Below are 109,162 nucleotides of genomic sequence, written 5' to 3'. Positions count from 1 at the left end.
AGGCATCCGACACGATGCGCACCAGGATGGCCATGGCGGCAACCTTGGGACCGGAGGCGAAGAAGGCGGTGACCGGGGTCGGCGCACCTTCGTAGACGTCCGGCGTCCACATGTGGAACGGCACGGCCGAGATCTTGAATGCCAGACCGGCAAGAACGAAGACCAGACCGAAGACGAGGCCGAGTTGGCGGGTTTCCTGGCTCAGAACCTGTGCGATCTGTTCGAAGCCGGTGTTGCCGGTGAAACCGTAGACCAGCGACATGCCATAAAGCAGCATGCCCGAGGAGAGCGCACCGAGAACGAAATATTTCAGGCCTGCTTCCGTGGAGCGGATGCTGTCACGGTTGAAGGCGGCGACGACGTAGAGCGACAGCGACATCAGCTCGAGGCCGAGGTAAAGCGCGATCAGGTCGTTGGCGGAGATGAGCAGCATCATGCCGAGCGTGGCGAGCAGGACGAGAACCGGGAATTCCGGCTTGTCGATCTGGTCGGACTTGGCATTGGCAAAGGTCATCAGCAGCGCGACGATCGAGCCGAACAGCGCGGTTGCCTTCATGAAGCGGGCAAAACCATCCATCAGGAAGGCGCCGTTATAGGCTTCCCCCTGCGGTGCGACGAAGATGATCATGACGAGCGCCACGATCATGACGGCAATGGTGAGGCCGGTTACCAGCGGCGACGAGCGGTCGCCACTGAAGACGCCGATCATCAGGAGCGCCAGCGCACCGAGCGCCAGAAGCACTTCCGGCGACGAGATCTGCAGGCTGGCAAGGAGTAGTTCAGCGGTCATATCAGTCCGTCCCGTCTCAGTGCGTTACTGCGAGCGCAAGTTTTTGCGCTGCCTGCAGGGCTGCCGAGTAATTGTTGACCAGCGCGTCGATCGACGCGGCAGTTACGTCGAATACCGGCGCTGGATAGAAGCCGAAGAAGATGGTGAGCGCGATCAGCGGGTAGAGAAGAATCTTCTCACGCGTCGACAGGTCCAGCAACTGCTTGAGGTTTTCCTTTTCCAGCGCACCGAACAGAACCCGGCGGTAGAGCCACAGAGCATAACAAGCCGAGAAGATCACACCGGTTGCGGCAAACAGTGCCACCCAGGTGTTGACGCGGAAGACGCCGATGATGGTCAGGAATTCGCCGATGAAGCCCGAGGTCCCCGGCAGGCCGACGTTTGCCATGGTGAAGATCATCATCGCCACGGCATACTTTGGCATGTTGTTGACGAGACCACCGTAAGCGGAAATCTCGCGGGTGTGCAGTCGGTCATAGACAACGCCGACGCAGAGGAAGAGCGCGCCGGACACGATACCGTGCGACAGCATCTGGAACACCGCACCCTGCACGCCTTGCGTATTGGCGGCGAAGATACCCATGGTCACGTAACCCATATGGGCAACCGACGAGTAGGCGATCAGCTTCTTGATGTCATCCTGCATCATCGCGACCAGCGAGGTGTAGATGATGGCGATGACGGACAGCGAGAACACCATCGGCGCAAAGTAGTCAGACGCCAGCGGGAACATCTGCAGGAGGATACGGATCATACCGTAACCGCCGAGCTTCAGCATGACGCCGGCCAGGATGACCGAACCTGCGGTCGGCGCCTGAACGTGCGCATCCGGGAGCCAGGTATGAACCGGCCACATCGGCATCTTGACGGCGAAGGCGGCGAAGCAGGCAAGGAAGAGCCAGGTCTGCATGCCGGCCGGGAAGCCGTGCTTCAGAAGTTCGACGATATCGGTCGTGCCGGCGTTCCAGTACATGGCCATGATGGCGAGCATCATGAGAACCGAACCGAGCAGCGTGTAGAGGAAGAGCTTGTAGGATGCGTAGACGCGATCCTTGCCGCCCCAGACACCGATGATGATGAACATCGGGATCAGCGTCGCTTCGAAGAACACGTAGAAGAGCACGATATCGAGCGAGACGAACACGCCGGTCATCGCCACCTGCAGAAGCAGGAAGGAGATCATGTATTCCTTGACGCGCTTCTCGATCGATTCCCAGCTTGCCAGCACGCAGAAGGGCATGAGGAAAGTGGTGAGAATGACGAACAGCATGGAAATGCCGTCGACGCCGAGATGGTAGGAAATGCCGGTGCCGAGCCACTCATGCTTCTCGACCATCTGGAAGCTGGCGCTCGAATTGTCGAAGCCGATCCAGATGAAAAGCGAGACAATGAAGGTGAAGACGGTGGTCGCCAGCGAAATGTACAGGACATTGCGGCGGCCGTTCGCGCCCTCTTGTCCCGTGAGGAGCAGGAGCACCACGCCGACCAGCGGCAGGAAGGTGACCGTTGAAAGAATGGGCCAATCGGTCATCAGAAGGAACTCCCGAGCATCATCCAGGTGACGAGGGCGGCGATGCCGATCAGCATCGCAAACGCATAATGATAAAGGTAACCGGACTGCAGACGCACGACATTGCGCGTGACGTCGACAACACGGGCGGCGATGCCGTTCGGGCCGTAATGGTCGATGACGGCGACGTCACCCTTCTTCCAGAGGAAGCGACCGAGCGCCTTTGCCGAACGCACGAACAGAAAGTCGTAGAGTTCGTCAAAGTACCACTTGTTGAGCAGGAACTGGTAGAGGCCCTGCTGCGAGGCGGCCAGACGCTTCGGGGTTTCCGGCGACTTGATGTAGAAATACCAGGCGGTGACGAAACCGATGATCATGGCCAGGAACGGCGCCAGAGCAACGAGAGCCGGCACGTGGTGGAATTCGTGCAGCAGTTCGTTGTGCTCCGAGGTGAACAGGGCGCCCTTCCAGAACACGTCATATTCGTGGCCGTAGAAGAATTCCTTGAAGACGACACCGGCAACAACCGCGCCGATAGCGAGGATGTAAAGCGGTACCAGCATGACCTGCGGGCTTTCATGGACGTGGTGCATCACCTCGTGGCTCGCACGCGGCTTGCCGAAGAAGGTAAGGAAGATCAGGCGCCACGAATAGAAGCTCGTGAACATGGCGGCGATCACCAGAAGCGTGAAGGCAAAGCCGGAAGCCGGCGAATGCGATGCATAGGTCGCTTCGATGATGAAGTCCTTGGAGAAGAAGCCGGCAAAGCCGACCGGCGTGAACGGAATGCCGACGCCGGTAATGGCGAGCGTGCCGATCAGCATCATCGCGAAGGTGACTTTGATATGCGGACGCAGACCGCCCATGTGGCGCATGTCCTGCTCGCCATCGACGGCGTGGATGACCGAGCCGGCGCAAAGGAACAGGAGGGCCTTGAAGAAGGCGTGCGTGAACAGGTGGAAGACGGCCGCGCCATAAGCGCCGACGCCGAGCGCCACGAACATGTAACCGAGCTGCGAGCAGGTCGAATAGGCGATGACGCGCTTGATGTCGTTCTGCACGAGGCCGACGGTAGCCGCGAAGAAGGCGGTGATCGCACCGATGATGGTGACGACCAGCAGCGCATCCGGCGACAGTTCGAAGATCGGCGACATGCGGGCGACGAGGAAGACGCCGGCGGTGACCATGGTTGCGGCGTGAATGAGGGCCGAAACCGGGGTCGGGCCTTCCATCGCGTCCGGCAGCCAGGTGTGCAGCAGGAACTGCGCCGACTTACCCATCGCGCCCATGAAGAGCAGAAGGCAGGTGACGGTGATGGCCGTGCTCTTGGTCAGCTCCATGCCGAAGAAGTTGGCGACGATCGCATTGGCGTCGGCTGCACCTTCATGCGGCATATAGGTGGCGGCAGCGGCAAAGATGGTTTCGAAATTGATCGAACCGAACAGCACGAAGACACCGCCGATGCCGAGGATGAAACCGAAGTCACCGACGCGGTTGACGATGAAGGCCTTCATGGCGGCAGCCGATGCGGACGGCTTCTTGAACCAGAAGCCGATCAGCAGATAGGACGCCAGACCCACGCCTTCCCAGCCGAAGAACATCTGCAGCAGGTTGTCGGCGGTAATCAGCATCAGCATAGCGAAGGTGAAGAGCGACAGGTACGCGAAGAAACGCGGACGGTGCTCGTCGTGATGCATGTAGCCGATCGAATAGAGATGCACGAGCGTCGACACGGTGTTGACCACGACGAACATGATCGCGCTCAGCGTATCGATACGGAAGGTCCATTCGACATCGATGCCGCCGGACTGGATCCAGCGCATGACGACGGCCTTGACAACCTCGCCCTCGGAATGACCGAGCGCGATATCGAAGAAGACGATCCACGACAGGACTGCCGCGACGATCATCAGACCGGTGGTGACGTATTCCGATGCCTTGGCACCGATCTGGCGGCCAAAAAGGCCGGCGATCAGGAAGCCGATCAGGGGAAGAAAGACGATTGCCTTGTAGATCATGACCCGATCAGCCCTTCATCATATTGACGTCTTCGACCGCGATGGAGCCGCGGTTGCGGTAGAAGACCACGAGAATTGCAAGACCGATCGCCGCTTCCGCCGCAGCAACCGTCAGGATGAACAGTGCGAACACCTGGCCGGCGATGTCGTTGAGAAACGACGAGAACGCCACCATGTTGATGTTGACCGCGAGCAGGATCAGTTCGACCGACATCAGGATGATGATGACGTTCTTTCGGTTCAGGAAGATGCCGAACACGCCGATCGTGAAGAGGATGGCGCTGACCGTCAGGTAATGGGAAAGTCCGATTTCCATAATTTCTTGTCCTTGTCCCGCTCTCAGAGGCCCTGGCCCGACTTGACCTTGACGATCTCGACACCGGTTTCCGGCGTGCGAGCAACCTGGCGGGCGATATTCTGCCGCTTGATGTTCTGGCGATGGCGCAACGTCAGCACGATCGCGCCGATCATGGCGACGAGGAGCACGAGGCCGGCCACTTCGAAGAAATAGACGTAATGGGTGTAGAGCACGTCGCCGAGTGCTGCCGTGTTCTGGCGTTCGGCGATGGCAGGCATCGGCATGGCGACCGACTTGGCGGCCTGCGGCGACAGTGTCGAACCACCGACCACGAGGATCAGTTCGGCGGCGACCACGAGGCCGACCAACGCGCCGATCGGCGCATATTGCAGCACGCCCTGGCGGAACTCGGCGAAGTCGATGTCGAGCATCATGACCACGAAGAGGAAGAGAACCGCGACCGCGCCGATATAAACGACCAGAAGCAGCATCGCCAGGAACTCGGCTCCCGTCAGCAGGAAGAGACCCGCCGAGTTGAAGAAGACGAGGATCAGGAACAGCACCGAGTGAACCGGGTTTCTGGCCGACACGACCATGACCGCCGACGCCACAGCGACGAAGGCGAAGAGATAAAAGAATATAGCGTGTAGAGCCATGTTGGTGCTTTCTCGTCTTCCCCGGCAAGACCTTTCAACGAAAGGCCCTTCCCCGTCGGACCTGGCGGCCGATGCCGTCCAGACATTTGTCATCTACATTCCCGCCGCCTTCCAGCCGCGGGACATTTCAACTCATACCCTCGAAGCCGAGGCCCTATCAGCGATAAGGCGCATCCAGCTGAAGGTTGCGGGCGATTTCACGTTCCCAGCGATCGCCATTGGCGAGCAGCTTGGCCTTGTCGAAATACAGCTCTTCGCGCGTCTCGGTCGAGAACTCGAAGTTCGGGCCTTCGACGATGGCATCGACCGGGCATGCTTCCTGGCAGAAACCGCAATAGATGCACTTCACCATGTCGATGTCGTAACGCACCGTGCGGCGGGTGCCATCGTTGCGGCGCGGACCGGCTTCGATGGTGATCGCCTGAGCTGGACAGATGGCCTCGCACAGCTTGCAGGCGATGCAGCGTTCTTCACCGTTGGGATAACGGCGCAGCGCATGTTCGCCACGGAAGCGCGGGCTAACTGGGCCCTTTTCGAACGGGTAGTTGATCGTCGCCTTCTGGCGGAACCACAGATATTTGAACGTCAGCGCGAAAGCGGCGACGAATTCCTTCAGGAACAGCGAACCGACGGCTTGAGAGAGGCCTGCCATCTTTATTCTCCAATAGAACCGAGCGCGAGGTGAGCCATCATCAGCCAGCCCATCCCGTCAGCTTCAGTACGAATGCAACAATCACCAGCATGCCGAGCGAGAGCGGAAGGAAGACCTTCCAGCCGAGACGCATCAGCTGGTCGTAGCGGTAGCGCGGCACGATGGCCTTGGCCATGGCAAAGCCGAAGAAGACAAAGCAGACCTTGATCAGGAACCAGACGATGCCCGGTACCCAGTTGATCAGCCAGAAGTCGAACGGCGGCAACCAGCCTCCGAGGAAGAGGATCGTGGTCAGCGCGCAGATCAGCATGATGGCAGCATATTCGCTGAGCATCAGCATCATGTACGGGGCCGACGAATACTCGACCATGTAACCGGCGACGAGTTCGGATTCCGCTTCCGGAAGGTCGAAGGGCGGACGGTTGGTTTCAGCCAGGCCTGAGATGAAGAACACCACGAACATCGGGAACAGCGACAGCCAGTGCCAGTCGAGGAACGAGTTCGGCAGGCCGATCATCGTGCCGAGGCCGGTCTTCTGCGCGTAGACGATGTCCTGCAGGTTCAGCGAACCGACGCAGAGCAGAACGGTAACGATGACGATGCCGATCGAGACTTCGTAGGACACCATCTGCGCCGCCGAGCGCAGCGCGCCGAGGAACGGATATTTCGAGTTCGACGCCCAGCCGGCCATGATGACGCCGTAGACTTCGAGCGAGGAGATCGCGAAAATGTAGAGAATGCCGACGTTGATGTTGGCAACCGCCCAGCCATCGTTGAGCGGGATGACCGCCCAGGTGGCGAGCGCCAGAACCACCGAGACCAGCGGAGCCAGCAGGAAGACCACCTTGTTGGCGCCGGCCGGAATGATCGGCTCCTTCAGGATGAACTTGAGCAAGTCGGCAAACGACTGGAACAGGCCGAAGGGACCAACGACGTTGGGGCCGCGGCGCAGCTGCACGTTTGCCCAGACCTTACGGTCGGCCAGCAGGATGAAGGCGATGAAGACCAGAAGGCAGACCAGCGTCAGCAGGGAATGCCCCACCATGATGAGGGCCGGCCAGACATAGGTCGAGAAGAAGCTATCCATTGTTCTGCCCTTACTCCGCTGCAACCTGGAAGTTGTTGCGGGCCAATGCCGAACATTCTGCCATGACGGCGGAAGCGCGGGCGATTGGGTTCGTCAAATAGAAATCCTTGACCGACGACACGAAGGCCGCCTTGTCGGCGCGGCCACCAGCCTGCGAGAGCTTGGCCACCTGATCGCCGGTGCCGGCTGCGACTTCGTCGAGTTCGGCGAAATGCGGGAATTCGGCGTAGAGTTTCGCACGCAGCGCAGACAGGCTGTCGAACGGCAGCTTGTGGCCGAGAACGTCGGACAGTGCGCGCAGGATCGCCCAGTCTTCGCGGGCTTCACCCGGTGCGAAGCCGGCGCGGTTGCCCATCTGGACGCGGCCTTCGAGGTTGACCCAGGTGCCCGACTTTTCGGTATAGGCTGCGGCCGGCAGGATGACGTCGGCGGCATGTGCGCCGGCATCGCCGTGGCTGCCGATATAGACGGTGAATTTTGCGCCCTTCTCGGCAGCGCTGAACTCGTCAGCGCCGAGCAGGAAGAGCACGTCCATCGACTTCAGCATCTCGGCTGCATTGACGCCGTTCTTGCCCGGTACGAAACCGAGGTCGAGGCCGCCGACGCGCGAGGCTGCTGTGTGGAGAACGCCAAAACCGTTCCAGTCTTCCGTGACGGCACCAACCGTTGCGGCCAGACGGGCGGCCAGCGCGAGGATGGCTGCACCATCAGCGCGGGCAACAGCGCCCGGACCAACAATGATCATCGGGTTCTTGGCGGCGGTCAGCTTGTCGATGAAGGCATTGCCGTTTTCGACGAGATCGGTCAGCGTGTCCGGACCGGCGCCGAGATATTCGTAATCCCAACGCATCTCACCGGCTTCACCGATCAGGCCGATCGGGAAATTGCCGCGACGGAAACGCTTGCGGATGCGGGCGTTGAGAACGGCGGCTTCATAACGCGGGTTGGAACCCACGATCAACAAAGCGTCAGCCTTTTCAATGCCTTCGATCGTCGGGTTAAAGATGTAGCTTGCGCGGCCGAGCGACGGATCGAAGGCCGAACCATCCAGACGACAATCGATGTTTTCCGAACCGAGCGAAGAAATCAGCGACTTCAGCGCGTACATTTCCTCGACGGATGCGAGGTCACCGGCGATGGCGCCGATCTTGTTGCCCGAAGTGGCCGAAACCGCGCCCTTGATGGCGGCAAAGGCTTCGCCCCAGGAGGCAGCCTGCAGGCGGCCGTCGCGGCGCACGTAAGGACGGTCGAGACGCTGGGTCTTGAGGCCATCCCAGATGAAGCGGGTCTTGTCCGAGATCCACTCTTCGTTCACGGCTTCGTTGACACGCGGCATGATGCGCATGACTTCGCGGCCACGCGTATCGACGCGGATGGCCGAACCGACGGCATCCATCACGTCGATGGATTCGGTCTTGTTCAGTTCCCACGGGCGGGCGGTGAAGGCGAACGGCTTGGAGGTAAGCGCGCCGACCGGGCAGAGATCAACGACGTTGCCCTGCAGCTCCGAGGTCATCGCCTGCTCGAGATAGGTGGTGATTTCGGCGTCTTCGCCACGGCCGATCAGGCCAAGCTCGGAAATGCCGCCGACTTCGGTGGTGAAGCGGACGCAGCGCGTGCAGTGAATGCAGCGGTTCATCACGGTCTTGACGAGCGGGCCGATATATTTGTCTTCGACGGCGCGCTTGTTTTCGGTGTAGCGCGATGAGTCGATACCAAAGGCCATGGCCTGGTCCTGCAGGTCGCACTCACCGCCCTGGTCGCAGATCGGGCAATCCAGCGGGTGGTTGATCAGCAGGAATTCCATCACGCCTTCGCGGGCCTTCTTGACCATCGGCGTGTTGGTGAAGACTTCCGGAAGCTCGCCGTTCGGGCCGCCGCGGATATCGCGCACGCCCATGGCGCAGGAGGCTGCCGGCTTCGGCGGGCCACCCTTTACCTCGACCAGACACATGCGGCAGTTGCCGGCCACAGACAGACGTTCGTGGAAACAGAAACGCGGCACTTCGGCACCCGCCTCCTCGCATGCCTGCAGCAGCGTGAAGTGGTCCGGAACCTCGATTTCCTTGCCGTCAACCTTGAGCTTCGTCATCGTTACGTCCTGTTTTTCCGTCCGCCGGTCTTGCGGGCCGCAGCCTTAACCGGTGGCAATTCCTGTGCGCCGGAGGTCAGCGCGTTCGCTTGGCCCACCCAGTCGTCGCGCGTCACGCGGCCATCAAGGCCAAGTTCCGCATCGACACGGGCAGCCTGCTCGGTGCTCCATCCGGCGATCTCGGAAAGGGTTTTGATGCCCAGACCGTTCAGCTTCGTCTCGATCTTGGGCCCGAGACCCGAGATCCGTTTCAAATCGTCTTGTGCCTCGGCCGGTGCAGCCTTGGCGGTTTTGGCCTTCGGTGCGGAGGCTGCCGGTGCGTCATCCTGAGCGGGTTTCGCGGCGGCCGGTTCCTGCGCCATATCCTCGAGCGTGCGGTGCAGACGCTGGCTGGCGTCCATGGCGTTCTGCATCATGCCGAACATCGCGGTCGCGAACTGCGTCTGCAATTCGATGCCGATCTGCGTCATTGCCGCCATGGCAGCCGCCGGATTGGCCATCATCGGGTTGAGCGTCAGAGACGCCGGGTCGAAACCGGGCCATGCAGAGCCGAACGCCGGCTTTGCCGTCGATGCCCCCTGCCCTGCCTGTTTCTCCTCCGGCGACGTCATGACTTACTCCGCAGCTTCCAGCACGGCGCCTTCAGACGTCGAGCGGTAGGTGTATTCGTCGATGCGCTTTTCGATTTCCGGGCGGAAATTGCGGATCAGGCCCTGGACCGGCCATGCAGCCGCGTCGCCGAGCGCGCAGATGGTGTGACCTTCGATCTGCTTGGTAACCTGCAGCAGCATGTCGATTTCGCGCTTCTGGGCATTGCCCTTCACCATGCGCTCCATGACGCGCCACATCCAGCCGGTGCCTTCGCGGCACGGCGTGCACTGGCCGCAGCTTTCATGCTTGAAGAAAGCGGAGAGACGGGCGATCGCGCGAATAATATCGGTGGACTTGTCCATGACGATGATCGCAGCCGTGCCGAAGGACGACTTCTTGTCGCGCATGCCGTCAAAGTCCATGATCGCGTCGCCCATGTCCTCGCCCTTGATGACCGGGCAGGATGCGCCGCCGGGAATGACGGCGAGCAGGTTATCCCAGCCGCCGCGAATGCCGCCGGCATGGGTTTCGATCAGTTCGCGGAACGGGATACCCATGGCTTCTTCGACGGTGCACGGCTTGTTGACGTGACCGGAGATCATGAACAGCTTGGTGCCGACATTGTTCGGACGGCCGATCGACGAGAACCAGGTGGCGCCGCGACGCAGGATGGTCGGGGCAACGGCGATGGACTCGACGTTGTTGACCGTGGTCGGGCAACCATAAAGGCCCATATTGGCCGGAAACGGCGGCTTCAGGCGCGGCTGGCCCTTCTTGCCTTCAAGGCTTTCGAGCAGAGCGGTTTCTTCGCCGCAGATATAGGCACCCGCGCCGTGGTGGACGTAGATGTCGTAATCCCAGCCGTTCTTGTTGTTCTTGCCGAGAAGGCCGGCATCGTAGCACTCGTCGATCGCTGCCTGCAGGGCTTCGCGCTCGCGCATGTATTCGCCGCGAACGTAGATGTATGCGGTGTGCGCGCCCATGGCGAAACCGGCGATCACGCAGCCTTCGATCAGCGTATGCGGATCGTTGCGCATGATTTCGCGGTCCTTGCAGGTACCGGGCTCGGATTCGTCGGCATTGACGACGAGGTAATGCGGACGGCCATCCGATTCCTTCGGCATGAAGGACCATTTCAGGCCGGTGGGGAAGCCGGCGCCACCACGACCACGAAGACCGGATGCCTTCATCTCGTTGATGATCCAGTCACGGCCGTTCTCGATGATCTGCTTGGTACCATCCCAATGGCCACGGCTCATCGCGCCCTTCAAGGACTTGTCCTTGAGGCCGTAGATGTTCGTAAAGATGCGATCCTGATCGTTCAACATGGCTTACACCGCCGGTTCTTCGATAATGTCGAGGCGCTTTTCGATGCGTGTCACACGCGCGTCCAGCCGTCCGAGAGTTTGATAGATATTCGAAACGTCCAAATGAACGGCGTTCATCTGTGTCGTGAGGGAGTTCAGGCGGTTATCAACGTCCACAAGCTTGTTCTCGATGTTGGACAGATCTCCCTGCATCGATTTCAAGATTTCGTAGATCAGTTCGTTGGTAACCTCAGCCATGGCTCTCCCCTTCACCGCTCGACGTTGCGAACAGTGTAACGGGTTCCCGGCAGAGAGGCGAGCATATCAACCATCATGCCTCCCCTTCAGGCTTGGCTTTGCGGGTACGCTTCGGCTTGTCTTCACCAGCAACGGCGCCCTCGGCAGCCGGAGCACCCTCGGCCTTGCTGCCGCGCTTGGCAGCCGGCTTGGTTGCGGTCGGCGCGTCTGTCTTTTCGGTAGCCTTGGCGTTCTTCGCAGCAGCCTTCGGTGCAGTGACCGGGGTCTTCAGCGACTTGTCGGTTTCCGGCGCGGTATCCTTGGGATGACCTGCATCCGCCGGCGGCACGGACGCGCCTTCGGCAGCCGGAGCCGGCTTCGGATCGAGATTGGTGCGAACCGGCTTGATATCGGTGGTGAGCGTCAGCGCGCCGCCTTCAGGCGCCGACAGGTGGCGACCGTTCTGCGGGCCGACGGGCACATCTGCGCCCTTGCCGGCTTCGAATTCGTCGATGATCTGTTCGAGGCGCTCGGGCGTCAGGTCCTCATAGGCATCCTTGAAGATGATCACCATGGGAGCGTTGACGCAGGCGCCCTGACATTCGACCTCTTCCCAGGACAGCGTGCCCTCGGCATTGAGGTGGAAGGGATCGTGATGGATCTTGTGCTGACAGACCTTGATCAGTTCATCCGAGCCGCGCAGCATGCAAGGCGTGGTGCCGCAAACTTGGATATGGGCGCGGGTGCCGACCGGCTTCAGCTGGAACTGGGTGTAGAAGGTCGCCACTTCCAGCACCCGGATATACGGCATGGAAAGCTTCTGGGCGACATATTCGATCGTCGCCTTGGTGACCCAGCCGTCCTGTTCCTGCGCACGCATCAACAGCGGGATGACCGCAGACTGCTGACGTCCCTCGGGATACTTGGCGATGGTCGCGGCTTCGAACACGGTGTTTTCCGCGTTGAAGGCGAATGAGGCAGGCTGGAACTGGTCTTCGGCTAGTCGACGAACAGACATTTTACATCACGTCCTATTCAATACATTGCAATCATGATCGGGAGCGAGCGCATCAGCGATCCACCTCCCCGAACACGATATCGAGCGAACCGAGGATTGCCGTGACGTCGGCCAACTGGTGACCTGTCGACATGTAATCCATGGCCTGCAGATGCGCGAAACCGGGAGCGCGCAGCTTGCAGCGGTATGGCTTGTTGGAACCATCGGCGACGAGATAGACGCCGAACTCGCCCTTCGGCGCTTCGACGGCCGCATACACTTCGCCGGCCGGCACGTGGAAACCTTCGGTATAGAGCTTGAAGTGGTGGATGAGCGCTTCCATCGAACGCTTCATCTCGCCGCGCTTGGGCGGAACCACCTTGCCGTCCGTTGCCGAGATCGGGCCGGTCTTGGCATCACCAAGCAGGCGGGCAACGCACTGCTTCATGATCTTCACCGACTCGCGCATTTCGGCCATGCGGACGAGGTAACGGTCGAAACAGTCGCCGTTCTTGCCGATCGGGATGTCGAAGTCGAGCTCGGCGTAACATTCGTAAGGCTGCGATTTGCGCAGGTCCCAGGCAGCGCCGGAGCCGCGGATCATGACGCCCGACATGCTCCAGTTCCATGCGTCTTCCAGCGAAATCACGCCGATATCGACGTTACGCTGCTTGAAGATACGGTTGCCGGTGAGCAGGCCTTCGATATCGTCGAGAACCTTGATGAACGGATCGCACCACGCGCCGATATCTTCCACCAGCTGCTGCGGCAGGTCCTGATGGACGCCACCGGGGCGGAAATAGGCTGCGTGCATACGGGCGCCACAGGCGCGCTCGTAAAAGATCATCAGCTTTTCGCGCTCTTCGAAACCCCAGACCGGCGGTGTCATGGCACCAACGTCCATGGCCTGGGTCGTGACGTTCATGATGTGCGACAGGATACGGCCGATTTCCGAATAGAGAACGCGGATCAGCTGGCCGCGGATCGGAACCGTGATGCCGAGCAGCTTTTCGATTGCCAGACAGTAGGCGTGCTCCTGGTTCATCGGCGCGACATAGTCGAGACGGTCCAGATAAGGCAGCGCCTGCAGATAGGTCTTGGTTTCCATCAGCTTTTCGGTGCCGCGATGCAGCAGGCCGATATGCGGATCGACGCGTTCCACGATTTCGCCATCGAGTTCCAGCACAAGACGCAGAACGCCGTGCGCGGAAGGGTGCTCCGGGCCAAAGTTGATCGTGAAATTGCGGACGTTATGTTCAGTCATGGTGCGCGCTCCGCGCTGTTGCCTAGGCGAATAGCGAATAGTGAGTAGTGAGTAGTTTTGTACGGTCTCATTGTCTCTCCTGGAGAGACCGGATCAGAGCGCGGATCATCTTGCCGATCTCCTCGCATCTTTCGGTCGTCTTCCTGAACTCATCCTCATCAAGCAAACCTATGCGATGAGCGATAAGCATGTGCGTTTCCAACTCTTTCAGCGAGCCTTGGGAGATACGCAGAAACTGAATGAAACTGCCGGTAACTTCACGACCGTATCCTTCAGCTATATTGGCGGCGATCGAAGTGGCCGCCCTGCGGATCTGAGACGTAAGACCGTAAACTTCCTGCTTCGGAAAGCTCTGAGTTTGCCTGTAGCAATCGACAGCAAGATCGATTGCCCTCTGCCAAACCTTGAGCTCCTGATAGGAATTTATCGTCTGACGTCCCTCCCTACTATTCGCTACTCACTATTCCCTATTCACGCGTCTTACTGCTGTGCCTTCTCGTCACCGGGCAGCACGTAATCCGTACCTTCCCATGGTGATGTGAAGTCAAAATTGCGGAATTCCTGGCGAAGCTCGACAGGCTCGTAAACGACGCGCTTGAGCTGGTCGTCGTAACGAACCTCGACGAAACCTGTGACCGGAAAGTCCTTGCGCAGCGGATGGCCCTGGAAACCGTAATCGGTGACGAGGCGGCGCATGTCCGGGTGGCCGGAGAACGGCACGCCGTAGAGATCCCAGATCTCGCGCTCGAACCAGTCGGCCCCCTTGTAGACGCCGGTGACCGAGGGAACGGAAACATCTTCGGCGACCGACAGCTTTACACGCAGGCGAAGGTTCCGCTTGGGCGACAGCAGATGGTAGACGACATCGAAACGCTCGGGGCGCTGCGGCCAGTCCACACCGGACACATCGATGAAGCTGACAAAACCGCCCTGCGGATCGTCACGCAGGAAAGTCATAAGCTCGACGATGCTGTCGCGGTCGGTCGTCAGGTTGAGTTCGCCATAGGCGATCTCCGCAGCCGACACGAGGTTGCCGGTGGCTTCGCGGATATAGGTGGAGAGTTGTTCGAGAACTTCGCTCATGGCCTTCCCCTTTAGCGCTCGATCGTGCCGGTGCGGCGGATCTTCTTCTGCAGCAGGAGCACGCCGTAAAGCAGTGCTTCTGCTGTGGGGGGACAGCCCGGCACGTAAATGTCTACCGGCACGACACGGTCACAGCCGCGCACCACCGAATAGGAATAATGGTAATAGCCGCCACCATTGGCGCAGGAGCCCATGGAGATGACGTAACGCGGCTCCGGCATCTGGTCATAGACCTTGCGGAGCGCAGGTGCCATCTTGTTAGTCAGCGTGCCGGCAACGATCATCACGTCCGACTGGCGCGGCGATGCGCGCGGGGCGACACCAAAGCGCTCCATGTCGTAACGCGGGCCGGAAGCCTGCATCAGGCCTTCAACGGCGCAACAGGCCAGACCGAACTGCATCCACATCAGCGAGCCGGTGCGCGCCCAGGTGATCAGCTCGTCCGTCGAGGTGACGAGAAACCCCTTGTCGGCCAGCTCGTTGTCGACATCGGTGAAAAACGGATCGGTGGCGCCGACAGGTTTGCCGGTCGCCGGATCGAGAATGCCCTTCGGCTGCTGCGCGACGAGCGTGTTGCCGGTCATTCCCATTCCAGAGCTCCCTTCTTCCATTCGTAGATAAAGCCGATGGTGAGCACACCAAGGAACACCATCATGGACCAGAAGCCGAACCAGCCCATTTCACCGAAGGACACGGCCCAGGGGAACAGGAAGGCGACTTCGAGATCGAAGATGATGAAGAGGATCGAGACCAGGTAGAACCGGATGTCGAACTTCATGCGGGCGTCATCGAAGGCATTGAAACCGCATTCGAATGCGGAGAGCTTTTCCGGATCGGGCGCCTTGTAGGCCACGGCGAAGGGCGCGATCAGCAGCGCCAGACCGATCACCATGGAAATGCCGATGAAGATCGCGATCGGGAGATAGGAACTGAGGAGTTCAGTCATTGTATTCCATCCCTGCCTGACCGCAAGCGAAGGGCAAACGCCTAACACTTATGCACTGGCCAAGCGAACGTGCATTGCAACAAGGGCTGACTATCGCAGGATAGGCCCCGGCGCAAGAGGTTTGACCCCCAACCCCCACTCCAAAATGATGCGAAAGACGACGAAACGTCGCAGCATGTGCTGGAAAGCCATGAAGCGCCGGGAAAACCCCTTCATGACCATCAATGACAATGCAGCGAATTTATTAACAGGAGCAAAAAACTCAAGCTTTTCGGGCATTTTTGCGCTTTGTCAGGTGATGAACAGCAAATCTTTGAATTCACTAAAAAAATTTTCATGCGACGATAGCGCGCAGCAAAACGCCCCGAAAAATCAACCTCAGAGTCAGTGGCGACATAACGAATGCAATCAACGAGTTAAGGCTCCGACGCAGCCGAAATCCGGCTTCCATCAGCCCAAATTTTGTGCAAACCATACCCGAATACCGCAGCAAAACGCGACACCCTCCCCTGCAGCGATCACGCAATTGCGAATGCGCCAATACCGCAGCGCACTCTACCGGCACGAAACAACTGAAAGACGGAGAATCACACAGGGAACCAAATCTGCACGACGGAGGCGAGCAGAACGAAAGCGATCAATCAAATTTTGAAAAGCTGGAAAACGCCATCACCATGCGATGGCAAGACCAACAAGGACTTGAGAAGAAAATGGCGCGAGTGACGGGGCTCGAACCCGCGACCTCCGGCGTGACAGGCCGGCACTCTAACCAACTGAGCTACACCCGCGCATATTTTCTTCGCCTTGCGGCAACTTCTGCATGAGGCAGAAGGTAGACTGAGAAGAGATAGTGGCGCGAGTGACGGGGCTCGAACCCGCGACCTCCGGCGTGACAGGCCGGCACTCTAACCAACTGAGCTACACCCGCACTTATCTCGAAACGAAGCATTCTTTTGGAGAAGCTTCCCTTCCTCCGGCGGCCTCAACCGTTCGGATGAGCGCTCACTAAGAGGTTCGCGGACGGGTGTCAACAAGTTTTGACGACAAAAGAATGACGAAATGAACTTTCCCCAGCCCGGCCCCGGCCGGACAGGGATTTCCCCATATCTGTCGCAAATTTTTCAAAAAAATGGAAAAAGGCTCTTGCGGATTTCCCCGGTTCCGCATATCTCACGGCCACCGACGCGGCGGACATGATCCGGTTGACGCGAAGGGCGATTAGCTCAGTTGGTAGAGCGCCTCGTTTACACCGAGGATGTCGGGAGTTCGAGTCTCTCATCGCCCACCATTTTCTTTACCGTTGAAATTGCTAGATGTTAACAAGCTATTGGCTTGATCAAAAACATTGTGTCGTGCTCTGATTGCCACCAAAAGGTGAGCCATGGGCGATAAACGATCCACATTACAGTTGGCCGTCGATGATAATGTTGCGTGGTGCAGCGCCGTTTGTGATGCGCATCGATCGGATCAACGCATGTCGGCGAATGTCTGGGTAAACCTTAATCCCTCGCCACCGTTCTATCCCAACATCATCACCCGCAGACCAGGCCCCCAGTCAGCAGTGCTGGATGCCATCGAACAGATCCGCGCTCGTAATCCCTCGTTGCAGTTTGGGATAAAGGACAGCTTTGCAGATCTGCAGTTGGATGAAAGCGGTTTCAGGCAAGCCATAAGCGGCAGTTGGTATGGCGGCTTGCCATTCAAAAGACAGCTCTCCGATGTGAAAGGCTGGGAGCCAATAGCCTCCGAGGACGACCTACGGTGCTGGGAAACACATTGGGGCGGCACCGATACACGCCGAATCTTTCCGGCCAGCCTGCTCGACGACAAGCGAATCAAATTCTGGCGGCAAAAACAGATGAATGCCGATGGCGTATCCGGGTTCGTCTCCTTTTACTCCGAGGCGTCCGTTGGCCTTTCCAACTGGTTCACGCCCCACGGTGGAGAAGACCTGCCTGACGGCGCACTGGATGCGGTAGCGACGATCTTTCCAGAGGTTCCGGTCGTTCTGTGGTCCTCCTCCGACCTCACCTGCGCCAATACTGGTCTGGAGAGACTTGCACCGCTGCGGATCTGGTTGCCTGCGCATTAGTATTGCCAAAACAAAAAAAGGCCGGGCGCGAAAAACGCGCCCGGCCCTCCCCTCCACTCGCGTGAAGACTGTTAGTTGGTCACCTTGATCTCCACCGGCAGGAACAGCGTCTCGCCCGAGGAATCATCCACACCATCATTGTCCGTGACCATGAAAGCCTTGCCGGACTTGTCGAAGGCAAAACCTTCCAGCTTGTCGACGACATAGCCGTTGGTGGCGTTCTTCAGGTCGGGCAGGAAGTCGTGAACCTCTTCCTTGGTGACGACCGGCAGTTCGCCGCCGAGCTTGGCGGGCTTCAGGTCCTTGAGCGAGACGCGGTAAAGCTTCTTCAGCTTGGCGGCGTCGCCGATCAGGTTGTCGCGCTCCACGATGTAGAGATAGTCGCCGCTGGCGGTGATTTCGGAGAGACCGACCCAGCCCTTGTCCGCCTTTTCGAGCGGATAACGGGCGGCTGCCCATTCCTTCGATTTCGGCTTGTAGGACAGAAGTTTCGTCTGACCCTTCGGGTCATCCTTCCATTCGCGCTGCACGGCCATCCACAGGGTCAGGTCGTCGCCCTTGCCGGTGGTGGTGATGCCTTCGAGGCCGAATCGCGTTTCACCGGCCAGCAGTTCGGAAGGAAGGCCGATTTCCGTCTTGATCTCACCCTTGGCGTTGACGTTGTAGATGCCGTGGCCGACCAGCTTGGAACTATCGCCTTCCGACGCGAGCCAGAAACCGCCCTTGCCGTCGAGAGCGATGCCCTCGATGTCGAGCTTCTGGGCCGGCTGGCCGTTGCGGGTGATGCGCAGCACGTTGGTGATCTCGGCCGGCTTCTTGGTGGCGTCGATGGTGAAGATCGACGGCTGCATGGCGTAGACCGAATCGGAAACGGCGTAGAACGTGCCTTCCTTTTCCGCGTCACCAACGAGACCGGAGAGAGCGCCCCAGCCGATGACCTTGCCATCCAGATCCTTGGAGACGAGCGTCGGATAGGCCTTTTCGCCTTCTGCAAGCTCATAGAGCATCACATGCGAGCGGGCGCCGCCATCTTCGCCGAGATCGGCTTCGTTGGCGGTGGCAAGCAGGTTGCGACCCGGAATGGCAACGGCGCCTTCCGGCGAAATGCCCGACGGCAGGAGCTGCACGAGTTCAGGTTCGCCACCGGTGTCCTTGTAGACGGCAACCATCGAGCCGCGCTCGGAGAGCACGAAGAAATACTGCTGGCCATTGAAGATGGCGGCTTCCATGCCTTCCGGCTCGATGCCCTTGTTCTTGGCGCGCTTTTCCGGGAAATGGCCGTGACGGGCGATTTCATGCTCGAGCGTCATGCCGGCATCGTAAAGCACCTTGCCGGAACGATCGAATATGGTGAAGCCGCGCGAACCGCCCTTGTAATCGCCTTCATTGGCGATGACGAGGCGATCGGTGCCGAGCCATTTGACGGCATCCGGCTCGCGCGGAACGGCGGTGAGTTTTCCGGTGAAATTGAGCGAACCATCAGTCTTGGCATCGACGTTTTCGAGATCGACCGTACCAGCCGTGAAATGGCTGGTCACCTTGGCGGTTTTCGAGTCGATGATGATGACGTGGTTGTTTTCCTGCAGCGTCAGGGCGATTTCGCCATTGGCGTTGATGTTGACGAATTCCGGCTCCGGATCTTCCGGGGCGACGGTGGCAAGGCCGGTGACGTCGACGCGCTTGATGCTGTCGCAGGCCGGAACGCCGTTCTTGAGCGAGACGATCAGCAGTTCGCCGGCCGGAAGCTGCGGCAGGGCGCCGTCGTTCAGTTCCTCGTCACGCTGGTTTTCGATGGCGATGGCGGCAAAGGAGCCATCCGGCGCAACCACGACCGAATCGGGTTGGCCGCCGAGATCGCAGGTATTTTCCAGCTTCTTCGAAGCGATATCGATGACACCGAGCTTGCCCGCAGGCTTGGTCAGGTCTTCGGTGTTGTCGATGGTGATGAGAACCTTCGGGCCGGCTGCGGCAACCGAGTTCGGCTCGCCGTCGATGGCAATCGAGCCACCGGCTTTCGGGGCTTTTGCGTCAGTGATGTCGATAAAACCGATCGTGCTGCCGGGCGCATCGGAATAGATCAGCGTATTGCCATCGGCGGTCGCAGTGATGATTTCCGACGAGGTCGCCTTGTCCTCGCCCTTGGGCAGGTTCTGGGCGACAGGGAACGATGCGATGCGGTTGAAAACCTGCTCGGCGCTGGCCGGCACGGCGACCGAGGCCAGAAGAACAGCCAGGATTGCGCTGCGTGTCGAGAATGTCATGGATAACCCCTCCGTTAAACCAGAGTGGTTTTTTGCGATGGACCGATGACAGCAGAATGACGGGTGATCGCGCGCACGGCAGGAACAAAAGAAAAGGCCGGGAAAACCCGACCTTTCGCATTTTCAGCAAGAATGAGTGACCGGGATCACTTCTTCTTGGCGTTATAGGCCTTGATGGCTTCCGAAACTTCACCTTCGGCATGAGCCGCGTTGTCGAAACCGTTCAGCTCGACTGCCTTGCGGCCGGCAGGAAGCTGCTTGTAGACGCGGAAAAACGCCTCAAGACGTTCCTGCTCGATCTTCGGCAGGTCGGTGATTTCCTTGATGTCGTCGTAAGTAGGATCGATCTTGCTGGTCGGTACGGCAACGATTTTGTCATCGACTTCGCCGCCATCGATCATCTTCAGAACGCCGATCGGGCGAACCTTGATGATGGCGCCCGGAACGATCGGCTCGCGGGTGTAGACGATCGCGTCGAGCGGATCGTTGTCGCCACCGAGTGAGCTGGTGATCGAGCCGTAATTGCCCGGATAAACGACCGGCATCGACTGGTAGCGATCAACGATGACGTGGCCGGTCTTGGCGTCGATTTCATATTTGGTGAAGCTGCCCTGCGGGATCTCGATGGCAACGTTGAATTCCTTGCCGTCATCCGTCTTCTGCGGAAAATCGAGATAGGAGACGTATTCGGCAGCGGCGACGCCGGCGGTAACGAACAGGGCGGCGGCGGCAGTCAGAAGCGTTTTCATGGAGTTCCCTTTGATGCAGTAAGGCGTTTCACCTAGGGACACCCCATGACAGGCACATGACAATTCGCTGTTGAATTCGACTGGTAACAAAAACAAAAAACCCCGGATACAATCCGGGGTTTCGAGACCATGGCGGACAAACCGCCAAGTTCAACTTACTTGTTGTTGACGGCGTCCTTCAGGCCCTTGCCGGCCGAGAACTTCGGCACGTTGCGTGCCGGGATGTCAACTTCCGCACCCGTCGACGGGTTGCGGCCCTTGGAGGCTTCGCGGTGCGAAACGGAGAAGCTGCCAAAACCGGCGAGACGGATGTCGCCACCCTTCTGGAGTTCAGCCTGGACGGTGTCAAAAACAGCGTCGACTGCGGATGCGGCGTCGGTCTTCGACAGGCCGGCCTTTTCGGCAACGGCAGCAACCAATTCGGTCTTGTTCATGTTTCCACCCCTTTCAATGGTTTGAAACGTATCAAGTTCAGCTCCGGGGCGACAATGATTTTTGAGCGTCCCCTGCGCACCCAAAAGCTCTGGAAACGCCTGAAAAACAAGGGGGGAACAGTCATTTTTCACAAAAAAGGCCGGCAAAAAGCCGGCCTTTCCGTCAAAAAATGTAACTCACCATCCAAAACCGGGAATAAATACCTAATGCGGCGGGAAAGCCCGGAAAATAAGGCTTTTCGGCGGCATGGGTGATTCTGCCGGCAGGATATCCCGAAGATCGCAAGCAACCTTCGGGATGACCGTTTTAGTGGGCGATGGTGGTGCCCGATTCTTCCGCACCTTCGACGGTGGCGATGACCGGCGTCTCGATCGAGCCATCCCATTCGATCGGCTCGGGCTGGCGAACCAGCGCGTGGCTGATCACTTCGCCCATGCGCGAGACCGGAATGATTTCCATGCCGTTCTTCACATTGTCCGGAATATCCGCCAGATCCTTGGCGTTTTCTTCCGGGATCAGCACCTTCTTGATGCCACCGCGAAGGGCTGCCAGCAGCTTTTCCTTGAGGCCGCCGATCGGCAGGACGCGACCGCGCAGGGTCACTTCACCGGTCATGGCGACATCCTTGGAAACCGGGATGCCGGTCATGATCGAGACGATCGCCGTTGCCATGCCGACGCCGGCCGACGGGCCGTCCTTCGGGGTGGCGCCTTCCGGCACGTGGACGTGGATGTCCGACTTGTCGAAACGCGGCGGCTCGATGCCGAAATCGACGGCGCGCGAACGGACATAGGATGCCGCCGCCGAAATCGATTCCTTCATGACGTCCTTGAGGTTGCCGGTCACGGTCATGCGACCCTTGCCCGGCATCATCACGCCTTCGATGGTCAGCAGCTCGCCGCCGACTTCCGTCCATGCGAGACCGGTCACGACACCGACCTGATCCTCACCCTCGGCTTCGCCATGACGGAACCGCGGAACGCCAAGGTAATCCGAAATGTTGGCAGCCGTGATGGCGACCGACTTCGTCTTGCCCTTGATGATCTCGGTCACGGCCTTGCGGGCGAGCTTCATCAGCTCGCGCTCGAAGGAACGAACGCCGGCTTCGCGGGTATATTGCTGGCTGATGGCCATCAGGGCGTCGTCCGAAACCGAAAATTCGTTCGGCTGCAGGGCATGTTCCTTGATTGCCTTCGGCAGAAGGTGACGCTTGGCGATCTCGCGCTTTTCATCTTCCGTGTAACCGGCGATGCGGATGATCTCCATGCGGTCCATCAGCGGACCCGGAATGTTGAGCGTGTTCGCCGTGGTGACGAACATCACGTCGGACAGGTCGTATTCGACTTCCAGATAGTGATCCATGAAGGTCGAGTTCTGGGCCGGATCGAGCACTTCGAGCAGGGCAGAAGACGGATCGCCGCGGAAATCCGAACCCATCTTGTCGATTTCATCGAGCAGGAAGAGCGGGTTGGACTTTTTTGCCTTCTTCATCGACTGGATGACCTTGCCGGGCATCGAGCCGATATAAGTGCGGCGGTGACCACGGATTTCGGCTTCGTCACGAACGCCGCCGAGCGCCATGCGCACATATTCGCGGCCGGTCGCCTTGGCGATCGACTGGGCGAGCGAGGTCTTGCCGACGCCCGGAGGGCCGACGAGGCACAGGATCGGACCCTTGATCTTGGTCGCGCGGGCCTGAACCGCCAAATACTCGATGATGCGTTCCTTGACCTTATCGAGGCCGAAATGGTCCTGTTCGAGGATCTTTTCCGCCGCATTGAGGTCGGACTTGATCTTCGACTTCTTGCCCCACGGAATGGTCAGCAGCCAGTCGAGATAGTTGCGCACGACGGTGGCTTCCGCCGACATCGGGCTCATCTGGCGCAGCTTCTTCAGCTCGCCATCGGCCTTTTCACGGGCTTCCTTGGAAAGCTTGGTCTTGGCAATGCGCTCTTCCAGTTCGGCCATCTCGTCGCGGCCGTCTTCGCCGTCGCCGAGTTCCTTCTGGATCGCCTTCATCTGTTCGTTGAGGTAATACTCGCGCTGGGTCTTCTCCATCTGGCGCTTGACACGCGAGCGGATTCTTTTCTCGACCTGCAGGACGGAGATTTCGCCTTCCATGAAGCCAAGAGCCTTTTCAAGGCGCGTCTTGACGCTCACCGTCTCCAGCATTTCCTGCTTTTCGGTGATCTTGATGGAGAGGTGCGAAGCAACCGTGTCGGCAAGCTTGGAATAATCCTCGATCTGGCTGGCGGCGCCGACCACTTCCGGGGAAATCTTCTTGTTCAGCTTGACGTAGTTTTCGAACTCGGAAACCACGGAGCGCGACAGCGCTTCGACCTCGACCGGGTCGTCCTGCGGTTCGTCCAGCGTTTCGGCATGGGCTTCGTAGAATTCTTCGCGATCGGTATATTCGCTGATCTTGGCGCGGGCGCGGCCTTCGACCAAAACCTTCACGGTGCCGTCGGGCAGTTTCAGCAATTGCAGAACATTGGCCACGGTGCCGATCTTGTAGATCGCCGAGGATTCCGGATCGTCGTCGCCGGCATTGATCTGGGTGGCAAGCATGATCTGCTTGTCGGAGCCCATGACTTCCTCAAGCGCGCGGATGGATTTCTCACGTCCGACGAACAGGGGAACGATCATATGCGGGAAGACCACGATATCGCGCAGCGGCAGGACCGGATAGGTCGCGGGGCTCTGTGCGTCAGACGTCGTATTCGTCATGTCATTTCCTTTCTCGTCCCGTTTCCGGGAGCATGCCTGAAAAGCAAATCACCAGGCATTTTGGTCTTGCCCAAAGTGGTAACCTACTAGGCTTTTTTCAAGCCATCCAGTCCGGGCATGACAAAACTGCGACAGTATTAGAACTGTTGCATGCGATGCTTACGTCAGACTGGAAGGGGTCTGGACAGTTTCTAGAATGATCCGCGGGCGGGGCCGGTGGGCGGTGCGTCCATTCGTTCGACCGCGACGGAGGGATAACCTGTCGGCGGTCTTGTTTCCGGTCGCTTCCCCTGCCTCTTAATACCGGCAGGCGCGCGATCTGCCGCAACGCATACTCCAGACAAAAGCGCGGGCATCGAAAACGGTTTCGGCGGAGAGGTTGCCCTCCCCGCCGACAATTGCGTCACGCCATCAGGCGGAAACGTTGGCCTTCTCGTCCTGACGATCGGCATAGATGTAGAGTGGACGGGCATTGCCCTTCACCACATCGTCCGAGATCACGACTTCACGAACACCTTCAAGCGTCGGCAGTTCGAACATCGTGTCGAGCAGGATCTTTTCCATGATCGAACGCAGGCCACGAGCACCGGTCTTGCGCACGATCGCCTTGCGGGCGATTTCGCGCAGCGCGTCCTCGTGGAAGTTCAGTTCGACGTCTTCCATCTCGAACAGGCGCTGGTACTGCTTGACCAGAGCATTCTTCGGCTCCGACAGGATCTGAATCAGCGCATCTTCATCGAGATCCTCGAGCGTTGCCAGAACCGGCAGACGACCGATGAATTCCGGGATAAGGCCGAACTTGACCAGATCTTCCGGCTCCAGTTCGCGCAGAACTTCGCCCACACGACGATCGTCCGGAGCGGCAACGCTTGCGCCGAAACCGATCGAGGTCTTTTCGCCACGGGCCGAGATGATCTTGTCGAGACCGGCAAAGGCACCGCCGCAGATGAACAGGATGTTCGTCGTGTCGACCTGCAGGAATTCCTGCTGCGGATGCTTGCGGCCACCCTGCGGCGGAACCGAAGCAACCGTGCCTTCCATGATCTTCAACAGCGCCTGCTGCACGCCTTCGCCCGACACGTCGCGGGTGATTGACGGGTTGTCGGACTTGCGCGAGATCTTGTCGACTTCATCGATATAGACGATGCCGCGCTGGGCGCGCTCGACATTGTAGTCCGCCGACTGCAGCAGCTTCAGGATGATGTTTTCAACGTCTTCACCAACGTAACCGGCTTCGGTCAGAGTGGTGGCGTCTGCCATGGTGAAGGGAACGTCGATGATGCGGGCGAGCGTCTGGGCAAGATAGGTCTTACCGCAACCGGTCGGGCCGACCAGCATGATGTTCGACTTTGCCAGCTCGATCTCGTTGTTCTTCGAGGCGTGCGCGAGACGCTTGTAGTGGTTATGCACCGCCACAGACAGGATCTTCTTCGCCTGCTTCTGGCCGATGACGTATTCGTCGAGAACCTCGATGATGTCCTGGGGCGTGGGAACGCCTTCACGGGACTTGTTCAGCGAGCTCTTGTTCTCTTCGCGAATGATGTCCATGCACAGTTCGACGCATTCATCGCAGATGAATACGGTCGGTCCGGCAATAAGCTTGCGGACCTCGTGCTGGCTCTTTCCGCAGAAGGAGCAGTACAGGGTATTCTTGGAGTCGCTGCCGTTGCCGCCGCTGACCTTGCTCATATCACTTTCCTTCCAGCACCGCCGCCCAGACCGTTTCAACACGCGGGCAGACACTTACATCGCCGGCCGGCTGGCCTCCTCATCAGAGGCCGAGCCCGCTTGAACCTTCAAGGGGTACTCTACCGGGCCGGACGACAGTCCTGGACCGGTGGCAACGAAACCCCTTCCAGACCGAATGCTATGTCATAAGAATTCAACACAGCCTTAATATGGACTATTAGTTTGTTCCTGGCCAGATTAAAGCCCCTTTTTCGGTCACAACGGGGTGAAATCCGGCCAGGCATCAAGACCGATTACGCGGCCGGAGTGCCTTCCATTTCCTGACGCGAAGTCAGGATCTTGTCGACAACGCCCCAGGCCTGCGCCTCGTCGGCATCCATGAAGTGGTCGCGGTCGAGGGTCTTTTCAACTTCCTCGTAGGTGCGGCCGGTATGCTTCACGTAAACCTCGTTGAGGCGCTTCTTCATCTTCAATATGTCACGAGCATGACGCTCGATGTCGGACGCCTGCCCCTGGAAACCGCCGGACGGCTGGTGAACCATGATGCGCGAGTTCGGCATGGCAAAACGCATGCCCTTTTCGCCGGCGCATAGGAGCAGCGAGCCCATGGAAGCGGCCTGGCCGATGCACAGCGTCGAGACGGCCGGCTTGATGAACTGCATCGTGTCGTAGATCGACATGCCGGCGGTGACGACACCGCCCGGCGAATTGATGTAGAGCGCGATTTCCTTCTTCGGGTTTTCCGCCTCAAGGAAAAGCAGCTGGGCGCAGACGAGCGACGCCATATGATCTTCCACCGGGCCGGTGACGAAGATGATGCGCTCCTTGAGGAGACGCGAATAGATGTCGTAGGAGCGCTCACCGCGGTTGGTCTGTTCGACGACCATAGGCACCAGGGCCATTGCGGTATCAACTGGATTTCTCATGTCCGTCCTTTGTCAAATGCCTTGCCGTAGGCAGCATGCGCCCCGGAATCATTGGAATGGTCAATCCCTACATAGAGTGTCAACGCCTGTCACTTCAAGACGGAGACCCCGATATCCTTAACCTGAACCGGTTGTTAGAGGCCGGTGCTAAAGATTTTCCTACATGTGAAAAGCCATGAACCGCATGGCAGCGACGCCTGCACAGGTTTTGCGGTCAACATGGTAAAGCAAAGATGAACCGCCTATCGCCCAAGCTATGGCTTAAATTTCCGGAAACGCCATTTTCATGGGGAGGATCGTTTCTATAGCGACAGCAGAATAGCCGCAGGCGATCTCGACAGCCACACCCTTGCCCTCGCCGTACAAAGTCCCAAATCCGTTTGATCGATGGAGGGACGCCATGCGGATTTTGAACAGCTTCATTGTTGCCACCTTGCTGGCAACCGGCGGTGCGACTGTAGCCTTTGCACAACAGGCATCCGACACGACCGCACCCGAGCGCGCGACCGGCACGACCACGGCCAAACGGGTCGAGGCGAAAGACTTCATGGTCGCGGCGGCCAATCCGCTGGCGGCGGAAGCCGGGCGTGACGTGATCACCAAGGGCGGCAATGCCATCGATGCCATGGTGGCGGTGCAGACGGTGCTCGGGCTCGTCGAGCCGCAGAGTTCCGGCCTCGGTGGCGGGGCGTTTCTCGTCTATTACGATGCCGCTTCGAAAAAGCTGACGACTTTTGATGGCCGCGAAAAGGCGCCGATGCAGGTGACGCCAAAACTGTTTCTCGATGATCAAGGCCAGCCGCTGAAATTCATGGATGCCGTCGTGGGCGGTCGATCGGTCGGCACACCGGGTACGGTGCGGCTGTTGGAAGACGTTCACAAGCGTTATGGCAAGTCCGAATGGGCGAGCCTGTTTGCGCCTGCCGAAAAACTGGCGACCGATGGCTTTCAGGTTTCTCCCCGGCTCGCGGGGCTGATTGCCTCAGAAGGCGACCGACTGAAGAAATACGACGGGCCGCGCGCCTATTTCTTCGATGGTTCCGGCGCACCGCTGAAAGCCGGCCACGTCCTGAAGAATCCGGCCTATGCAGAAACCTTGTCCGCGATTGCCAAGGGCGGCGCAGAGGCTTTCTACAAGGGACCGATTGCCGAGGCGATCGTGAAAACGGTGCGCGAGGCGGCGGACAATCCAGGCGTCCTGTCGCTTGCAGACTTCGAGAATTACGGCATCAAGGAACGCGATCCCGTCTGCCTCACCTATCGCGCGCTGGATGTCTGCGGCATGGGACCACCCTCCTCAGGCGGCGTGGCGATCGGCCAGATGCTGGGCATGATGGAAAATTTCGACCTCAAAGGGTTTGGCCCGGACAATGTTCAGAGCTGGCGTATCCTCGGCGATGCACAGCGCCTCGCTTTTGCCGACCGCGAGCGCTATCTCGCCGACACCGATTTCGTGCCGCTGCCGATCAAGGGGCTGATGGAAAAGACCTATCTGGGCGAACGCGCAAAACTGCTGGATGGCGACAAGGCTCTGGCCAAGGACGCGGTGAAGGCAGGAGAACCGGAATGGGACCATGCCCTGCTGTTCGGCCGTGACGCGGCATTGGAAATGCCCTCCACCAGCCATTTCGTGATCGTCGACAGAGAAGGCAACGTGCTCTCGATGACGACGACGATCGAAAGCGGATTTGGCTCGCGGCTGATGACCAACGGTTTTCTGCTCAATAACGAACTGACCGACTTTTCGTTCAAGACACATGACAACGGCCTGCCCGTCGCCAACCGTGTCGAGCCCGGTAAACGGCCGCGCTCGTCGATGGCGCCGACCATCGTGATGAAGGATGGAAAACCGCTTCTTGCCATCGGCTCGCCGGGCGGCAGCCAGATCATCGGTTATGTGGCGCAGGCGCTGGTCGCCTATATCGACTGGGGCATGCCGGTGGAGGAAATTGTGTCGCAGCCGCATCTGATCAACCGTTTCGGCACCTATGATATCGAGGCCGGCACGACGGCGGAAAAATTTGCCGAGCCGCTGAAGGCGCTGGGTTACGAGGTAAAGGCGGGCGAGATGAATTCCGGCCTGCATGCGATCGAGATTACTGAGAATGGCCTGTTCGGCAGCGCCGATCCGCGGCGTGAGGGTGCGGCGGTGGGAGAGTGACCTCCCCCGCGCCCCGCGAAAATCACATGGCTCGTTTGCAATCCGGTCGATTGTTTAGATCAAACAGCAGCTTATAGTGCGGTGTTAAGGGAGGATGACACAACAAGGTCATTCCCATGTCCCGCCGCAAGACCGCCATTCTGTTTCATCGCACCCTGCAAAGCAGCCGTGTCGCGCAGGTGGTGCTGCTGGCCATCGTCTGGCTTCTCGGCGAAGCGGTCGCGCGTTTGACGGGCATTCCCGTTCCCGGCGCTGTCATTGGTCTTTTCGGCATGCTGGCGCTGCTCGCCAGTGGGGTCATTCGCCTGTCCAGCATGCGACGCGGCGCCCATGTGCTGATTGCCGACATGCTGCTCTTCTTCGTGCCTGCCGTTCTGGCCGTTCTAGAACATAGCGAATTCGTCGGCCTGATTGGCCTCAAAATTCTTGCCGTCATTCTCGTGGGCACCGTCACTGTGATGTGCATGACAGCACTCGCCGTCGATGCGGGTTACCGGGTGATGGTTGCTGTGGAGCATCGTCGTGCCGGGGCTTGATCCGATCCTCAATACCGTCTTCTGGTCGGCGGCAACGATCAGCCTGTATTTCCTCTCCAAGCGCATTCACCGTCGTTTTCCGGCCGCATGGCTTTCGCCTCTGGTTCTGACACCGGTTTTCCTGCTGGTGATCGCGCTCTGTCTGCACACGAGCTACCGCGAATATATCGGCGCGACGCACTGGCTGATGATCGTGCTCGGGCCGATTACCGTCGCCTTTGCCATCCCGATCTATGACAAGCGGGTGATGATCCTGAAATATTGGCCGGTTCTCTTGTTCGGCATCATCGTTGGCAGTTCAACGGCGATGCTGAGCGCATGGGCACTGGCGAGCCTGCTATCGATCGACGGCGCACTTCGCCTGAGCCTGCTGCCCCGTTCGATCAGCACGCCGTTTGCCATGGCGATCTCGCAAAATATCGGCGGCGTGCCGGACCTCACGGCCCTGTTCGTGGTGATGACCGGCGTGTTGGGCGCAGCACTCGGCGAAACGCTGCTGCGGATATTGCCCTTGAAATCCTCGCTGGCACGCGGCGCGCTTTTCGGCATGGGCGCGCATGGCGCAGGCGTGGCCAAGGCCAATCAGATCGGCGCCGAGGAAGGTTCGGTCGCCGGACTGGTGATGGTGTTGGTCGGCCTTGTCAACGTGCTGGCGGCGCCGCTTCTGGCTTTCGTGCTGCGTTAAACGCCGTAACGGGCAGCAGGCTTGTTGAGTGAAAGATAGGGGCCGAGCGCGCCTCTTGCCGCGATATAGGCCTCATAAAGCTCTGTGTTTTCCAGCGATGGAATGGTGATCAATTCGCCCTTGTCGAAACCCGACAGCGCCGCATCGACCAGATCGCCGACCGCCATCACCTTGTCCTGATCGAGATTGTCGAAGGAGTGGCCGACACGATCGAAGATTTCCGTGCGCGTCAGGCCCGGGAGGACCGCTTGAATACGCACCGGCGTGTTGGCGAGTTCGGTAGCGAGCGCTTCCGTCAGGGCGAGCACAAATGCCTTGGTGGCGCTGTAGGTGCCGTTGAAGATTTGCGGCGCAAGCGCCACGACAGAAGCCGTGTTGATGATTGCGCCCTCGCCCCGCGCCACGAATGCCCGTGCTGCCACGATCGCCAGGCGGTTGGCAGCCACGACGTTCAGCTCCACCATCCGGTCGAGATAATCGAGATCACCGGCAAGCAGAGGACCGGCCGGGCCAATGCCGGCATTGTTGACGAACAGCGTGATGGACGCGTCGTCCTGCAGGCGTTTTTCGACGGCGGCAACATCGGCGCGGTCGGAGAGATCGGCGCGAAGGATGGTTGCGGCGATACCGTATTGCCCTGCCAGCTTTTCGGCCAGTTCGGTCAACCGTTCGGCATCGCGAGCAACAAGAACGAGGTCATGACCGCGCGCTGCGAGACGATCGGCATAGGTGGCACCAATGCCGGAAGAAGCACCGGTCACGAGAGCAGTTCCAAGTTTCGAGGTCATTTTGCAATCTCCTGCGCCATGGCGTCCGCATGGCTTCTCTGGAATTTACTGGTATATGCCACTATATTTGAGCGAAGGCGCGCGAAATGCAAGATGGCCGCAGAGAAATTTCGGCAAGGCCTCTGCGCCTCTTGCGACTGACGGCAAATGCGGGAAAGAAGGGAGCCATGGACAGACAGGAAGACAGCATCTGGATGCATTGCAGCAGCAGTTCCGTGCGGCGCGCATCCCGGCAGTTGAGCCAGCTTTACGATACGATCATGAACGGCGCCGGTTTGCGCGGCACGCAGTTTTCACTGCTGACCCAGATTCTTTACGGCAATGAACCGACCCAGAAGGTGCTGGCGGAGGCGATGGTGATGGATTTGTCGGCACTCGGCCACACGCTGAAACCGCTGATCCGCGACGGTCTCGTCGAGCTTGTGCCGGACGAAAAGGACCGGCGCGCCAAACGGGTACGACTGACGTCCGCCGGCCGCTCCGCCCAGGCCGAACTGGTGGAAAAATGGCGTGACGCGCAGTGCCGGTTCGATGCCGTTCTGGGCATCGAAAAATCCGAGGAACTGCGGCGCACACTTGCCTTTATCGCATCCGCCGAGTTTGCGGAGGCTTTCGGGAATGGTGGCGGTTCAGGAACCGGGAAAGATTAGATCCAGCCACGGCTTGCATCGCCCGGCGCCTGGCAACCATAGGGCGGGATGGCATTGGTGAAATTGGCATGCAGCTTGTCGCAGGCCCATTTGCGGATCGGCAGCGGCATGCGGCTGTTCAGCTCGATGCCGATCTCATCGTAAGGGCTTTCGGTATTGGTGACATAGGAATACCAGCGGTAACCGCAGGTGACGGTGATTGCCACCACGATGGTCAGCAGAAATCTCAGAATGCGCATCGTGGCCACCAATGCCGGTTTCATCGCGATGATGTAACGCGGTCAATCACCGCTCGACAGTCCCCTGTCCGAACTTTCCCCATGCTAAAAAGCAGCAGGCTACACCCGGATCACATAGTCCTTGCGAGTCGTTTCAACGACTTCCCACGTTCCCTTGAAGCCAGGCCTCAGCACCATGCTGTCGCCGGCGCGCAGATGCAGCGGCTCTGCGCCCTCTTCCGTGACAACCGAATGGCCGGCGAGAATGTGAAAGTATTCCCACTCGTCATAGACGATCCGCCATTTGCCCGGCGTCGCTTCCCAGACACCCGCATATAGCCCACCATCGGCTTCCTCGATATTCCATGTGCGGAAAACCGGATTGCCGGCGATCAGGCGGTCGGCGGCCGGAGCGCCCTCTTCCGGCTCGACTTGGGAAAGATCGAAGGTCGTGAATTTTGCGGATGCGGTCATGGTTGTTTCTCCTGAAGTTCGTGCGCAAGCTGGCGCGAAGCAATATCGGCGATCCGCAACAGGCGTTCGGCGGAAAGGCCGTTGCGGGCGCTGGCGGACAGGCCTGACAGGGTCGCCATCACATAATCCGTCACCATCTCGGCCGCAGCCGGCGCATTACGGCTTACACCCGCATGCACCATGTCATGCGTCTGATCCAGCAGGCGTCGCGCCTGCCGGCAGGCTTCGGCATCGACACCGCCGCGCGCGCCTTCGATCACCATGCAGCCCGTGCCGTTGCCGGCACCGTAATTCGTTGCCGCTTCTCGCAGCAAACGCCGCACGCCTTCGGCAAGCGGAATGCCATCAACAAAAGGCCCTTCCAGATCGATGCCTTCCAGTTCTGCATAGCGCTGCAAAACCTGTCCATAGAGCGCCGATTTGCTGCCGAAGGCGGAATAGAAGCTCGGCGGATTGATGCCGATCGCGTCCGTCAAGTCGGCGACGCTCAAGGCATCATAACCCTTCTCGCGAAACAGAACCTGCGCCTTGGCAAGAGCATCTTCCATGTCGAATGCGCGTGGCCTTCCACGTGTTTTCAATATTTTTGTAGTGCACATTACACAATCCATTGACGAAATCATGCCTGCAAATTATGTAGTCGTCATTACATTAATTCTCAACCCTAACACGGAGCAGTGTGATGACTGATTTCAAGGGTAAGGCAGTTCTGGTTATCGGTGGCAGCCGCGGCATTGGTGCCGCCATCGTGCGGCGTTTCGCCGGTGATGGCGCCGATGTGACATTCACCTATGCCGGATCGAAGGATGCCGCAGAAGCGCTGGCGGCCGAGATCGGCGCAAAGGCCGTGAAATCGGATGCAGGCAACCGCAACGACACGATCGCGACCGTCAAGGCGGCAGGTGCACTCGATGTGCTGGTGGTCAATGCCGGTACTCTGGTTCTCGGCGATCCGCTGGAGACCAATCCCGACGCCGTTGACCGGATGATCGACATCAATGTTCGCGCGCCCTATCACGCCGCCGTGGAAGCCGCCCGCCAGATGCCTGACGGTGGCCGCATCATCATCATCGGTTCGGTCAATGGCGATCGAATGCCTTTTCCCGGCGGCGCGGCCTACGCGCTGACCAAATCCGCAGTGCAGGGTTTGGCGCGCGGGCTTGCCCGTGATTTCGGCCCACGCAACATCACCGTCAACGTCATCCAGCCCGGCCCGATCGATACCGACATGAACCCGGCCGATGGCCCGATGAAGGACACGATGCACGGCTTCATGGCGCTGAAGCGTCACGGCCGGCCGGAGGAAATCGCCGGGCTTGCCGCTTATCTGGCCGGCCCGGAAGGTGGCTTCATGACCGGCGCCATGCACACGATCGACGGCGGCATGGGCGCCTGACATATTCTAAAATCGCCACACCGCCGGCTTGCTCCGGCGGTGTGAAAAATACCCGACATACGCTTCTCACGGAAAATTTTGCGCCGAAGGGATGCAATCCCTGATCGGATCGGTATAGTCGCCGCCCATGGACACCCGATTGCGTGTGTCCGGTTCGCCGCATCGATGACATCGAAAATGGTTCCGAACCGGACGTTCCCACTTTACGGTCGAGAGATCACCGCGCCCCGCGTCAAACCGGGGTCGCATGATCACGCGCGCATACGCCACGCCATCATCGCAATCGCTGATCGTTTTCCGCCGTCCCGGTCCTTGGGCGGCGTTTTTTGTTTTCCCTTTCAACCACAGAAGGAACGGCCACCCGAAGGGGCAGGCCTCATATCATCATGATATTTGAATGGATGTCCGATCCGGCCGCATGGGCCGGACTCGCCACCCTGATCGTGCTCGAAATCGTCCTCGGCATCGACAACCTCGTCTTCATCGCGATTCTGGCAGACAAGCTGCCGGAGCATCAGCGTGAACGCGCCCGCCTGATCGGCCTCAGCCTGGCGCTCGTCATGCGCCTTGCCCTGCTCGCCTCCGTCGCCTGGATCGTCACGCTGACGGCGCCGCTGTTTACCGTTCTCGGTATCGAGATTTCCGGCCGAGACCTTATCCTCCTGTTTGGCGGTGTGTTCCTTCTGTTCAAAGGCACGATGGAACTGCATGAACGCCTTGAGGGCCATTCCGGCAACAAGGAAGGCAAGATCGAACATGCCGTGTTCTGGCAGGTTCTGGTGCAGATCGTCGTGCTTGACGCCGTGTTCTCGCTCGACAGCGTCATCACCGCCGTTGGCATGGTGCAGCACCTCTCCGTCATGATGATCGCCGTCATTGTCGCCGTCGGCGTCATGCTTCTGTGCTCGAGGCCGCTGATGGCCTTCGTGTCGAAACACCCGACCGTGGTCATTCTCTGCCTCGGCTTCCTGATGATGATTGGCTTCTCGCTGATCGTCGAAGGTTTGGGCTTCCACATTCCAAAAGCCTATCTTTATGCCGCAATCGGCTTCTCGGTTCTCATCGAGGCGTTCAACCAGATCGCACGCCGCAACCGCGAGCGGGTGCTGACCACCGGCGACCTGCGCGAACGCACCGCCAACGCCGTGCTCTCGCTGCTTGGCAGCCGCCGCAGCGAGACCTCGCTCGGTGACACGGCCGACGTGATTGCCGAACGCGCTTCGGAAAACGAGCTGTTCACGCCGGTCGAACACGAGATGATCGAAAGCGTGCTGACGCTTGCCGACCGTCCGGCCAAATCGGTCATGACCCATCGTCTCGACATCGACTGGCTGGATATCGAGGACAGCGATGAAGAGCTTCGCCGCAAGGTTTTGGAATCGGGCCATTCCCGTTTCCCGATTGCCCGCGGCAGCCTCGACGAGTTTCTGGGCGTCGCGCTGGCTAAGGATCTCTTGCGCGATTTCATTGAGACCGGAAAGGTCGATTTCGACCGCTCTTTGCGCCAGCCGCTGGTCGTACATGAAAGCGTCAACGCACTGCGCCTGCTCGAACAGCTGCGCCAGTCGCCGCTGCAGGTGGCGATCGTGCTCGACGAATACGGCTCGGTCGAAGGCATGGTCACCGCCACCGACCTTCTGGAAGCCATCGCCGGCGACTTTGCCGATGATGACGAAGAGCAACTGACCGTGGAGCGCGGCGAAGACGGTTCGCTTCTGGTCGATGGCTGGATCGACATCCGCCATGTCTCGAAACTGCTGGATATCGACCTTGTGGACGATGCAGACCGCTATTCGACGCTGGCAGGCCTGATGCTCTGGCGTCTCGGCCATATGCCGCAGCAGGGCGAAACCGTGTCCTTCGGCGATCTCACCTACGAGGTCGTGGCGCTCGATGGCCGCAACATCGACAAGGTCCGCATTCGCACTACTGCGTCGATGGCTGCTGATCCCGTCGAGATAACGGCCTAAATCTCAATCAAGCTCGTCGGCGAAAGCTTTCATCGCCGACGAGCGCCCTGCCCTTCAGCATGTTTTCCACTGTGGAGAGCATCTTTTGCGCCGTGCAGGGTTTTGGCAGGCAATGGGCGGCGGACGGAATATCCGTCAGCTCTTCACCACAGCGGGCCGAAGACACGATGACGCCGATATGCGGCGCACATTCACTGATCATCTTTGCCAGATCGATACCGGAGAGCGCGCCCGGCATGTCGACATCGGTGACGACGATATCGATATCCTCGTTCAATCCAAGCTGCCCGATTGCCTCCAGAACGCTGGCGGCCTCCAGCACGTCATAACCTGCATCTTCGAGAGCGTCGGCCACCGCAAATCGGATGAGCGCCTCGTCCTCGACCACCAATACCGTGTGACGGTTCGTGTTCATGTCCGGTCTCCCCTTTGTTGAAGGTCGAACCATGAACGCACGAGGATGGGAAATGATTACGGCACAGTCTGTGCCATTTTGAAACATGGTTAACAGCAGGCTAACGGCCGGGTTAGCGGTTCGGAAACCCTGTTGGCCGACAGGAAGGGGCTTTTTCATGATCGAGAAGCGGACTGCCTCGCCCGGTGCTCTCAACAATTGTCAGCATAAGCGGTTCGAGATCATCGCCGGATGCTTCACTTGTGGCGAGGCCAAATGCGGCAGATGACGCAATCGTCTGTAAAAAAGCCGCGAAAGCCTGTTGACGGTGGGCCTTCGAACCATCAACTAGGGGCAAACCTCCGAGCATAGGTCGAAAATGGCATCGCGCGCATACAGCATCCCCAATCTCCTGACCTATGCGCGCATCATTGCCGTGCCGCTGATCGTTCTGTGTTTCTTCATCGAAGGCAAACTCGAAAGTTCGGATTTCGCCCGCTGGGCCGGCTTCTGGATTTTTGTCGTCGCCTCGATCACCGATTATCTCGACGGTTATCTCGCCCGCATCTGGAACCAGACATCGAATATCGGCCGCATGCTGGACCCGATTGCCGACAAGCTGCTGGTTGCTTCCGTGCTGCTGCTGATGGCGGCGGACGGAACCATTGCCGGCTGGTCGCTCTGGGCGGCCATCACCATTCTCTGCCGCGAAATCCTCGTTTCGGGCCTGCGTGAATATCTTGCCGCGCTGAAGGTTGCCGTGCCGGTGACCAAGATCGCCAAGTGGAAAACCACGATCCAGATGCTTTCGATCGCCTTCCTGCTGGCTGGCCCTGCCGGCGAAGCCTATCTGCCTTTTACCACCGAGATCGGTATCGCACTGTTGTGGGTCGCAGCCATTCTGACCTTCTACACGGGCTACGACTATTTTCGCGCTGGCCTCAAACACATCGTGGAAGAGTGATGGTCAAGCTCGTCTATTTCGCATGGGTGCGAGAGCGCATAGACAAGCCGGAGGAAGACTTGGAGCTCCCGGCCCATGTGGTGACCGTGCGCGATCTGCTCGATCACCTCAAGACGCTCGGCGACGGGTACGAGGCAGCGTTGGAATATCCCGATGTGATCCGCGTCGCCATCAACCAGGAACACGTCGAGCATGACGAACCGATTGCCGGTGCGCGTGAAATCGGCATTTTTCCGCCGATGACGGGTGGGTGAGAAGCGACGGCTTCAGCCGGCAAAACGCTCCAGTGGAGCGTTTTGAGCTTCGAACGCCCTGAGCTAAAGCGAAGGGCCGGGATAGGTTGCGGCATACCCGACGCAATTCCACGGAGACGACCGATGACGACCCCTATCCCCACAATCCGCGTCCAATCCGACGACTTCAATCTGCAATCCGAAATCGACGCGCTGACCGCAGGCCGCACCGATATCGGCGCCGTCGTCTCCTTCGTCGGCCTCTGCCGTGGCGAACAGAACACGCTGTCGGCGCTGGAACTGGAACATTATCCGGGCATGGCGGAAGCCGAGATGCGCCGTATCGCAAACCTTGCCATCGAGCGTTTCGACCTCATGGGGCTCACCGCCGTGCATCGCTTCGGCAAGATCGCACCGGGCGAAAACATCGTGCTCGTCATCGCAGCCTCGCCACACCGGCAGGCGGCTTTCGACGGCGCCAATTTCGTCATGGACTTTTTGAAGACATCGGCGCCCTTCTGGAAGAAGGAACACAGCAAGGATGGCAAGGCGCGCGACTGGGTGGCGGCAAAAGATGCCGATGACAGCGCGCGGGACAAGTGGTCGTAATTACGCAGCGCAGCGTTTTACCAAATGCGCTTGATTCCGGGGAGCGTATCAAAGATTTGGTCTGCCGACACAATCGGCATGGAAGCCTGCAGAGCCGTGGACGCGATCATTCGATCAAACGGATCACGGTGCTCCCACGCTATGATACCTGCCTTCAAAGATATTTCTGGCGTTATGGATGCAATTCGTCCGCGCTGCTCTTCAAGCAGTCGCGACAAGTCGCCAACCAAGGCCTCCATCTCCGGCCATTTTCCGATACGAACCTTTTGACCAATTTCAAAAAAGCTGATCGGGCTTACCCAGACGCTATCAGCCTGACGGATGACTTTCGTGGCGGCATCTGAAAGATGTCTATCGCCCGTGAGCGACCAAACCCATGTATGGGTATCGAGAAGAAGCGCATTCACGATTGGCCTTCCCACAGATCGAGGTCTTCGTCGGACATGGGCTCAAGAAAATCCGGGGCGTTTCCCAATGCCTCATCTTTCAGAATGCCGATCTTAAAGCCACCATCGGCAATCGGGACGATACGGGCAACTGGCGTCTTGCCCTTGGCAATGACGATTTCCTCGCCGTTACGCACACGCTCGATCAGCTTTGAAAGATTGGTCTTGGCAGCGTGGATCGTAACCTGCATTTGCGCGCTCCTTAGCTAACTTGACTAAGATAGCAAATTTCTCGCGACCAATCCAGAGATGCAAGAGGAACCGTATAAACATAAAAAGCCGGCGCTCGCGCACCGGCTCTTCCATCAGTTCAAAACCAGATCCGGCAATCAGCCGACGATTTCGGTTTCTGCGAACCAGTAGGCGATTTCCTGCGCGGCGGTTTCCGGAGCGTCCGAACCGTGAACCGAGTTTTCGCCGATCGACAGGGCGAACTGCTTGCGGATCGTGCCTTCGTCGGCGTTGGCCGGGTTGGTCGCGCCCATGATTTCGCGGTTCTTCAGGATGGCGCCTTCGCCTTCCAGAACCTGAACGATGGTCGGGCCAGACGTCATGCCTTCAACCAGTTCGCCGAAGAACGGGCGTTCCTTGTGAACGGCGTAAAAGCCTTCGGCTTCGCGGGTCGACATCCATACGCGCTTGGAGGCGATGATGCGCAGGCCGTTGTCTTCGAATACCTTGGTGATGGCGCCGGTCAGGTTGCGCTTCGTTGCGTCCGGCTTGATCATCGAGAAGGTGCGTTCAATCGCCATGTCTCTGGTCCTTTGTTTTGCGGAAAAGTGGGCGGTATCTACCCGCCCCAAGCGCCGGAAACAAGGGGGTTGGCGTCATTGTTCATCGAAGGTGCGCCAAATTCATGCGGCTGTCACACGCCGCCCGAGCCCCTGATGAAGGTCAAGGCAGCGTTCGAACCAGGCCGAAACCGGATCGCCGGGTGCAAAAACGTCGGCGCCAGCGGTGATGCGCATCCATTGCAGTGCGCCGAACAGGATGTAATCGGCAAACAGCGGGCCTTCGCCGCCAAGGAAAGGCTGGTATTTCAACATCTGCCGCAAGGGCTCGAGTTTCGGGGCGAAGGCGGCGATGGCGGCTTCACGGCCGGTGCGCATTTCTTCGAGCGTGCGCCCGAGAAAGGCCTCGCGGCTGCTGCGGAAATAGCGCTGGTCCTCGTCGGCCAACATGTCGTGGATATCGGAGACTGCAATCGCCGTGACCGCCGGATGGAGTGTCGACTGCGAAAAACGCTCGACAAACCGCGAGAGCGCCTTGCCGCCCTCCCCGCCGAACAGGGTCGGGCGATCAGGATAAGCCTCTTCCAGATAAAGGGCGATATCGAAACTGTCCGACACCAGCCTGTCGCCATCACGCAGGATCGGCACGGTTTTGGAAAAGCCGTTTTCCAGCGCCGGGATGGCGGTAAAGGCCGTCGGCTTTTCGATGACATCCAGCCCCTTGTGGGCAAGGGCCATCACCACTTTCCAAGAATGGGGTGAAAACGGCCGCTCATGGTCGCTGCCACTCAATGTGTAGAGAATGCGTGTCATGCTGGGTCCCTCTCCGTTATCTGCCAACATGGGAGCGCAGCACGATCGAAAAATCCAGTCAGGATTTTTCATGTCAACCATTCACGGGTGCCCATGGGAATTTTCCGGTCGCCCGTCCACGCCCTGTTAACCCTCAATCGAAGTGGCAATCACGTTTTTCAGAAGATGTTAAAACTCGTGTATTTTAATGAGCTTCACACGCAGAAGGACACGAGAACCGAGAGACAGGCATGTCGGCAGAGGCAGCAAAAACGGCACCGAAGAACAGGATATTGCTCGCGGTGAGCCAGCAGATGGCACGGCTGGACGTGGCCGGACTGCCGCGCAATTATGAACTGTTTCACGAGGCAATCACCGGCGGCGATGCCGCCCTCACCCGTGATGTGATGGGTTTGACCACAGCGCCGACACAGATCATGCTCGATGAAATCGGTCTTCGTCACCGGCTTCCGTCTTTCATGGGCCTTTCCGCCAACGTCACCCGCCGCCAAGATATCGAGCTGATTGCCGGCCTGTCCGAAAAGGTGGCGCGCGGCGTTTCCCAGAAGCAGACTTTTGCCCGCGCGCTGGAATCCGTGGCGCGCAGTTTGCGCAGTGATAGCAGCGGCAAGATTTCCGACGTGCTTTCCGAGATCGAATATCTGACGAGTTCGATCAGCGAGGCGATGACCGCCGAGACCGAACTGACGACGGCGCTGAAAACCAGCGCCGAAAAGCTGGCCGCCAGCGAAAAGGCGACATCTTCGGCCCGAGAAGCATCGCTGCGCGACCGGCTGACATCGCTGCCGAACCACATCGCGCTGTCCGAGCGGCTGGAAGGGCTGTATTCGGCAACAGCCGAAGGCCGCCGCACCGCCCTTTTCATCGTGTCGCTCAACCGCCTGTTCGATATCACACAGGTACCGAATGATACGGTAGGCAACCGCGTTCTCAAAAAATCCGCCTCGATCTTCCGCAATACCATCAAGAAGAACGATTTTGTCGCCCGCATCGGCCCGCGCGAATTCGCCTTCCTGTTCGACAATGTCGGCCAGGAAAGTGTCGGCGCCATTGCCGATCGCTTGAACAACTCGATCATCAACGGCCTGCAACTCATTGCCGACGACAACAAGCCGGCCGTGATGCCGATGGAACTGTCGATCGGTGTTTCGCTGACCGATGACGCGCATTCGCCGCAGGAATTGCGCAGCCGCGCCGCCGTGGCGCTGGACAGCGCGCTTGCCAATCCGCGCCAGCCGGTGGTGATCGGCGGCGGCAAGGCTGTGGCACGCACGGCACGCGCGTAAATCACTTTGTCATGACGTCTTGTCAGGCACGGCGGTTTCAGCCAAAACCGCCGCCATGATCACGATTACCGACCTTTCCGCCCGCATTGCCGGCCGCCTTCTCCTCGACCATGCCAGCGTCACGCTTCCGGCCGGCTCCAAGGCGGGCCTTGTGGGCCGTAACGGTGCGGGTAAATCGACGCTGTTCAAGATCATCACCGGTGACATGGCTTCGGAAAGCGGCTCGGTCTCGATCCCCAAGAACGCCCGCATCGGCCAGGTGGCGCAGGAAGCGCCGGGCACGGAAGATTCGCTGATCACCATCGTCATGGCCGCCGACAAGGAGCGCACCGCGCTTCTGGCTGAAGCCGAGACGGCGACCGATCCGAACCGCATTGCCGAAATCCAGATGCGGCTGGTCGATATCGACGCCCATTCGGCGGAAGCCCGTGCCGCCAGCATTCTGGCCGGCCTCGGTTTTAATGCCGAAGCACAGTTGCGCCCCGCCTCCTCGTTTTCCGGCGGTTGGCGCATGCGCGTGGCTTTGGCCGCTGTTCTCTTTGCCGAACCGGACCTGCTGCTGCTTGACGAGCCGACCAACTATCTCGACCTTGAAGGCACGATGTGGTTGGAGGATTACGTTCGGCGTTATCCGCACACGGTCATCGTGATTTCCCACGACCGCGACATGCTGAACAACGCCGTCAACTCGATCGTCCATCTCGACCAGCAGAAGCTGACCTTCTATCGCGGCGGTTACGACCAGTTCGAACGCCAGAAGGCCGAAAACGACGAATTGCAGATGAAGGCGAAAGCGAAAAGCGACGCCGCCAGAAAGCATATCCAGAGCTATATCGACCGGTTTCGCTACAAGGCGTCCAAAGCCAAGCAGGCGCAGAGCCGCATCAAGGCGCTGGAACGTATGGGGACGGTGTCCGCCGTGGTCGAGGATTACGTTCAGCCAATCACTTTTCCAGAGCCGGAAAAGCAGCCGGCTTCGCCAATCGTGGCCATCAGCAAGGGTGGCGTCGGTTATGAATCCGGCAAGCCGATCCTGAAAAACATCAGCCTGCGCATTGATGCCGATGACCGCATCGCCCTGCTCGGCTCCAACGGCAACGGCAAATCCACCTTCGCCAAGCTGATTTCCGGCCGTCTGAAGATCGACGGCGGTGAGATGAAGCTGGCGCCGTCGCTGTCCATCGGATTTTTCGCGCAGCACCAGTTGGACGACCTGATCCCCAACGAGTCGCCCGTCGACCATGTGCGCCGGTTGATGCCGGATGCGCCGGAAGCAAAAGTACGCGCCCGCGTGGCGCAGATGGGCCTTGCGACCGAAAAGATGGCGACGGCTGCAAAGGATCTGTCCGGTGGCGAAAAGGCACGTCTGCTGATGGGCCTCGCCGCCTTCCATGCGCCAAACCTGCTCATCCTCGACGAACCGACCAACCATCTGGATATCGACAGCCGCCGCGCGCTGATCGAGGCGCTGAACGATTACGACGGCGCCGTTATCCTGATTTCTCACGACCGCCACCTGATCGAGGCGACCGTGGACCGGCTCTGGCTGGTCAATGAGGGCACGGTCAAGCCGTTCGAGGGCGACCTTGAGGAATATCGCGACCTGATCATTGCTGCCGGCCGCAAGAAGGACGACAAGCCGCAACTGGCAGCCGACGAGCAGGTCAACAAGGCGGACCAGCGCAAGGCCAATGCGGAAAAACGCGCCTCGCTGGCGCCTCTCAAGAAAAAGATCAACGAAATCGAAGCTTTGACGGCCAAGCTTGAGAAGCTGATCGCAGGTCTTGATAAAGAACTTGCGGACCCGGCGCTCTACGAAAAGGCACCTGCCAAGGCAGCCCAGAAAGCCAAGGAACGTGGCGAGGCTGCGGCCAAGCTTTCGACGGCGGAAGAGGAATGGCTGATGCTGTCCTCCGAATATGAAGAGGCGATGGCAGGGTAAGCCGTCCCTGCGAAGCGCTCGATATTCGTCATCCTTGCCCCCCGGGTTTAATCCAAGGCTGTCCCAAGGATCTGATCCCATCGCGAGAAAGAGCCGCAGCAGATGCTCGGGACTGGCCCGAGCATGACGACAGGCAGGGTTGTCCCGCCCTCCCCACATCCCTAGGTAAAGGCCTCACGCAAGAGGAGGCCTTTGATGGATCTGTATCTCGAAAACGACAACGACCCGAAGACGCTCGCCTTCGTTGCTGATCGCAACGAACAATTCGACGAAACATTCAGGACGCCCGAATTCGAGAAGGACCGTGATGCGCTGAAAGCCATGATCGAGCGCGATGACCGACTGATCGTGCCGACACGGCGCGGCCAATGGCTGTTCGATTTCCATCGCTCCAAGGACAATCCACTCGGCCTGTGGCGGCGTCTACCGGTTGGTCAGGAGCCGAAGCCAGAAGCAGCCTGGGAAACGGTGCTCGATTTCGATGCATTCTGCGCCAGGGAAGGCAAACGCTGGATCTATTCCGGCGCCGTCACATCCCCTTACGAGCCCACCCGCGTCCTGCTGATCCTGTCCGATGGCGGTTCGGATCAGGTACGGCTGCTGGAATTCGATACCGAGGCGAAAAGCTTTGTCGAAGGCGGTTTCGATACGCCGGCAACCCGCGCCCATGCCAGCTGGATTGCGCCTGACGAGATCGCCTATTTCGGTTCGATCGACGAAAATTCGGCCACACGCTCCGGCTGGCCACGGGTGGCCCGTTCGCTGAAACGCGGCGTCGAGCCGAAAGATGCTCCGATCCTTTTTGAGGCCGGCAAGGATGACATTACCGGCACAGCCGGTTTCATCGATCCGGCCTTCTGGGGCGGCAAGCCCGATGAGCGCAAGATCGAGATCTACTCACGTATTGTCTATATTGGCCACATCGCCATCGAGATCCGCGACATTGAAGGCAATCTCCGCCGCCTCGACCTGCCGACCGAGGTGGATGTCGACCTCAACCACACCCACGCCGTGTGGCACGCCAAAACGGACGAACGGTATCCGACCGGCAGCCTGATCCTGCAGGAGTTCTCACCATTCGCCGCCGAACCGCTCGGCAAGGCCCGCGTGCTGTTTTCGCCGAAGGACGGGCAATCGGTCTCGCAGTTTTCCGTCCTGAAGAGCTGGGTGGTTTTTGTCGTCAGCGATCGCATGCAGCCGAAACTGTTTCTGGTCGACCTCACCAAACCGGAGGCCGAGCCGCGAGAGCTGGTTCTGCCGGAAGGTTTGCAGAGCATCGGTTATCGCCTGCTCGACGCCGACCTGACACTGGGCGAGGAAATCCTCACCGTCATCGGACAGGGGTTTCTTCTGCCCTCGAGCGCCTACCGGCTCGATCTCAGAGACCATTCAGCCGAGCCGGAACTGGTGCCGATCGGCTCTTCGCCCGCCTTTTTCGATGCTGATGGCATGCAGTCCGAACTGCTGGAGGCGACGTCGGAAGATGGCACCAAGGTGCCTTATCACATCGTGCTGCCGAAAAACTGGACCAAAGGTGAACTGCCGATCCTGATGTATGCCTATGGCGGCTTCGAAGTATCGCTGTCGCCGGTCTATTCCGGCGCCTACGGGCTTTGGCTCTCCGAAGGTGGCGGCTTTGTTCAGGCCTATATCCGCGGCGGCGGCGAACTGGGGCCGGACTGGCACAAGGTCGCCAAGGGCAAGGGCCGCCACAAGGCATTTGAAGATTTCGTCGCGGTGGCGCGCGACCTCGTCAAACGCGGATATTCGAAACCGTCGCGCATCGCCTGCAACGGCGGCAGCAATGGCGGCCTTCTGACCTCGGTCATGCTGACCCGCTACCCGCAGGATTTCGGCGCGGTCTGGACCTCGGTGCCGGTGATCGACATGTCGCGCTTCCACCTCTTCCCCTCCGGCAAGGCCTGGATGGACGAATACGGCAATCCCGAAGTCGCGGAAGAACTTGAGGCGATGCTGACCTATTCGCCGCTGCATCAGGTGAAGTCGGCCGGCGAGATCAGCTATCCGCCGGTCTATATCGAAAGCTCGACCAATGACGACCGCGTCCACCCCTCGCATGCGCGGCGGTTCGCCAATCGGCTGATAGAGGCCGGGCATACGCCGTATTTCCGCGAGTTCGGCTCAGGCGGTCACGGCGGTGCAGGTGACAGTGGGGAAATGGCGACGAGGCAGGCCCTCGGGCACAGCTTCTTGCGACAGACGATCATGAGAGACTGAGCGCCCTTCCCCGCAGTTGTTCGCCTCGTGGAGATACACTATCCTGGATGTGTCACTTCACGAGGTGCTAGCATGGGCGACCGCTTAAAAGACCAATCCCTTCGCCTGAAGCCTGGAATCCGGGCCCGCCTCGATGCAGAAGCGGTTGCGAGCGATCAAACGGAAGCGGAAATTGTCGATGCTGCCATCGAGATTTATCTGGCAAGCCAGACAGAAAAGCGCGCACAGCTTGAGCAGGCCATCGCGGTTGCAGATGAAGGCGTTTTCATCTCCAGTCAAAAAATGGCTGACTGGATTTCGTCCTGGGGGACGGAAAACGAGCGCCCTGCCCCCGAACCGGATATCGCTTTGAAACCTCGGCAAGGCCGTAAGTCCTGATGCAGATCGTTTATCTGCCACAGACCAGGAGTGATCTGCGGTGGATGAAAGAATATTACAGTTCGGTTTTCCCTGAAGGGGCCCGGTATGCACGGCTTCGCTTCCTGAAGGCAGAGAACCTCTTGAGGGATAATCCAAACGCGGGCAGACCGGGCGCGCTGCCCGGGACCCGTGAATTGGTCATCGCAAAAACGCCGTTTCTCATTCTCTATCGCTTGCAGGCCGATCGAATAGAAATCCTGCGCGTCTGGGACGCACGCGCGTTACGCTCTCCACGTGCGGAATAAACCACGCATTAACCATGTTCGACGAAAGATGACGGCACACCGATTCCCGTGTCATCCGTCGTCGAGAAATTTTCATGCCCGTACGCGTCCTGTGTGCCGCCACTATCTTTGCCTGCCTTCTGTCTTCTTGCGCCGGCAAGCCGGTAACGGAAGGCGGTTCGCTGAAAACGGCGTTCGCCGCCGGCAACGCGTCAGGAACGCTTCAAACGAAGAACGACTCAAAATCGCCCGTGGCACTGACACCGGCCGCCTGGGGCCGCATGGGACATCCGGGCGCGCTTTCAGGCCGCACGTTGACCGTCAACGCGCTTGCCGATTTCAAGCTGCGCGACAAGGAAGTCGTGCTGACTTTCGACGATGGTCCGGTGCCGAAAAAGACCGAACGCATCCTTGCCACGCTCGACGACTTCAAGGTCAAGGCGACCTTCCTGATGGTCGGGGAAATGGCAAAGGCCTATCCGAAAATCGCCCGTCAGGTGGTCGATGCCGGTCACACGATCGGCAGTCACACGTTCCGTCATGCCGATCTGCGCAGGCTTGCCGTCGACGAGGCGATCGCCGAGATCAACCGGGGCCGCGATGCCGTGCGCGCCGCCACCCGCACCGACGCCAATTTCTTCCGCTTCCCATACCTTTCCGACAGCGGTACGATGCGCCACTGGGTAGCGGCCCACCAGATGGTGGTTCTGGATGTGCAGATCGATTCGAAGGATTATTTCGGTGTGTCGCCGGCTGCCGTCGCCACCCGCACCATGGCCGAACTGCGCCGGCATGGCCGTGGCATCATCCTGATGCATGATATCCATAATCGCACCGCGGCCATGTTGCCGGCCCTGCTGACACAGCTGAAAGCGGAGGGCTACAAGGTGGTGGCGCTGCGTTATGGCGGATCGCGAGCGCCGATGCTGTCGGCGAGCCTTCAGGAGGATACCGGGATCGATCGCTCCTGATCCAACCGGTCAGGCCTTCTTCACCCAGCGACCTTCCTGCTGCTGCCAATAGGTCAGCGCGTGGCCGGCGCCCTTCAATTGCTTCCATTGGGCGCGGGCGCCCTCAAGCTGTTCGGTATCATAACCGTCGAACATGAAGACGACGCGTTCATAAGGATCGAGTGGCGGCGGCTCGGCGCCATCGACAACGAAACGCACAGTCGCGTCATTGGCATTGCCGTCTTCCGCGGTGATCAGCACCGGCTGCGCCTCGGCCATCTCGCCCGCATCCGTTCCGTGCGGCAGAAAACTGTCGTCGCGAAAGGTCCAGAGATGCGCGTCGAGAAAATCTCGACGCGCCTCGGCTCTGGTCTGCACCACCACTTTCCAGCCGCGCTCGACGCTCTTTTCCAGAAGAGACGGCAACGCCTCTTCGAGCTTCGAATCGGTCAGGTGGTAGAACAGGACATCGGTCATGGAATCAGGCTTCGAAATTGGTGCGCACAAGCTGGTCTAGCAGACGCACGCCGTAACCCGAACCCCAAGACTGGTTGATCTCGCTCGACGGTGAGCCCATGGCAGTGCCGGCGATATCGAGATGCGCCCAAGGCGTGTCGCCGACAAAACGCTGAAGGAACTGCGCCGCCGTGATCGAACCGGCATGGCGGCCGCCGCTGTTCTTCATGTCGGCAAAACGCGAGTCGATGATCTTGTCGTAATCCTTCGACAGCGGCATGCGCCACAGCTTTTCCTGACTCTCTTCACCGGCGGCCAAAAGCTGACCGGCCAGTTCGTCATTGTTGGAGAACAGGCCGGCATGCAGATTGCCGAGCGCCACAAGAATGGCACCGGTCAGTGTCGCCAGATTGATCATGAAGCGCGGCTTGTAGGTTTCCTTGCAATACCAGAGCGCGTCGCACAGAACGAGGCGGCCTTCGGCATCGGTGTTGATGATTTCGATCGTCTGGCCAGACATCGAGGTGACGATATCACCCGGGCGCTGGGCATTGCCGTCCGGCATGTTTTCCACGAGGCCGATAATGCCGATGGCGTTGACCTTGGCCTTGCGGGCGGCGAGCGTGTGCATCAGGCCAGTGACGGCGGCGGCACCGCCCATGTCACCCTTCATGTCTTCCATGCTGGCGCCCGGCTTGATGGAAATGCCGCCGGTATCGAAGGTGACGCCCTTGCCGACGAAGGCGACCGGCTGTTCCTTGGCCTTGCCGCCTTTCCAGTGCATGACGGCGATGCGCGGCGGCTTGACCGAACCCTGAGCAACGCCAAGCAGCGCTCCCATGCCGAGCTTCTTCATTTCCTTCTCGGTGAGGATTTCGACCTCGACACCGAGTTTTTCCAGTTCCTTGGCCTTGGCCGCGAATTCGACCGGACCGAGCACGTTCGGCGGCAGGTTGACGAGTTCGCGTGCCAGATTGACGCCATCGGCAACCGCCTGTGCGGCCACGAAAGCGGCCTTGGCTGCGGCCGGATCGGCGGTGACGATGGTGACGTTCACCGCCTTGGCGGACTTGTCGTCCTCGTCCTTCTTTTTCGTCTTGTAGTTGTCGAAGCTGTAGGCACGCAACAGCATGCCAAGCGCCAGATTGGCAGCCTTTTCGCCGTCCATCGCGATACCGGGCGCATCGATATAGATCGCGAGCTTCGAGCCGGTCTTGACCGAGCCTGCGGCAATGCCGCCAACCCGCAGCCAGTCATGGGCGGTGAGCGTCGCAGGCTTGCCGAGACCGATGACGGTGATTCTGTCGAAAGGCGAACCGTGGGGCGCAACGATATCGAGAACGCTCGCGGACTTTCCACTGAACTCGCCAACGGTGGACGCCTTGGCATAAACACCGGCCGGATCGGCATCGGCAGCGCCCGCCGGCGGCTGGTCGCCGGACAGTTTCAGAAGAACAGCGATACCACCATCGGCACGGGCGGTTTTGGCAAACGATATCTGGAATTTAGCGGGCATGTCTTCTCCGGTGGGTAATCTTCAAACAAGCAATTCGATGGGTGACCTTGCGGCCTCGAAAAGGCGCAATCATGGCCTTTTCGGCAGGTGATGCAAGAGCGCCGCTTGTGCCGTCAACATAACCGATCACGGCAGCACCGTCTCAATCTTGTCATCAACCCCTAATAGCAGTTAGGATCTCTACAGGCGACCATATAGCAACGACCGGAGGCACATGGAGCAAGCACCAGCGAAGCGACGGGCATTTGCCTTTTCCGCTCCAGCAAAGGTCAATACATCGTGGATGACCGGCGCAAAAGGCTGGTTCCTTATTCTTTCCACGCTCTGGTTCTGCCTGTTGGCACTGTTTCATGCTTTTCCGCAGATCGACGTCCAGATCGCCGAGGCTTTTTTCGACCCATCGCTCTGCATCGCCGCCAACAAGACTGCCGACATATGCAGCTTCTTTCCCCTTTCGAACGATGTGACACTTCAGACCGCGCGGCGCGTGCTTTTTTATATGCCTGCCTTCTTTGCCGTCGTTCTGATCATCGTGCTGGTCCGCAATCTCCAGCACCATGGCGCAACCTATTGTGTAGACACCACAAGACGATGCTGGATCGCGCTGATCACACTGATCTCCGGACCCTACCTGCTCGTCAATCTGATCCTCAAATCGATTTCCGGCCGGCCAAGGCCTTACGAAACCGACATGTTCGGCGGGGAACGGGTGTTTTCCGCCGCCGGCTCTTTTAATGGCTCGTGTTACAACAACTGCTCCTTCGTTTCCGGCGAGGCAGCCGGTGCTGGCTGGGTTGCCTGCCTGATCCTGTTGGTGCCTTCGCGCTACAGAATGCTGGTGGCACCGCCTCTCATTACCATCACGCTCGTCTCGCCGGCACTGCGCGTATCCTTTGGCGGGCACTATTTCTCCGACGCTCTGCTCGGCTTCCTGTTGTCCGCGGTGGTCTATGCCGGTGTCACGGCGTATTTCGAAATGACACAGAGCGAAAAAAAACGTGCTCATTCGACAGTTTTGTGAACGGATAACTGTCGCCATCGGCGTTCTTATCCCTTAGAGCTTGGCGACGCCGACGGGCGTATCGAGTCATCATCAGGTCGGCATGAAGCTTATCGAGTCCTACATATTGCGGCGTACGTTCCAGATGTTTCTGGCCACGCTGTTGCCGATCCTGGCGATCATCTGGACGATCCAGGTGCTGGGACGAATCAATCTTGTGACCGATACCGGCCAGTCGATCGGCTCGTTTGCAACGCTCGCATCCTTCATCCTGCCGACGATCATTCCGGTCGTCATGCCGTTTGCGCTGGTGATCGGCATCACCCAGACGCTGAACGCGATGAACAACGATTCGGAGCTGCCGGTGATCGATGCAGCCGGATCGCCGCGTTCCGTGCTCTACAAGCCCGTGCTGCTGCTTGCGGCGCTGACCGCGCTGTTTTCGTTCGTCATCACCAATTTCGTCGAGCCGCCGGCACGCGTCAAAGCACGCGAAATGGTCGCGGAAGCCTATGCCGACCTTCTGGGTTCGGTCATCGAGGAAAAGACTTTCCGCAGCATCGAGCCGAATCTCTACGTCCAGATTTCGGAGCGCCATTCCGGCCGCATTCTGATGGGGCTTTTCCTCGTCGATTATCGCGATCCGAATTTCGAGATGATCTATTACGCGCGCGAAGGCTCGATCGATGAAGCCGGCACGACGCTGACCATGCGCAACGGTGAAGTTCACCGCAAGACGCCGGATGGCCGTGTTTCGGTGATCAAGTTCCTGTCCTACGCCTTCGACCTGTCATCCATGGCCGAATCGACCGGACGCGCGCCGGTTTACGCCGGCGATCGCAATCTCGACTTCCTGCTGAAGCCCGATCCGACCGACAAATATTACATGGAATCACCCGGCAGCTTCCATTCCGAACTGCATCGCCGCATGTCCGACTGGATCTATCCGCTCTCCTACGCGTTGATTGCTCTAGTCATCGTCGGCGGCGCGCGCTCGCACCGCCGCGCCCGCCTGCACCCCATGGTACTGGCTCTGATCATTGCCTTTGCCATGCGCTGGCTCGGTTTTTCGCTGACCAACATGGCAAAGAACACCAATGCCAACATGTGGATGGTCTATGCGCCGCCGCTGTTGCCGGGCCTGCTGGCCATCTACATGCTGATGAGCCAGCGGCAGATGAAATTGCCCAATGCCTGGAATGACGCTGTCGGCAATCTCTATAGCAAGCTGCTGCGCCGCGTGACGGCCGTGCGCTCCAAGACGGGAGGCGCATGATGCTGTTCTCCACGCTTGGCCGTTATTTCTTCAAACGCTATGTCATCACCGCCATGTGGTTCTTCCTCGGTGTATCGGCGATCATCTTCCTTGCCGATTTCAGCGAAACCAACCGCCGCATGTCGGCACTGGCGAGCTATACGCTGTATGGCGCGCTCGGCATCACCGCCATGCGCGTGCCGTCGATCCTGCAGCAGACCATCCCGACGCTGTCGCTGTTCATCGGCATGACGACGCTGATCGCGCTCAATCGCCGCTCCGAACTGGTGGTCACCCGTGCCGCCGGCCTGTCCGTCTGGCAGTTCGCCATGCCGTTTGTGGCCGGCGCCTTCCTGCTCGGTGTCTTTACCGTCGGCGTGATCAGCCCCCTCTCCGCCTGGGGACTGAAACAGTCGACATCGCTCGAATCGACCTGGCGCGAATCGAGTGGCCAGGCTCGCGCTTCGAACTTCCTGCCGTGGATCCGCCAGATCAGTGACGGTGCGGACACGATCATCGGCGCCAAAAGCTTCCAGCAGGACACGCTGACCATGTCGGACGTGGTGCTGTTCCATTTTGACAAGGACGCCCGCGTCATCCTGAGACAGGACGCCGCGACAGCTAAGTTGGAAAATGGTTACTGGCTTCTTAACAACGTACTGGAAACCCGATCGGATGCGCCGCCCGCGCGTATCGAGACGGCGCAAGTGCGTACCAATATCAAACAGGAATTTCTTCAAGAGAGCCTTGAGAAGCCGGAAAACGTTGCTTTCTTTGATCTTTCCGAAAAGATCGAAGTCGCCCGTTCCTTCGGAATTTCCACCAAGGGTCTCGAAACTCAATTTCACTCCCTGCTGTCCTTGCCGCTGCTTCTGGTGGCAATGACGCTGATCGCTTCTACCGTTTCCCTGAAATTTAGCCGTATGGCGCAGTCGCGCTCGGTGATTCTCGGTGGCATAGTTTGCGGCTTCGTGCTTTATGTCGTCACGGTACTCGTGAAGGCATTCGGTAGCAGCGGGGTGGTTCCTCCTTTCGTCGCTGTCTGGATCCCGGTGATCGTGGCCATGGCGTTGGGGGCAACAATTCTGCTTCATCAGGAGGATGGCTAGTGGCGGTAACAGACCGCGGGAATATCAGACGGCTTTGCATGGCCCTGCTGACAGGCGTGGCCGTGTGCGCAATTGCCATTGCTCCCCCGACTATTTCGAATGCACAGACCCCTGCTCTCGCCCCCGAGGCTGCCGACGGCGCAAAGATGCTGCTGCGGTCGAACGAGCTTACCTATAACAAGGACGCCCAGAAGGTTACCGCAACCGGCGGCGTACAGATCTATTACAATCGCTACCGGATGGTTGCGCAGCGTGTGGAATATGACCAGGCCACCGGCCGCGTCATGGCCAATGGCGATATCGAGCTGATCGATCCCGAGGGCAACCGCGTTTATGCCGACCAGCTGGATGTGACCGACGATTTCGGCCAGGGTTTTGTCAACTCGCTGCGAGTCGAAACCCCGGACAATACCCGCATGGCCGGTGAAAGCGCCGAGCGTCTGCCGGGCGAGCTGATGGTGCTGCACAACGGCGTCTATACCGCCTGTCTGCCCTGCGTTGCCAAGCCCGGCAAGGCGCCGCTCTGGCAGGTCAAGGCGCAGCGCGTCATCCAGAACGGCCAGAAGAAAACGATCCGGCTGGAAAATGCCCGATTCGAACTGTTCGGCATGCCGATCGGTTACCTGCCCTTCATCGAGGTTCCTGATCATACGGTCGAGCGCAAGTCGGGTTTCCTCTTCCCGCGCATGAGCATGGACGACAAGCTGGGCTTCGGCCTGACCGTGCCCTATTACCACGTCTTCTCGCCGAGCATGGATGCAACGCTCAGCCCGACCTACTACACCAATCAGGGCCTGCTGCTTGAGGGTGAAGTGCGCAACCGCTTCGAAACGGGTTCGCACATCCTGCGATTCGGCTGGATCGACCAGAAGGATTCCGGTGCATTCGACGCCGGCACTGCCGACCGCAACAATGATCAGCGCTTCATGGCGGCCAGCGAAGGCAAGTTCGAAATCAACCCGCGTTGGACCTTTGGCTGGAAGGCCATGCTCCAGAGCGACAACAATTTTTCGAATACCTATGACCTGGAAGGCGTGAACGAGGACGTCTACACCAACGAAGTCTATCTGCGCGGCCTCGGCGAGCGCAATTACTTCGACCTGAGGGCCTATTATTTCGACATTCAGGATCTGCCCGACAATTCCGATACCGAACGCAGACAAGCGATCGTCTATCCGTCGTTCGACTACCAGTATATTGCACCGGAACCGGTGGCTGGCGGCGAACTTTCGGTGCGCATGAACCTGACCAATACCTCGCGCCGCAACAGCGACTACTACCTCGAACCCGGCAGCAATGTGCCGCGTTTCCGCGGCCTGGACGGCAGCTACAGCCGCTTCACCACGGAAGTGGAGTGGAAGCGCACCTACAATATGGAAAGCGGTCTGCTTCTGACGCCATTGGCTGCATTGCGTGGCGATCTTGGTCGCCATACGGCTTCGTCGCCGGAGTTGGCCGGTATAAACTATGCCGGCAATTTCGAGGATTCCGGTGCCGCTTCCCGCTACATGGCCACGCTCGGCCTTGAAGCGCGTTACCCGATCCTGATGACCACGCCCACCAGCAGCCACGTGATCGAGCCGATCGCACAGCTGTTCGTTCGCAACAATGAGCAGAAGGCCGGCGGACTGCCGAACGAAGACGCGCAGAGCATGGTGTATGACGCCAGCAATCTGTTCGAGCGCGACAAGTTCTCAGGTTACGACCGCATCGAAGGCGGCACCCGTGCCAATGTCGGTATCCGTTATACCGGCAACTTTGACAGCGGCATCGGCCTGCGTGGCATCTTCGGCCAGTCCTACCATCTGGGTGGCGAAAACTCCTATGCCAGTGCCGACCTCGTCAATGCCGGCGCCTATTCCGGTCTCGAAAGCGATACGTCCGACTATGTCGCCATGGCCGCTATCGACCTGCCGCAGGGCCTGACCCTTGCTGCTCAGGGCCGTTTCGACAACCGTGACTTCGATCTGCAGCGGACCGACGCGTCGATAAGCTATGCGCAGCCGCGTTTCTCGGCCAGCATGATCTATACGCAGATCGAGCCGCAGCCGGACTACGGTGCGGTCAATTCCGGCGAATATCTGCAGTCTTCAGCCAGCGTGCGTGTCAACGAGAACTGGTCTCTCGCCGGAACGGCGACCTGGGACCTGAAGGACGAAGAAGTTATCCGTCGTGCCCTGGGCTTCACCTATGCCGACGAATGCACGATCTTCACGCTTGCCTATTCGGACGAACCGAACAGCACGACGGCAAGCGACTGGGCCATTACCGCGCGCCTGACATTCAGGACGCTCGGCGACATCGAGATCGGCTCGACGGATCTCGACGACACCAATTGATCGAAAGAACACGAGATCGTGCGGCGGAACGTCATTGTTTCGCCGCATGCGTTGTACAAGCGGATATCTGGTGTGATATGGGGACGCAAACGGGCCTTGATGCCCGCGTAAGCGTGAAAAGGATGGCATGATGATCGCTGGTCGAGCCTTGCGGACAACGATGACGGCATTTGCGGTACTGGCGGCGTCCGTCGTCATCGAACCGGCATTGACCACCGCGCAGGCGGCAAGCGAAATCGCCGCCGTGGTCAACAAGGTGCCGATCACCTCCAACGACGTGGCACGCCGTGCCGCCTTCCTGCGCCTGCAGCGCGCCAAGGGCGACACGAAAAAGCTCGCTCGCGAGCAGCTTATCGATGAAGTTCTGAAGCGTGAAGAAGTCGCCCGCGTCAAGATGTCGGTCAGCACCGATGACGTCGACCGGTCGTTCGCGCGTTTTGCCGCCAGCAACAAGATGTCGCCGCAGCAGATGGGACAGGTTCTCAATCAGGCCGGTGTCGGCGTCGAGCACTTCAAGGCTTTCATTGCCGTGCAGATGAGCTGGCCGCGTGTCGTCAACGCCCGTTTTGCCGGCGGACGCAGCGGTCGCATGTCGAATGAGGAACTGGTCAAGCGCATGGCCGAAGGCGGCCAGAAGCCGGTCACGACCGAGTATTTCCTGCAGCAGATCATTTTTGTCGTGCCGGAAGCCAAGCGCAAGTCGATCCTCAACAAGCGCATGGCGGAAGCCAAGGCATCGCGCTCGAAATTCCCGGGCTGCGACCAGGCCAAGACCTTTGCCGCGACCATGCTCGACGTTTCGGTCAAGCCGCTCGGCCGTATCATGCTGCCGGAACTGCCGGCCGACTGGAAGCCTTTCGTCGAGAAGGCATCCGGTGGCACGACCGAGCCGCGCATCACCGAAAAGGGTGTCGAGTTCCTTGCGATCTGCAACCAGCGCCAGGTCTCCGACGACGTGGCTGCTGAAGTCGTCTTCCGCGCCGAGGATCTCGGCAAGGCTGAGAAGACCGGTGAAGACCCGAACGACAAGAAATATGTCGAGGAACTGCGCGCCAAGGCCCAGATCTCCTATCCCTGAAGACAGGCCAAGGCAGAATGATAAAGATCGATCGCCCTCTCGCACTCACACAGGGCGATCCCGCCGGTATCGGGCCGGATATCGCGCTTGCGGCGTGGTCGCTGCGCAATCAGCATGGCTTGCATCCCTTTCTCTATATCGGCGATCCCGCAGTGCTCGCAGCACGCGCCCGCCTTCTTGACGTCGATGTGCCGCTGCGCGAAACGGACGCCGCATCGGCGACCGGCATATTCCAAGATTCTCTTCCGGTTCTGCCGATCCCTGTCGGTTTCGACGTCGCGGCCGGCCAGCCGCATGTGGCGAGTGCTGCCTCGACGATTTCCGCGATCGAAACCGCCGTGCGCCTGAGCGTTTCGGGCGAAACAGCTGCCGTGGTCACGAACCCGATTGCCAAGTCGGTGCTTTACGAATCCGGTTTCAAGTTTCCCGGCCATACCGAATTTCTGGCCGAGCTGGCGCATCGCGCCACGGGACGTGCGGTCCTGCCGGTGATGATGCTGGCAGGGCCGAAATTACGCGCCATTCCGGTCACCATCCATATTCCGGTCAAGGACATTCCGGCCGCACTCACGCACGACCTGATTATAGAAACCTGCCGCGTCACCCATGCCGATCTGAAACATCGCTTCGGTATCGCCAGCCCACGCCTTGCCGTTGCCGGCCTCAACCCGCATGCGGGCGAGGACGGCACGATGGGCATCGAGGACCGCGACATCATCGCGCCGGCGATTGCCGCCCTGCGCAAAGACGGCATCAACGCCTTTGGCCCCCTGCCCGCCGATACGATGTTCCATGACGAAGCGCGCGGTCGTTATGACGTGGCGATCTGCATGTATCACGATCAGGCGCTGATCCCTGCCAAGGCGCTCGGCTTCGATGACAGTGTCAATGTCACGCTCGGCCTGCCCTTCATCCGCACCTCGCCCGACCACGGCACCGCTTTCGGCCTTGCCGGTCAGGGCATCGCCCGCGAGACCAGCCTGGTCGCCGCCCTGAAACTTGCCAGCGAGCTGGCCCAGCATTCCGGAAGCATCTCCTGATGGCCACACTCGACGGCCTGCCGCCCCTTCGCGATGTCATCGAGCGGTTTGATCTCGCCGCCAAGAAATCACTTGGGCAGAATTTTCTGTTCGATCTGAACCTCACCCAGAAGATCGCCCGTTCGGCCGGTTCGCTGGAAGGTGTCACCGTCTTCGAGGTCGGCCCCGGTCCCGGTGGCCTGACGCGCTCCATACTGGCGCTCGGTGCGAAGAAGGTCGTCGCCATCGAGCGCGACAGCCGCTGCCTGCCGGCGCTGGCCGAGGTTGAAAGCTATTATCCCGGCCGTCTCGAGGTGATCGAGGGTGATGCGCTGCAGACCGATTTTGCCGCACTCGCCGCCGAAAAGGCCGAAGGCGGCCCCGTCAAAATCATCGCCAACCTTCCTTACAATGTCGGCACGCAATTGCTGGTGAACTGGCTGGTGCCGAAGGACTGGCCACCCTTCTGGCAATCACTGACGCTGATGTTCCAGAAGGAAGTCGGCCAGCGGATCGTGGCCCGTGAAAACGACAACCATTACGGCCGTCTCGGCGTACTGTCCGGCTGGCGTGCGGATTCGCACATGGTGTTCGACGTACCGGCCTCCGCCTTCTCGCCGCCACCGAAGGTGACATCCACCGTGGTCCACCTGACCCCGAAGGCCGAACCGCTCCCTTGCGACCTCGCCAAGCTGGAGCGCGTGACGATGGCTGCCTTCGGACAGCGCCGCAAGATGCTGCGCCAAAGCGTCAAATCGCTGGGCGGTGAAGCGCTTCTGGAACGTGCGGGCATCGACCCGCAGCGGCGGGCAGAAACCCTGTCGGTGGAAGAATTCGTGACGCTGGCGAACAGTCTCTAAGATCGTTCGCCTCAGTCGATCATGCTTTCGAACTTCAGGGCTGCATTCGGGCTTTTCCACGAATAGCCCTCGATCGCACAGCCTTTCTTTGCCCAGACCGGCGCGGCCCCCTTCAGCACGACAGTGTGCCATGACATGAACAGGCCGCCGCTGACCGGGTAAGGGGCCGGCGCACATCCCTTCTTGAAGGCATAAGCGGTGCCGCGGATGCCGCGCTTGACGTCATACTGGTCCCAGGGTTCTCCCTTGAACACCACCATGCCCGGCTTCACCGTCCCGGCAATCGACTTTTTCGGCCGCTGATAGACGATCACGCCACGGCGGTGATCCATCGCCATGAGAGAGTCGTTGTGGAAGAAGTCCGGCGCGCCGTAGGGAATGGTGCCGAGATCGGGCTGCTCGACCGGGCCGAAATCCTCGCCGGAATCGCGAGGCGCCGCTGTTCCCTCAATCCATGACGCGACGTCGGCAAAAATCTCCGCCTGCTCGTTGCAGACCTTCCACGCGCGATAGTCGCCGTCATGATACCGCCATATCGGAAAACAGAAACCCGGACCGGTGATCTCGACATCCGCGAACTGGCCGTTCGGGCGCTGGTGATATTCCAGCCCGCCGTATCCGAAATGATGGCTCCAACCACCCTTGCCATCGGAGATCAGCAGGTAGACGCTTGTCCCGGACCTGTTGAAGCAGACGGAAGCGCCGGTGCCGAGCTGATGCGGGAAGATCGTCACCTCGATCTCGTTCACACCGTCGCCATTCAAGTCGATCTGCTTGCTGCTATAGTCGAGCGAAGTACCGGCCTGCGACAGACATTCGCCAATGGAAGCTTCCATGTCGACAACCACGTCGGCAATGGCATTGTCCACATCCGCCTTTGGCCAATCGGCCGAATGCGCGATACCCGCTGAAACGGACAGAGCCGCCGCGGCAAAAAGAAGCCCCAAAACCTCACGCATGTCCCGCCCCCGTGATGTTGCCATTCACGGTGGTGTAACAGCACCCGATTGCGAATGTGCGGATGACGGCGCTCAATTGCCGACACGGGAATTAACCGGCTGCTAGGTTTGTGGGTCGAGGCCGGTTAAAGAACCGGCTCTTCCGTCAGCAGATCACCGACGAAATCGAACAGGCCGTGCCTGCGGTCGCGGCGGACACGTTCGGCATTGACGATGCAGTTGACGTTGCGAAACGCTTCGTCGAGGTCATCGTTGACGATGACGTAATCATATTCGCGCCAGTGCTCGATTTCCGAGCGCGAATTCAGCAACCGCGTGCGGATGACATCTTCACTGTCCTCGGCGCGGCGATGCAGACGCGACTGCAATTCGGTCATGGTCGGCGGCAGGACGAAGATCGACACGACATCGGCCGACATCTTTTCCTGCAGCTGGCGGGCGCCCTGCCAGTCGATATCGAACAGCATGTCGCGGCCTTCGGACATGGCGGTTTCCACCGGCTCGCGCGGCGTGCCGTAGAAATTGCCGTGAACCTCTGCCCATTCCAGCAGGCTGTCGCTATCGCGCAGGCGTTCGAATTCGCGAACGCTGATGAAATGGTAGTGCTTGCCGGCGATCTCGCTCGGGCGGCGCTGGCGCGTCGTCACGCTGACGGAGATTTCCAGGCTCGGATCGGATTCGAGCAGGTTGCGGGCAATGGTCGACTTGCCCGCACCCGACGGCGAGGACAGGACAAGCATCAGGCCACGTCGGGCGATTTTTGCGGGGTTGTTCGCTTTAGGGGCCGGGCTCATCTATCACTCCAGATTCTGAACCTGTTCGCGGAACTGGTCGATCACGACCTTCAGCTCGATGCCGGCGGCCGTCACGGCTGCCGAATTCGATTTCGAACAGATGGTATTCGATTCCCGGTTAAATTCCTGTGCAAGGAAATCCAGGCGGCGGCCGACAGGACCGCCCTTATTCAACAGCTCGGTCGCGGCGACCACATGTGCATGTAGCCGGTCGATTTCTTCCCGCAGATCCGCCTTGGTGGCGAGGATCGCGGCCTCGGCATACAGCCGGTCACGATCGAGCGAGGACGCGCCTTCCATCAGCGCCGCCACCTGCAGGGCAAGCTTGCGGGCAATCTCGTCCGGGCTGCGCGACGGATCGGCTTCCACCGTCTTCGTCAGCGTCGAAATGGTGTTGACGTGATCCTGCAGCACGGCGCCGATAGAGACACCTTCGCTGACGCGCATGGCGGTCAATGCATTGAGGGCAATATCGAGACCGGCCATGATCTCGCGGTCGAGCGCGTCCGAGGCATCAGCCCCTTCTTCCGCTTCACGGATATCGACAAGGCCGCGGATCGACATCAGCGTGTCGAGGCGCAGCGGCGACGGGTCGACGAGATCGCCAAGTGCGTCACGCAGTCCCAGAATGGCGTTGAGGGCATCGCGGTTCAGAACCGCTTCCACTTTCGCCTCGGCGACGGTGATGGAAAGGTTAGCCTGAATGTTACCGCGGCTGAAACGGACCGGTACGGCTGCGCGCACCGGCGCTTCCAGACGCTCGAAACCGGTCGGCAGGCGCAGGCGCAGATCCAGCCCCTTGCCGTTGACCGAGCGCAGCTCCCAAGCCCAGCGGGTACGACCGCTGGTACCTTCGCTGCGTGCGAAACCCGTCATAGACTGCAGGCTCATGCTACGCCTGACCTTTCCTGAACCGCCGGCGAACCGACGTTAGTTGTTCCTCGGCGCCCTTTCGGCGTCGGCACCATCCGGCTGACCATCGACCAGTTCGTCGGCAGGCGAGCTGTTGGCACGCTCCGCACGGATCTGGCGCCAGCGACGTACATTGGCGTTATGGTCTTCCAGCGTCTGGGCAAACACGTGGCCACCCGTGCCATCGGCGACGAAATAGAGGTCGCGGGTGCGCCACGGATTGGCGACGGCTTCAAGTGCTGCGCGGCCCGGATTGGCGATCGGCGTCGGCGGCAGGCCCTTGATGTGGTAGGTGTTGTAAGGCGTTTCCTTGTCGATATCCGAACGATAGATCGGACGATCGGCCGGACGACCGGCGCCACCGAACAGGCCATACAGGATTGTCGGATCGGACTGCAGCCGCATGCCGCGGTTCAGGCGGTTGATGAACACCGAAGCGACATGGGCGCGCTCGTCGTCCTTGCCGGTTTCCTTTTCCACGATCGAGGCGAGCGTGACGAATTCCTGTTTGGTCTTGACCGGCAGGTCGGTATCGCGCTTTTCCCAGATCTGGTCGATCAGGCGTTCCTGCGAGGCACGCATCTGCGCCATGATTTCGGTACGCTTGGTGCCGCGCGAGAACTTGTAGGTATCCGGGCGCAGCGAGCCTTCCGGCGGCTGTTCCTGCGGCAGTTCACCTTCGAGGATCTGATCCTCCATCAGGCGCTTCATCATCTGCTGGACAGTCAGGCCTTCCGGCATCGAGACGGAATAAAGAATGGACTTGCCGGATTCCAGCAGTTCCATGACTTCCTTCATCGAAGCGCCGGCCTTGACCTCGTATTCACCTGCCTTCAGCGTCTTGCCGCCTTCGAGATAGGTGGGCGTGACATAACGGAAGATGCGGGCATCCGAAATGATGCCGTTGCGCTCAAGGCTGTCGGCAATTGCCGAAACGCCGGCCCCATCACGCACGATGAAATGCGTGTTGGTTTCCAGCGGGCCCGGATCGGAATAGCTGGTCATGACATAATAGAAGCCGCCAGCGCCGACGAGGCAGGCCGCGACCGCCATGGTCATGACGAAATTGAGAAAAATCACCAACTGGCTACGTGCCTTCTTCGACCGCTTCGGCGGATCGGGCACGCGCTCAGGCTTCAGCGCCTCATTGGGCGACTTCGGGATGATCGGGCCTTTTCCAGTGCCGTACGCTCCGCGGTCGGAGGGCATTTCACTGTTATGGTTGGTGTCGCTCACCGGCACTTCCTTCTGAGACTCTAAACATTGCCGGGTGTGGCCCGGCAATGCGGCAAAAACAGGTTCAGAAGACAAGCCCTGAGCAGCGGACCCGTCTCGTTAACAGCCTTGTTATCAGGCTTCGTAACGCTTCAGCACGAGCGACGCATTGGTGCCGCCGAAACCAAAGGAGTTGGACAGCGCCACATTGATGTCGCGCTTGCGCGCCGTGTGCGGCACGAGGTCGATTTTCGTCTCGACATCGGGATTGTCGAGATTGAGCGTCGGCGGCGCGATGTTGTCGCGGATCGCCAGCGCCGAAAAGATCGCTTCGATCGCACCGGCGGCACCGAGAAGATGGCCGGTCGCCGACTTGGTGGACGACATGGAAATCTTCGAGGCCGAGTCGCCGACCAGACGCTCGACAGCGCCAAGCTCGATCGTGTCGGCCATGGTGGAGGTGCCGTGGGCGTTGATGTAATCGATATCCGAGGCACCAAGACCGGCGCGCTTCAACGCCATGGTCATGCAGCGGTAGGCGCCATCACCGTCTTCCGACGGCGCGGTGATGTGGAAAGCATCGCCCGACAGGCCGTAACCGACCACTTCGGCATAAATTTTGGCGCCGCGCGCCTTGGCGTGTTCCAGCTCTTCCAGAACGACGATGCCGGCACCTTCGCCCATGACGAAACCGTCACGGTCGCGATCATAGGGGCGCGAGGCCTTTTGTGGATCATCGTTATACTGGGTGGACAGCGCCTTGCAGGCGGCAAAGCCGGCCAGCGAAATGCGGCAGATCGGGGATTCGGCGCCACCGGCGACCATCACATCGGCATCGCCGAGTGCGATCAGGCGGGCGGCATCACCGATCGCATGCGCGCCGGTCGAGCAGGCCGTGACCACCGCGTGATTGGGGCCGCGCAGCTTGTGCTTGATCGAAACCTGTCCGGAAACGAGGTTGATCAGGCGGCCGGGAATGAAAAACGGCGAAATACGGCGCGGGCCCTTGTCGCGCAGCGTGTAGCCGGCTTCGACAATGCCTTCGAGACCGCCGATGCCCGAGCCGATCAGCACGCCGGTGGCGATCTGGTCTTCGTCGGTCTGCGGATGCCAGCCGGCGTCTGCGAGCGCCATGTCGGCGGCGGCAACACCATAAACAATAAACGGATCGACCTTGCGCTGGTCCTTCGGCTCCATCCAGTCGTCGGCATTATAGGTGCCGTTGGAACCGTCGCCGACAGGAATGCGGCAGGCAATCTTTGCCGGCAGGTCTTCGACTTCGAATTCGGTGACGAGGCGAGCCCCGTTCTGACCGGCGAGAATGGCAGACCAGCTGGCCTCCGTTCCGCAACCAAGAGGAGATACCATGCCGGTACCGGTGATAACGACACGCCTCATCATACCAGCGCTCCACCCTTGTCTAAATTTTGTTCTGATAGCCAATAATGAAACGGCCCGAACATGCCGGGCCGCCATGGGAAACAGCCGTCACCGGCCTTTCCCGAAAATCGCGTTATCGAATTAGGCCTGGGCCTTCTCGATGAACTTCACGGCGTCGCCGACGGTGAGGATCGAGTCAGCAGCGTCGTCCGGGATTTCAACGCCGAACTCTTCTTCGAAAGCCATGACCAGTTCGACGGTGTCGAGCGAGTCCGCGCCCAGATCGTCGATGAAGCTTGCGCCTTCGACAACCTTGTCGGCGTCGACGCCGAGATGATCAATAACAATTTTCTTTACGCGTTCTGCGATATCGCTCATGTCGGTTTCCTCGACCTTTATCTTAATCGGATGGCCATCAAGGCATCCGCACCCTGTTGAAACCCGAGGCCGCCGCCGGATAGGACAGCGCCGAGGGCAAACCCGCTTTCCCGCTTGAGGCTTCACCGGACGCGTTCAAAGTTCCGCGTGGCCGCCTTCAATACGGGACGACTGATCACAGTCAATGGCCCGCTTAACACGGTTTCCGCCCGCCGCAAAGCCAGAATCTTACCGGGATGTTACCCGTATACAGGCTATTTCGGCATTGGACGGTCGCCTGTGCGAACCGTTTAGATCATTGCCATGCCGCCGTTGACATGCAGCGTCTGGCCGGTGACGTAACCCGCTTCGTTGGAAGCGAGGTAAAGAACGGCAGCGGCGATGTCCGAGCCAGCGCCCATGCGCTTCATCGGGATGGCGCCCATGATAGCGTCCTTCTGCTTGTCGTTCAGCTTGCCGGTCATGGCGCTTTCGATGAAGCCCGGAGCAACGCAGTTGACCGTGACGTTGCGCGTGGCGATTTCCTGCGCCAGCGACTTGGAAAAGCCGATCATGCCGGCCTTTGAGGCGCAGTAATTGGTCTGGCCCGGATTGCCGGTGACACCGACGATCGAGGTGATGTTGATGATGCGGCCATGGCGGCGGCGCATCATCGGATGCGTCAGTTCGCGCGTCAGGCGGAAGACGGAGGTCAGGTTGACTTCCAGAACCGCATCCCAGTCCTCGTCGGACATTCGCACGAACAAGCCGTCCTTGGTGATGCCGGCATTGTTGACCAGAATATCGACGCCGCCCAGCACTTCCTCTGCCTTTTCACCCAGCGCCTTCACTTCAGCGCGGTCGGAAAGGTTGGCCGGAAAAATGTGGACGCGGTCGCCGAGCTCGGCGGCCAGTGCTTCCAGCTTTTCGACGCGGGTGCCGTGCAGGCCGACAATGGCGCCCTGTGCATGCAGCATGCGGGCGATTTCCTCGCCGAGGCCACCGGTCGCGCCGGTCACGAGGGCCTTGCGGCCGGTCAGATCAAACATTGTTCGTTCCTTTATTGAGCGAATAGGGAGTAGCGAATAGCGAGTAGAAAGAGGCGGCAGCGAGGCGACTGAAAAGTCTATTCACTATTCCCTACTCTCTACTCACTCACCACATCACCCGAGAATGGCGGCGATCGCCGCGTCGATATCGGCCGGAGCATTCACGGCAACGCCGGAAATATTCTTGTCGATGCGGCGGGCAAGACCCGTCAGCACTTTTCCCGAACCGACTTCGTAAAGCGTGGTGACGCCATTGGCGCCGAACCACTCGACGGTTTCACGCCAACGCACCTGACCGGTGACCTGGGTGACGAGAAGGTTGGCGATCTCTTCGGCATCGGTGACCGGGGCCGCGCGCACATTGGCGACGACCGGCACGACCGGATTGTGCTTTTCGACCTTGTCGAGCGCATGGCGCATGGCGATTGCCGCCGGCGCCATCAGGTCGCTGTGGAAAGGTGCGGAGACCGGCAGCATGATGGCGCGCTTGGCGCCCTTCTCGGTCGCCAGCGCCGCTGCCTTCTCGACCGCCGCCTTGGAACCGGAAATCACCAGCTGGCCGCCGCCATTGTCGTTGGCGATCTGGCAGATGCCGCTATCGCGTGCGGCCACGCAGATGGCTTCGACATCACCATGCTCGAGGCCGATGATCGCCGCCATGGCGCCCTCGCCCACGGGTACGGCCGACTGCATGGCATCGCCACGAATGCGCAGAAGTCGCGCGGTATCGGCCAGCGAGAAGGTGCCGGCGGCACAGAGCGCCGAATATTCGCCGAGCGAATGGCCGGCGACAAAACCGACATGGGTTTTCAGATCGAGGCCACGCGCTTCAAGCACGCGCAGAGCGGCGATCGAAACGGCCATCAGTGCCGGCTGCGCATTGGCGGTCAGCGTCAGCGTGTCTTCCGGGCCGTTCCACATGATCTCGGACAGTTTCTGGCCGAGTGCATCATCAACTTCATCGAAAACCGCGCGGGCTTCCGGAAAGGCGTCGGCAAGGTCTTTGCCCATGCCGACGGTCTGGCTGCCCTGACCGGGAAATGTGAATGCGATGGTCGCAGAAGTGCTCATTGGGGTCGTTTCCTTTCCCTGAATTTGCCTCTCCATTCACATTCCGGCCTTGTAAGTCAAGGGTTTCGGGGTTTTCACGCCCCGTTACCCCCTGTTAACCGCCCAATCAGCCGCCCGAAACGAGGCCCATGACCTCATTGACGCACAGCACCACGAACAGCAGAGCGGATGCACCAAGCAGACCATTGGACAGCCAGCCATTGCGCCACTCTTTTGGCACGCGGGAGGAATTCAAGAGCCAGATGAGGGTAATGGCCAGGAAGGGCATGAAGAAGGCCCCGAGTGCGCCATAGATGATGACGAGCGTGAACGGACGGCCGAACCACAGAAGCGCCATCGGCGGAATGGTGAGCCAGAACAGGTAGAACTTGAAGGCCGGCGTTTTTTCGAGACCTTCGCGCGAACCGCTCTCGCCACCACGCACGGTGCGGACGAAATCCGCGAACAGCAGTGATACGCCATGCCAGACACCGAGAATGGAAGAGATGGTGGTGGCGAAGAAGCCGAACAGGAATGCCTTGGCGACGAACGGACCAAAACGATCCTGCAGAACCTTGTCGAGATCGAGCAGGCCGCGATCACCGGTCGAAAGGGCGATCTGGGCGGTATACAGCAGTTCGGCACCGACGATCAGCATGGCGACGACGAAAATGCCGGTCATGATATAGGCGACGCGGTTGTCGAGGCGCATGACGCCCATCCATGCCGGCGTGCGCCAGCCCTTGGCATTTACCCAATACCCATAGGAAGCCATGGTGATGGTGCCGCCAACGCCGCCGATCAGGCCGAGCGTATAGATGGCGGAGCCTTCCGGGATGCTGGGCACAAGTCCTGTAAGCGCCGCACCGACATCCGGAACGACCAGAATGGCAATACCGACGACGACGATGAACATGATGGCGATGAAGAGCTTCATCACATTCTCGAAGACTTCATAGCGGTTGAACGCCACGAAGGCCGCGCAGACGAGGCCGGACATCATCGCCCATGCCCAGAGCGGTAGGAAGGGGAAGAGTGCCGCAAGCGGCAAGGCCGTCGCGCTCATGGCGGTCGCGCCATACACGAAACCCCAGATCATGATGTAGATGCCAAAATACCAGCTCGTCCATTTGCCGAGCGACTTCCAGCCGTCCAGCATGGTGGAGCCGGTGGCGAGGTGATAACGCGCCGAGCCTTCTGCAAGCGCGATCTTGACGATGCAGCCGATAACAGCGGCCCAGAGGAGCGCGTAACCGAAACGCGAACCGGCAATCAGCGTGGCGACCAGATCGCCTGCCCCGACTCCGGTGACGGCGACCACGATGCCGGGACCGATAAGTTTCCACCGTCCCGTCTTCGGCGGATCGCCGGCATCGGGGAAACCGCGTTCGTCAAATTGCGCACCGTTATCGGCCATTCAGTCCTCCGCAAATTATTTCTACACACGCTCAGTTTTTAAAGCTGAGACGCGCCACTTCGGCATGAATTAGAAAATTTTCAGCGTTTTCGACCCCCACGACATAAAGTTTTCGCGATCTTGCCGCCATCAGGCCGCATTCGTCCCTTGCGCCAAGCCAAATCCCGCTTAAGTTTGGGCGCTTCAAAGACGGGACGATTTTTCCATGAAATTCAACAGACTCGGCCGGACGGATATTTCCGTTTCGGAAATCTGCCTCGGCACCATGACCTGGGGTACACAGAACACGGAAGCCGAAGCCCACGCGCAGATGGATTATGCCGTCGAACAGGGCGTCAACTTTTTCGACACCGCCGAACTTTATCCAACGACGCCGGTCAGCATCGAAACCTACGGCCGAACCGAGGAACATATCGGCACGTGGCTGAAAAAAAGCGGCAGCCGCGAAAAAATCGTGCTCGCCACCAAGATCGCCGGTGGCGGTCGCCCGCATATCCGTGACGGACGACCGATCGAGGCCGCCACCATTCGCGAGGCCGTCGATGCCAGCCTGAAGCGCCTGCAGACCGATTATATCGACCTCTACCAGATCCACTGGCCGAACCGCCCGCATTATCATTTTCGCGGAGCGTGGGAATTTGATGCCTTCGAGCAGGACCGCGAAAAATCCGTGTCCGGCATCACGGAAAAGCTGGAAACCCTCAACGAACTGGTCAAGGCCGGAAAGATCCGCACGATCGGCCTGTCCAACGAAACCGCCTGGGGCACGATGCAATATCTGCGTCAGGCGGAAGAAAAGGGCTTTCCGCGCGTCGTTTCGATCCAGAACGAATACAATCTGCTGTATCGCGCCTTCGATCTCGACATGGCTGAAGTCTCGCATCACGGCGATGTCGGGCTGCTTGCCTATTCACCGCTGGCGGCCGGCCTGCTGACCGGCAAATATCTGGGCGGCACGCGTCCGGCCGGTTCACGCGGCACGATCAACAAGGATCTCGGCGGACGGTTGCAACCGCTGCAGGAACCGGCGGTCGCCGCCTATGTCGAAATTGCGAAAAAACATGGGCTCGACCCGGCGCAACTGGCCATTGCCTTCTGCCTGACAAGGCCGTTCATGGCCTCCGTCATTATCGGCGCGACCAGCATGGAGCAGTTGAAGACGGATATCGGTGCTGCCGACATCGCGCTGTCGGACGAGGTGCTTGCGGATATCGCCAAAATCCACCGGCAGTATCCGGCGCCGATCTGAGGCGCGGCACAAGGCTTATTCTATTGGCGGCACGCGGGCGACTGCGTGCCGTTTTGCGTTCAAACTCTCCGACGATGCCGTCGCAATTTCCGCCACAGGATGAAAAACAGGATGATAAATCCGATGGACAGAAGCGGCGCCACAAGGAACGCCGCGGCATAACCGCAGCTGCCTTCGAAACAGCTTCCGAGCATGCCGGCCTGTGCGGCAAGCGATGCCACGAGCAAGGCCAGAAAGCAGCAGATCAGAATACCGCAGAACGCAATGACAAGACGGATAAGAGTTTTCATCGATGGCGATGTAGCAAGGTAGCGGACCGGATCGCAAGCTCGGATACAGTCACTGATTCGCCGCCGGCCAATTAAGGAATCACTAATTTCCGCCTCCGTCTGTGGATGACCACCCCGATCTGTATCGTCATGAGCCACAAACGGCGCCTGTCGTCGCTCCGGTAATATTCCGTTTACAAACAGAGCACGCGTTTTGTGCACCGCACTTTTCGCCCGCCGATGCCGGCGCTAGCTTTTCCGTCAACCAGTCACAAACCCGCTGCCGATGGCCGCATCCGTTGCGTCCACTATCCCTTTGTTTGCAACCGGCAGCCCAACCGCGGAAGAGAAAACCATGACGATCAACGCCATCAGTTCCCTCCAGCGCTCTCTTTATACCGGCAATGATGCCGCGCTGCTCGTCACCCCAACCATGGGCTCGTCTGCCACCACCATGCCCAGCCAGCCGCTGATCCCGCAAAGTCAGATGGAGGCCGGTTTTCAGAACGATACACGCAATCCCGGCCAATCCCCGCTTGCCAAGATCGTGGAAATTCTCGACCTGATGCGCCCCTTGAAAAAGGATCGCGCCGAAGACGTGGCGCAGAACCCGACGCACGACGATAGCGTGAAGGCAGTTTCCGCCTTTCTCGACGGCCTTGAGGAGAATGAGATTTTCTCGCAGCCTGTCGCTCCCCGCCCGTCAGATCTGCAAGACCTTTACCGGCAGTTCTGAATATATCCGGCATGCACGAAGTGTAGACCCGACGGGGGAACTACACTTTCGCACATCTGTAAAATTCGCTGGTCATTGTTTCGTTTTAAATGTAATATTCAATCATCAAAAAACATCGGATGCGCCGTGCGCGACTGAACAAAAGAATGACATGAGATTTCGCATGGTCGCCCATGGCGACCGCACCATGTACATCCTGCTGATCCACGATGGCGTCAGTGTACCCGCTTGAAAAGCTCCCCGTGGAGTGGTGCGGCTGAACGACACCAGACAGATCGATCCTGGCATTTTTTTCAGCACAATGCGTGCACGCAGACGACGGCTGCCTGCACCGTGTGTTTTCTGCTGAACGATCAAGCGTCGCCGGAGCGTGAGCGACGCCGTCAAGAACATGTGCAATCCGCAGATGAACCACTGGCGCAACGCGAACCGCGATACCCCATCAGGGCAATCGGAGGAGGATGGCATGACACAGACAGCAGCCGATCTGGTGAAGGCAGCCGAAAGAGAGTGGAAACATTGGGGAAGCTCCACCTGGGATCTCAACAACAACAAAAAGCACATCGCCCATACCGATGACGAGGATGCCTTCGCCCGATATGTTATCAGCAATTATAACAAGGCTGGCGGGGGCTCTCCCTCGGTGCAGGACGTGATGAACGACCATTATTTCTGGTCAGCCGTGGGGATTTCCTTTGCCTTTCAGGAAGCCGGTTTTGACAAGACGCAGTTTCCTTTCGCGCAGGCGCATTCCGTCTGGATCCGCAAGTTTATCGCCGCGCGCAAGGATAACGATACGACAGCGCTTTATCATGGCTACAGGCTGACCGAACCGCAGGCGACGCCCGATATAGGCGACGTCATCGGCTACACCTATGCCAGTGTCAGCTTCGAGAAGGCGCAGAAATACTACGACAAAACCACAAGCTATCCTTCCCACACGGATATCGTGGTGGCGAAGCGGGAGCGGGAGATCGACGTTATCGGTTTCAACGTACTGGATTCGGTGACGAAAAAAACGGTTCCGCTCGACAGCAAGGGCCTCATTGCCGACAGAAGCCACAAGTGGTTCGTGGTGCTGAAACGGAAAGCGCTGCACTGACACCCTTGCGTTCCGGCCAAAAATCCGTATAAGCCGCCGTGTTCGACACATCCGGTCTTCTGGCTGGTGGCTGTACGGAGGGCGGGTTCCCGATCGGGAACCGCACGGACCGCAGGGTCCAAGCCTCCCGTGTCTCCGCTCTCGACCGTCTCGAAACAACAACTTTTCTTGCCGGCGTCTTCGCCTTCAGGAGCAGTCGTTGAGGCTTAGCCGCCGAGGTCCGGATGAACACAAACGCAAGAAAAGGCAAAGTTACATGGCTCTTTACGAACACGTATTCCTTGCCCGACAGGATATGTCCGCACAGCAGGTCGACGCCCTCGTAGAACAGTACAAGGGTGTCCTCGAAGCGAATGGCGGCAAGGTCGGGCGCGTAGAAAACTGGGGCTTGAAGTCCCTGACCTACCGCATGAAGAAGAACCGCAAGGCTCACTACGCCCTGATGGACATCGATGCTCCGGCTGCTGCCGTGCACGAAATGGAACGTCAGATGCGCATCAACGAAGACGTTCTTCGCTACATGACGATCGCCGTCGAGAAGCACGAAGAAGGTCCGTCTGCCATGATGCAGAAGCGCGACCGTGACGACCGTCCGCGTCGTGACGGCGACGACCGTGGCCCCCGCCGCGAGTTCGGTGACCGCCCGCCGCGTCGTGACGGCGACTTCCAGCGCGCGCCGCGTCCGGCTCGCGAAGCTTAATCGGCTAGAAGGGATCAAACACAATGGCTGAATCTTCTCCGGCTCGCCGCCCGTTCCATCGTCGTCGCAAGACCTGCCCGTTCTCGGGTGCAAACGCGCCGAAGATCGACTACAAGGACGTTCGTCTGCTGCAGCGCTACATTTCTGAGCGCGGCAAGATCGTTCCTTCGCGTATCACCGCAGTTTCCCAGAAGAAGCAGCGCGAACTGGCCCAGGCCATCAAGCGCGCCCGCTTCCTCGGCCTGCTGCCGTACGTCGTCGCTTAATTGAACTGCCGACCCTCAGATTCCTAATCTGAGGGTCGTTTCCCTTCCGCGTTGGGCGCGGATCGGACCCAAGAATACCAAAACCCATGTTGGGGATTTAGGCACTCCGCCCTCCCCTAACTGCTCGATACGCAGGACAGCGAAACAGTGAACGCACAGATAAAGACAGTATTGCCGACCGGCATCATCGCCGGCATTGCCGCGACCATGCTGGTGCTGGGCGCGTCCACGCAGTCGATTCTTTCGATCATTCTGTTTGCGTCCTCCGCTCTTCCCATTCTGATTGCCGGCCTCGGCTGGGGCAATCGCGCCGCGATCATCGCCATCGTGACATCCGCCGTGCTCGGCTCGATCATGGTGTCGCCAATGTTTGCGCTTGCGATCGGCGCCTTCACGCTGGTTCCGGCCGGCTGGCTGTCGCACCTGGCCAATCTGGCGCGCCCGGCCTCCGAACTCGGCGGCCCGGACAATCTGATGGCCTGGTATCCGATCTCGGATATCCTCATGCATCTGTGCGGCCTCATCACCATCGCCCTGATCATTCTGGGCGTGATGATCGGTTACGGCCCCGACCTGACCAATTCCTTCGTTGACGCCATGGGTGAGTCCCTGAAAGCCCCCGGCTCCGAATTCGCCTCCGATCCGCAAGCGCTCGCACAGATGCAGGAAAGCCTGACCCTGATGAAGCCGCTGCTGGTGGTGATGCTGCCGATGGGCCAGGGCGCCGCCTGGGTGACCATGCTGTTTGCCGCCTTCTATTTCGCGGTGCGCATCGTCTCCCGCTCCGGCCGTGCGCTTCGCCCGCGCGAAGACATGCCGTCTGCCCTGCGCATGAACCGTCATGCCATTTTCATCTTCCTCGCCGGCATCCTGATGATGTTTGCCGGTGGTGTGCCGGCCATGATCGGTGCCACCATCTGCGGCACGTTCGGCGCCGGCTTTCTGCTGGCCGGCTTCGCCTCTTTGCATTTCCGCACACTTGGCAAGGATTGGCGCGTGCCGGTCCTGACCCTCTGCTACATGTCGACGATTTTCACGCTGCCGGCCATCGGTATCATGATCCTCGGCCTCTTCGATACCCGCCGCACGATCGCACTGACACCGGTGAAGGCTGCGGACGGCAAAAAGACCAATACAGATATCAACGAACAGAACTGACACCCGAAAGGATAAAACAATGGACGTCATTCTTCTTGAGCGCATCGCCAAGCTTGGCCAGATGGGCGAAACCGTAAAGGTCAAGGACGGCTTTGCCCGCAACTTCCTTCTGCCGCAGGGCAAGGCACTGCGTTCCAACGAAGCCAACAAGAAGCGTTTCGAAGCCGAACGCGCTACCCTTGAAGCCCGTAACCTCGAGCGCAAGGGCGAAGCCCAGTCGGTTGCCGACGTTCTCGGCGGCAAGACCTTCCTCGTCGTCCGTTCGGCCGGCGAAACCGGTCAGCTGTACGGCTCTGTTGCTGCCCGCGACATCGTTGAAATTCTCGGCGCCGAAGGCTTCAACATCGGCCGCAACCAGGTCGACCTGAACACCCCGATCAAGGCTATCGGCCTGCACTCGGTTGTTCTGCACCTGCATTCGGAAGTCGAAATCGAAATCCAGCTCAACGTTGCCCGTTCGGCTGAAGAAGCAGAACGCCAGGCCAAGGGCGAAAGCCTCACCTCGGCCGACGCCATCTACGGCGTTGACGAAGATGCCCTGCGTCCGGAAGACTTCTTCGATCCGGAAGCCGACCAGGACGGCGACGACGAGTAATATTTTTCTCGCAGATCTTTCTGCGGGGAGCGCCCGGGCTTCACGGCCCGGGCGTTTTTGTTTGTCGGCCTCGCGACAATATGCATAGGACCGGTACCTAACCGGTTTCGACTCGAACTCAGATGCGTTAGACTCACCTAATGTGAAGCCGAGTCGCATCCGCCGCACAGTCAATCGGATTTGCCACTTCGTTGCGTTTTTTCTGACGCCTGTGAACTGCTGTGGGAAATGCTTTTCTCGTCGGTCCGGCGTTCCAAGCCGCGCCTAATGCTTCTACAAGCAGACGATACCGAAAGACGCTGACGACCAGACCGCAAAAGACGGATAATAGAACCTATGAACGAAGTTCCGCGCAAACTTGCCAATATCCAGCCCGCAGAGCCGCATTACCGCGAAGCTCCGAACAATATCGAGGCGGAACAGGCCCTGCTCGGCGCGATCCTCGTCAACAATGATGCCTATTACCGCGTTTCGGACTTTCTGAAGCCACCGCATCTGCATGAACCGCTGCATCGCAAGATTTTCGAGGTTGCCGGCGATATCATCCGCATGGGCAAGACCGCGACGCCGGTGACGCTGAAAAACTTCCTGCCCGCCGATCAGAAGGTCGGCGACATGACGGTGGCGCAATATCTTGCGCGCCTCGCCGCCGAAGCCGTATCGATCATCAACGCCGAAGATTATGGCCGCGCCATCTACGATCTGGCGCTGCGCCGCGCGCTGATCACCATCGGCGAGGACATGGTCAACATCGCCTATGACGCGCCGCTCGACATGCCACCACAGGCGCAGATCGAAGACACCGAACGCCGCCTGTTCGAGCTTGCCGAAACCGGCCGTTACGATGGTGGTTTCCAGTCGTTCAACGATGCCGTGGCGCTCGCCATCGACATGGCCGGCCAGGCCTATGAGCGCGATGGCCACCTTTCCGGCATTTCCACCGGCATCATGTCGCTCGACGGCAAGATGGGCGGCCTGCAGCGTTCCGACTTGATCGTGCTGGCCGGACGTCCGGGCATGGGTAAAACCTCGCTTGCCACCAACATCGCCTACAATATCGCAGCCGCCTACGAGCCGGAAGTGCAGCCGGATGGCTCCTTCAAGGCCAAGAACGGCGGCGTCGTCGGTTTCTATTCGCTCGAAATGTCATCCGAACAGCTGGCGACACGTATCATCTCCGAGCAGACCGAAGTGTCCTCGTCAAAAATCCGCCGTGGTGACATTACCGAAGCCGATTTCGAAAAGCTGGTCGCCTGCTCCCAGATGATGCAGAAAGTGCCGCTGTTCATCGACCAGACCGGTGGTATCTCGATCGCCCAGCTATCGGCACGCGCCCGCCGCCTGAAGCGCCAGCGCGGCCTTGATTGCCTGGTGGTGGACTATATCCAGCTGATGACCGGGTCGGGCAAATCCGGCGAAAACCGCGTGCAGGAAATCACCCAGATCACCACGGGCCTGAAATCGCTCGGCAAGGAACTGAACGTTCCGATCATCGCGCTGTCGCAGCTGTCGCGTGGTGTGGAAAGCCGCGAAGACAAGCGTCCCCAGCTTTCCGACCTTCGTGAATCCGGCTCGATCGAGCAGGACGCCGACGTGGTGCTCTTCGTGTTCCGTGAGGAATATTACGTCAAGAACATGGAACCACGCGACCTTTCCGATCCCAAATATCCGGAATGGGAAACGCTGATGGACAAGGTCAAGGGGACGGCGGACGTCATTATCGCCAAGCAGCGCCACGGACCGACCGGCACCGTCAAACTCGCCTTCCAGTCGGAGTTTACGCGTTTTGCGGATCTCGCCGAGCCGAGCTTTACCCATTACGAAGAGCCGTGATCGTGGCGTTTGCGGATCGTCTGGCTTCGAGCTTTCGCGCATTGAGGGGATTGCTGGCCGGCGGCGGCGATGCCGCTGCGGATAATGCTCCATCTCCCCCTCTCGATGCGAATGCCACGTTTGACAAGCTGAAGACGCTGGCACGTCCCGCTTCACTTGCGACCGTCGGCGGTTTCCGCCCACCGGAAGATCCTACCTGCTCGTGGTTCATGCGAGGTTGCGGGCTTGCCGGAGAAACGGTTCCGGAATGGCGCGGTGAACCGATGGTTCCGCTGTTGCAGATCCGCGTCGATGAATTGCCGTTCGTGCCGGAGCAGATAAGTCATGCCGCCCTTATCGTCCTGTTTCGGGCGCCATCCGCACCGCTTACAGCAACCCCGCATGGCGAGGGCTGGTTGATCCGCGAATATACCACACTGGACGGTCTGCAGCCGTTTCCGGCTGTCGAAGCGCCTTTCAAAAGCTTTCCGGTGCAATGGACCCGAGCCGACGACGATTCTCCCGGCTGGGAGGATGCCTGGAGCTTGCTGGACCTGACGAGCATCAACCGGGATGAAGCCGCTTTTGACCGCTTTTTCGATGAGTTCGCGCGATACTCTGCCACCAAGGTCGGCGGTTATCCTTATGAAATCCAGCACGGCGCGGGGGTCGAGGATTTCGTGTTTCAGGTTGGCTCCGAAGACAAGGCACACTGGATGTGGGGCGACAGCGGTGTCGCTTATTTCCATCGAACCGAAGACGGAACCTGGCGCTTCGACTGCCAGTTCTACTGATCCTGCAAGATCATCAAAAGATGGCCGCTCCGCCTGTACCATAATTCTCAGAAGCGGCTTTCCTCCCGGCAGCGAAGCCTATAGGGTCGCCGCACAATCGCCCCATTGCATGAGTGCCTCCCCATGAACGAAATGATCGACATCTCCGAATCCGACGATTTCGACAACGGCATTGCTTACGATCCGTTCGACGTGGCGCCGGTGCGGCTCACCGTCGATCTCGGCGCACTCTGCGACAACTGGCGTGACATGGCGCGCCGTTCAGGAAACGCCCGCACCGCTGCCGTGGTCAAGGCAGATGCTTATGGCCTCGGTTTGGAAGACTGTGGAACCGCCCTTTACGAAGCCGGCGCCCGCGATTTTTTTGTGGCCGTGCCGCAGGAAGGCGCGACCTTGCGCACCTATGCGCCCGATGCCCGTATTTATGTCCTCTCCGGCATCTGGCCGGGTCAGGAAGACTTTTTTTTCGATCATGATCTGGTGCCGGTTCTGGCATCGGAAGAGCAGCTTGCCTTCTGGATGTCAGTGATTGCCGACCGCGACGAACATCCTTGCGCGCTGCAGGTCGATACTGGCTTCAATCGCCTTGGTCTGCCGCTCGAAGATGCGCTGGCGCTGGCCGATGACGTGTCGCGCCCGGCCAGTTTTGCCCCGGTTCTGGTGATGTCGCACCTGCATAGCGGCGACAATCCGTCATCGCCGCTGAGCCGCGTGCAGCTTCAGGCATTTCAACAGGTTGCCGAGGCCTTCGAAGGTATCGAGGCAAGTCTTTCCGCGTCGGCCGGCATCTTTCTCGGCCCGGAATATCATTTTGACCTCACCCGCCCAGGTATCGCAGTCTACGGCGGCGAGGCCGTCAACGGCATGCAGCCGCTGAAGCCCGTTGCCAAGGCGGAAGCCCGCATCATCCAGATCCGCGAGGCCGCTGCCGGTTCGACCGTCAGCTACGGCGCCACCCACCAGTTGTCGCGCAACAGTCGCCTTGCTGTTGTCTCCGCCGGTTATGCCGATGGTTACCTGCGCTCGCTTTCCGGCTCGGGCGTACCCTTGCGCGCCGGCGGCACGCCCGGTGCCTTTGGTTTCGTCGGCAATACGCGCGTGCCGGTGCTCGGCCGCGTGACCATGGACATGGTGATCTTCGACATTACCGACGTGCCGGAAGGCGACGTGCGTGTCGGTGATTATATCGAACTATTCGGCCCCAATGTGGCGCTCGACGAGACCGCCCGCGCCGGCGGCACGATCGGTTACGAACTCCTGACGAGCCTCGGCCTGCGCCACGAGCGCCGTTATATCGACGCCAACGACTGATCTCTTTGCAAAGCCCCCCTTGGAAGCCAATGGGGGGCATGCTAAAAGAGAACAAAAGGAGATCGAAATGACCGAGATCCATCTCAGTGAGCAGGACCGGGACTTCATTGCAGAGCAATTGAAGGACGGGCGCTATCGGAACGCAGAGGAAGTGGTCGCCGCCGGGCTGCGCCTGCTCGGCAGCGAAGAAGGCCAAGTTCAGGAACTCCGCCACCTGATCCAGCAAGGCATTGATGACATTGATGCCGGACGCGTGATGACATTTGCAAATGCCGATGAACTGACTGCCCATATTTTGCAAATGGCGGAGGAACGGAAGGATGCGGCCTCGTCAGTTGAAAATGTCGTTCGAGGCTCTGAACGATCTTCTCGGCATCTATGAGTATATCGCGCAATTCGATCCGATAGCCGCAAGGCGCTTCCTTGACGACATCAACAGCAAGATCGAATGGATGGCCAATCTGGGGATTACCGGAAGCCCGCGCGATTTCATCCCTGATCTTCGTGCCTTTCCCTACCGGAAACGCTGCATCTATTTCTTTATCGATGACGAGAAGCTTTCGGTCCTTCGCATTCTGCATGGCCGGCAGAAAATCTCGCCTGACGACTTTTTGACCTTCTACCAAACCAAAGAAAAAGACTGACCCTTCCCCATGGCAAAACCCAAAACTCAATTCGTGTGCCAAAACTGCGGCACGGTGCATAACCGCTGGGCCGGCAAATGCGAAGGCTGCGGCGAGTGGAACACCATCGTCGAGGAAGACCCGATGGGCGGCATCGGCTCCGGGCCCGGCAAGGTGCCGAAAAAGGGGCGTGCCGTGACGCTCACCACGCTTTCGGGCGAAACCGAGGAAGCACCGCGCGTCCAGACCGGCATTTCCGAACTCGACCGCGCCACCGGCGGCGGTTTTGTACGCGGTTCGGTCGTGCTGGTCGGCGGTGATCCCGGCATCGGCAAATCGACACTTCTCATGCAGGCCGCCGCCGCCCTGTCGCGCCGCAAGCAGCGCATCATCTATGTCTCGGGTGAAGAAGCCGTCGCCCAGGTGCGTCTGCGTGCCCAGCGTCTGGGTGCTGCCGATACCGATGTGCTGCTCGCCGCAGAAACCAACGTCGAAGACATTCTCGCCACGATTTCCGAAGGCAAGCGCCCCGACCTCGTCATCATCGACTCCATCCAGACACTGTGGAGCGATACCGCCGACTCGGCACCCGGCACGGTGACGCAGGTGCGCACCGGTGTGCAGGCGATGATCCGCTTTGCCAAACAGACGGGCGCGGCCATGGTTCTCGTCGGCCATGTCACCAAGGAAGGCCAGATCGCCGGCCCGCGTGTGGTCGAGCATATGGTCGATGCCGTGCTTTATTTCGAAGGTGATCGCGGCCATCACTATCGCGTTCTCCGAACTGTCAAAAACCGCTTCGGCCCCACCGACGAAATCGGCGTGTTCGAAATGTCGGATCGCGGCCTGCGCGAAGTCACCAATCCGTCCGAATTGTTTTTGGGTGAGCGCAATGCCAAATCTCCGGGTGCAGCCGTGTTTGCCGGCATGGAGGGCACGCGCCCGGTTCTCGTCGAAGTGCAGGCGCTCGTCGCCCCCACCTCGCTCGGCACGCCGCGCCGCGCCGTGGTTGGCTGGGATTCATCCCGCCTCGCCATGATCCTTGCCGTGCTCGAAGCCCATTGCGGCGTACGGCTTGGCCAGCATGACGTGTATCTGAACGTAGCGGGCGGTTACCGCATCTCAGAACCGGCGGCGGATATGGCCATTGCATCCGCCCTCGTCTCCTCGCTTGCAGATACCCCGCTGCCACCGGATTGCGTGTTTTTCGGCGAAATCAGCCTGTCCGGCGCAGTACGTCCCGTCTCACAAACGGCACAGCGACTGAAGGAAGCCGAAAAGCTCGGGTTTGCCGGCGCCATGCTGCCCGCCACCTCGGCCGAACTGCCCAAGGGCGGCAATGCGCGATGGACCAAGATCGAGGACCTGCCCGATCTCGTCTCCCGCATCGCCGGATCGGCAAAGAAACTGGGGAAACAGGACGGTGAGGATTGATCTTCCGTTACCGAGACGACTGATGTAAGAGGGCAGCGATAAGGACGTCAGTGCCTTTTCGGCACACGTCACGAAAGGCGACCGGCTCGCCTTTGAAATTCCGGCCCCGTCGCCGATCAAGTTCTGGAGTAGGTAGTTTATGCCCATCACGATTTTCGACGGTATCGTCATCGGCGTCACGCTGTTTTCGGCCGTGCTCGCCATGGTCCGCGGCTTTTCCCGCGAAGTGCTGTCGATTGCCAGCTGGGTCGGCTCGGTTGCCGCCGCCTATTATCTCTACCCTCTGGTCCTGCCTTACGCCAAGAATTACACGGCCGACGACAAGATCGCCCTTGCGGCTTCGGTGGGTATCATCTTCCTGATCGCATTGATCATCATCACATTCATCACCACCAAGATCGCCGACTTCATCATCGACAGCCGCATCGGCGCACTGGATCGCACGCTGGGCTTCCTGTTCGGCGCAGCCCGCGGCATTCTCCTTCTCGTCGTGGCGCTTGCCTTCTGGAATTGGCTGGTGGGTGCACAGGCACAGCCGGACTGGGTCAAGAATGCCAAGTCGAAACCCTTCATGGACTCTTTGGTCGTGCGCCTGGTGGCGGCACTGCCGGAAAATGTCGAGGCCAAGGCGCGTGCCCGTCTGAGCGGCGAAGCCGAACCCGGTGAAACCGGCCAGGAACAGGCGCCGTCCGACGAAGCGCCGTCAACAAATAATTGACGATATGTTGTGCTTGATCGGCAGTCAGACGTCACCATTTGTGCTATCAAGCAACTGAACAGGATGAAGGCCGGATTTCGGGCAGACGTGACAGCCCGCCCGGCCTCTTCGTTTTTCCTATACGAAAGCAAGGTCCAGCAGAGATGAGTCAGCCGGTTTCGCAGGGCATTATCAACGATTTGGATGGCGATACGCTGCATGAAGAATGCGGCGTGTTCGGCATTCTGGGGCATCCCGACGCGGCGACGCTGACGGCACTCGGCCTGCACGCGCTGCAGCACCGGGGCCAGGAAGCCGCCGGCATCGTCACTTTCGACGGTCTGCGCTTCCACTCGGAACGCCGCATGGGCCTCGTCGGCGATCACTATACTGACCCCGCGACGCTCGCCAAACTGCCGGGCGACATCTCGATCGGCCATGTGCGTTATTCCACCACCGGTGAAGTGGCGCTGCGCAACGTGCAGCCGCTGTTTGCCGAACTGGAAGTCGGCGGCATCGCTATCGCCCATAACGGCAATTTCACCAACGGCCTGACGCTGCGTCGCCAGTTGATCGCCGGTGGCGCCATCTGTCAGTCCACTTCCGATACCGAAGTCGTCCTGCACCTCATCGCCCGTTCGCGTTATTCCTCCACGGCAGACCGTTTCATCGATGCGGTGCGCCAGATGGAAGGCGGTTATTCGATGCTGGCCATGACCCGCACCAAGCTGATCGCCGCCCGCGACCCCACCGGCATCCGTCCGTTGGTCATGGGCGAACTCGACGGCAAGCCGGTGTTCTGTTCGGAAACCTGCGCGCTCGATATCATCGGCGCAAAATACGTACGTGACGTCGAAAACGGCGAAGTCATCATCTGCGAAACGCAGCCGGATGGCTCGATCTCGATCGATGCCCGCAAGGCCGGTAACGGCCAGCCGGAACGCCTGTGCCTGTTCGAATATGTCTATTTCGCCCGCCCTGACTCGGTTGTCGGCGGTCGCTCGGTTTATGTTGCCCGCAAGAACATGGGCATCAACCTTGCCAAGGAAGCCCCGGTAGAGGCCGACGTCGTCGTGCCGGTTCCGGATGGCGGCACGCCCGCGGCCCTCGGTTATGCGCAGGAAAGCGGCATTCCGTTCGAATACGGCATCATCCGCAACCACTATGTCGGCCGCACCTTCATCGAGCCGACGCAGCAGATCCGGGCGCTCGGCGTCAAGCTGAAGCATTCCGCCAACCGGGCGATGATCGACGGCAAGCGTGTCGTGCTGGTCGACGATTCCGTTGTTCGTGGCACCACGTCGCTGAAAATCGTGCAGATGATCCGCGATGCCGGCGCCAAGGAAGTGCATCTGCGTGTTGCCAGCCCGATGATCTACTACCCGGACTTCTACGGCATCGACACACCGGACCGCGACAAGCTGCTCGCCAACCAGTACGAAGACCTGGAAGCGATGTGCAAGTATATCGGTTGCGACAGCCTCGAATTCCTGTCGATCAACGGGCTTTACCGTGCCGTTGGCGGCGAGGATCGCAATGATGCGCGCCCGCAGTTCACCGACCATTATTTTACCGGCGATTACCCGACCCGCCTTCTCGACAAGGACGGCGAAGCGGTCGGCCGCAAGGTTTCGCTTCTGGCCAGCAACGGCTGATCCGGCACCTCTCGTAGCTCAAGGGCGCTCGTTCCAGGACGGGCGCCTTTTTCGTTTGGAACGTTGTTGCGACTGACAAAAGGCCGCACCCACCATCACAGGGCGCATTGATCCGGGTCAAAAGGCGGGCGATGAAATTTTGGCATATTACTCCCGCAATGGAGACGACGTGCCGTGTCGATTTTTATGCCTCTTTTCAGCCGCCCCGCCAGTAGCAGTCTTGCTGCGCGCACCTGCGTTCCATCGAACCGACATGCCGATGGCAGGGTGGCGCGGCCACGTTACCCCGGCTGCGCGCAAGGTCTTGCGCATACCGGACGCCTGTGACAATCACGGTATCCGAGAGGTCGCCCGACATAGCCGCGGAGCAATGCCTCCATAACGGCGCGCCTGCCAATGGCCGCAGCATCTAAGGGCGACACATGACGATCGACTTGAAGGACAGGATTGCGCTGGTGACCGGCGCTTCGCGTGGCATCGGTTATTTCACGGCGCTGGAACTGGCAAAGGCCGGTGCGCATGTGATTGCCTGCGCCCGCACGGTCGGCGGCCTGGAAGAACTGGATGACGCCATCAAGGCTGTCGGCGGTTCCGCGACCCTCGTCCCTTTCGATATCACCGACATGGCGGCCATCGACAAGCTCGGCGCCTCGATTTTTGAACGTTGGGGCAAGCTCGATATTCTCGTCGCCAATGCCGGCATTCTCGGCGTGATCTCGCCGATCGCCCATGTGGAAGCCAAGGTTTTCGAAAAGGTGATGAATACCAACGTCACGTCGATGTGGCGTCTGATCCGCTCGCTGGAGCCGCTACTGGTCAAATCCGATGCCGGCCGCGCCCTGCTCCTCTCCTCAGGCGTCGCCACCAATCCGCGCGCCTTCTGGGGCGCCTATGCGATGTCGAAGGCGGCAGTGGAAACCATGGGCCGCATCTGGGCCGAGGAAATGGCGCATACCAACCTGAAGATCAATCTCGTCAACCCCGGCGCCACCCGCACCGCCATGCGCGCCCAGGCCATGCCCGGCGAAGACCCGGAAACGCTGCCGCACCCTTCCGAGATCGCCGAAAAAATCCTGCCGCTGATGTCGCCGGAGATGATGGAGAGCGGAAAACTGTTCGTGGTGCGGGAAAACCGTTTTGTGGAGTATCGGCTGCCGGCATAAGTCGCGGCGTCCCCCTATAAAAGCGGGAGTGGAATTCACCTATATTACGACTATGATCCCTGTGATTGGATAGGAAACTCAGAATGTCCAGTAAAGGTCAGCATGTCGTTCCCCAAGCCGGCAAATGGGGCGTTAGAAAAGCAGGTTCCTCAAAATCGACGAGCCTGCACTCCACTCAGGCCGAGGCCATCAAGGTAGCAACACAGATTGCGCGCAATCAAAAGGCAAACGTCTACATCCATGGTGAAGATGGGCGGATCAGAGAGCGCAACTCCTACGGCAACGATCCGCACCCGACAAAAGTGTGAGCGGCTTGGCAACGCCTCCTTTCGAAAAGTCTGTTTTCATAAATTGCCCTTTCGATGAGGATTTTGTTCCGATCCTGCAGGCGATTGCGTTCTGCCTTGTCTATCTCGGCTTTTCTCCGCGGCTTGCTCCTGAGAACTCCGACAATTCGATTGCGCGCCTTGATCGGATCGTGGAAATCGTCAAGGGATCGAAATACGGCATTCACGATCTCAGCCGGTGCCGCTGGACAGGCAAGAAGAAAGACGAATATGCACGCATGAACATGCCCTTCGAACTTGGCATCGATCATGCATCCAGCCGTTTTGGTGGGCCGCCTCACGACACTAAAACCATTCTCATCCTGGAGGAGCGGCGTTACGACTATCAGAAGGCTCTCTCAGACATTTCTGGTTGGGATATAGAAGCCCACGATGGAAAACATGAGAAAGCCGTCACCAAAGTTCGGGCTTGGCTCGCCGCCCAGACAGGTGAAAGATTGGCGCCACGCACAAAAATTCTGGGCGAATACGCCGCATTTCAGGAATGGTATTGGGAGCGGGAACTGGCAGCCGGTGCTTCAGAAGATGACATCCGTGAATATCCGACCGTCGAAATGATAAAGGCGATGCATGAATGGATGGCGCTCGGCAAACCTGTATGAGGTTCGCTGCCTCGTCGTTCTACCCAACCCTCCCCTTGACCAATCCCCGCCCCCGCGCCATAACCGACCCCATGAAAACGACGATTTCCATTTGTGGGAACATTATCCGCTAGCGTTCGCGCTGGTCCGGCCGTTTTCGTCTCTCGAAAGCCTTGAAGACAAACGCCCCGGTCCGGTACCGGTGGTGGCATGCGCCTTGAGCACCTTGGGAGAATTTTTCAATGAGCGTCACGCTCAAGCTATACAATACCTTGAACCGCGAGAAGACGGCCTTCCAGCCGATCGATGCCGACAACGTGCGCGTTTATGTCTGCGGCCCGACGGTTTATGATTTTGCCCATATCGGCAATGCCCGCCCGGTCATCGTCTTCGACGTTCTGTTCCGGCTGCTGCGGCATGTCTATGGCGAGACCCACGTCAACTACGCCCGCAACATCACCGACGTCGACGACAAGATCAACGCGCGCGCCCTGCGAGATTTTCCGCATCTGCCCCTGAACGACGCCATCCACGCGGTGACGGAAAAGACGGCAAGGCAGTTCCATGAGGATGTCGCAGCGCTCGGCTGCCTCGAGCCATCCGTCGAGCCCCGCGCCACCGACAATATCGAGCAGATGGTCACCATCATCGAAAAGCTGATCGGCAACGGCCATGCCTATGTGGCCGAGGGTGAAGTGCTGTTCGATACCAAGTCGATGGGCGATTACGGCCAGCTTTCAAAACGCCCGCTGGACGAACAGCAGGCCGGTGCCCGCATTGCCGTCGATGCCCATAAGAAAAACCCGGGTGACTTCGTTTTGTGGAAACTTTCGTCGCATAACGAACCCGGCTGGGAAAGCCCCTGGGGTCGTGGCCGTCCGGGCTGGCATATCGAATGCTCGGCCATGAGCAACCGCTATCTCGGCGAGGTCTTCGATATCCACGGCGGCGGGCTGGACCTGATTTTTCCGCACCATGAAAACGAGATCGCGCAATCCCGTTGTGCTCATGGCACCGAAGTGATGGCCAATGTCTGGATGCACAACGGTTTTGTGCAGGTTGAAGGCCGCAAGATGTCGAAGTCCGACGGCAATTTCGTCACCATCAACCAGCTGCTGGCCACCGACGACTTTGGCGGCAAGCAGTGGCCGGGCGACGTGCTGCGCCTGGCCATGCTGATGACGCATTATCGCGAACCGATCGATTTTTCGGTGAAGCGGCTGGAGGAAGCCGAACGGCTGATCGCCAAATGGCCGGCGTCGGATGTTTCGGATGCCGCTCCATGCCCGATCGTCATCGACGCGCTGGCTGATGACCTGAACACGGTCGCCGCCGTGCAGCGCCTGCACGCGCTGGCGCAGGAAGCCAATGCGGATGCGACGCTTCTGCCGATGTTTGCGGCCAGTGCTGCCCTTCTCGGTGTGCTCCCGAAAAAGACCGAAGTGGACGAGGCACTGGCCGGTGCCGTCGACGTACTCGTTTCCATGCGGCTGGAAATGCTGAAGGCGAAAAATTTTGCCGAGGCCGACAGGATCCGCGACGAGTTGTCGGCCAAGGGCATCCAGCTGAAGGATGGCAAGGATGCGGCAACCGGCGAGCGGGTGACGACCTGGGAGGTCAAGCGCTAGGATAATTCCGGTGGCGTGTGTCGGCGCCACCGCATGGTGTTCTTCGATGGTTCAGGAGGCTTGAAGAGTGACCAGACAGTTCCAATCCGGCGGCTGCCAATGCGGTGCCGTGCGTTATCGCGCCGAGGGCGAGCTCGGCTTTCCGCATGTCTGCCATTGCCGCATGTGCCAGAAGGCGGCCGGCAGCTATTTTTTGCCGTTCGGCGGTGTGAAATACGAGGATTTCAAGCTCACGCGCGGCGAACCGACATGGTTTCAATCCTCCGACAGCGTACGCCGCGGGTTCTGCGGGCGCTGCGGCACGCCGCTGTTTTACGATGGCGGCAACGATCATATCAGCGTCACGCTCGGTTCGCTGGACGCGCCCGAAAATGTCAGGCCGCAGATGCAGACCAATCTGTCGCGAAAGATGCCGTGGTTCGGCGATCTCGACGGACTTCATCATGACGGCAGTTTCGACATGTCTGCGGACGACAATGCGGCCATCGCCGCCAGCAGCCACCAGCATCCCGACCACGATACCGATGAATGGCCGACGGAGAAGAGGAATTGACCTATCACGTCCATACCGGCGGCTGCCAATGCGGCGCATTGCGCTTCCGTATCGATGGCAAGCCGGACCACACGTCCATCTGTCATTGCCGTATGTGCCAAAAAGCTTTTGGCGCCTATTATGCACCGCTGGTCTCAACCAAGGGTGCTGCATTCAGTTGGACCCGTGGAAACCCGAGGTATTTCCTGTCTTCCAATCATGTGAGGCGCGGTTTCTGTGACAATTGCGGCACCCCGATGACCTATGAGGCGATGGATGGTATCGCGGTTGCGGCCGGCGCTTTCGATGATCCCTCCAGCCTGCCGCCGGTGGTGCAATATGGCACCGAAGGCAAGCTGCCTTTCATCGATCATCTGCATGCCCTGCCCGGCCACCATACGATGGACGATCTGGAAAGCGCGCCGTTTCTGGCCGATCTCGTTTCCAACCAGCATCCCGACCACGATACCGACACCTGGAACCCCAGGCCCGCCACTGGCGGCAACAAGGAGGACGATGCATGAGCGACAGCGCGAAGACAGGTGGTTGCCAGTGCGGCGCCATACGTTTCAGGATCAGGGGCGAACTCGGCCGCGCCTCGATCTGCCATTGCCGCATGTGCCAGAAGGCGTTTGGCGGCTTTTTCGGACCACTGGTGGCAACGCCGGAAAATGGCGTGGAATGGACCCGTGGAGAACCGAAATATTTCCAGTCCTCCGTCAATATCGACCGTGGATTTTGTGAAAACTGCGGCACGCCGCTGACCTATCGCACCCCCTCAAGCCTCGATATCGCCATCGGTGCCTTCGACGAGCGTGACGACCTCATGCCGGTCATTCAGGTCAATCACGCCTTCAGGCTGCCATGGGTGGAAAAGATCTTTGATGCGCCTGTGCACGGCGATGTCGGCTATTACGCCCGGCAGGAGCAGATCATTTCCTTCCAGCATCCTGATCACGACACCGAAAACTGGCCGGAGAGAGGTCTGCACCTGTGACCGAAATTTTGCGCACGTATTATCCCGAGATCGAGCCCTATGAGAGCGGCCATCTCGATGTCGGCGACGGCCATGTGATCTATTGGGAACGTGTCGGCACCAAAGGCGCCAAGCCGGCAGTCTTTCTGCATGGCGGACCGGGCGGCGGTTGCACGCCGGCGCAACGCCGTCTGTTCGATCCGGCACTCTACGACGTTTTGCTGTTCGATCAGCGCGGTTGCGGCCGCTCAACGCCACATGCCGGCCTCGAAGCCAACACGACCTGGCATCTGGTGGCCGATATCGAACGGCTGCGCGCCATGGTGAGTGTGGACAAGTGGCAGGTGTTCGGCGGCTCATGGGGCTCTACGCTGGCGCTCGCTTATGCCGAAACCCATCCCGAGCATGTCAGCGAACTGGTTTTGCGCGGCGTTTACACGCTCACCAAAGCGGAGATGGACTGGTATTACCAGTTCGGCGTCTCGGAAATGTTTCCCGACAAGTGGGAGGATTTTATTGCGCCCATTCCCGAAGCCGAACACCACGAGATGCTCGCGGCCTATCACCGTCGTCTGACCGGCACCGACGCCGCAGAGCAAATCCGTTGCGCAAAGGCATGGAGCGTCTGGGAAGGCTCGACCATCACGCTTTTGCCGGATCCGCAACTGACCTCAAAACATGACGAGGAACACTTCGCGCTGGCTTTCGCTCGCATCGAAACGCATTATTTCATGAACGCCGGCTGGCTGGAAGAAGGTCAGCTCTTGCGCGATGCCACGAAACTCAAGGGAATTCCCGGTGCCATCGTACATGGCCGATACGACATGCCGTGTTCGCTGAAATATGCCTGGCAGCTAGCCAAGATCTGGACGGAGGCGGATTTCCATATTGTCGAGGGTGCCGGGCATGCCGTTTCCGAACCGGGTATTACCGACCAACTGATCCGGGCGACCGATCGGTTTGCGGGGAAAAGTTAACCTGATCGACTGCTTTGCCCTTCTGCCCTATCGGGCGGAGGGGCTTCCAACACAGAATAAATCGGCTCCATGGGAGGAGCATCCATGACCCGCGACCGCATCCACCTTTTCGACACAACGCTTCGCGACGGCCAGCAAACGCCCGGCGTCGATTTTTCTGTCGAGGACAAGATAGCGATTTCGGCCATGCTCGACGAGTTCGGCTTCGATTATGTCGAAGGCGGATATCCGGGCGCCAACCCGACCGATACCGCCTTCTTTTCCGAAAAGCGCACGACCAAGGCAAAATTCGTCGCCTTCGGCATGACCAAGCGAGCCGGCATTTCTTCGTCCAACGATCCGGGGCTTGCGGCACTCCTGCAGGCAAAAAGCGACGCGATCTGTTTCGTCGCCAAGAGTTGGGACTATCATGTAGCGGTCGCGCTCGGTTGCACAAACGAGGAAAACCTCACTTCGATCCGCGACAGCGTCGAAGCCGCCAAGGCAGCGGGCAAGGAGGCACTGGTCGATTGCGAGCACTTTTTCGACGGCTACAAGGCCAATCCGGACTACGCGCTCGCCTGCGCCCGCACCGCTTATGAGGCCGGCGCGCGCTGGGTTGTCCTTTGTGACACCAATGGCGGCACCCAGCCGAACGAGGTGCGTGACATCGTTGCCGCCGTCATCACCTCAGGTATTCCGGGAGTGAATCTCGGCATCCATGCGCATGACGATACCGGACAGGCCGTGGCCAATTCGCTCGCCGCCGTGGAGGCCGGCTGTCGGCAGATACAGGGTACGCTCAACGGCATCGGCGAACGCTGCGGCAATGCCAACCTCATCACCCTCATCGGCACGCTCTGTCTCAAGGAGGCTTATGCCTCCCGTTTCGACACCGCCATAGACCCGGACCGCCTGGCCGGCCTGACCCGTCTGTCACATGCCTTCGACGAACTGCTGAACCGCTCACCCAATCATCAGGCGCCTTATGTCGGGGCCTCCGCCTTCGCCACCAAGGCCGGCATCCATGCCTCGGCACTTTTGAAAGACCCGCGTACCTATGAGCACGTGATACCGGAAAGCGTGGGCAATTTCCGCAAGGTCATGGTCTCGGATCAGGGAGGAAAATCGAATTTCCTCAATGCGCTGAAGCGGCGCGGCATCGAGGTTTCCAAGGATGATCCAAAGCTCGATCACCTGATCTCGATCGTCAAGGAACGCGAGGCTTCGGGTTATGCCTATGAAGGCGCCGATGCCAGTTTCGAACTGCTGGCCCGGCGCACGCTCGGCACCATTCCGGATTTTTTCGCCGTCGATGGTTTTCGCGTGATGGTCGAGCGCCGCTTCGACAGTTTTGGCCGGGTGAAGACGGTTTCGGAAGCGGTCGTGCGCATCGTCATCGACGGAGAAAACCATATGTCGGTGGCCGAAGGCGACGGCCCGGTCAACGCGCTCGACCTCGCGCTGCGCAAGGATTTCGGAAAGTATCAGAACGAGATCGACGACCTCGTTCTTGCCGATTTCAAAGTACGCATCCTGAACGGCGGCACGGAGGCGATCACCCGCGTCCTGATCGAATCCACCGACGGCAGCGGCGTGCGCTGGTGGACAGTGGGCGTCTCGGAAAACATCATTGACGCCTCGTTCCAGGCCCTGATGGATTCGGTGATCTACAAGCTGATGAAAAACCGCGAATTGGCAGGCAGGATCGCGGCGGAATAATAACAAATCGAGAATCCAGAGATGGCTTCTTACTTGCTATTTTATTGTCAAATATGACAACATGAAACTATGAGGGAGATCGCTTGGATCAAGGCCGCATTGAAGGACTTCGGGTCTTTTCCCGAAGCGGTTCAAGATCGTATGAAAGCTGCTCTCGCGATCGCAAGCATGGGCCAGAAGGCAGACTTTGCGAAACCGATGAAAGGTTTGGGCTCCGGCATATTTGAAATTGCCCTGCCTTATCGAACAGATGCGTATCGGGCGATCTATGCGGTGCAACTCGGCGATTCCATCTGGGTCATCCATGCCTTCAGGAAAAAATCAAAGACCGGCATAGCAACGCCTCACCATGAGGTGGAATTGATCAAGGCCCGTCTGAAACGACTAGAGGAGATGTTGCGATGACCGATGACGATTTTGAAATCGTTCGAGGCAGCGGCAATGTTTACGCCGATCTCGGTGACCCGGATGCGGATGCGAAGCTGATGAAAGCTCAACTTGCGGCGGAAATCATCGCCGCGCTAGACCGGCGAAAGCTCACCGTGCGCGAAGGAGAAAAGCTGACCGGCGTCGCGGCTGCCGATCTGTCACGCATTCGCAATGCCGACCTTGGCCGTTTCACCATTGACCGGTTGGTGCGCGTGCTGAATGCGCTCGACCGCCGTGTCACCATCAAAGTCAGCAAAGCTTCTGCATCAAGCCGTACGGCAGTGGCTTGATCATCCCCTCACCGCCCCTTCGCGGCCTTCAGCATGCCGTAGGAATAGACCGCCAGCGCTGACCAGATGAACAGGAACGACACCAGTTTTACCGTGCTCAGCGGCTCCTTGAAGGCGAAGATGGCGATCAAAAAAATCATCGTCGGCGCGATATACTGCATGATGCCTATGGTCGAGAGCCGCAGAAGTTTTGCGCCATTGGCATAGATCATCAGCGGCCCGGCGGTGATCGGGCCGGCCAGCATCAGAATGAACGTGTCATAGCTGGTACCGTTGAAAAGATGGCCCTGCCCCGTCCATTCCAGATAGACGATGTAAGGCAGGAACGGGATGCTGATCAGCAGCACTTCCAGAAAGAAACCCTGATTAGGGCCGATCGGCAGCGTCTTGCGAAAAAGTGCGTAACACCCCCAGGAAAACGCGAGGCCGAGCGAGATCCATGGCAGACCGCCGGAACCGACGGTCAGGATGACGACGCCGATGCCAGCCAGCCCGATGGCCGCAAGCTGTAGCGGGCTCAGCTTTTCACGCAGCACCACGGCCGCCAGAAAGAAGCTGAACAACGGATTGATGAAATAACCGAGCGCACCTTCCAACGCGTGGTTGTTGGCGATCGCCCAGACATAAATGCCCCAGTTCACGGTGATGAAGGCGGCGGTGACGCAAGCCATGCCCAGCATGCTCGGGGTGCGGATCGCCACCTTGAGTTCATCGGTGCGCTTGAGCAGGATCAGCACGGCGCCGGCAACCGGCACAGACCACAACGCGCGATGTGCCAGCACTTCCAGCGGCGGCAGATGCGCCACGGCCTTCAGGTAGAACGGCAGAAACCCCCACATCAGATAGGCCGTGAGCGCGAAGGCAAAACCGCGTGGCGTGTCTTCGTTCTTGACCGGTTGAGAAACGCTCTCGTTCGCCATCAGATGATCCTTCTGCTGAATGAGCGGCTTCTAGTCCTCCAGCAGCCATTGCGCCAATTCATTTGCTTGAAGCTTACATTCAGCAAGGTCATGGATGGCGGCATTCACACCTCATCGAATGACAGTCCCCACTCGTCTTCCCCATACCATTCCTCACCCGCGCGTGGTTGCCGCCAGCGAAAACTGCGCACCCGCGACAGATTGCGTTTCCTGAACGCATCCGTCAGCGCGGCATGACGCCCGTCCGGCACGGAATCCTGCCCTTCTGCCCAGATGAAGGAAACCGGCATCAGAAATCGAGCCCCGAACCCGCGCGCGCGCCGGTCGATCATCAGGAACGCAGCGAAGCGACTGAAAGCCGGCGCACTGCCGGCGTCAGCCACAGGCACACCGAACGGGAAAAGCAACCTGCCACCAATGGCAAGGTTGTCGATCCATGGCGCCGGCGGGTGGTCGAGCGCGAAATTGGCGTAGATGACATCGGCTTCGTCACCGGTCGACACCCATTGCAGGGCATCGGCGTGGATGACGCTGACATTCTGATAATCGGCAAGGGCCTGATGGGCGCGTTCGACAAGCGCCCCGTCATATTCCACGCCGATAACCTGCCCCGACGGACCAACCAGTTCAGCGATGATCGCCGTGTAATAACCGCTGCCAGTGCCCAGATGCACCACCGTTTCGCCGTCGCGAATGCCCAGTTTGTGGAGCGCGCCGGCGTGAAGAGACGGCATGCCGTTGTTGACATGGCGATGCGCGTTCAGGCTGACCAGCATGTCCTGATACAGAACCACAGGATCGCTGGAAGCGAGTTCCTTGTATCGGTTGAAATCACTGAACAGCCACGGCGGCGGACCGACAAAATCCTCTCGCCGTATGGTGGCGAAGGCTTTTTCGAGCCGCGCATCATGGCTGACGCCAGCTTTGGACAGAATCTGGCGAGCATAGATTTGCCGATGAACCCCATCATCATGATTGCTCACGGCACGACACCTTCCACCTGAGATTGTCTCAGATGACGGCAACGGCCGGACAAAATCAAGGCGCGCCCGAAGAAAACCACGAATGGACAATCTTACATCCGGCGAACTGGCAAGGTCATCGGGTGCCGCCATCAGATTTTCAGCCAGACAATGAGGTTACAATCTCAAAGCTTTGAGATCACTTCTTTTTCTCCATCAGACACACCATCTTCCTCGGCTTTTTCGAGAATGGCCGGCACGATCTGATCAACATCCGAAATCACCAGCGGCTGCACCAGATGCGCACGGTGGATAAAACCCTGATCGCGCATATGGCTGACGAGATCGAGCATCGGCTTCCAGAAACCGCCGATATCGGCAAACACCATCGGCTTTTCATGCCGGCCGAGCTGCGCCCAGGTCATGATCTCGACGATCTCCTCCAGCGTGCCGATACCGCCCGGCAGCGTTACGAACGCATCCGAGCGCTCGAACATCTTGTGCTTTCGCTCATGCATGTCCGTGGTGACGATCAGCTCGTCCAGCTGGCCGAGAGAATGGCGCGTTGCCTCCATATCGACAAGAAATTCAGGGATTATCCCCGTGACCTGACCACCGTTCGACAGGACGCCCGAGGCAACCGCTCCCATGATGCCCTTGGTGCCGCCGCCATAAACGAGGCGCAGTCCATGGGCAGCGATGGATTTGCCGAGAGCACGGCCCGCCGCGAGATAGGCAGGGTCACGACCGGGCTGGGAGCCGCAATAAACGCAGATGGATTGGATGGGCACAGTTTTCTCCGTGGCACTCGGGATTTCACGCGTCGCGACGCACAATCGTCAAAAGTGACCGGAAAGAGCTGCAAGAGCAAGGCAGAAATCCTTGAAAAGCTTGTGAAGGTTGCATGAAACGGCTATTTCCCTACTGTGCGGCGGGCGTTCCGTCGGGAGAGAACTGATGTTGAAGAATCCTGCCGGCTGGCTGGCCATTGGTGTCCTTGCTGTCGCGACCATCGTGATGGTGTTTTTCGTCATGCCCCGCATTTCCGACGACAAGCAACCGCTTGGCGAGGCGATCAACGAGGCGGGCAAACAGGTGGAGCAAGCTGTTGCCCAAGGCGGCAAGGCCGCTCAGGACCTCGTCGACGACACGAAGCCTCAGCAACAGGCGGCAACCACCCCTTCCGCGACGGCTGCGCCTGCGCAAACGGCTCAGGCCCCGGCTGCCGCGTCCACGGCGCCGGCTTCTGCCGAACAGGCAAGTGCCGGCAATGCGCCGACTTTCGACGTTCTGCGTGTCGAGCCGGATGGCTCCACCGTGATCGCCGGCCGCGCCGAACCGGGCACCAAGCTCGAAGTTGCCGACAAAAAATCCGTGCTGGCCAAGGCCGATGTGGCACAGGGTGGCGAATTTGCCGCCATCCTCGACAATCCGCTGCCGCCGGGCGACCACGAACTGGTGCTCAAGGTGACCGGCAAGGACGGCAAGACCGTCGTTTCCGAAGAAGTGGCAACGATTTCGGTACCCGCCGTCAAGGGCGGCGAGCTGCTCGCCATGGTCACCAAGCCGGGTGAAGCCAGCCGCCTGATCGCCACGCCCGGCGAGCAGAAGCCGGCCAAGACCGAACGGGTTGCGCTGCCCACAGCGACCAAGACGCCTGAAGCCGCCGCCGCGCAGCCATCGTCTCCCGAGGTTGCCGTTGCCGCTCCCAATGCCGCAAGCGCCACCACCAAGGCCGACGCGACCGGCCAGAAGGCCGAAATTCAGGTGACCGCCGTCGAGATCGAAGGCGATCGCCTGTTCGTCGCCGGCATCGCCAAGCCACAAGCCCAATTGCGCGGTTATGCCGATGACACCGTGATCGGCAACGCCACGGCTGCCGCCAACGGTCACTTCGTCATTGAAGGCAAGGTGCCGCTTTCGGTTGGCGATCATCGCATCGCCGTTGACCAGATCGGCCCCGATGGCAAGGCACTGGTTCGCGTCGCCGTACCATTCAACCGACCGGCCGGTGGCCAGGTCGCGGCTGTTGCAAGTCCTTCGGCATCATCGTCGGGCAAGGCACTCGCACCGATCGATGACGGCGCCTTCGACCGCCAGCGCAATCAGGTGGCACGCGCCCACGAGATCCTCACCGGACTTTACGCCAACGGCGCCGTGCCGACGGCCGAACAGCTGGCAGCCGCCCGCTCGGCCACGATGATCGCGCTCAACTCGCTGACGCAGTACCGCCTTCCGGCCGATGCCAGTGCAGAAGCCCGGCGTATTGCCGACATGACGATCGCGCAGGCCACAGCCGCCCTGAAAGCACTTGAAGCCCTGCCGCGCGACGCAACCGATTTCGGCAAGGGTTTTGTGGAGATCAGCACGATTATTGCCAGCGCCGTCGGCCCCGTTGTCGACACGCCGCCGAGCCAGCTGGGCGCCATGCCTGCCGAAGTGGCGGCCACCACACCCACCGGCGATACCCGCACCATCGAGCAGGCGCCGCTGACCAAGAGCGAGAACGCTTCGGTGATCATCCGCCGTGGCGATACGCTGTGGCAGATTTCCCGTCGCGTTTACGGCCAGGGCGTGCGCTACACGACGATCTATCTCGCAAACGAGGACAAGATCACCAACCCTGACCTGATCCAGCCCGGACAGGTGTTCGGCGTGCCCGATGAGGCCCGCCCGGATGCGGAAGAGATGCACCGCAAGCGGATGCAACAGGGAAAATCCTGATCCTTTGATGAATTCGAACATTATCCCCGCCCTTGTGGCGGGGATATTCGTTTGGGGAGCGCCGACGGCGCGCCGGCGCTTTTCCGGGGCAGATCAATGTCAACAAAAGCCGGGTTTCATCAGCCTGTCATTGCATCCGCAAGCCTTCGCGCTTATGTCCGCCGCATAGCGCTCGCGCACCCCTCGCCTCCAGGGATCAGCATTTCATGGCATCGAAGAAAAAGACCGTTTCGGCGGATAGCGGCAATCCGCTCGGCACACTCGTCAACCTGTGGCCCTACATGTGGCCGACGGGGCGTGCAGACCTGAAGGCGCGCGTGCTGTGGGCAACCTTCTATCTGGTGCTGGCAAAAATCATCCTTCTGTCGGTGCCCTATTTCTTCAAATGGGCAACGGATGCGCTGAACGGCAAGCTGGATATGGCCGGCCTTCTGCCCGCATTCCTGCTCGGCGCCGTCATTCTCGTCATCCTCTACAATCTCACCCGCCTCATTCAGGTGGGCCTGAACCAGCTGCGTGATGCGCTGTTTGCCTCCGTCGGCCAGCATGCCGTGCGCCAGCTTGCCTACAAGACATTTGTCCACATGCATCAGCTGTCCTTGCGTTTCCATCTGGAGCGTAAGACCGGCGGGCTGTCGCGCATCATCGAGCGCGGCACCAAGGGCATCGAAACCATCGTGCGGTTCACGATCCTCAACTCGGTGCCGACGCTTCTGGAATTCGTGCTGACGGCGATCATCTTCTGGGCCGCCTATGGTTTCTGGTATGTCCTCGTCACCGCACTGACCGTCTGGGCCTATATCTGGTTCACCATCAAGGCCAGCGACTGGCGCATCGCCATTCGCCGCTCGATGAACGACAGCGATACTGAGGCCAATACCAAGGCGATCGATTCCCTCCTCAACTTCGAGACCGTCAAATATTTCGGCAACGAGAAGATGGAGGCCGAACGTTTCGATGCCTCCATGGCCAAGTACGAAAAATCCGCGACCGAAGTCTGGACCTCGCTCGGCTGGCTCAACTTCGGCCAGGGCCTGATTTTCGGCATCGGCCAGACGGTGATGATGGTGATGTCGGCGCTGGCCGTGCAGCGCGGCGAACAGACGATCGGCGATTTCGTTTTCGTCAACGCGCTGCTGATGCAGCTGTCGATCCCCCTCAATTTCATCGGTTTCGTTTATCGCGAAATCCGTCAGGGCCTGACCGATATCGAACAGATGTTCGATCTTCTCGAAGTCGAAGCGGAAGTCGTGGACCGTCCCGACGCCAAACCACTGGCGACCGGCCCGGGCGCCATCGCCTTCAACAACGTGCATTTCGCCTATGATCCCGAACGGCCAATCCTCAAGGGCGTGTCCTTCGAGGTTCCGGCCGGCAAGACGGTGGCGATCGTCGGGCCATCGGGTGCCGGAAAATCCACGATTTCGCGGCTGCTCTATCGTTTTTATGATGTGCAGCAGGGTTCGGTGACGATCGATGGACAGGATGTGCGCGAGGTGACGCAACAGTCCCTTCGTTCCGTGATCGGCATGGTGCCGCAGGATACGGTGCTGTTTAACGATACGATCGCCTACAACATCCGCTACGGCCGCCCGGCCGCCAGCACCGAGGAGGTCAAGGCCGCCGCCGACATCGCCCAGATCGGCACGTTCATCACCCATCTGCCGGAAGGTTTCGACACCAAGGTCGGTGAACGCGGCCTAAAACTGTCGGGCGGGGAAAAGCAGCGCGTGGCAATCGCCCGCACGGTGCTGAAAGGCCCGCCGATCCTCATTCTCGACGAGGCGACGTCGGCCCTCGACACAACGACCGAACACGAGATCCAGTCGGCGCTCGACGTGGTCTCGAAAAACCGCACGACGCTGGTGATTGCGCACCGGCTATCGACCGTCATCAATGCCGACGAGATCATCGTTTTGCGCGCCGGCGAGATTGCCGAACGCGGCACGCATATGGACCTCATCGAACAGGGCGGCCTTTACGCCTCGATGTGGAACCGCCAGCGCGAGGCCACGCAGGCGGAAGAACATCTGCGGCAGGTGCGCGAGAGCGACGACCTCGGTGTCGTCACCCGCGGCCAGCCGGCCGGCGAATAAGGAGTTTTCGACATGAAACGGAACCGCAAAACCCGCCTGATCGTGCTCGGAGCCGTCGGCATCATTTATGCTCTGGTGCTGATCTTCTGGGGCTCACCGCTTCTGGCGTTTACCACATGGATGGGCTGGGTCGATCCGCAGGCTGCTCGCTGAGGCGACGCACTGTTCACCACCCGGCCACTGTGAATGGGCCAAGCGGCATGCCATCTGTGTCTCAACGTTCATACGATGTGCTGCACGGCCGTGAGTTTGGATTGGGACGATTTTTGATCCCGATCCGCCGTGTTTGCCAACATAAGGCAAAGTCATGAAAAAGATCGGCTTTCTTTCCTTTGGCCACTGGTCGCCCTCGCCGCAGTCCGGCACTCGCTCTGCCGGTGATGCACTTCTGCAATCGATCGACCTTGCGGTCGCGGCCGAAGAACTCGGCGCGGATGGCGCCTATTTCCGCGTTCACCATTTTGCCCGACAGCTCGCAGCCCCCTTTCCGCTTCTCGCTGCCGTCGGCGCGAAAACGAAAAAGATCGAGATCGGCACCGGCGTCATCGACATGCGTTACGAAAACCCGCTCTACATGGCGGAAGACGCAGGCGCTGCCGACCTGATTTCGCAAGGCCGTCTGCAACTCGGCATCAGCCGTGGTTCGCCGGAACAGGTGATCGATGGCTGGCGGTATTTCGGCTATCAGCCGGGCGAAGGTGAGAGCGAGGCCGACATGGCCCGCCGCAACACCGAGATCCTGCTGGAAGTGCTGAAGGGCAACGGTTTCGCCCAACCCAACCCGCGCCCGATGTTTCCGAACCCGCCAGGCATGCTGCGTCTGGAGCCGCATTCCGAAGGATTGCGGGACCGGATCTGGTGGGGCGCCGGCTCGAACGCGACCGCTGAATGGGCAGCCAAACTCGGCATGAACCTGCAGAGTTCGACGCTCAAGGACGACGAAACCGGCGAGGCTTTCCACATCCAGCAGGCCAAGCAGATCCGCGCCTATCGCGAGGCATGGAAGGAAGCCGGCCATACGCGCACGCCGCGCGTCTCTGTCAGCCGCAGCATCTTTGCGCTCGTTGACGATCGCGACCGAGCCTATTTCGGCAATGGGGCCAAGGAAGACGATTCGATCGGCTTCATCGACGAAAAGACCCGCGCCATCTTTGGTCGCTCCTATGCCGGTGAGCCGGACAAGCTGATCGAGGAGTTGAAGAAGGACGAGGCGATTGCCGAGGCCGATACGCTGCTGCTGACCGTGCCGAACCAGCTGGGCGTCGATTACAACGCCCATGTGATCGAGGCGATCCTCAAGCATGTCGCACCCGCCATGGGCTGGCGCTAGGTTTTCTCGATACATGAAAAAGGCCCGGAAGTCGCAATGATTTCCGGGCCTTGTCGTATAACGTTGCGGCGTCGGGTTTAACCCGAAATCATATCGCCGCGCTGCCATTCCTCCTTGCCCCAGTTGCGCAGGCGCATGCGCGGCGCAATCAGCCAGGAAATGAAGGGCGACAACACGAAGCTTAGTACCACGACGGCCGGGATCAGATATTTGGCCTGTTCCGTCAGAGCCGGAACCGTCAGCACGGTGATGGTGCCGATACCGAAAAGAACGGCATTGACCATCATACCGCACATGATCGTCAGCCAGATGTTCGTTTTGGTCATGTCAATTCTCCTTGAGTAAGACTGACCCAATTCCTTCGCCACCGTATAGGTTCCCGCAAAATGCGACGATTGATCGCATTTCTTTCATTCGTTCCCGGCCTAACACGTTTTCACCCTCTATCAACAAGGTGAAGGACAGCATTACGGAACCACATTGCCGCAATGAGGGTTTTTATGTAGTCAGGGTGCGCCGACAACGCAGGAGAACTACGGTTGATCAACCTACTCGACACCATTCGCAACACGCTCGTCCCCATCCACAAGGAGGGATACCTTTTCGTCGCTGCGTTCTTCGTGGTGTCGCTGGTACTGGGCCTGATTGCAGAACCGCTGTTCTGGATCGGTCTTATCCTGACCGCATGGTGCGCCTATTTCTTCCGTGATCCCGAACGCGTCGTGCCGCAGGACGAAGATCTCGTCATCAGCCCGGCAGACGGCCGCATCAGCCATGTCGCCATGGTCGTGCCGCCGGCGGAACTGGATCTCGGCTCGGAGCCGATGCTGCGCATTTCGGTGTTCATGAACGTCTTCGATTGCCACATCAACCGCGCCCCGGTGCGTGGCCGTATTTCCCAGATCGCCTATCGTTCGGGTCAGTTCATCAACGCCGAACTCGACAAGGCCTCGACCGACAACGAGCGCAATGGCCTGGTCATCGAAAGCAAGCACGGCAAGCTTGGCGTCGTGCAGATCGCAGGCCTCGTTGCCCGCCGCATTCTCTGCTTCGTGCAGCCGAACGAGCCTCTGGAAGCCGGTGAGCGTTTCGGCCTGATCCGTTTTGGTTCGCGTCTCGACGTTTATGTGCCGGCCGGCGGTGAAGCCCGTGTCTCGATCGGCCAGCGTGCCATCGGCGGTGAAACGGTTCTGGCCGAATTCGGCTCGGCCAAGGGTCCGGTCGTCAGCCGCCGCAACTGACGCAGACAAAGCCCTGAATAACGGAGCCCCTACGGAGAATGACAATGGAACAACCCGTCGAGCCGCACACCAACGAACAGGAAGACAAGCGCGAGAGCGCATCGACCGTTCGTCAGGACGATAGCGGCCGCGGGCCCCGTCTGCGCGAAATTCCGCTCAGGCTGATGATCCCCAATGTCATTACCGTACTTGCCATCTGCGCCGGTCTGACCGGCATTCGGCTGGCCTTCGAGGGCCGGTTCGAACTGGCCGTGGGCATGGTTCTTCTTGCAGCCTTTCTCGATGGCATCGACGGGCGCATCGCCCGTCTCCTGAAGGCGACGTCGCGATTCGGCGTGCAAATGGACAGTCTTGCCGACATCATCAATTTCGGCGTTGCCCCTGCCCTCGTGCTTTATGCCTATGTGCTCGATGGCGCCCGGTCTCTCGGCTGGATCGCGGCGCTGATCTATGCGATCGCCGCCGGCCTGCGCCTCGCGCGTTTCAACGTGATGGAAGAGCGACAGGTAAAAGCGCCGTGGCAGTCTGAGTTCTTTGTCGGCGTGCCGGCACCGATGGGTGCCATGCTGGTGCTTCTGCCCGTCTATCTCGGCTTTCTGGGTGTGCCTCTGGAGGGTTGGGTAGCTTATGCCGCCAGCGCCTATACGGTCTTGATGGGATATCTTCTCGTCAGCCGCCTGCCGATCTGGTCCGGCAAGTCGGAAACCCGCATCCGCCGAAACCTGATGTTGCCGGTCATTCTTGGCGTCGTCATCTATGTGGCGCTGCTGATGAGCTTTACGTGGGAAGTGCTCTCCGTGACGGTGATCGCTTATCTCTGCATACTGCCGTTCAGCGCCCGCGCCTGGCACCGTCGTTACGGCACGCTCACCATCGAGGATGATCACGCTTCGCCGTGATTTCCTGACATTCATCACAGAGCGACGATTCGCGCTGCACTGCACATCCAGTCTGCGGCAAGATGACACCTGTATGAATATTCCTCCGGATCGCTATGACATTACCGTATTTCCGCCCGGATTTATGGTGAAAGCGGCGATCGATAACAAGATCGCTCCAGAGGAAACAAAAATGAACAACCAGAAGGCTCCGGCCGAAAAGAACCAGAACGACCTGCACGCACCGTTGCGCCCGCTCGGCATCAAGGCCGTGATTGCCGCAACCATGATGCTGAAGCGCAAGCCTGCCAAGAAGTCCTGAGTTCAGACCGGTTTAATCGCCGGCAACAAAGTTAAACAGCAGGCCGATGGCGAGCAACGCCATGATGAGGCCGATCAGCACGTCCAGCACGCGCCAGGCCGATGGCCTGGCAAAGAGCGGCGCCAGAAAACGTGCCCCATATCCCAGCGCGAAAAACCAGGTGAATGACGCGACCACGGCACCGATGCCGTAGGCCAGTCGTGCCGTTCCTTCATGGGCGGCCGACAAACTGCCGAGCAGCACCACCGTATCCAGATAGACATGCGGATTGAGAAAGGTGAAGGCGAGGCAAGCCATGATCGCCGCCTTCAACGGCATGCCCTGCGGCGCGCCCGCAGCCATGGCCGATGGCGCCAGGGCGCGCTTGAACGCCATGAAGGAATAGGTTGCCAGAAACAGAAAACCGCCAATGGTGACAACCGCGATCAGCGTCGGCGATCGCGAGACGAGTGTGCCGAGACCGGCAACACCAGCGGCAATCAGCAATGCGTCCGAGGCAGCACAGATCAGGCAGAGGATAAACACGTGACTGCGGATCAGCCCCTGGCGCAGGATGAAGGCGTTCTGCGCGCCGATCGCAACGATCAGCGAGCCACCGAGCGCAAAGCCGGACACAGCGGCGGGAAGAAGATCCATTGAGGGGAAGTCCAGTCTGACATAAGGCGGGAGAAGGATCAGTACACGAGAATCAGAAAAGAGAAAGCTGGCTATCGTCAGGCTTCGGCTTTGGTTTGATCACCGGCAGCGGCGCCACGTCATCGACCGGCAGCTGAAGCTCCGCTCCCATGTTTGTGACCTTGTTGACACGGTCCGATACCGGGATCGCCTCGAAAAAATCGTCATCCACCGCCGTCATCAGATCCTTGACCTCACGTGGCTCCTGCGTGCGGCAGTCCAGCCAGCGGGTAAAATCCTCTTGGGAAATCACCACCGGCATGCGGTCATGAATGCGTTTCAGCGAAGGGTTGGCGGCAGTCGTGAGAATGGCGGCGGTATCGATCTCCGATCCGTCGGCCGAGGCATAGGTTTCCATTAGCCCGGCAAAGGCGATGAGGCCGCCCTTCTTCGGGCGTATCCAGTAAGGTTGTGACTTTTCTTCACCCGATTTTTCCGGCCGCCGCCATTCGTAAAAACCAGATGCGGGCACGAGGATGCGGCGATGGCGCATGGCAGCGCGAAACGATGCCTTGCCGATCGCCGTTTCTGCGCGGGCGTTGATCATCAGGCTGAGATCCTTCGGATCCTTTGCCCAGCCGGGAATGAAACCCCAGCGGGCGAGAAAAGCCCTGCGGTCCGGCAGATTGCTGCCGGGATCGGGCCGTTCCGCCTGCATGACCACAAGAATGGGTTGCGTCGGCGCAATATTGAAGCGTGGCGGAAAATCCTCCACCAGCGCAACGCTGACGAAATTCAAAACGTCATCGGGTGTTGTCGTCAGGGCGTATCGTCCGCACATGTTTCTGTCTTCGCACCGGTGCGCGCGATGGTCAACGGGAGGCTCAGGCGCTGCGCGGCCCAAAAATGATGACGGCCGAGCCGATCAGGCAAAGCGCCGTGCCGGCCAGATCCCAACGATCCGGCATGCGGCCTTCGACCGCGAGCAGCCACAGGATGGAAGCAAGGATATAGATGCCGCCATAAGCCGCATAGGTGCGCCCCGCCGCTTCGCTTTCCACCAGCGCCAGCAACCATGCGAACAGGACGAGACTAACAACACCCGGCGCCAGCCACCAGAGCGGCTTTTCCAGTCGCAACCAGCCCCAAACGGCGAAACAACCGGCAATCTCGAAAACGGCGGCGAGAACGTAGAGGGTGTAGGTCTTGATCAAAAGCATCACCTTGTCGATTTGTAGCGCATACGCTACAATTTCATATGATCGAAATTCGGGAAACGGCAATCTATGCGAATTGGTTTTCCCGACTTCGTGATGAGCGGGCAAAGGCCCGTATCAATATGCGTATCCGCCGTTTGTCACTTGGCAATGCAGGAGATGTAAAGCCCGTTGGCCGCGGAATCAGCGAGCTGCGGATCGATTACGGTCCCGGCTATCGCATCTATTTCGTTCTAAGGGGACAGGTTCTCGTCATCCTTCTTTGCGGGGGCGATAAATCGACCCAGAAGGTGGATATCGCTGCAGCCAAAAGCCTGGCTGCAACTCTGGAGGAATGAGCATGTCTGTTGACACGAAAAAATGGGATATTGCCGACCATCTCGACAGCGATGATCGGATCGCACTTTATCTGGAAGCGGTTTTCGACGACGGCGACCCCACTCTGATTGCCGCAGCAATCGGCGATGTGGCGCGCGCGCGCGGCATGACACAAGTGGCGAAAGAGACCGGCCTGTCGCGCGAGAATCTTTATCGGGCATTGAGTGAGGGGGGAAATCCGGAATTCGCCACCATTTTGAAAGTCATTCGCGCGATCGGTTATGATCTGACGATCGTCCCACTCGCACCGGCTGCTTGAAATGCATCCCCGCCCCGCATCCTCCGCCATTCTCGAACGTGATGGCCGTTTCCTGCTGATCAGGCGAATCAATCCACCATCCGCCGATCTGTTCGCCTTTCCGGGCGGGCGTGGCGAGCCGGGAGAAACACCGGCCGAAACCGCCGTGCGGGAATTTTTCGAGGAAACCGGCATTTCTGTCCGCGAACCGGAACTCTTTGCGACCTACGATCTGAAGGCCGAATCAGAAACCGGCAATGTGCTCAACCACTTCTTTCTATCCGTCTTTCTGGTTCAGGCCGACGAGGAGATCGAGGCTGTTGCCGCCGATGACGCGGCCGATCCGGGCTGGTACACGGTGGATGAAATCCGTGCGCTGCCGGTGCCGCCAAGCGTGCTTGAATGTGCCGAACGGCTGGCGGCGCGGCCTGCAAAAGGCTAAAAGGCTGGCCAATGATCGCAGCAGATTCGCTTGCGATTTCCTGCACCGGATCATCGATGACGCTTCGCAAACGCCTTGTTACCGCCTGTTTTCTCGCCACCAGCCTACCGCTGGTGAGCACGCCGGCGTTGGCGCAGAAGAAGGCCGCAACGCCACCACCGCCGGCAGCACAGACGACACCTGCAGAGAAACCGGCGCCTTATGACGACCGGCTGGCACGGCTTTCGGAAATTCTCGGATCGGTGCATTACCTGCGCACGCTGTGTGGAGAACGCCAGTCGAACTGGCGCACGTCCATGCAGAAACTGATTGATTCAGAAACGGCAAATGAGCCAAAACGTCGCGAGAAACTGACCGCCGCCTTCAACCGCGGTTACCGTTCGTTTGCATCGGTACACACCAGCTGCACACCGACTGCCCGCTCCGCGGAAGAGGCATACCGTGCCGAAGGTGCAACACTGGCTGCGGAAATCGCCGCCCGCTACGGAAATTAAGTGTTTATTTACCTCTTTCGCTCGCAGGCCGTGTCGTTTTGATAAAAGGCTGGTAATCTTGTTAACGCACCGGTAACAACCTGGTGCCGGAAAGAGGATGATTATGCAGACAGCCCGTAACGACATCGATGAGATGATTGTGCACGAAAAGATGCAGGTGGCGCTCGAGTACCAGAACGAGGCATGGGCCGATGGCCGTGCCGATGGTATCGAACCGGAAATCATCGCTGATGCCGCCATAGCTCTGGCCATGCGCGAAACGATCCGCATGCACGGCGAAGCCGGTGCGGAAGCCATGCTGCAGTCGCTGCGCGAACGCATGCTGGCAGGCGAATTTTCTCCGCAGCGCATCATTCAGTAAGCGCGACCAACAATTATCGTGTAGGATCGGGGCTTTCCAACAGGAACGCCATTATCGCCATGCCCAATAGCCGTTTTTCCCGCACTCTGCTTGCCGCCGCGCTGTTCGGCGCGACCGCGCTGACGCAGGCGCCTGCCGCTTTCGCCCTTTCCGGCGTGACGCAGATTGCGCCTGTCGGACACCAGGGTATTCAGCCGACGGAAACGGCGCCCGACGACCACAAGGGCACGGAAAACCAGCATAGCCAGGCAACCCCACCGGCCACCACCGCGCCGGAAGCGCCGAAGCCGGACGCAGCAGCACCTGCGGCCGAAGAAGAAACTGAACAGGCGATCAAGGCAGAAATCATTCATGATTTCAGCAAGTTGCCGGAACCGGTGCGCAAGCTGCGCGAGGCGATCGTCGAGGCCGCCGCTTCCGGTGATGTCGAGCGCATGCGCCCGATCATGGATCCCGGTGCGCAGAAGACCGACGGTCCCGACCAGAACGAAGATCCGATCGAAACGTTGAAAAGCTTTTCCGGCGATACCGAAGGTCTGGAAATCCTTGCCATCATGCTCGACCTGATGCAGACGGGCGTTGCCCGCATCGAGGCCGGCACGCCGGATGAAGTTTATGTCTGGCCTTATTTCGTCGGCAAGCCGCTCAACGAACTGACGCCACCGGAAAAGGTGGACCTGCTGCGCATCGTCACCGCCGGTGACCTCGCCGCCATGGACGAAGCGGGCGGCTACAATTTCTACCGCATCGGTATTTCGCCCGACGGCAAGTGGAAGTTCATCGTCAGCGGCGACTGAGCAGCGTTCTGTCGAACTTTTCCGGTCAGGTGACCGCTTGCCGCCGAGACGACCAAACCTTAACTCTAGGATAGTCTTCGCTGCGCATTCGTTTGCGCGCGACCATTCCGTTTCCGATTCGTGCGGGTGAAAATCATGCCGTCTGCTTTCCTTTCCGATCGTGCCCTCCTGTCCATTACTGGCAAGGATGCAGAGGATTTCCTCCACAATCTGATCACGACGGATGTTGCCGGCTTGCCGGAAGTCGAGGCACGCCCCGGCGCGCTTTTGACGCCGCAGGGCAAGATCCTGTTCGATTTCGTCATCTGGCGTATCGAGGGTGGCTTCGCCATCGAAATAGACCATGCGCAGCGCGAAGCTTTTGCGCGCCGGCTGACCATGTACAAGCTGCGCGCCATGGTCGACATCGCCATGATCGATACAGTTGGCGTGACGGTTGCATGGGGCGGCGAGACGTTGGAAGGCGGCATCATCGATTCTGCCTTCGCCAAAGCCGGCATTTCCCTCCAGCGAGCGCCCGGCCAACAAACGGATGGCAAACAGGCGGATGGTAACGAGGCTGCTTACCAGGCCTTGCGCATTTCTGCCGGTCTTGCCGTGTCGGGGCGCGATTTTCCGCTGCAGGATGCGTTTCCACATGACGTGCTGCTGGACAAGGACGACGGACTTTCCTTCCGCAAGGGGTGTTATGTCGGTCAGGAAGTGGTGTCGCGCATGCAGCATCGCGGCACGGCCCGCCGTCGCGTGGTGATCGTGTCAGCTGAGCAGGACCTGCCGGCAGCCGGGACGGACATTCTGGCAGGGGCGAAACCGGTCGGCATGCTCGGTTCGACTTCAGGTGGCCAGGGCCTTGCGATCGTTCGGATCGATCGTGTCGGGGATGCGCTGGCGAGCGGCGTCCCTCTGACAGCCGCCGATATTGCGGTGTCTCTGACCCTGCCTGAATGGACCGGTCTGTCGTTCCCGACCGGCGCCGAAGAGGCCGAGACGTGAGCGCAGGAAGCACGACCACCAAGTCGGCGCGCGCATGGCAACGCATGCTGTCCGGACGCCGGCTGGATCTGCTCGATCCCTCGCCGATGGATGTGGAAATATCCGACATCGCCCACGGCCTTGCCCGCGTTGCCCGCTGGAACGGCCAGACACGTGGTGACCACGCCTATTCGGTGGCACAGCATTCGCTGATCGTCGAGCAGGTCTTTTCGCTCGCCCAGCCCGCAGCGGCGCCTCAGGAACAGTTGATGGCATTGCTACACGATGCCCCCGAATATGTGATCGGCGACATGATCTCGCCATTCAAGGCGGTGGTCGGCGGCGGCTACAAGACGGTCGAGGCGCGGCTCGAAGCGGCCATCCATTTGCGTTTCGGACTGCCCGCTCACCCGACACGTGACCTCAAGACGCGAATCAAGCGTGCCGATTCGGTTGCCGCCTTTTTCGAAGCGACGGAACTTGCCGGCTTTTCGCTGCCCGAAGCGCGCAAATTCTTCGGCGTTCCGAGCGACATCACACGCGACATGCTTGCCCTGGAACCGCTTCCGGCCACCGATGCACAGACACGTTTTCAGGCACGTTTTGCCGAACTTGAAGCGTCTCGCGGGACCGGCGCGCGATGACCGCCATCATCGTCTGTCCGCTCACCAAAATCGCCGAGCTGTCGGTGCGCCACAAGGCGCGCGAAATGGTGAGCCTGATTGCCGAAAAGCAGGATTTTCACCGACCCGCCGTGATTGCCGCCGACCGTCACCTGAAACTGGCGATGAATGACATCGCCTTTGCCGGCACTGGTAACCTGATTGCCCCGAACGAGGCGCATGTGGAGCGGCTGATCGCCTTCATGGCCGATTGGAACCGGGAGTTTCCACTGGTCGTGCATTGCTGGATGGGCGTGTCGCGTTCCCCCGCCGCGGCACTGATTGCGGCTCTTGCCATCTCTCCGGAAGAGGACGAATTCGAGCTTGCGACACGGCTGCGAACCGTTGCGCCGCATGCCACGCCGAACACCCGTCTGGTGGAAATCGGCGACCGGCTTCTGAAGCGCGACGGACGGCTTGTCGCAGCCGTCAAGGGCATCGGCCGCGGCGCCGACACGGATGGGACAGTGTCTTTCATGTTGCCGCTCAATCTGCCGGGAACATAGCAGAAACAGAATAAAACCGAGTATTCCTATGGTTTTATGTAGTATTACTAAAAATCGACAGAACGGTTGACGTCTGTCAGTTTTGCTCCAATTAAGCTCCCCAACGCAGTGCTGCGACATGGTCGCGCATTGCCTGTCAGCAATCACAAGGAGCATATCGCCGGTATGGATCAGGCATCGGAATTCGTCGTCGCAACACGGGCGGCACTCGCTCAGTTAAGCGCGCTGGCCGTGCAATATTCCTTCTCCATCGTAGGCGCCATCATTCTGCTTGTCATCGGCTGGCTGGCAGCTGGTCTGCTCAGCCGCTGGGCACGCAATGGCCTGGGCCGCATTCACGGCATCGACGCCACGCTCGCGCAGTTCTTTTCCAATATCATTCGTTACGCCATCCTGGTCATCGTTGTCGTCATGGTGCTCGGCCAGTTCGGCGTACAGACGGCATCGGTCCTCGCTGCTCTCGGCGCGATCGGTCTTGCCGTTGGTCTCGCGCTTCAAGGCACGCTGCAGAACATCGCAGCCGGCATCATGCTTCTGGTCTTGCGGCCCTTCCGTGTGGGGGAGTCGATCGAGACAGGCAGCGTCAGCGGCACCGTTATCGATGTCGGCCTTTTTGCCACCGAACTTCGCACCGCCGAAGGTGTCTATCGCCTGGCGCCGAACTCGACACTGTGGAACGTGCCGATCACCAATTACAGCCGGCTCGATAAACGTCGCAATGACATCAAGATTTCGACCAGCGAACATATCGATATCGCACGTGCCGAAAAGCTGCTTCACGAGCTCGTCACTGCCGACAGCCGTGTGCTGCAATCCCCGGCGCCGACCACGTTCGTGTCCGATTTCAGCGATGGTTCGGCCACCGTGACTGTGCGCTATTGGGCAAAAAGCGGTGAATGGTTCAATGTCGGCCGCGACCTTTCCAAAAAGGTGAAGATGACATTCGACGAGCAGAAAACCATCGATCTTTCTTCTCAGACTGACAAACACGCGCCGGATGGCGAGAGCGGACCTTCGGCGGTCTGACCCGCCGGACAAGCCCTCGGGTGCGTGCAGTCTAGGAAAGAAGCAAAGGGCGGGTTCTACGAGGGAACCCGCCCTTTGCCGTTTTATAGACAGCTTGCAGGCGCATTCCTGCACGGTTGATAATTCGCAATTCCTTCACAATCCGGCATCGCCCGGCTTGCTCATCCCGCAACATATGCGTTTAAAAGGTCGCGGCGCTTGTTTGAGACGAGGCGCGACCCGAATGAACGCATCGAGGTAACCGTATCGTGCTGCCCATGTTTCCTTTCCTGATTTTCGTCCTGATCATTATCGGCCTTGCCCTGCAACGGAACATGGCCAAGCGGGTCGACCGGCTGGAAAAGGAAATCAAGGCGCTGCAGGCACGCATCACCGGCATGACGCCGCCGGCACCCGCGGCCGAGACAGCGCAAATCGCATCGACCGCTGAAACACAGGCACGCATAGACGAACAAGCAACGGCGCCACGCGAAACGCCTGAGACGCCGCCGGTCGTCGCCATGGGCGCCGCGCCGGACGCGCCTGTCGCGCAGGAACCCGTTGCACCAGCACCTGAAACGGCCGATGTACACCCTGTCGGGCCAACAGCGCCCCAGCAGCAAGAGCGCGAAAGTTTCGAAAGCTGGCTTGGCGCCCGCTGGGCCGTCTGGGTTGGTGGTGTGGCGCTCGCCTTCGGCGGCCTCTTCCTCGTCAAATACACAATCGAGGCCGGCCTGCTCGGCCCGGCGGCACGCCTCAGCCTTGCGGCACTGTTCGGTCTCGTGCTCATGGCTGGCGGCGAGTTTATCCGCCGTCGTGCCATGCCCGACCTTTCCGACCGTTTCGGCAATGCGATGATCCCCGGCGCGCTGACGGCTGCCGGTGCGGTGACGCTGATGGGGGCTGTCTGGGCTTCCTACGCCGTTTATGGCTTCATCGGCCCGACGCCCGCCTTCCTGGCCCTGGCACTCGTTTCATTCGCCACGATCGCGCTGTCACTGCTGCATGGTCAGGCGCTGGCAGGCCTTGGCCTGCTCGCCTCACTTGTCACGCCGGCACTCGTCTCCACGGAAAATCCCAGCACCAATGCGCTGTTCGGCTTCCTCGCGCTGGTCTGGCTTGCCGTCAACGCCGCCTCGCGTTTCCGCCAATGGACGGTCGTGCCGACGCTTGCCAATATCGGCCTGGGGCTCTGGTCGGTGGCTTATCTTGCCGGCTCCGCGCGGGATGCCAGCATGATCCAGCCGAGCCTGACATTGCTCGTCATGCTGGCCGGAACCTGCTTCTATTGGCCCGGTCGCTACGCCGGCCTGATCGGCCCGGAAAAAGCCGGCATATCCGTCGTTCTCGGTCGCATGCCCCTGCAGACCACGCTGTCGGTCTCGCTGGTCACGATGTTCTTTGCGCTCGCCATGCTCGGTTCCGAGCCGATGGGCGCATTCGATCTTCTGGCCTGTGCATCGGTGCTTCTCGCAGCACTCGCCGCATTCGGTGCCTTGCGCGCCTATGCCGTCTGGCCCGCCATTCTGGCGGCGGTCGGGGCAGTGCTTGGCATGACCGTCATCGTCGCCAATGCGCTTGATACCGTTGCCACCCTGCTGGACGGCCAGCCAATCACCACGACAACCGCACCAGTGGAACCGCATGTGTGGGTCTATCTGCTGCTCGGCGCGGTCT

At 59.6% G+C, this 109,162-nt stretch carries 119 protein-coding genes, 3 tRNA genes and 1 pseudogene (2 of these 123 cut by a window edge); 69 read left to right on the top strand and 54 right to left on the bottom strand.

Features of this window, described 5'->3' with window-relative positions:
* From nuoN to ACRQ1B_RS25635, 17 genes and pseudogenes are all read right to left on the bottom strand, one after another.
* Positions 1–790, bottom strand: partial view of an NADH-quinone oxidoreductase subunit NuoN gene (gene nuoN / locus ACRQ1B_RS25715; protein WP_432296962.1) — the 5' portion only. Its footprint begins 653 nt before the window's first position; the window shows 790 of its 1,443 coding nt (coding positions 1–790); its start codon is at positions 788–790; its stop codon lies beyond the left edge, outside the window.
* A gap of 16 nt (positions 791–806) precedes the next feature.
* Positions 807–2,321, bottom strand: a complete 1,515-nt coding sequence (locus ACRQ1B_RS25710) for an NADH-quinone oxidoreductase subunit M (protein WP_432296961.1) — start codon at positions 2,319–2,321, stop codon at positions 807–809.
* The gene (gene nuoL / locus ACRQ1B_RS25705) at positions 2,321–4,318 is read right to left on the bottom strand and encodes an NADH-quinone oxidoreductase subunit L (protein ID WP_432296960.1); all 1,998 of its coding nucleotides are present in this window, start codon (positions 4,316–4,318) and stop codon (positions 2,321–2,323) included. The genes ACRQ1B_RS25710 and nuoL overlap by 1 nt, the downstream gene beginning before the upstream one ends.
* A gap of 7 nt (positions 4,319–4,325) precedes the next feature.
* Complete coding sequence (gene nuoK / locus ACRQ1B_RS25700) at positions 4,326–4,634, bottom strand: NADH-quinone oxidoreductase subunit NuoK (RefSeq protein WP_432296959.1); 309 nt, start codon at positions 4,632–4,634, stop codon at positions 4,326–4,328.
* A 23-nt stretch (positions 4,635–4,657) separates the two neighbouring features.
* Positions 4,658–5,272: an NADH-quinone oxidoreductase subunit J gene (locus tag ACRQ1B_RS25695; protein ID WP_432296958.1), complete on the bottom strand. Its 615-nt coding sequence runs from the start codon at positions 5,270–5,272 to the stop codon at positions 4,658–4,660.
* Between the two features lie 157 nt (positions 5,273–5,429).
* Positions 5,430–5,924, bottom strand: a complete 495-nt coding sequence (gene nuoI / locus ACRQ1B_RS25690) for an NADH-quinone oxidoreductase subunit NuoI (RefSeq protein ID WP_112728445.1) — start codon at positions 5,922–5,924, stop codon at positions 5,430–5,432.
* Between the two features lie 40 nt (positions 5,925–5,964).
* Positions 5,965–7,011, bottom strand: a complete 1,047-nt coding sequence (nuoH, locus tag ACRQ1B_RS25685) for an NADH-quinone oxidoreductase subunit NuoH (protein ID WP_432296957.1) — start codon at positions 7,009–7,011, stop codon at positions 5,965–5,967.
* A gap of 10 nt (positions 7,012–7,021) precedes the next feature.
* Positions 7,022–9,103: an NADH-quinone oxidoreductase subunit NuoG gene (gene nuoG, locus ACRQ1B_RS25680; protein WP_432296956.1), complete on the bottom strand. Its 2,082-nt coding sequence runs from the start codon at positions 9,101–9,103 to the stop codon at positions 7,022–7,024.
* A gap of 2 nt (positions 9,104–9,105) precedes the next feature.
* The gene (locus ACRQ1B_RS25675) at positions 9,106–9,714 is read right to left on the bottom strand and encodes a helix-hairpin-helix domain-containing protein (protein ID WP_432296955.1); all 609 of its coding nucleotides are present in this window, start codon (positions 9,712–9,714) and stop codon (positions 9,106–9,108) included.
* A 3-nt stretch (positions 9,715–9,717) separates the two neighbouring features.
* Positions 9,718–11,022 (bottom strand): NADH-quinone oxidoreductase subunit NuoF, encoded by a 1,305-nt coding sequence (gene nuoF, locus ACRQ1B_RS25670; protein WP_432296954.1) that lies wholly within the window; start codon positions 11,020–11,022, stop codon positions 9,718–9,720.
* A 3-nt stretch (positions 11,023–11,025) separates the two neighbouring features.
* Entirely contained in the window at positions 11,026–11,259 is a 234-nt protein-coding gene (locus ACRQ1B_RS25665; RefSeq protein ID WP_432296953.1) for a hypothetical protein, read from the bottom strand.
* Between the two features lie 97 nt (positions 11,260–11,356).
* Positions 11,357–12,256 (bottom strand): annotated as a pseudogene (gene nuoE / locus ACRQ1B_RS25660) (NADH-quinone oxidoreductase subunit NuoE); the annotation flags it as partial.
* A 52-nt stretch (positions 12,257–12,308) separates the two neighbouring features.
* Positions 12,309–13,499 carry an NADH-quinone oxidoreductase subunit D gene (locus ACRQ1B_RS25655; protein WP_432296952.1) on the bottom strand — a complete coding sequence of 397 codons (1,191 nt, stop codon included), beginning with the start codon at positions 13,497–13,499 and terminating at the stop codon, positions 12,309–12,311.
* Between the two features lie 67 nt (positions 13,500–13,566).
* Positions 13,567–13,926: a four helix bundle protein gene (locus ACRQ1B_RS25650; RefSeq protein ID WP_432297053.1), complete on the bottom strand. Its 360-nt coding sequence runs from the start codon at positions 13,924–13,926 to the stop codon at positions 13,567–13,569.
* 53 nt (positions 13,927–13,979) lie between these two features.
* Entirely contained in the window at positions 13,980–14,582 is a 603-nt protein-coding gene (locus tag ACRQ1B_RS25645; protein WP_432296951.1) for an NADH-quinone oxidoreductase subunit C, read from the bottom strand.
* Between the two features lie 11 nt (positions 14,583–14,593).
* On the bottom strand, positions 14,594–15,193 hold the full coding sequence (locus ACRQ1B_RS25640; protein WP_432296950.1) for a NuoB/complex I 20 kDa subunit family protein: 600 nt from the start codon (positions 15,191–15,193) through the stop codon (positions 14,594–14,596).
* Positions 15,163–15,528 (bottom strand): NADH-quinone oxidoreductase subunit A, encoded by a 366-nt coding sequence (locus ACRQ1B_RS25635; protein ID WP_153356548.1) that lies wholly within the window; start codon positions 15,526–15,528, stop codon positions 15,163–15,165. The genes ACRQ1B_RS25640 and ACRQ1B_RS25635 overlap by 31 nt, the downstream gene beginning before the upstream one ends.
* Positions 15,529–15,742: 214 nt before the next feature.
* Between ACRQ1B_RS25635 and ACRQ1B_RS25630 the strand changes: the two genes are divergently transcribed.
* The gene (locus ACRQ1B_RS25630; protein ID WP_432296949.1) at positions 15,743–16,180 is read left to right on the top strand and encodes a hypothetical protein; all 438 of its coding nucleotides are present in this window, start codon (positions 15,743–15,745) and stop codon (positions 16,178–16,180) included.
* Between the two features lie 59 nt (positions 16,181–16,239).
* On the opposite strand, the gene ACRQ1B_RS25625 is transcribed toward ACRQ1B_RS25630, so the two are convergent.
* Together ACRQ1B_RS25625 and ACRQ1B_RS25620 are read right to left on the bottom strand one after the other, a co-directional pair.
* Positions 16,240–16,316: transfer RNA gene (locus tag ACRQ1B_RS25625), tRNA-Asp, on the bottom strand.
* Positions 16,317–16,379: 63 nt separating this feature from the next.
* Positions 16,380–16,456: transfer RNA gene (locus tag ACRQ1B_RS25620), tRNA-Asp, on the bottom strand.
* Between the two features lie 284 nt (positions 16,457–16,740).
* Between ACRQ1B_RS25620 and ACRQ1B_RS25615 the strand changes: the two genes are divergently transcribed.
* Both ACRQ1B_RS25615 and ACRQ1B_RS25610 read left to right on the top strand, forming a co-directional pair.
* A tRNA-Val gene (locus ACRQ1B_RS25615) sits at positions 16,741–16,816 on the top strand.
* Between the two features lie 93 nt (positions 16,817–16,909).
* Positions 16,910–17,620 carry a hypothetical protein gene (locus ACRQ1B_RS25610; protein WP_432296948.1) on the top strand — a complete coding sequence of 237 codons (711 nt, stop codon included), beginning with the start codon at positions 16,910–16,912 and terminating at the stop codon, positions 17,618–17,620.
* A gap of 71 nt (positions 17,621–17,691) precedes the next feature.
* On the opposite strand, the gene ACRQ1B_RS25605 is transcribed toward ACRQ1B_RS25610, so the two are convergent.
* The 7 genes from ACRQ1B_RS25605 to ACRQ1B_RS25575 all read right to left on the bottom strand — a co-directional run bounded on the left by ACRQ1B_RS25605 (position 17,692) and on the right by ACRQ1B_RS25575 (position 26,830).
* Positions 17,692–19,881: an esterase-like activity of phytase family protein gene (locus ACRQ1B_RS25605; RefSeq protein ID WP_432296947.1), complete on the bottom strand. Its 2,190-nt coding sequence runs from the start codon at positions 19,879–19,881 to the stop codon at positions 17,692–17,694.
* Between the two features lie 146 nt (positions 19,882–20,027).
* Positions 20,028–20,630: an inorganic diphosphatase gene (locus ACRQ1B_RS25600; RefSeq protein WP_432296946.1), complete on the bottom strand. Its 603-nt coding sequence runs from the start codon at positions 20,628–20,630 to the stop codon at positions 20,028–20,030.
* Positions 20,631–20,785: 155 nt separating this feature from the next.
* Positions 20,786–21,064 carry a DNA-binding protein HupB gene (hupB, locus tag ACRQ1B_RS25595; RefSeq protein ID WP_132273196.1) on the bottom strand — a complete coding sequence of 93 codons (279 nt, stop codon included), beginning with the start codon at positions 21,062–21,064 and terminating at the stop codon, positions 20,786–20,788.
* 307 nt (positions 21,065–21,371) lie between these two features.
* Positions 21,372–23,792 (bottom strand): endopeptidase La, encoded by a 2,421-nt coding sequence (gene lon, locus ACRQ1B_RS25590; RefSeq protein ID WP_432296945.1) that lies wholly within the window; start codon positions 23,790–23,792, stop codon positions 21,372–21,374.
* 411 nt (positions 23,793–24,203) lie between these two features.
* Positions 24,204–25,481 (bottom strand): ATP-dependent Clp protease ATP-binding subunit ClpX, encoded by a 1,278-nt coding sequence (clpX, locus tag ACRQ1B_RS25585; protein WP_432296944.1) that lies wholly within the window; start codon positions 25,479–25,481, stop codon positions 24,204–24,206.
* Between the two features lie 293 nt (positions 25,482–25,774).
* Positions 25,775–26,407 (bottom strand): ATP-dependent Clp endopeptidase proteolytic subunit ClpP, encoded by a 633-nt coding sequence (clpP, locus tag ACRQ1B_RS25580; RefSeq protein WP_432296943.1) that lies wholly within the window; start codon positions 26,405–26,407, stop codon positions 25,775–25,777.
* Positions 26,408–26,668: 261 nt separating this feature from the next.
* Positions 26,669–26,830: a hypothetical protein gene (locus tag ACRQ1B_RS25575; protein ID WP_432296942.1), complete on the bottom strand. Its 162-nt coding sequence runs from the start codon at positions 26,828–26,830 to the stop codon at positions 26,669–26,671.
* Here ACRQ1B_RS25575 and ggt point away from each other — a divergent pair.
* The 3 genes from ggt (at position 26,808) to ACRQ1B_RS25560 (ending at position 29,789) form a co-directional block, all read left to right on the top strand.
* Positions 26,808–28,568 (top strand): gamma-glutamyltransferase, encoded by a 1,761-nt coding sequence (ggt, locus tag ACRQ1B_RS25570; protein ID WP_432296941.1) that lies wholly within the window; start codon positions 26,808–26,810, stop codon positions 28,566–28,568. The genes ACRQ1B_RS25575 and ggt overlap by 23 nt on opposite strands.
* 116 nt (positions 28,569–28,684) lie before the next feature.
* Complete coding sequence (locus ACRQ1B_RS25565) at positions 28,685–29,104, top strand: CidA/LrgA family protein (RefSeq protein ID WP_432296940.1); 420 nt, start codon at positions 28,685–28,687, stop codon at positions 29,102–29,104.
* Positions 29,076–29,789 carry an LrgB family protein gene (locus ACRQ1B_RS25560; RefSeq protein WP_432297052.1) on the top strand — a complete coding sequence of 238 codons (714 nt, stop codon included), beginning with the start codon at positions 29,076–29,078 and terminating at the stop codon, positions 29,787–29,789. The genes ACRQ1B_RS25565 and ACRQ1B_RS25560 overlap by 29 nt, the downstream gene beginning before the upstream one ends.
* Here the strand turns inward: ACRQ1B_RS25560 and ACRQ1B_RS25555 are convergent.
* The gene (locus tag ACRQ1B_RS25555; protein ID WP_432296939.1) at positions 29,786–30,577 is read right to left on the bottom strand and encodes an SDR family NAD(P)-dependent oxidoreductase; all 792 of its coding nucleotides are present in this window, start codon (positions 30,575–30,577) and stop codon (positions 29,786–29,788) included. The two genes, ACRQ1B_RS25560 and ACRQ1B_RS25555, sit on opposite strands and share 4 nt — an antisense overlap.
* Before the next feature lie 167 nt (positions 30,578–30,744).
* Between ACRQ1B_RS25555 and ACRQ1B_RS25550 the strand changes: the two genes are divergently transcribed.
* Positions 30,745–31,227, top strand: coding sequence for a MarR family winged helix-turn-helix transcriptional regulator (locus tag ACRQ1B_RS25550; protein WP_432296938.1), 483 nt, complete (start codon positions 30,745–30,747; stop codon positions 31,225–31,227).
* Here ACRQ1B_RS25550 and ACRQ1B_RS25545 read toward each other — a convergent pair.
* From ACRQ1B_RS25545 to ACRQ1B_RS25535, 3 genes are all read right to left on the bottom strand, one after another.
* Positions 31,224–31,466 (bottom strand): hypothetical protein, encoded by a 243-nt coding sequence (locus ACRQ1B_RS25545; protein ID WP_432296937.1) that lies wholly within the window; start codon positions 31,464–31,466, stop codon positions 31,224–31,226. The two genes, ACRQ1B_RS25550 and ACRQ1B_RS25545, sit on opposite strands and share 4 nt — an antisense overlap.
* Positions 31,467–31,565: 99 nt before the next feature.
* Entirely contained in the window at positions 31,566–31,919 is a 354-nt protein-coding gene (locus ACRQ1B_RS25540) for a cupin domain-containing protein (RefSeq protein WP_432296936.1), read from the bottom strand.
* On the bottom strand, positions 31,916–32,467 hold the full coding sequence (locus tag ACRQ1B_RS25535) for a TetR/AcrR family transcriptional regulator (protein ID WP_432296935.1): 552 nt from the start codon (positions 32,465–32,467) through the stop codon (positions 31,916–31,918). The genes ACRQ1B_RS25540 and ACRQ1B_RS25535 overlap by 4 nt, the downstream gene beginning before the upstream one ends.
* Positions 32,468–32,601: 134 nt before the next feature.
* Here ACRQ1B_RS25535 and bdcA point away from each other — a divergent pair, with 134 nt between their 5' ends.
* Together bdcA and ACRQ1B_RS25525 are read left to right on the top strand one after the other, a co-directional pair.
* Positions 32,602–33,315 carry an SDR family oxidoreductase gene (gene bdcA / locus ACRQ1B_RS25530; protein WP_432296934.1) on the top strand — a complete coding sequence of 238 codons (714 nt, stop codon included), beginning with the start codon at positions 32,602–32,604 and terminating at the stop codon, positions 33,313–33,315.
* Between the two features lie 386 nt (positions 33,316–33,701).
* Entirely contained in the window at positions 33,702–35,285 is a 1,584-nt protein-coding gene (locus tag ACRQ1B_RS25525) for a TerC family protein (RefSeq protein WP_432296933.1), read from the top strand.
* A gap of 7 nt (positions 35,286–35,292) precedes the next feature.
* On the opposite strand, the gene ACRQ1B_RS25520 is transcribed toward ACRQ1B_RS25525, so the two are convergent.
* Positions 35,293–35,700 (bottom strand): response regulator, encoded by a 408-nt coding sequence (locus tag ACRQ1B_RS25520; protein ID WP_432296932.1) that lies wholly within the window; start codon positions 35,698–35,700, stop codon positions 35,293–35,295.
* Between the two features lie 358 nt (positions 35,701–36,058).
* On the opposite strand from ACRQ1B_RS25520, the gene pgsA reads away from it, so the two are divergent.
* The 3 genes from pgsA to ACRQ1B_RS25505 all read left to right on the top strand — a co-directional run bounded on the left by pgsA (position 36,059) and on the right by ACRQ1B_RS25505 (position 37,485).
* Positions 36,059–36,643, top strand: a complete 585-nt coding sequence (gene pgsA / locus ACRQ1B_RS25515; protein ID WP_432296931.1) for a CDP-diacylglycerol--glycerol-3-phosphate 3-phosphatidyltransferase — start codon at positions 36,059–36,061, stop codon at positions 36,641–36,643.
* Complete coding sequence (moaD, locus tag ACRQ1B_RS25510) at positions 36,643–36,897, top strand: molybdopterin converting factor subunit 1 (RefSeq protein WP_432296930.1); 255 nt, start codon at positions 36,643–36,645, stop codon at positions 36,895–36,897. The genes pgsA and moaD overlap by 1 nt, the downstream gene beginning before the upstream one ends.
* 123 nt (positions 36,898–37,020) lie before the next feature.
* Complete coding sequence (locus tag ACRQ1B_RS25505) at positions 37,021–37,485, top strand: molybdenum cofactor biosynthesis protein MoaE (RefSeq protein ID WP_432296929.1); 465 nt, start codon at positions 37,021–37,023, stop codon at positions 37,483–37,485.
* Positions 37,486–37,502: 17 nt separating this feature from the next.
* Here ACRQ1B_RS25505 and ACRQ1B_RS25500 read toward each other — a convergent pair whose 3' ends face one another.
* The 4 genes from ACRQ1B_RS25500 to ACRQ1B_RS25485 form a co-directional block, all read right to left on the bottom strand.
* Entirely contained in the window at positions 37,503–37,892 is a 390-nt protein-coding gene (locus ACRQ1B_RS25500; RefSeq protein WP_432296928.1) for a type II toxin-antitoxin system VapC family toxin, read from the bottom strand.
* On the bottom strand, positions 37,889–38,122 hold the full coding sequence (locus ACRQ1B_RS25495; RefSeq protein WP_432296927.1) for a type II toxin-antitoxin system Phd/YefM family antitoxin: 234 nt from the start codon (positions 38,120–38,122) through the stop codon (positions 37,889–37,891). The genes ACRQ1B_RS25500 and ACRQ1B_RS25495 overlap by 4 nt, the downstream gene beginning before the upstream one ends.
* Positions 38,123–38,260: 138 nt before the next feature.
* Positions 38,261–38,683 (bottom strand): nucleoside-diphosphate kinase, encoded by a 423-nt coding sequence (gene ndk / locus ACRQ1B_RS25490; protein ID WP_112728489.1) that lies wholly within the window; start codon positions 38,681–38,683, stop codon positions 38,261–38,263.
* Between the two features lie 102 nt (positions 38,684–38,785).
* On the bottom strand, positions 38,786–39,475 hold the full coding sequence (locus tag ACRQ1B_RS25485) for a glutathione S-transferase family protein (protein ID WP_432296926.1): 690 nt from the start codon (positions 39,473–39,475) through the stop codon (positions 38,786–38,788).
* A 230-nt stretch (positions 39,476–39,705) separates the two neighbouring features.
* On the opposite strand from ACRQ1B_RS25485, the gene ACRQ1B_RS25480 reads away from it, so the two are divergent.
* From ACRQ1B_RS25480 to ACRQ1B_RS25455, 6 genes are all read left to right on the top strand, one after another.
* Positions 39,706–40,761 carry a GGDEF domain-containing protein gene (locus ACRQ1B_RS25480; protein WP_432296925.1) on the top strand — a complete coding sequence of 352 codons (1,056 nt, stop codon included), beginning with the start codon at positions 39,706–39,708 and terminating at the stop codon, positions 40,759–40,761.
* A 55-nt stretch (positions 40,762–40,816) separates the two neighbouring features.
* On the top strand, positions 40,817–42,703 hold the full coding sequence (locus ACRQ1B_RS25475; protein ID WP_432296924.1) for an ABC-F family ATP-binding cassette domain-containing protein: 1,887 nt from the start codon (positions 40,817–40,819) through the stop codon (positions 42,701–42,703).
* A 195-nt stretch (positions 42,704–42,898) separates the two neighbouring features.
* On the top strand, positions 42,899–44,941 hold the full coding sequence (locus tag ACRQ1B_RS25470) for a prolyl oligopeptidase family serine peptidase (protein WP_432296923.1): 2,043 nt from the start codon (positions 42,899–42,901) through the stop codon (positions 44,939–44,941).
* 72 nt (positions 44,942–45,013) lie between these two features.
* Positions 45,014–45,319, top strand: a complete 306-nt coding sequence (locus ACRQ1B_RS25465; RefSeq protein ID WP_432296922.1) for a CopG family ribbon-helix-helix protein — start codon at positions 45,014–45,016, stop codon at positions 45,317–45,319.
* Complete coding sequence (locus ACRQ1B_RS25460) at positions 45,319–45,606, top strand: type II toxin-antitoxin system RelE/ParE family toxin (RefSeq protein WP_432296921.1); 288 nt, start codon at positions 45,319–45,321, stop codon at positions 45,604–45,606. The genes ACRQ1B_RS25465 and ACRQ1B_RS25460 overlap by 1 nt, the downstream gene beginning before the upstream one ends.
* Before the next feature lie 74 nt (positions 45,607–45,680).
* Positions 45,681–46,556: a polysaccharide deacetylase family protein gene (locus ACRQ1B_RS25455; RefSeq protein ID WP_432296920.1), complete on the top strand. Its 876-nt coding sequence runs from the start codon at positions 45,681–45,683 to the stop codon at positions 46,554–46,556.
* Between the two features lie 9 nt (positions 46,557–46,565).
* Here the strand turns inward: ACRQ1B_RS25455 and ACRQ1B_RS25450 are convergent, their stop codons facing one another.
* Together ACRQ1B_RS25450 and ACRQ1B_RS25445 are read right to left on the bottom strand one after the other, a co-directional pair.
* Entirely contained in the window at positions 46,566–47,012 is a 447-nt protein-coding gene (locus ACRQ1B_RS25450) for a DNA polymerase III subunit chi (RefSeq protein ID WP_432296919.1), read from the bottom strand.
* A gap of 4 nt (positions 47,013–47,016) precedes the next feature.
* Positions 47,017–48,507 (bottom strand): leucyl aminopeptidase, encoded by a 1,491-nt coding sequence (locus tag ACRQ1B_RS25445; RefSeq protein WP_432296918.1) that lies wholly within the window; start codon positions 48,505–48,507, stop codon positions 47,017–47,019.
* A gap of 214 nt (positions 48,508–48,721) precedes the next feature.
* Here ACRQ1B_RS25445 and ACRQ1B_RS25440 point away from each other — a divergent pair, with 214 nt between their 5' ends.
* The 7 genes from ACRQ1B_RS25440 (at position 48,722) to rsmA (ending at position 57,167) form a co-directional block, all read left to right on the top strand.
* Positions 48,722–49,528: a phosphatase PAP2 family protein gene (locus ACRQ1B_RS25440; protein ID WP_432296917.1), complete on the top strand. Its 807-nt coding sequence runs from the start codon at positions 48,722–48,724 to the stop codon at positions 49,526–49,528.
* 82 nt (positions 49,529–49,610) lie between these two features.
* Positions 49,611–50,783: an LptF/LptG family permease gene (locus tag ACRQ1B_RS25435; RefSeq protein ID WP_432296916.1), complete on the top strand. Its 1,173-nt coding sequence runs from the start codon at positions 49,611–49,613 to the stop codon at positions 50,781–50,783.
* Positions 50,783–51,871 carry an LPS export ABC transporter permease LptG gene (gene lptG, locus ACRQ1B_RS25430; protein WP_432297051.1) on the top strand — a complete coding sequence of 363 codons (1,089 nt, stop codon included), beginning with the start codon at positions 50,783–50,785 and terminating at the stop codon, positions 51,869–51,871. The genes ACRQ1B_RS25435 and lptG overlap by 1 nt, the downstream gene beginning before the upstream one ends.
* Complete coding sequence (locus ACRQ1B_RS25425) at positions 51,871–54,210, top strand: LPS-assembly protein LptD (protein ID WP_432296915.1); 2,340 nt, start codon at positions 51,871–51,873, stop codon at positions 54,208–54,210. Before lptG ends, ACRQ1B_RS25425 begins: the two co-directional genes overlap by 1 nt.
* Positions 54,211–54,337: 127 nt before the next feature.
* Entirely contained in the window at positions 54,338–55,288 is a 951-nt protein-coding gene (locus tag ACRQ1B_RS25420) for a SurA N-terminal domain-containing protein (protein ID WP_432296914.1), read from the top strand.
* 17 nt (positions 55,289–55,305) lie between these two features.
* The gene (gene pdxA, locus ACRQ1B_RS25415) at positions 55,306–56,328 is read left to right on the top strand and encodes a 4-hydroxythreonine-4-phosphate dehydrogenase PdxA (protein ID WP_432296913.1); all 1,023 of its coding nucleotides are present in this window, start codon (positions 55,306–55,308) and stop codon (positions 56,326–56,328) included.
* Positions 56,328–57,167, top strand: a complete 840-nt coding sequence (gene rsmA / locus ACRQ1B_RS25410; protein ID WP_432296912.1) for a 16S rRNA (adenine(1518)-N(6)/adenine(1519)-N(6))-dimethyltransferase RsmA — start codon at positions 56,328–56,330, stop codon at positions 57,165–57,167. The genes pdxA and rsmA overlap by 1 nt, the downstream gene beginning before the upstream one ends.
* A gap of 11 nt (positions 57,168–57,178) precedes the next feature.
* Here rsmA and ACRQ1B_RS25405 read toward each other — a convergent pair whose 3' ends face one another.
* The 9 genes from ACRQ1B_RS25405 to ACRQ1B_RS25365 form a co-directional block, all read right to left on the bottom strand.
* Complete coding sequence (locus ACRQ1B_RS25405; protein ID WP_432296911.1) at positions 57,179–58,126, bottom strand: hypothetical protein; 948 nt, start codon at positions 58,124–58,126, stop codon at positions 57,179–57,181.
* Positions 58,127–58,251: 125 nt separating this feature from the next.
* Positions 58,252–58,920, bottom strand: a complete 669-nt coding sequence (gmk, locus tag ACRQ1B_RS25400) for a guanylate kinase (protein WP_432296910.1) — start codon at positions 58,918–58,920, stop codon at positions 58,252–58,254.
* A 3-nt stretch (positions 58,921–58,923) separates the two neighbouring features.
* Positions 58,924–59,811, bottom strand: coding sequence for a YicC/YloC family endoribonuclease (locus ACRQ1B_RS25395; RefSeq protein ID WP_432296909.1), 888 nt, complete (start codon positions 59,809–59,811; stop codon positions 58,924–58,926).
* Between the two features lie 39 nt (positions 59,812–59,850).
* Positions 59,851–61,068 carry an endolytic transglycosylase MltG gene (mltG, locus tag ACRQ1B_RS25390; protein WP_432296908.1) on the bottom strand — a complete coding sequence of 406 codons (1,218 nt, stop codon included), beginning with the start codon at positions 61,066–61,068 and terminating at the stop codon, positions 59,851–59,853.
* Between the two features lie 114 nt (positions 61,069–61,182).
* Positions 61,183–62,445, bottom strand: coding sequence for a beta-ketoacyl-ACP synthase II (fabF, locus tag ACRQ1B_RS25385; RefSeq protein ID WP_432297050.1), 1,263 nt, complete (start codon positions 62,443–62,445; stop codon positions 61,183–61,185).
* A gap of 123 nt (positions 62,446–62,568) precedes the next feature.
* A complete protein-coding gene (locus ACRQ1B_RS25380) occupies positions 62,569–62,805 on the bottom strand; it encodes an acyl carrier protein (protein WP_003502080.1) in 237 nt (78 codons plus the stop codon).
* A gap of 290 nt (positions 62,806–63,095) precedes the next feature.
* Positions 63,096–63,833: a 3-oxoacyl-[acyl-carrier-protein] reductase gene (gene fabG, locus ACRQ1B_RS25375; protein ID WP_432296907.1), complete on the bottom strand. Its 738-nt coding sequence runs from the start codon at positions 63,831–63,833 to the stop codon at positions 63,096–63,098.
* A 114-nt stretch (positions 63,834–63,947) separates the two neighbouring features.
* Positions 63,948–64,904 (bottom strand): ACP S-malonyltransferase, encoded by a 957-nt coding sequence (fabD, locus tag ACRQ1B_RS25370; RefSeq protein WP_432296906.1) that lies wholly within the window; start codon positions 64,902–64,904, stop codon positions 63,948–63,950.
* A gap of 106 nt (positions 64,905–65,010) precedes the next feature.
* Entirely contained in the window at positions 65,011–66,300 is a 1,290-nt protein-coding gene (locus tag ACRQ1B_RS25365) for an Nramp family divalent metal transporter (RefSeq protein WP_432296905.1), read from the bottom strand.
* A 205-nt stretch (positions 66,301–66,505) separates the two neighbouring features.
* On the opposite strand from ACRQ1B_RS25365, the gene ACRQ1B_RS25360 reads away from it, so the two are divergent.
* Entirely contained in the window at positions 66,506–67,549 is a 1,044-nt protein-coding gene (locus ACRQ1B_RS25360) for an aldo/keto reductase (RefSeq protein ID WP_432296904.1), read from the top strand.
* A gap of 59 nt (positions 67,550–67,608) precedes the next feature.
* Here the strand turns inward: ACRQ1B_RS25360 and ACRQ1B_RS25355 are convergent, their stop codons facing one another.
* On the bottom strand, positions 67,609–67,977 hold the full coding sequence (locus ACRQ1B_RS25355) for a hypothetical protein (protein WP_432296903.1): 369 nt from the start codon (positions 67,975–67,977) through the stop codon (positions 67,609–67,611).
* A gap of 196 nt (positions 67,978–68,173) precedes the next feature.
* Between ACRQ1B_RS25355 and ACRQ1B_RS25350 the strand changes: the two genes are divergently transcribed.
* From ACRQ1B_RS25350 to ACRQ1B_RS25230, 25 genes are all read left to right on the top strand, one after another.
* On the top strand, positions 68,174–68,554 hold the full coding sequence (locus tag ACRQ1B_RS25350; protein ID WP_432296902.1) for a hypothetical protein: 381 nt from the start codon (positions 68,174–68,176) through the stop codon (positions 68,552–68,554).
* A 466-nt stretch (positions 68,555–69,020) separates the two neighbouring features.
* Positions 69,021–69,656 carry a DUF2272 domain-containing protein gene (locus ACRQ1B_RS25345; RefSeq protein WP_432296901.1) on the top strand — a complete coding sequence of 212 codons (636 nt, stop codon included), beginning with the start codon at positions 69,021–69,023 and terminating at the stop codon, positions 69,654–69,656.
* A gap of 256 nt (positions 69,657–69,912) precedes the next feature.
* Entirely contained in the window at positions 69,913–70,356 is a 444-nt protein-coding gene (gene rpsF / locus ACRQ1B_RS25340; RefSeq protein ID WP_112728512.1) for a 30S ribosomal protein S6, read from the top strand.
* A gap of 23 nt (positions 70,357–70,379) precedes the next feature.
* Positions 70,380–70,622, top strand: a complete 243-nt coding sequence (gene rpsR / locus ACRQ1B_RS25335) for a 30S ribosomal protein S18 (protein WP_112728513.1) — start codon at positions 70,380–70,382, stop codon at positions 70,620–70,622.
* A gap of 207 nt (positions 70,623–70,829) precedes the next feature.
* Entirely contained in the window at positions 70,830–71,780 is a 951-nt protein-coding gene (locus ACRQ1B_RS25330) for a DUF2232 domain-containing protein (protein WP_432297049.1), read from the top strand.
* A gap of 19 nt (positions 71,781–71,799) precedes the next feature.
* A complete protein-coding gene (gene rplI, locus ACRQ1B_RS25325) occupies positions 71,800–72,375 on the top strand; it encodes a 50S ribosomal protein L9 (RefSeq protein WP_432296900.1) in 576 nt (191 codons plus the stop codon).
* Positions 72,376–72,711: 336 nt separating this feature from the next.
* Complete coding sequence (locus tag ACRQ1B_RS25320; RefSeq protein WP_432296899.1) at positions 72,712–74,208, top strand: replicative DNA helicase; 1,497 nt, start codon at positions 72,712–72,714, stop codon at positions 74,206–74,208.
* Between the two features lie 2 nt (positions 74,209–74,210).
* Positions 74,211–74,981 carry a DUF1963 domain-containing protein gene (locus ACRQ1B_RS25315; RefSeq protein WP_432296898.1) on the top strand — a complete coding sequence of 257 codons (771 nt, stop codon included), beginning with the start codon at positions 74,211–74,213 and terminating at the stop codon, positions 74,979–74,981.
* Positions 74,982–75,104: 123 nt separating this feature from the next.
* Positions 75,105–76,292, top strand: a complete 1,188-nt coding sequence (gene alr / locus ACRQ1B_RS25310; protein ID WP_432296897.1) for an alanine racemase — start codon at positions 75,105–75,107, stop codon at positions 76,290–76,292.
* A gap of 67 nt (positions 76,293–76,359) precedes the next feature.
* Positions 76,360–76,674, top strand: coding sequence for a type II toxin-antitoxin system ParD family antitoxin (locus tag ACRQ1B_RS25305; RefSeq protein WP_432296896.1), 315 nt, complete (start codon positions 76,360–76,362; stop codon positions 76,672–76,674).
* A complete protein-coding gene (locus ACRQ1B_RS25300; RefSeq protein WP_432296895.1) occupies positions 76,634–76,936 on the top strand; it encodes a type II toxin-antitoxin system RelE/ParE family toxin in 303 nt (100 codons plus the stop codon). Before ACRQ1B_RS25305 ends, ACRQ1B_RS25300 begins: the two co-directional genes overlap by 41 nt.
* Positions 76,937–76,945: 9 nt before the next feature.
* The gene (radA, locus tag ACRQ1B_RS25295; protein WP_432296894.1) at positions 76,946–78,349 is read left to right on the top strand and encodes a DNA repair protein RadA; all 1,404 of its coding nucleotides are present in this window, start codon (positions 76,946–76,948) and stop codon (positions 78,347–78,349) included.
* A gap of 139 nt (positions 78,350–78,488) precedes the next feature.
* The gene (locus ACRQ1B_RS25290) at positions 78,489–79,067 is read left to right on the top strand and encodes a CvpA family protein (RefSeq protein WP_432296893.1); all 579 of its coding nucleotides are present in this window, start codon (positions 78,489–78,491) and stop codon (positions 79,065–79,067) included.
* Positions 79,068–79,210: 143 nt separating this feature from the next.
* Positions 79,211–80,701: an amidophosphoribosyltransferase gene (purF, locus tag ACRQ1B_RS25285; RefSeq protein ID WP_432296892.1), complete on the top strand. Its 1,491-nt coding sequence runs from the start codon at positions 79,211–79,213 to the stop codon at positions 80,699–80,701.
* A gap of 422 nt (positions 80,702–81,123) precedes the next feature.
* The gene (locus ACRQ1B_RS25280) at positions 81,124–81,864 is read left to right on the top strand and encodes an SDR family NAD(P)-dependent oxidoreductase (RefSeq protein ID WP_432296891.1); all 741 of its coding nucleotides are present in this window, start codon (positions 81,124–81,126) and stop codon (positions 81,862–81,864) included.
* An 83-nt stretch (positions 81,865–81,947) separates the two neighbouring features.
* Positions 81,948–82,172, top strand: a complete 225-nt coding sequence (locus tag ACRQ1B_RS25275; protein WP_432296890.1) for a DUF2188 domain-containing protein — start codon at positions 81,948–81,950, stop codon at positions 82,170–82,172.
* Positions 82,173–82,342: 170 nt separating this feature from the next.
* Entirely contained in the window at positions 82,343–82,813 is a 471-nt protein-coding gene (locus ACRQ1B_RS25270; protein WP_432296889.1) for a hypothetical protein, read from the top strand.
* Positions 82,814–83,034: 221 nt separating this feature from the next.
* Positions 83,035–84,420 carry a cysteine--tRNA ligase gene (gene cysS, locus ACRQ1B_RS25265; protein WP_432296888.1) on the top strand — a complete coding sequence of 462 codons (1,386 nt, stop codon included), beginning with the start codon at positions 83,035–83,037 and terminating at the stop codon, positions 84,418–84,420.
* A gap of 67 nt (positions 84,421–84,487) precedes the next feature.
* Positions 84,488–84,973, top strand: a complete 486-nt coding sequence (locus tag ACRQ1B_RS25260) for a GFA family protein (RefSeq protein ID WP_432296887.1) — start codon at positions 84,488–84,490, stop codon at positions 84,971–84,973.
* Positions 84,949–85,476: a GFA family protein gene (locus ACRQ1B_RS25255; protein WP_432296886.1), complete on the top strand. Its 528-nt coding sequence runs from the start codon at positions 84,949–84,951 to the stop codon at positions 85,474–85,476. Before ACRQ1B_RS25260 ends, ACRQ1B_RS25255 begins: the two co-directional genes overlap by 25 nt.
* Entirely contained in the window at positions 85,473–85,949 is a 477-nt protein-coding gene (locus ACRQ1B_RS25250) for a GFA family protein (RefSeq protein WP_432296885.1), read from the top strand. The genes ACRQ1B_RS25255 and ACRQ1B_RS25250 overlap by 4 nt, the downstream gene beginning before the upstream one ends.
* Complete coding sequence (pip, locus tag ACRQ1B_RS25245; protein ID WP_432296884.1) at positions 85,946–86,905, top strand: prolyl aminopeptidase; 960 nt, start codon at positions 85,946–85,948, stop codon at positions 86,903–86,905. Before ACRQ1B_RS25250 ends, pip begins: the two co-directional genes overlap by 4 nt.
* Positions 86,906–86,989: 84 nt before the next feature.
* Positions 86,990–88,606: a citramalate synthase gene (cimA, locus tag ACRQ1B_RS25240; RefSeq protein WP_432296883.1), complete on the top strand. Its 1,617-nt coding sequence runs from the start codon at positions 86,990–86,992 to the stop codon at positions 88,604–88,606.
* 69 nt (positions 88,607–88,675) lie between these two features.
* The gene (locus ACRQ1B_RS25235) at positions 88,676–89,011 is read left to right on the top strand and encodes a type II toxin-antitoxin system RelE/ParE family toxin (RefSeq protein ID WP_432296882.1); all 336 of its coding nucleotides are present in this window, start codon (positions 88,676–88,678) and stop codon (positions 89,009–89,011) included.
* On the top strand, positions 89,008–89,325 hold the full coding sequence (locus ACRQ1B_RS25230) for a helix-turn-helix domain-containing protein (RefSeq protein ID WP_432296881.1): 318 nt from the start codon (positions 89,008–89,010) through the stop codon (positions 89,323–89,325). The genes ACRQ1B_RS25235 and ACRQ1B_RS25230 overlap by 4 nt, the downstream gene beginning before the upstream one ends.
* Before the next feature lie 8 nt (positions 89,326–89,333).
* Here the strand turns inward: ACRQ1B_RS25230 and rarD are convergent, their stop codons facing one another.
* The 3 genes from rarD to ACRQ1B_RS25215 form a co-directional block, all read right to left on the bottom strand.
* Complete coding sequence (gene rarD / locus ACRQ1B_RS25225) at positions 89,334–90,245, bottom strand: EamA family transporter RarD (RefSeq protein WP_432296880.1); 912 nt, start codon at positions 90,243–90,245, stop codon at positions 89,334–89,336.
* Positions 90,246–90,349: 104 nt separating this feature from the next.
* A complete protein-coding gene (locus ACRQ1B_RS25220) occupies positions 90,350–91,228 on the bottom strand; it encodes a protein-L-isoaspartate O-methyltransferase family protein (protein WP_432296879.1) in 879 nt (292 codons plus the stop codon).
* 164 nt (positions 91,229–91,392) lie between these two features.
* The gene (locus tag ACRQ1B_RS25215; protein ID WP_432297048.1) at positions 91,393–92,022 is read right to left on the bottom strand and encodes an LOG family protein; all 630 of its coding nucleotides are present in this window, start codon (positions 92,020–92,022) and stop codon (positions 91,393–91,395) included.
* A 142-nt stretch (positions 92,023–92,164) separates the two neighbouring features.
* On the opposite strand from ACRQ1B_RS25215, the gene ACRQ1B_RS25210 reads away from it, so the two are divergent.
* The 4 genes from ACRQ1B_RS25210 to ACRQ1B_RS25195 all read left to right on the top strand — a co-directional run bounded on the left by ACRQ1B_RS25210 (position 92,165) and on the right by ACRQ1B_RS25195 (position 97,357).
* Positions 92,165–93,931 carry an Ig-like domain-containing protein gene (locus tag ACRQ1B_RS25210; protein WP_432296878.1) on the top strand — a complete coding sequence of 589 codons (1,767 nt, stop codon included), beginning with the start codon at positions 92,165–92,167 and terminating at the stop codon, positions 93,929–93,931.
* 206 nt (positions 93,932–94,137) lie between these two features.
* Positions 94,138–96,027 carry an ABCB family ABC transporter ATP-binding protein/permease gene (locus tag ACRQ1B_RS25205; protein ID WP_432296877.1) on the top strand — a complete coding sequence of 630 codons (1,890 nt, stop codon included), beginning with the start codon at positions 94,138–94,140 and terminating at the stop codon, positions 96,025–96,027.
* 12 nt (positions 96,028–96,039) lie between these two features.
* On the top strand, positions 96,040–96,180 hold the full coding sequence (locus tag ACRQ1B_RS25200; protein ID WP_432296876.1) for a hypothetical protein: 141 nt from the start codon (positions 96,040–96,042) through the stop codon (positions 96,178–96,180).
* 154 nt (positions 96,181–96,334) lie between these two features.
* Positions 96,335–97,357 carry an LLM class flavin-dependent oxidoreductase gene (locus ACRQ1B_RS25195; RefSeq protein ID WP_432296875.1) on the top strand — a complete coding sequence of 341 codons (1,023 nt, stop codon included), beginning with the start codon at positions 96,335–96,337 and terminating at the stop codon, positions 97,355–97,357.
* 77 nt (positions 97,358–97,434) lie between these two features.
* Here ACRQ1B_RS25195 and ACRQ1B_RS25190 read toward each other — a convergent pair whose 3' ends face one another.
* Positions 97,435–97,683, bottom strand: a complete 249-nt coding sequence (locus ACRQ1B_RS25190; RefSeq protein WP_432296874.1) for a hypothetical protein — start codon at positions 97,681–97,683, stop codon at positions 97,435–97,437.
* 216 nt (positions 97,684–97,899) lie between these two features.
* Between ACRQ1B_RS25190 and ACRQ1B_RS25185 the strand changes: the two genes are divergently transcribed.
* The 3 genes from ACRQ1B_RS25185 to ACRQ1B_RS25175 are packed head-to-tail and all read left to right on the top strand — an operon-like array spanning position 97,900 to position 99,798.
* A complete protein-coding gene (locus ACRQ1B_RS25185; RefSeq protein ID WP_432297047.1) occupies positions 97,900–98,598 on the top strand; it encodes a phosphatidylserine decarboxylase in 699 nt (232 codons plus the stop codon).
* A 44-nt stretch (positions 98,599–98,642) separates the two neighbouring features.
* Positions 98,643–99,497, top strand: coding sequence for a CDP-diacylglycerol--serine O-phosphatidyltransferase (gene pssA / locus ACRQ1B_RS25180; protein ID WP_432296873.1), 855 nt, complete (start codon positions 98,643–98,645; stop codon positions 99,495–99,497).
* Positions 99,478–99,798, top strand: a complete 321-nt coding sequence (locus ACRQ1B_RS25175) for a hypothetical protein (protein ID WP_432296872.1) — start codon at positions 99,478–99,480, stop codon at positions 99,796–99,798. Before pssA ends, ACRQ1B_RS25175 begins: the two co-directional genes overlap by 20 nt.
* A gap of 12 nt (positions 99,799–99,810) precedes the next feature.
* Here the strand turns inward: ACRQ1B_RS25175 and ACRQ1B_RS25170 are convergent, their stop codons facing one another.
* The 3 genes from ACRQ1B_RS25170 to ACRQ1B_RS25160 are packed head-to-tail and all read right to left on the bottom strand — an operon-like array spanning position 99,811 to position 101,633.
* Positions 99,811–100,434, bottom strand: a complete 624-nt coding sequence (locus ACRQ1B_RS25170) for a LysE/ArgO family amino acid transporter (RefSeq protein ID WP_432296871.1) — start codon at positions 100,432–100,434, stop codon at positions 99,811–99,813.
* A 52-nt stretch (positions 100,435–100,486) separates the two neighbouring features.
* The gene (locus ACRQ1B_RS25165; protein ID WP_432296870.1) at positions 100,487–101,254 is read right to left on the bottom strand and encodes an SOS response-associated peptidase; all 768 of its coding nucleotides are present in this window, start codon (positions 101,252–101,254) and stop codon (positions 100,487–100,489) included.
* A 43-nt stretch (positions 101,255–101,297) separates the two neighbouring features.
* Complete coding sequence (locus ACRQ1B_RS25160) at positions 101,298–101,633, bottom strand: YnfA family protein (protein WP_432296869.1); 336 nt, start codon at positions 101,631–101,633, stop codon at positions 101,298–101,300.
* A gap of 38 nt (positions 101,634–101,671) precedes the next feature.
* Between ACRQ1B_RS25160 and ACRQ1B_RS25155 the strand changes: the two genes are divergently transcribed.
* The 11 genes from ACRQ1B_RS25155 to ACRQ1B_RS25105 form a co-directional block, all read left to right on the top strand.
* Positions 101,672–101,968: a type II toxin-antitoxin system RelE/ParE family toxin gene (locus ACRQ1B_RS25155; protein WP_432296868.1), complete on the top strand. Its 297-nt coding sequence runs from the start codon at positions 101,672–101,674 to the stop codon at positions 101,966–101,968.
* Between the two features lie 2 nt (positions 101,969–101,970).
* A complete protein-coding gene (locus tag ACRQ1B_RS25150; protein ID WP_432296867.1) occupies positions 101,971–102,267 on the top strand; it encodes an addiction module antidote protein in 297 nt (98 codons plus the stop codon).
* Between the two features lies 1 nt (position 102,268).
* Positions 102,269–102,688 carry an NUDIX hydrolase gene (locus ACRQ1B_RS25145; protein WP_432296866.1) on the top strand — a complete coding sequence of 140 codons (420 nt, stop codon included), beginning with the start codon at positions 102,269–102,271 and terminating at the stop codon, positions 102,686–102,688.
* Positions 102,689–102,744: 56 nt separating this feature from the next.
* Complete coding sequence (locus tag ACRQ1B_RS25140) at positions 102,745–103,182, top strand: TIGR02301 family protein (RefSeq protein WP_432297046.1); 438 nt, start codon at positions 102,745–102,747, stop codon at positions 103,180–103,182.
* Positions 103,183–103,285: 103 nt separating this feature from the next.
* A complete protein-coding gene (locus tag ACRQ1B_RS25135) occupies positions 103,286–103,543 on the top strand; it encodes a hypothetical protein (protein ID WP_112732297.1) in 258 nt (85 codons plus the stop codon).
* A 59-nt stretch (positions 103,544–103,602) separates the two neighbouring features.
* Positions 103,603–104,340, top strand: a complete 738-nt coding sequence (locus tag ACRQ1B_RS25130) for a hypothetical protein (protein WP_432296865.1) — start codon at positions 103,603–103,605, stop codon at positions 104,338–104,340.
* Positions 104,341–104,475: 135 nt separating this feature from the next.
* On the top strand, positions 104,476–105,333 hold the full coding sequence (ygfZ, locus tag ACRQ1B_RS25125) for a CAF17-like 4Fe-4S cluster assembly/insertion protein YgfZ (RefSeq protein WP_432296864.1): 858 nt from the start codon (positions 104,476–104,478) through the stop codon (positions 105,331–105,333).
* Positions 105,334–105,377: 44 nt separating this feature from the next.
* Positions 105,378–105,956, top strand: coding sequence for an HD domain-containing protein (locus ACRQ1B_RS25120; RefSeq protein WP_432297045.1), 579 nt, complete (start codon positions 105,378–105,380; stop codon positions 105,954–105,956).
* Complete coding sequence (locus tag ACRQ1B_RS25115; protein ID WP_432296863.1) at positions 105,953–106,480, top strand: tyrosine phosphatase family protein; 528 nt, start codon at positions 105,953–105,955, stop codon at positions 106,478–106,480. Before ACRQ1B_RS25120 ends, ACRQ1B_RS25115 begins: the two co-directional genes overlap by 4 nt.
* A gap of 165 nt (positions 106,481–106,645) precedes the next feature.
* A complete protein-coding gene (locus ACRQ1B_RS25110) occupies positions 106,646–107,506 on the top strand; it encodes a mechanosensitive ion channel family protein (protein WP_432296862.1) in 861 nt (286 codons plus the stop codon).
* 257 nt (positions 107,507–107,763) lie between these two features.
* Positions 107,764–109,162, top strand: partial view of a DUF2339 domain-containing protein gene (locus tag ACRQ1B_RS25105; RefSeq protein WP_432297044.1) — the 5' portion only. 1,391 nt of this gene lie beyond the right edge of the window; only the first 1,399 of its 2,790 coding nucleotides appear in the window; its start codon is at positions 107,764–107,766; its stop codon lies off the right edge, out of view.

The sequence above is a fragment of the Endobacterium panacihumi genome, assembly GCF_050847465.1.
GTDB classification, from domain to species: Bacteria; Pseudomonadota; Alphaproteobacteria; order Rhizobiales; family Rhizobiaceae; genus Neorhizobium; species Neorhizobium panacihumi.
This window is presented reverse-complemented; position numbering and strand designations above follow the sequence as displayed.

What these genes read in the sequence shown, in the direction of transcription:
- ACRQ1B_RS25710 (WP_432296961.1), bottom strand. Translation starts at nt 2,321, where the DNA reads ATGACCGATTGGCCCATTCTTTCAACGGTCACCTTCCTGCCGCTGGTC.
- nuoL (WP_432296960.1), bottom strand. Translation starts at nt 4,318, where the DNA reads ATGATCTACAAGGCAATCGTCTTTCTTCCCCTGATCGGCTTCCTGATC.
- nuoK (WP_432296959.1), bottom strand. Translation starts at nt 4,634, where the DNA reads ATGGAAATCGGACTTTCCCATTACCTGACGGTCAGCGCCATCCTCTTC.
- ACRQ1B_RS25695 (WP_432296958.1), bottom strand. Translation starts at nt 5,272, where the DNA reads ATGGCTCTACACGCTATATTCTTTTATCTCTTCGCCTTCGTCGCTGTG.
- nuoI (WP_112728445.1), bottom strand. Translation starts at nt 5,924, where the DNA reads ATGGCAGGCCTCTCTCAAGCCGTCGGTTCGCTGTTCCTGAAGGAATTC.
- nuoH (WP_432296957.1), bottom strand. Translation starts at nt 7,011, where the DNA reads ATGGATAGCTTCTTCTCGACCTATGTCTGGCCGGCCCTCATCATGGTG.
- nuoG (WP_432296956.1), bottom strand. Translation starts at nt 9,103, where the DNA reads ATGACGAAGCTCAAGGTTGACGGCAAGGAAATCGAGGTTCCGGACCAC.
- ACRQ1B_RS25675 (WP_432296955.1), bottom strand. Translation starts at nt 9,714, where the DNA reads ATGACGTCGCCGGAGGAGAAACAGGCAGGGCAGGGGGCATCGACGGCA.
- nuoF (WP_432296954.1), bottom strand. Translation starts at nt 11,022, where the DNA reads ATGTTGAACGATCAGGATCGCATCTTTACGAACATCTACGGCCTCAAG.
- ACRQ1B_RS25665 (WP_432296953.1), bottom strand. Translation starts at nt 11,259, where the DNA reads ATGGCTGAGGTTACCAACGAACTGATCTACGAAATCTTGAAATCGATG.
- ACRQ1B_RS25655 (WP_432296952.1), bottom strand. Translation starts at nt 13,499, where the DNA reads ATGACTGAACATAACGTCCGCAATTTCACGATCAACTTTGGCCCGGAG.
- ACRQ1B_RS25645 (WP_432296951.1), bottom strand. Translation starts at nt 14,582, where the DNA reads ATGAGCGAAGTTCTCGAACAACTCTCCACCTATATCCGCGAAGCCACC.
- ACRQ1B_RS25640 (WP_432296950.1), bottom strand. Translation starts at nt 15,193, where the DNA reads ATGGAAGAAGGGAGCTCTGGAATGGGAATGACCGGCAACACGCTCGTC.
- ACRQ1B_RS25635 (WP_153356548.1), bottom strand. Translation starts at nt 15,528, where the DNA reads ATGACTGAACTCCTCAGTTCCTATCTCCCGATCGCGATCTTCATCGGC.
- ACRQ1B_RS25630 (WP_432296949.1), top strand. Translation starts at nt 15,743, where the DNA reads ATGACCATCAATGACAATGCAGCGAATTTATTAACAGGAGCAAAAAAC.
- ACRQ1B_RS25610 (WP_432296948.1), top strand. Translation starts at nt 16,910, where the DNA reads ATGGGCGATAAACGATCCACATTACAGTTGGCCGTCGATGATAATGTT.
- ACRQ1B_RS25605 (WP_432296947.1), bottom strand. Translation starts at nt 19,881, where the DNA reads ATGACATTCTCGACACGCAGCGCAATCCTGGCTGTTCTTCTGGCCTCG.
- ACRQ1B_RS25600 (WP_432296946.1), bottom strand. Translation starts at nt 20,630, where the DNA reads ATGAAAACGCTTCTGACTGCCGCCGCCGCCCTGTTCGTTACCGCCGGC.
- hupB (WP_132273196.1), bottom strand. Translation starts at nt 21,064, where the DNA reads ATGAACAAGACCGAATTGGTTGCTGCCGTTGCCGAAAAGGCCGGCCTG.
- lon (WP_432296945.1), bottom strand. Translation starts at nt 23,792, where the DNA reads ATGACGAATACGACGTCTGACGCACAGAGCCCCGCGACCTATCCGGTC.
- clpX (WP_432296944.1), bottom strand. Translation starts at nt 25,481, where the DNA reads ATGAGCAAGGTCAGCGGCGGCAACGGCAGCGACTCCAAGAATACCCTG.
- clpP (WP_432296943.1), bottom strand. Translation starts at nt 26,407, where the DNA reads ATGAGAAATCCAGTTGATACCGCAATGGCCCTGGTGCCTATGGTCGTC.
- ggt (WP_432296941.1), top strand. Translation starts at nt 26,808, where the DNA reads ATGCGGATTTTGAACAGCTTCATTGTTGCCACCTTGCTGGCAACCGGC.
- ACRQ1B_RS25575 (WP_432296942.1), bottom strand. Translation starts at nt 26,830, where the DNA reads ATGAAGCTGTTCAAAATCCGCATGGCGTCCCTCCATCGATCAAACGGA.
- ACRQ1B_RS25565 (WP_432296940.1), top strand. Translation starts at nt 28,685, where the DNA reads ATGTCCCGCCGCAAGACCGCCATTCTGTTTCATCGCACCCTGCAAAGC.
- ACRQ1B_RS25555 (WP_432296939.1), bottom strand. Translation starts at nt 30,577, where the DNA reads ATGACCTCGAAACTTGGAACTGCTCTCGTGACCGGTGCTTCTTCCGGC.
- ACRQ1B_RS25550 (WP_432296938.1), top strand. Translation starts at nt 30,745, where the DNA reads ATGGACAGACAGGAAGACAGCATCTGGATGCATTGCAGCAGCAGTTCC.
- ACRQ1B_RS25545 (WP_432296937.1), bottom strand. Translation starts at nt 31,466, where the DNA reads ATGCGCATTCTGAGATTTCTGCTGACCATCGTGGTGGCAATCACCGTC.
- ACRQ1B_RS25540 (WP_432296936.1), bottom strand. Translation starts at nt 31,919, where the DNA reads ATGACCGCATCCGCAAAATTCACGACCTTCGATCTTTCCCAAGTCGAG.
- ACRQ1B_RS25535 (WP_432296935.1), bottom strand. Translation starts at nt 32,467, where the DNA reads ATGGAAGATGCTCTTGCCAAGGCGCAGGTTCTGTTTCGCGAGAAGGGT.
- bdcA (WP_432296934.1), top strand. Translation starts at nt 32,602, where the DNA reads ATGACTGATTTCAAGGGTAAGGCAGTTCTGGTTATCGGTGGCAGCCGC.
- ACRQ1B_RS25525 (WP_432296933.1), top strand. Translation starts at nt 33,702, where the DNA reads ATGATATTTGAATGGATGTCCGATCCGGCCGCATGGGCCGGACTCGCC.
- ACRQ1B_RS25520 (WP_432296932.1), bottom strand. Translation starts at nt 35,700, where the DNA reads ATGAACACGAACCGTCACACGGTATTGGTGGTCGAGGACGAGGCGCTC.
- pgsA (WP_432296931.1), top strand. Translation starts at nt 36,059, where the DNA reads ATGGCATCGCGCGCATACAGCATCCCCAATCTCCTGACCTATGCGCGC.
- moaD (WP_432296930.1), top strand. Translation starts at nt 36,643, where the DNA reads ATGGTCAAGCTCGTCTATTTCGCATGGGTGCGAGAGCGCATAGACAAG.
- ACRQ1B_RS25505 (WP_432296929.1), top strand. Translation starts at nt 37,021, where the DNA reads ATGACGACCCCTATCCCCACAATCCGCGTCCAATCCGACGACTTCAAT.
- ACRQ1B_RS25495 (WP_432296927.1), bottom strand. Translation starts at nt 38,122, where the DNA reads ATGCAGGTTACGATCCACGCTGCCAAGACCAATCTTTCAAAGCTGATC.
- ndk (WP_112728489.1), bottom strand. Translation starts at nt 38,683, where the DNA reads ATGGCGATTGAACGCACCTTCTCGATGATCAAGCCGGACGCAACGAAG.
- ACRQ1B_RS25485 (WP_432296926.1), bottom strand. Translation starts at nt 39,475, where the DNA reads ATGACACGCATTCTCTACACATTGAGTGGCAGCGACCATGAGCGGCCG.
- ACRQ1B_RS25480 (WP_432296925.1), top strand. Translation starts at nt 39,706, where the DNA reads ATGTCGGCAGAGGCAGCAAAAACGGCACCGAAGAACAGGATATTGCTC.
- ACRQ1B_RS25475 (WP_432296924.1), top strand. Translation starts at nt 40,817, where the DNA reads ATGATCACGATTACCGACCTTTCCGCCCGCATTGCCGGCCGCCTTCTC.
- ACRQ1B_RS25470 (WP_432296923.1), top strand. Translation starts at nt 42,899, where the DNA reads ATGGATCTGTATCTCGAAAACGACAACGACCCGAAGACGCTCGCCTTC.
- ACRQ1B_RS25465 (WP_432296922.1), top strand. Translation starts at nt 45,014, where the DNA reads ATGGGCGACCGCTTAAAAGACCAATCCCTTCGCCTGAAGCCTGGAATC.
- ACRQ1B_RS25460 (WP_432296921.1), top strand. Translation starts at nt 45,319, where the DNA reads ATGCAGATCGTTTATCTGCCACAGACCAGGAGTGATCTGCGGTGGATG.
- ACRQ1B_RS25455 (WP_432296920.1), top strand. Translation starts at nt 45,681, where the DNA reads ATGCCCGTACGCGTCCTGTGTGCCGCCACTATCTTTGCCTGCCTTCTG.
- ACRQ1B_RS25450 (WP_432296919.1), bottom strand. Translation starts at nt 47,012, where the DNA reads ATGACCGATGTCCTGTTCTACCACCTGACCGATTCGAAGCTCGAAGAG.
- ACRQ1B_RS25445 (WP_432296918.1), bottom strand. Translation starts at nt 48,507, where the DNA reads ATGCCCGCTAAATTCCAGATATCGTTTGCCAAAACCGCCCGTGCCGAT.
- ACRQ1B_RS25440 (WP_432296917.1), top strand. Translation starts at nt 48,722, where the DNA reads ATGGAGCAAGCACCAGCGAAGCGACGGGCATTTGCCTTTTCCGCTCCA.
- ACRQ1B_RS25435 (WP_432296916.1), top strand. Translation starts at nt 49,611, where the DNA reads ATGAAGCTTATCGAGTCCTACATATTGCGGCGTACGTTCCAGATGTTT.
- lptG (WP_432297051.1), top strand. Translation starts at nt 50,783, where the DNA reads ATGCTGTTCTCCACGCTTGGCCGTTATTTCTTCAAACGCTATGTCATC.
- ACRQ1B_RS25420 (WP_432296914.1), top strand. Translation starts at nt 54,338, where the DNA reads ATGATGATCGCTGGTCGAGCCTTGCGGACAACGATGACGGCATTTGCG.
- pdxA (WP_432296913.1), top strand. Translation starts at nt 55,306, where the DNA reads ATGATAAAGATCGATCGCCCTCTCGCACTCACACAGGGCGATCCCGCC.
- rsmA (WP_432296912.1), top strand. Translation starts at nt 56,328, where the DNA reads ATGGCCACACTCGACGGCCTGCCGCCCCTTCGCGATGTCATCGAGCGG.
- ACRQ1B_RS25405 (WP_432296911.1), bottom strand. Translation starts at nt 58,126, where the DNA reads ATGCGTGAGGTTTTGGGGCTTCTTTTTGCCGCGGCGGCTCTGTCCGTT.
- gmk (WP_432296910.1), bottom strand. Translation starts at nt 58,920, where the DNA reads ATGAGCCCGGCCCCTAAAGCGAACAACCCCGCAAAAATCGCCCGACGT.
- ACRQ1B_RS25395 (WP_432296909.1), bottom strand. Translation starts at nt 59,811, where the DNA reads ATGAGCCTGCAGTCTATGACGGGTTTCGCACGCAGCGAAGGTACCAGC.
- fabF (WP_432297050.1), bottom strand. Translation starts at nt 62,445, where the DNA reads ATGAGGCGTGTCGTTATCACCGGTACCGGCATGGTATCTCCTCTTGGT.
- ACRQ1B_RS25380 (WP_003502080.1), bottom strand. Translation starts at nt 62,805, where the DNA reads ATGAGCGATATCGCAGAACGCGTAAAGAAAATTGTTATTGATCATCTC.
- fabG (WP_432296907.1), bottom strand. Translation starts at nt 63,833, where the DNA reads ATGTTTGATCTGACCGGCCGCAAGGCCCTCGTGACCGGCGCGACCGGT.
- fabD (WP_432296906.1), bottom strand. Translation starts at nt 64,904, where the DNA reads ATGAGCACTTCTGCGACCATCGCATTCACATTTCCCGGTCAGGGCAGC.
- ACRQ1B_RS25365 (WP_432296905.1), bottom strand. Translation starts at nt 66,300, where the DNA reads ATGGCCGATAACGGTGCGCAATTTGACGAACGCGGTTTCCCCGATGCC.
- ACRQ1B_RS25360 (WP_432296904.1), top strand. Translation starts at nt 66,506, where the DNA reads ATGAAATTCAACAGACTCGGCCGGACGGATATTTCCGTTTCGGAAATC.
- ACRQ1B_RS25350 (WP_432296902.1), top strand. Translation starts at nt 68,174, where the DNA reads ATGACGATCAACGCCATCAGTTCCCTCCAGCGCTCTCTTTATACCGGC.
- ACRQ1B_RS25345 (WP_432296901.1), top strand. Translation starts at nt 69,021, where the DNA reads ATGACACAGACAGCAGCCGATCTGGTGAAGGCAGCCGAAAGAGAGTGG.
- rpsF (WP_112728512.1), top strand. Translation starts at nt 69,913, where the DNA reads ATGGCTCTTTACGAACACGTATTCCTTGCCCGACAGGATATGTCCGCA.
- rpsR (WP_112728513.1), top strand. Translation starts at nt 70,380, where the DNA reads ATGGCTGAATCTTCTCCGGCTCGCCGCCCGTTCCATCGTCGTCGCAAG.
- ACRQ1B_RS25330 (WP_432297049.1), top strand. Translation starts at nt 70,830, where the DNA reads ATGCTGGTGCTGGGCGCGTCCACGCAGTCGATTCTTTCGATCATTCTG.
- rplI (WP_432296900.1), top strand. Translation starts at nt 71,800, where the DNA reads ATGGACGTCATTCTTCTTGAGCGCATCGCCAAGCTTGGCCAGATGGGC.
- ACRQ1B_RS25320 (WP_432296899.1), top strand. Translation starts at nt 72,712, where the DNA reads ATGAACGAAGTTCCGCGCAAACTTGCCAATATCCAGCCCGCAGAGCCG.
- alr (WP_432296897.1), top strand. Translation starts at nt 75,105, where the DNA reads ATGAACGAAATGATCGACATCTCCGAATCCGACGATTTCGACAACGGC.
- ACRQ1B_RS25305 (WP_432296896.1), top strand. Translation starts at nt 76,360, where the DNA reads ATGACCGAGATCCATCTCAGTGAGCAGGACCGGGACTTCATTGCAGAG.
- ACRQ1B_RS25300 (WP_432296895.1), top strand. Translation starts at nt 76,634, where the DNA reads ATGTCGTTCGAGGCTCTGAACGATCTTCTCGGCATCTATGAGTATATC.
- radA (WP_432296894.1), top strand. Translation starts at nt 76,946, where the DNA reads ATGGCAAAACCCAAAACTCAATTCGTGTGCCAAAACTGCGGCACGGTG.
- ACRQ1B_RS25290 (WP_432296893.1), top strand. Translation starts at nt 78,489, where the DNA reads ATGCCCATCACGATTTTCGACGGTATCGTCATCGGCGTCACGCTGTTT.
- purF (WP_432296892.1), top strand. Translation starts at nt 79,211, where the DNA reads ATGAGTCAGCCGGTTTCGCAGGGCATTATCAACGATTTGGATGGCGAT.
- ACRQ1B_RS25280 (WP_432296891.1), top strand. Translation starts at nt 81,124, where the DNA reads ATGACGATCGACTTGAAGGACAGGATTGCGCTGGTGACCGGCGCTTCG.
- ACRQ1B_RS25275 (WP_432296890.1), top strand. Translation starts at nt 81,948, where the DNA reads ATGTCCAGTAAAGGTCAGCATGTCGTTCCCCAAGCCGGCAAATGGGGC.
- cysS (WP_432296888.1), top strand. Translation starts at nt 83,035, where the DNA reads ATGAGCGTCACGCTCAAGCTATACAATACCTTGAACCGCGAGAAGACG.
- ACRQ1B_RS25255 (WP_432296886.1), top strand. Translation starts at nt 84,949, where the DNA reads ATGGCCGACGGAGAAGAGGAATTGACCTATCACGTCCATACCGGCGGC.
- ACRQ1B_RS25250 (WP_432296885.1), top strand. Translation starts at nt 85,473, where the DNA reads ATGAGCGACAGCGCGAAGACAGGTGGTTGCCAGTGCGGCGCCATACGT.
- cimA (WP_432296883.1), top strand. Translation starts at nt 86,990, where the DNA reads ATGACCCGCGACCGCATCCACCTTTTCGACACAACGCTTCGCGACGGC.
- ACRQ1B_RS25235 (WP_432296882.1), top strand. Translation starts at nt 88,676, where the DNA reads ATGAGGGAGATCGCTTGGATCAAGGCCGCATTGAAGGACTTCGGGTCT.
- ACRQ1B_RS25230 (WP_432296881.1), top strand. Translation starts at nt 89,008, where the DNA reads ATGACCGATGACGATTTTGAAATCGTTCGAGGCAGCGGCAATGTTTAC.
- rarD (WP_432296880.1), bottom strand. Translation starts at nt 90,245, where the DNA reads ATGGCGAACGAGAGCGTTTCTCAACCGGTCAAGAACGAAGACACGCCA.
- ACRQ1B_RS25210 (WP_432296878.1), top strand. Translation starts at nt 92,165, where the DNA reads ATGTTGAAGAATCCTGCCGGCTGGCTGGCCATTGGTGTCCTTGCTGTC.
- ACRQ1B_RS25205 (WP_432296877.1), top strand. Translation starts at nt 94,138, where the DNA reads ATGGCATCGAAGAAAAAGACCGTTTCGGCGGATAGCGGCAATCCGCTC.
- ACRQ1B_RS25200 (WP_432296876.1), top strand. Translation starts at nt 96,040, where the DNA reads ATGAAACGGAACCGCAAAACCCGCCTGATCGTGCTCGGAGCCGTCGGC.
- ACRQ1B_RS25195 (WP_432296875.1), top strand. Translation starts at nt 96,335, where the DNA reads ATGAAAAAGATCGGCTTTCTTTCCTTTGGCCACTGGTCGCCCTCGCCG.
- ACRQ1B_RS25190 (WP_432296874.1), bottom strand. Translation starts at nt 97,683, where the DNA reads ATGACCAAAACGAACATCTGGCTGACGATCATGTGCGGTATGATGGTC.
- pssA (WP_432296873.1), top strand. Translation starts at nt 98,643, where the DNA reads ATGGAACAACCCGTCGAGCCGCACACCAACGAACAGGAAGACAAGCGC.
- ACRQ1B_RS25175 (WP_432296872.1), top strand. Translation starts at nt 99,478, where the DNA reads ATGATCACGCTTCGCCGTGATTTCCTGACATTCATCACAGAGCGACGA.
- ACRQ1B_RS25170 (WP_432296871.1), bottom strand. Translation starts at nt 100,434, where the DNA reads ATGGATCTTCTTCCCGCCGCTGTGTCCGGCTTTGCGCTCGGTGGCTCG.
- ACRQ1B_RS25165 (WP_432296870.1), bottom strand. Translation starts at nt 101,254, where the DNA reads ATGTGCGGACGATACGCCCTGACGACAACACCCGATGACGTTTTGAAT.
- ACRQ1B_RS25160 (WP_432296869.1), bottom strand. Translation starts at nt 101,633, where the DNA reads ATGCTTTTGATCAAGACCTACACCCTCTACGTTCTCGCCGCCGTTTTC.
- ACRQ1B_RS25155 (WP_432296868.1), top strand. Translation starts at nt 101,672, where the DNA reads ATGATCGAAATTCGGGAAACGGCAATCTATGCGAATTGGTTTTCCCGA.
- ACRQ1B_RS25150 (WP_432296867.1), top strand. Translation starts at nt 101,971, where the DNA reads ATGTCTGTTGACACGAAAAAATGGGATATTGCCGACCATCTCGACAGC.
- ACRQ1B_RS25145 (WP_432296866.1), top strand. Translation starts at nt 102,269, where the DNA reads ATGCATCCCCGCCCCGCATCCTCCGCCATTCTCGAACGTGATGGCCGT.
- ACRQ1B_RS25140 (WP_432297046.1), top strand. Translation starts at nt 102,745, where the DNA reads ATGACGCTTCGCAAACGCCTTGTTACCGCCTGTTTTCTCGCCACCAGC.
- ACRQ1B_RS25135 (WP_112732297.1), top strand. Translation starts at nt 103,286, where the DNA reads ATGCAGACAGCCCGTAACGACATCGATGAGATGATTGTGCACGAAAAG.
- ACRQ1B_RS25130 (WP_432296865.1), top strand. Translation starts at nt 103,603, where the DNA reads ATGCCCAATAGCCGTTTTTCCCGCACTCTGCTTGCCGCCGCGCTGTTC.
- ygfZ (WP_432296864.1), top strand. Translation starts at nt 104,476, where the DNA reads ATGCCGTCTGCTTTCCTTTCCGATCGTGCCCTCCTGTCCATTACTGGC.
- ACRQ1B_RS25120 (WP_432297045.1), top strand. Translation starts at nt 105,378, where the DNA reads ATGCTGTCCGGACGCCGGCTGGATCTGCTCGATCCCTCGCCGATGGAT.
- ACRQ1B_RS25115 (WP_432296863.1), top strand. Translation starts at nt 105,953, where the DNA reads ATGACCGCCATCATCGTCTGTCCGCTCACCAAAATCGCCGAGCTGTCG.
- ACRQ1B_RS25110 (WP_432296862.1), top strand. Translation starts at nt 106,646, where the DNA reads ATGGATCAGGCATCGGAATTCGTCGTCGCAACACGGGCGGCACTCGCT.